At 40.6% G+C, this 115,343-nt stretch carries 108 protein-coding genes, 2 tRNA genes and 1 pseudogene (1 of these 111 cut by a window edge); 55 read left to right on the top strand and 56 right to left on the bottom strand.

The genetic code is table 11. The annotated features are described in order from the left end of the window. The first annotated feature begins 92 nt into the window (after positions 1-92). From FUA25_RS05765 to FUA25_RS05755, 3 genes are all read left to right on the top strand, one after another. Positions 93-1,133 (top strand): zinc-dependent alcohol dehydrogenase family protein, encoded by a 1,041-nt coding sequence (locus FUA25_RS05765; protein WP_147755952.1) that lies wholly within the window; start codon positions 93-95, stop codon positions 1,131-1,133. An 88-nt stretch (positions 1,134-1,221) separates the two neighbouring features. After that, entirely contained in the window at positions 1,222-1,698 is a 477-nt protein-coding gene (locus tag FUA25_RS05760; protein WP_147755951.1) for a SixA phosphatase family protein, read from the top strand. 126 nt (positions 1,699-1,824) lie between these two features. Then, the gene (locus FUA25_RS05755) at positions 1,825-3,375 is read left to right on the top strand and encodes a serine hydrolase (protein WP_147755950.1); all 1,551 of its coding nucleotides are present in this window, start codon (positions 1,825-1,827) and stop codon (positions 3,373-3,375) included. Between the two features lie 66 nt (positions 3,376-3,441). Here FUA25_RS05755 and ygiD read toward each other — a convergent pair whose 3' ends face one another. Both ygiD and FUA25_RS05745 read right to left on the bottom strand, forming a co-directional pair. Then, positions 3,442-4,269, bottom strand: coding sequence for a 4,5-DOPA dioxygenase extradiol (gene ygiD / locus FUA25_RS05750; RefSeq protein ID WP_147755949.1), 828 nt, complete (start codon positions 4,267-4,269; stop codon positions 3,442-3,444). Positions 4,270-4,340: 71 nt separating this feature from the next. Then, positions 4,341-4,850 (bottom strand): YceI family protein, encoded by a 510-nt coding sequence (locus tag FUA25_RS05745; RefSeq protein WP_147755948.1) that lies wholly within the window; start codon positions 4,848-4,850, stop codon positions 4,341-4,343. 198 nt (positions 4,851-5,048) lie between these two features. Here FUA25_RS05745 and FUA25_RS05740 point away from each other — a divergent pair, with 198 nt between their 5' ends. The 3 genes from FUA25_RS05740 to FUA25_RS05730 are packed head-to-tail and all read left to right on the top strand — an operon-like array spanning position 5,049 to position 8,779. Further along, positions 5,049-5,753, top strand: a complete 705-nt coding sequence (locus FUA25_RS05740; RefSeq protein WP_147755947.1) for a phosphatase PAP2 family protein — start codon at positions 5,049-5,051, stop codon at positions 5,751-5,753. Between the two features lie 55 nt (positions 5,754-5,808). Then, a complete protein-coding gene (locus FUA25_RS05735; RefSeq protein ID WP_147755946.1) occupies positions 5,809-7,950 on the top strand; it encodes a S9 family peptidase in 2,142 nt (713 codons plus the stop codon). Between the two features lies 1 nt (position 7,951). Beyond that, on the top strand, positions 7,952-8,779 hold the full coding sequence (locus FUA25_RS05730) for a hypothetical protein (protein ID WP_147755945.1): 828 nt from the start codon (positions 7,952-7,954) through the stop codon (positions 8,777-8,779). A gap of 47 nt (positions 8,780-8,826) precedes the next feature. Here the strand turns inward: FUA25_RS05730 and FUA25_RS05725 are convergent, their stop codons facing one another. After that, a complete protein-coding gene (locus FUA25_RS05725) occupies positions 8,827-10,971 on the bottom strand; it encodes a M3 family metallopeptidase (protein ID WP_147755944.1) in 2,145 nt (714 codons plus the stop codon). 82 nt (positions 10,972-11,053) lie between these two features. On the opposite strand from FUA25_RS05725, the gene FUA25_RS05720 reads away from it, so the two are divergent. The 6 genes from FUA25_RS05720 (at position 11,054) to FUA25_RS05695 (ending at position 14,057) form a co-directional block, all read left to right on the top strand. Continuing rightward, entirely contained in the window at positions 11,054-11,857 is an 804-nt protein-coding gene (locus FUA25_RS05720; RefSeq protein WP_147755943.1) for a head GIN domain-containing protein, read from the top strand. Between the two features lie 146 nt (positions 11,858-12,003). Continuing rightward, positions 12,004-12,249 (top strand): 50S ribosomal protein L28, encoded by a 246-nt coding sequence (rpmB, locus tag FUA25_RS05715; RefSeq protein ID WP_147755942.1) that lies wholly within the window; start codon positions 12,004-12,006, stop codon positions 12,247-12,249. Further along, the gene (gene rpmG, locus FUA25_RS05710; RefSeq protein ID WP_015806891.1) at positions 12,249-12,431 is read left to right on the top strand and encodes a 50S ribosomal protein L33; all 183 of its coding nucleotides are present in this window, start codon (positions 12,249-12,251) and stop codon (positions 12,429-12,431) included. The genes rpmB and rpmG overlap by 1 nt, the downstream gene beginning before the upstream one ends. Before the next feature lie 19 nt (positions 12,432-12,450). Next, entirely contained in the window at positions 12,451-12,606 is a 156-nt protein-coding gene (locus FUA25_RS05705; protein WP_147755941.1) for a DUF4295 family protein, read from the top strand. 114 nt (positions 12,607-12,720) lie between these two features. Then, a complete protein-coding gene (gene ftsY, locus FUA25_RS05700) occupies positions 12,721-13,674 on the top strand; it encodes a signal recognition particle-docking protein FtsY (protein WP_147755940.1) in 954 nt (317 codons plus the stop codon). A gap of 122 nt (positions 13,675-13,796) precedes the next feature. Continuing rightward, complete coding sequence (locus FUA25_RS05695) at positions 13,797-14,057, top strand: GlsB/YeaQ/YmgE family stress response membrane protein (protein ID WP_147755939.1); 261 nt, start codon at positions 13,797-13,799, stop codon at positions 14,055-14,057. Positions 14,058-14,105: 48 nt separating this feature from the next. Here the strand turns inward: FUA25_RS05695 and sppA are convergent, their stop codons facing one another. After that, entirely contained in the window at positions 14,106-15,863 is a 1,758-nt protein-coding gene (sppA, locus tag FUA25_RS05690; protein ID WP_147755938.1) for a signal peptide peptidase SppA, read from the bottom strand. Between the two features lie 21 nt (positions 15,864-15,884). Here sppA and folK point away from each other — a divergent pair, with 21 nt between their 5' ends. The 4 genes from folK (at position 15,885) to fmt (ending at position 20,852) form a co-directional block, all read left to right on the top strand. After that, complete coding sequence (gene folK, locus FUA25_RS05685; RefSeq protein ID WP_147755937.1) at positions 15,885-16,298, top strand: 2-amino-4-hydroxy-6-hydroxymethyldihydropteridine diphosphokinase; 414 nt, start codon at positions 15,885-15,887, stop codon at positions 16,296-16,298. Between the two features lie 185 nt (positions 16,299-16,483). Then, positions 16,484-17,917, top strand: coding sequence for an OmpA family protein (locus FUA25_RS05680; protein ID WP_147755936.1), 1,434 nt, complete (start codon positions 16,484-16,486; stop codon positions 17,915-17,917). Between the two features lie 81 nt (positions 17,918-17,998). Next, a complete protein-coding gene (locus FUA25_RS05675; protein ID WP_147755935.1) occupies positions 17,999-19,903 on the top strand; it encodes an ATP-dependent DNA helicase RecQ in 1,905 nt (634 codons plus the stop codon). A 1-nt stretch (position 19,904) separates the two neighbouring features. Then, on the top strand, positions 19,905-20,852 hold the full coding sequence (gene fmt, locus FUA25_RS05670) for a methionyl-tRNA formyltransferase (RefSeq protein ID WP_147755934.1): 948 nt from the start codon (positions 19,905-19,907) through the stop codon (positions 20,850-20,852). Between the two features lie 17 nt (positions 20,853-20,869). Here the strand turns inward: fmt and FUA25_RS05665 are convergent, their stop codons facing one another. From FUA25_RS05665 to FUA25_RS05650, 4 genes are all read right to left on the bottom strand, one after another. Beyond that, positions 20,870-21,379, bottom strand: a complete 510-nt coding sequence (locus FUA25_RS05665) for a TPM domain-containing protein (protein WP_147755933.1) — start codon at positions 21,377-21,379, stop codon at positions 20,870-20,872. Positions 21,380-21,390: 11 nt separating this feature from the next. Continuing rightward, positions 21,391-22,512: a 3,4-dihydroxy-2-butanone-4-phosphate synthase gene (ribB, locus tag FUA25_RS05660; protein ID WP_147755932.1), complete on the bottom strand. Its 1,122-nt coding sequence runs from the start codon at positions 22,510-22,512 to the stop codon at positions 21,391-21,393. A gap of 128 nt (positions 22,513-22,640) precedes the next feature. Further along, entirely contained in the window at positions 22,641-23,639 is a 999-nt protein-coding gene (locus tag FUA25_RS05655) for an LLM class flavin-dependent oxidoreductase (protein ID WP_147755931.1), read from the bottom strand. After that, complete coding sequence (locus tag FUA25_RS05650) at positions 23,636-25,759, bottom strand: helix-turn-helix domain-containing protein (RefSeq protein ID WP_147755930.1); 2,124 nt, start codon at positions 25,757-25,759, stop codon at positions 23,636-23,638. Before FUA25_RS05650 ends, FUA25_RS05655 begins: the two co-directional genes overlap by 4 nt. Positions 25,760-25,862: 103 nt before the next feature. On the opposite strand from FUA25_RS05650, the gene FUA25_RS05645 reads away from it, so the two are divergent. Continuing rightward, positions 25,863-26,315 (top strand): hypothetical protein, encoded by a 453-nt coding sequence (locus tag FUA25_RS05645; RefSeq protein WP_147755929.1) that lies wholly within the window; start codon positions 25,863-25,865, stop codon positions 26,313-26,315. Here the strand turns inward: FUA25_RS05645 and FUA25_RS05640 are convergent, their stop codons facing one another. The 9 genes from FUA25_RS05640 to FUA25_RS05600 all read right to left on the bottom strand — a co-directional run bounded on the left by FUA25_RS05640 (position 26,316) and on the right by FUA25_RS05600 (position 32,615). After that, a complete protein-coding gene (locus FUA25_RS05640; protein WP_147755928.1) occupies positions 26,316-27,251 on the bottom strand; it encodes a YihY/virulence factor BrkB family protein in 936 nt (311 codons plus the stop codon). Further along, positions 27,248-27,799 carry a GNAT family N-acetyltransferase gene (locus tag FUA25_RS05635; RefSeq protein ID WP_147755927.1) on the bottom strand — a complete coding sequence of 184 codons (552 nt, stop codon included), beginning with the start codon at positions 27,797-27,799 and terminating at the stop codon, positions 27,248-27,250. Before FUA25_RS05635 ends, FUA25_RS05640 begins: the two co-directional genes overlap by 4 nt. Beyond that, positions 27,799-28,371, bottom strand: coding sequence for a hypothetical protein (locus FUA25_RS05630; protein ID WP_147755926.1), 573 nt, complete (start codon positions 28,369-28,371; stop codon positions 27,799-27,801). Before FUA25_RS05630 ends, FUA25_RS05635 begins: the two co-directional genes overlap by 1 nt. Positions 28,372-28,430: 59 nt before the next feature. Beyond that, the gene (locus tag FUA25_RS05625) at positions 28,431-28,943 is read right to left on the bottom strand and encodes a gamma carbonic anhydrase family protein (protein WP_147755925.1); all 513 of its coding nucleotides are present in this window, start codon (positions 28,941-28,943) and stop codon (positions 28,431-28,433) included. Between the two features lie 9 nt (positions 28,944-28,952). Further along, positions 28,953-29,321 (bottom strand): dihydroneopterin aldolase, encoded by a 369-nt coding sequence (gene folB, locus FUA25_RS05620; RefSeq protein WP_147755924.1) that lies wholly within the window; start codon positions 29,319-29,321, stop codon positions 28,953-28,955. 47 nt (positions 29,322-29,368) lie between these two features. Next, entirely contained in the window at positions 29,369-30,388 is a 1,020-nt protein-coding gene (gene nadA, locus FUA25_RS05615) for a quinolinate synthase NadA (protein WP_147755923.1), read from the bottom strand. A 3-nt stretch (positions 30,389-30,391) separates the two neighbouring features. Next, positions 30,392-31,117 carry an NAD(P)H-binding protein gene (locus FUA25_RS05610; RefSeq protein ID WP_147755922.1) on the bottom strand — a complete coding sequence of 242 codons (726 nt, stop codon included), beginning with the start codon at positions 31,115-31,117 and terminating at the stop codon, positions 30,392-30,394. Then, positions 31,114-31,677, bottom strand: a complete 564-nt coding sequence (gmk, locus tag FUA25_RS05605) for a guanylate kinase (protein ID WP_147755921.1) — start codon at positions 31,675-31,677, stop codon at positions 31,114-31,116. The genes FUA25_RS05610 and gmk overlap by 4 nt, the downstream gene beginning before the upstream one ends. A gap of 80 nt (positions 31,678-31,757) precedes the next feature. Beyond that, positions 31,758-32,615 (bottom strand): YicC/YloC family endoribonuclease, encoded by an 858-nt coding sequence (locus FUA25_RS05600; protein WP_147755920.1) that lies wholly within the window; start codon positions 32,613-32,615, stop codon positions 31,758-31,760. Positions 32,616-32,705: 90 nt separating this feature from the next. On the opposite strand from FUA25_RS05600, the gene miaA reads away from it, so the two are divergent. Together miaA and FUA25_RS05590 are read left to right on the top strand one after the other, a co-directional pair. Continuing rightward, complete coding sequence (gene miaA / locus FUA25_RS05595; protein WP_147755919.1) at positions 32,706-33,614, top strand: tRNA (adenosine(37)-N6)-dimethylallyltransferase MiaA; 909 nt, start codon at positions 32,706-32,708, stop codon at positions 33,612-33,614. Between the two features lie 10 nt (positions 33,615-33,624). After that, positions 33,625-34,185, top strand: coding sequence for a thioredoxin family protein (locus FUA25_RS05590; RefSeq protein WP_147755918.1), 561 nt, complete (start codon positions 33,625-33,627; stop codon positions 34,183-34,185). A gap of 84 nt (positions 34,186-34,269) precedes the next feature. On the opposite strand, the gene FUA25_RS05585 is transcribed toward FUA25_RS05590, so the two are convergent. Beyond that, complete coding sequence (locus tag FUA25_RS05585; RefSeq protein ID WP_147755917.1) at positions 34,270-34,905, bottom strand: MBL fold metallo-hydrolase; 636 nt, start codon at positions 34,903-34,905, stop codon at positions 34,270-34,272. A 95-nt stretch (positions 34,906-35,000) separates the two neighbouring features. On the opposite strand from FUA25_RS05585, the gene FUA25_RS05580 reads away from it, so the two are divergent. Then, positions 35,001-36,209: a type IX secretion system plug protein domain-containing protein gene (locus FUA25_RS05580; protein ID WP_147755916.1), complete on the top strand. Its 1,209-nt coding sequence runs from the start codon at positions 35,001-35,003 to the stop codon at positions 36,207-36,209. Here FUA25_RS05580 and hemH read toward each other — a convergent pair whose 3' ends face one another. Next, entirely contained in the window at positions 36,210-37,238 is a 1,029-nt protein-coding gene (hemH, locus tag FUA25_RS05575; RefSeq protein ID WP_147755915.1) for a ferrochelatase, read from the bottom strand. A 56-nt stretch (positions 37,239-37,294) separates the two neighbouring features. Further along, the gene (locus FUA25_RS05570; protein ID WP_147755914.1) at positions 37,295-38,173 is read right to left on the bottom strand and encodes a NifU family protein; all 879 of its coding nucleotides are present in this window, start codon (positions 38,171-38,173) and stop codon (positions 37,295-37,297) included. A gap of 273 nt (positions 38,174-38,446) precedes the next feature. Here FUA25_RS05570 and FUA25_RS05565 point away from each other — a divergent pair. From FUA25_RS05565 to FUA25_RS05525, 9 genes are all read left to right on the top strand, one after another. Then, positions 38,447-38,517, top strand: a tRNA-Cys gene (locus tag FUA25_RS05565). 158 nt (positions 38,518-38,675) lie between these two features. Then, positions 38,676-39,212, top strand: coding sequence for a YMGG-like glycine zipper-containing protein (locus FUA25_RS05560; protein WP_147755913.1), 537 nt, complete (start codon positions 38,676-38,678; stop codon positions 39,210-39,212). A 116-nt stretch (positions 39,213-39,328) separates the two neighbouring features. After that, on the top strand, positions 39,329-40,390 hold the full coding sequence (gene aroC, locus FUA25_RS05555) for a chorismate synthase (RefSeq protein ID WP_147755912.1): 1,062 nt from the start codon (positions 39,329-39,331) through the stop codon (positions 40,388-40,390). Positions 40,391-40,400: 10 nt separating this feature from the next. Then, positions 40,401-40,979, top strand: a complete 579-nt coding sequence (locus tag FUA25_RS05550) for a thioredoxin family protein (RefSeq protein ID WP_185146663.1) — start codon at positions 40,401-40,403, stop codon at positions 40,977-40,979. Between the two features lie 2 nt (positions 40,980-40,981). Beyond that, positions 40,982-41,533, top strand: a complete 552-nt coding sequence (locus tag FUA25_RS05545; protein WP_147755911.1) for a TlpA family protein disulfide reductase — start codon at positions 40,982-40,984, stop codon at positions 41,531-41,533. Positions 41,534-41,618: 85 nt separating this feature from the next. Then, positions 41,619-41,960 carry a YkvA family protein gene (locus FUA25_RS05540; RefSeq protein WP_147755910.1) on the top strand — a complete coding sequence of 114 codons (342 nt, stop codon included), beginning with the start codon at positions 41,619-41,621 and terminating at the stop codon, positions 41,958-41,960. A 106-nt stretch (positions 41,961-42,066) separates the two neighbouring features. Then, complete coding sequence (pyrF, locus tag FUA25_RS05535; protein WP_147755909.1) at positions 42,067-43,425, top strand: orotidine-5'-phosphate decarboxylase; 1,359 nt, start codon at positions 42,067-42,069, stop codon at positions 43,423-43,425. 107 nt (positions 43,426-43,532) lie between these two features. Next, positions 43,533-46,358 carry an aminopeptidase gene (locus tag FUA25_RS05530; protein ID WP_228411654.1) on the top strand — a complete coding sequence of 942 codons (2,826 nt, stop codon included), beginning with the start codon at positions 43,533-43,535 and terminating at the stop codon, positions 46,356-46,358. Positions 46,359-46,689: 331 nt separating this feature from the next. After that, the gene (locus FUA25_RS05525; RefSeq protein WP_147755908.1) at positions 46,690-47,070 is read left to right on the top strand and encodes an HU family DNA-binding protein; all 381 of its coding nucleotides are present in this window, start codon (positions 46,690-46,692) and stop codon (positions 47,068-47,070) included. Positions 47,071-47,123: 53 nt separating this feature from the next. Here the strand turns inward: FUA25_RS05525 and FUA25_RS13335 are convergent, their stop codons facing one another. Next, positions 47,124-48,815, bottom strand: coding sequence for a T9SS type A sorting domain-containing protein (locus FUA25_RS13335; protein ID WP_228411653.1), 1,692 nt, complete (start codon positions 48,813-48,815; stop codon positions 47,124-47,126). Positions 48,816-49,156: 341 nt separating this feature from the next. Here FUA25_RS13335 and FUA25_RS05515 point away from each other — a divergent pair, with 341 nt between their 5' ends. After that, positions 49,157-52,201 carry a hypothetical protein gene (locus tag FUA25_RS05515; protein ID WP_410493468.1) on the top strand — a complete coding sequence of 1,015 codons (3,045 nt, stop codon included), beginning with the start codon at positions 49,157-49,159 and terminating at the stop codon, positions 52,199-52,201. 151 nt (positions 52,202-52,352) lie between these two features. Here the strand turns inward: FUA25_RS05515 and FUA25_RS05510 are convergent, their stop codons facing one another. Continuing rightward, positions 52,353-52,631 carry a hypothetical protein gene (locus tag FUA25_RS05510; RefSeq protein WP_147755906.1) on the bottom strand — a complete coding sequence of 93 codons (279 nt, stop codon included), beginning with the start codon at positions 52,629-52,631 and terminating at the stop codon, positions 52,353-52,355. A 124-nt stretch (positions 52,632-52,755) separates the two neighbouring features. Here FUA25_RS05510 and dusB point away from each other — a divergent pair, with 124 nt between their 5' ends. Then, the gene (dusB, locus tag FUA25_RS05505; RefSeq protein WP_147755905.1) at positions 52,756-53,748 is read left to right on the top strand and encodes a tRNA dihydrouridine synthase DusB; all 993 of its coding nucleotides are present in this window, start codon (positions 52,756-52,758) and stop codon (positions 53,746-53,748) included. Here dusB and FUA25_RS13330 read toward each other — a convergent pair. The 8 genes and pseudogenes from FUA25_RS13330 to FUA25_RS05470 form a co-directional block, all read right to left on the bottom strand. Then, positions 53,745-54,095 (bottom strand): hypothetical protein, encoded by a 351-nt coding sequence (locus FUA25_RS13330; protein WP_228411652.1) that lies wholly within the window; start codon positions 54,093-54,095, stop codon positions 53,745-53,747. The two genes, dusB and FUA25_RS13330, sit on opposite strands and share 4 nt — an antisense overlap. Before the next feature lie 15 nt (positions 54,096-54,110). Further along, positions 54,111-54,656: pseudogene (locus FUA25_RS13445) on the bottom strand (type II CAAX prenyl endopeptidase Rce1 family protein); the annotation flags it as partial. Beyond that, positions 54,646-57,039, bottom strand: coding sequence for an aldehyde dehydrogenase family protein (locus tag FUA25_RS05495; RefSeq protein WP_147755903.1), 2,394 nt, complete (start codon positions 57,037-57,039; stop codon positions 54,646-54,648). The gene FUA25_RS05495 and the pseudogene FUA25_RS13445, both read right to left, overlap by 11 nt. A 53-nt stretch (positions 57,040-57,092) precedes the next feature. After that, positions 57,093-58,094: a deoxyribose-phosphate aldolase gene (gene deoC / locus FUA25_RS05490; RefSeq protein ID WP_228411651.1), complete on the bottom strand. Its 1,002-nt coding sequence runs from the start codon at positions 58,092-58,094 to the stop codon at positions 57,093-57,095. 138 nt (positions 58,095-58,232) lie between these two features. Next, a complete protein-coding gene (locus FUA25_RS05485) occupies positions 58,233-58,703 on the bottom strand; it encodes an Lrp/AsnC ligand binding domain-containing protein (RefSeq protein ID WP_147755902.1) in 471 nt (156 codons plus the stop codon). 1 nt (position 58,704) lies between these two features. Beyond that, on the bottom strand, positions 58,705-59,664 hold the full coding sequence (locus tag FUA25_RS05480) for an endonuclease/exonuclease/phosphatase family protein (RefSeq protein ID WP_147755901.1): 960 nt from the start codon (positions 59,662-59,664) through the stop codon (positions 58,705-58,707). 85 nt (positions 59,665-59,749) lie between these two features. Further along, a complete protein-coding gene (gene trmD / locus FUA25_RS05475) occupies positions 59,750-60,430 on the bottom strand; it encodes a tRNA (guanosine(37)-N1)-methyltransferase TrmD (protein WP_147755900.1) in 681 nt (226 codons plus the stop codon). Then, positions 60,427-61,689 carry an NAD(P)/FAD-dependent oxidoreductase gene (locus FUA25_RS05470; protein WP_147755899.1) on the bottom strand — a complete coding sequence of 421 codons (1,263 nt, stop codon included), beginning with the start codon at positions 61,687-61,689 and terminating at the stop codon, positions 60,427-60,429. Before FUA25_RS05470 ends, trmD begins: the two co-directional genes overlap by 4 nt. Positions 61,690-61,797: 108 nt before the next feature. On the opposite strand from FUA25_RS05470, the gene FUA25_RS05465 reads away from it, so the two are divergent. From FUA25_RS05465 to FUA25_RS05445, 5 genes are all read left to right on the top strand, one after another. After that, positions 61,798-62,661, top strand: a complete 864-nt coding sequence (locus tag FUA25_RS05465; protein WP_147755898.1) for a glycoside hydrolase family 25 protein — start codon at positions 61,798-61,800, stop codon at positions 62,659-62,661. 58 nt (positions 62,662-62,719) lie between these two features. Then, positions 62,720-64,612 (top strand): ABC-F family ATP-binding cassette domain-containing protein, encoded by a 1,893-nt coding sequence (locus FUA25_RS05460; RefSeq protein ID WP_147755897.1) that lies wholly within the window; start codon positions 62,720-62,722, stop codon positions 64,610-64,612. 205 nt (positions 64,613-64,817) lie between these two features. Beyond that, positions 64,818-67,091 (top strand): TonB-dependent siderophore receptor, encoded by a 2,274-nt coding sequence (locus FUA25_RS05455; RefSeq protein ID WP_147755896.1) that lies wholly within the window; start codon positions 64,818-64,820, stop codon positions 67,089-67,091. Positions 67,092-67,180: 89 nt separating this feature from the next. Further along, positions 67,181-67,696: a hypothetical protein gene (locus FUA25_RS05450; protein ID WP_147755895.1), complete on the top strand. Its 516-nt coding sequence runs from the start codon at positions 67,181-67,183 to the stop codon at positions 67,694-67,696. 63 nt (positions 67,697-67,759) lie between these two features. Beyond that, positions 67,760-68,620, top strand: a complete 861-nt coding sequence (locus FUA25_RS05445; protein WP_147755894.1) for a mechanosensitive ion channel family protein — start codon at positions 67,760-67,762, stop codon at positions 68,618-68,620. 65 nt (positions 68,621-68,685) lie between these two features. Here FUA25_RS05445 and sucC read toward each other — a convergent pair whose 3' ends face one another. The 5 genes from sucC to FUA25_RS05425 form a co-directional block, all read right to left on the bottom strand. Then, positions 68,686-69,882, bottom strand: a complete 1,197-nt coding sequence (gene sucC / locus FUA25_RS05440; protein WP_147755893.1) for an ADP-forming succinate--CoA ligase subunit beta — start codon at positions 69,880-69,882, stop codon at positions 68,686-68,688. A 79-nt stretch (positions 69,883-69,961) separates the two neighbouring features. Then, positions 69,962-70,222, bottom strand: coding sequence for a hypothetical protein (locus tag FUA25_RS05435; RefSeq protein WP_147755892.1), 261 nt, complete (start codon positions 70,220-70,222; stop codon positions 69,962-69,964). 5 nt (positions 70,223-70,227) lie between these two features. Continuing rightward, positions 70,228-70,614: a DUF423 domain-containing protein gene (locus FUA25_RS05430; RefSeq protein WP_147755891.1), complete on the bottom strand. Its 387-nt coding sequence runs from the start codon at positions 70,612-70,614 to the stop codon at positions 70,228-70,230. A gap of 1 nt (position 70,615) precedes the next feature. Beyond that, a complete protein-coding gene (locus FUA25_RS13230; RefSeq protein ID WP_185146661.1) occupies positions 70,616-70,786 on the bottom strand; it encodes a hypothetical protein in 171 nt (56 codons plus the stop codon). Position 70,787: 1 nt separating this feature from the next. Next, complete coding sequence (locus FUA25_RS05425; protein ID WP_147755890.1) at positions 70,788-72,116, bottom strand: hydroxymethylglutaryl-CoA reductase, degradative; 1,329 nt, start codon at positions 72,114-72,116, stop codon at positions 70,788-70,790. A gap of 207 nt (positions 72,117-72,323) precedes the next feature. Between FUA25_RS05425 and pfkA the strand changes: the two genes are divergently transcribed. Both pfkA and gap read left to right on the top strand, forming a co-directional pair. Then, a complete protein-coding gene (gene pfkA / locus FUA25_RS05420) occupies positions 72,324-73,310 on the top strand; it encodes a 6-phosphofructokinase (protein ID WP_147755889.1) in 987 nt (328 codons plus the stop codon). A gap of 26 nt (positions 73,311-73,336) precedes the next feature. Next, a complete protein-coding gene (gene gap, locus FUA25_RS05415) occupies positions 73,337-74,341 on the top strand; it encodes a type I glyceraldehyde-3-phosphate dehydrogenase (RefSeq protein ID WP_147755888.1) in 1,005 nt (334 codons plus the stop codon). 99 nt (positions 74,342-74,440) lie between these two features. Here gap and FUA25_RS05410 read toward each other — a convergent pair whose 3' ends face one another. Then, complete coding sequence (locus FUA25_RS05410) at positions 74,441-75,529, bottom strand: DEAD/DEAH box helicase (protein WP_317130265.1); 1,089 nt, start codon at positions 75,527-75,529, stop codon at positions 74,441-74,443. 608 nt (positions 75,530-76,137) lie between these two features. On the opposite strand from FUA25_RS05410, the gene FUA25_RS05405 reads away from it, so the two are divergent. From FUA25_RS05405 to htpG, 3 genes are all read left to right on the top strand, one after another. Next, entirely contained in the window at positions 76,138-76,947 is an 810-nt protein-coding gene (locus FUA25_RS05405) for an oxygenase MpaB family protein (RefSeq protein ID WP_410493467.1), read from the top strand. A gap of 71 nt (positions 76,948-77,018) precedes the next feature. Then, positions 77,019-78,020 carry a recombinase RecA gene (gene recA / locus FUA25_RS05400; protein WP_147755885.1) on the top strand — a complete coding sequence of 334 codons (1,002 nt, stop codon included), beginning with the start codon at positions 77,019-77,021 and terminating at the stop codon, positions 78,018-78,020. Positions 78,021-78,158: 138 nt separating this feature from the next. Further along, positions 78,159-80,054, top strand: coding sequence for a molecular chaperone HtpG (htpG, locus tag FUA25_RS05395; RefSeq protein WP_147755884.1), 1,896 nt, complete (start codon positions 78,159-78,161; stop codon positions 80,052-80,054). Positions 80,055-80,159: 105 nt separating this feature from the next. Here htpG and FUA25_RS05390 read toward each other — a convergent pair whose 3' ends face one another. Both FUA25_RS05390 and FUA25_RS05385 read right to left on the bottom strand, forming a co-directional pair. After that, positions 80,160-80,957 carry a GLPGLI family protein gene (locus FUA25_RS05390; protein WP_147755883.1) on the bottom strand — a complete coding sequence of 266 codons (798 nt, stop codon included), beginning with the start codon at positions 80,955-80,957 and terminating at the stop codon, positions 80,160-80,162. Between the two features lie 166 nt (positions 80,958-81,123). Continuing rightward, on the bottom strand, positions 81,124-81,429 hold the full coding sequence (locus FUA25_RS05385; protein ID WP_147755882.1) for an MGMT family protein: 306 nt from the start codon (positions 81,427-81,429) through the stop codon (positions 81,124-81,126). 53 nt (positions 81,430-81,482) lie between these two features. Between FUA25_RS05385 and FUA25_RS05380 the strand changes: the two genes are divergently transcribed. Next, entirely contained in the window at positions 81,483-82,457 is a 975-nt protein-coding gene (locus FUA25_RS05380; RefSeq protein ID WP_147755881.1) for a deoxyhypusine synthase family protein, read from the top strand. Between the two features lie 91 nt (positions 82,458-82,548). Here the strand turns inward: FUA25_RS05380 and arfB are convergent, their stop codons facing one another. Both arfB and FUA25_RS05370 read right to left on the bottom strand, forming a co-directional pair. After that, a complete protein-coding gene (arfB, locus tag FUA25_RS05375; RefSeq protein WP_147755880.1) occupies positions 82,549-82,941 on the bottom strand; it encodes an alternative ribosome rescue aminoacyl-tRNA hydrolase ArfB in 393 nt (130 codons plus the stop codon). A 6-nt stretch (positions 82,942-82,947) separates the two neighbouring features. Then, positions 82,948-83,997 (bottom strand): AMP-binding protein, encoded by a 1,050-nt coding sequence (locus FUA25_RS05370; RefSeq protein WP_147755879.1) that lies wholly within the window; start codon positions 83,995-83,997, stop codon positions 82,948-82,950. Positions 83,998-84,092: 95 nt separating this feature from the next. Between FUA25_RS05370 and FUA25_RS05365 the strand changes: the two genes are divergently transcribed. Next, positions 84,093-84,163 (top strand) — tRNA-Gln (locus tag FUA25_RS05365). Positions 84,164-84,206: 43 nt separating this feature from the next. Here the strand turns inward: FUA25_RS05365 and argS are convergent. The 5 genes from argS to FUA25_RS05340 all read right to left on the bottom strand — a co-directional run bounded on the left by argS (position 84,207) and on the right by FUA25_RS05340 (position 91,737). After that, complete coding sequence (gene argS, locus FUA25_RS05360; protein ID WP_147755878.1) at positions 84,207-85,970, bottom strand: arginine--tRNA ligase; 1,764 nt, start codon at positions 85,968-85,970, stop codon at positions 84,207-84,209. A gap of 95 nt (positions 85,971-86,065) precedes the next feature. Next, on the bottom strand, positions 86,066-86,569 hold the full coding sequence (locus FUA25_RS05355; protein WP_147755877.1) for a lipid-binding protein: 504 nt from the start codon (positions 86,567-86,569) through the stop codon (positions 86,066-86,068). 5 nt (positions 86,570-86,574) lie between these two features. Continuing rightward, positions 86,575-87,318, bottom strand: coding sequence for an immunoglobulin-like domain-containing protein (locus tag FUA25_RS05350; protein ID WP_147755876.1), 744 nt, complete (start codon positions 87,316-87,318; stop codon positions 86,575-86,577). Between the two features lie 11 nt (positions 87,319-87,329). After that, positions 87,330-88,766, bottom strand: a complete 1,437-nt coding sequence (locus tag FUA25_RS05345) for a SusD/RagB family nutrient-binding outer membrane lipoprotein (RefSeq protein WP_147755875.1) — start codon at positions 88,764-88,766, stop codon at positions 87,330-87,332. A 10-nt stretch (positions 88,767-88,776) separates the two neighbouring features. Then, complete coding sequence (locus tag FUA25_RS05340; protein WP_147755874.1) at positions 88,777-91,737, bottom strand: SusC/RagA family TonB-linked outer membrane protein; 2,961 nt, start codon at positions 91,735-91,737, stop codon at positions 88,777-88,779. Positions 91,738-91,861: 124 nt separating this feature from the next. Between FUA25_RS05340 and FUA25_RS05335 the strand changes: the two genes are divergently transcribed. Then, entirely contained in the window at positions 91,862-92,470 is a 609-nt protein-coding gene (locus FUA25_RS05335; protein ID WP_147755873.1) for a ribonuclease HII, read from the top strand. Between the two features lie 115 nt (positions 92,471-92,585). Here the strand turns inward: FUA25_RS05335 and yidC are convergent, their stop codons facing one another. From yidC to FUA25_RS05320, 3 genes are all read right to left on the bottom strand, one after another. Beyond that, positions 92,586-94,403: a membrane protein insertase YidC gene (gene yidC, locus FUA25_RS05330; protein ID WP_147755872.1), complete on the bottom strand. Its 1,818-nt coding sequence runs from the start codon at positions 94,401-94,403 to the stop codon at positions 92,586-92,588. 165 nt (positions 94,404-94,568) lie between these two features. Continuing rightward, positions 94,569-96,176, bottom strand: a complete 1,608-nt coding sequence (locus tag FUA25_RS05325; protein WP_147755871.1) for a CTP synthase — start codon at positions 96,174-96,176, stop codon at positions 94,569-94,571. A 121-nt stretch (positions 96,177-96,297) separates the two neighbouring features. After that, entirely contained in the window at positions 96,298-96,864 is a 567-nt protein-coding gene (locus FUA25_RS05320) for a YceI family protein (RefSeq protein ID WP_147755870.1), read from the bottom strand. A 109-nt stretch (positions 96,865-96,973) separates the two neighbouring features. Between FUA25_RS05320 and radA the strand changes: the two genes are divergently transcribed. Both radA and FUA25_RS05310 read left to right on the top strand, forming a co-directional pair. Then, on the top strand, positions 96,974-98,320 hold the full coding sequence (gene radA, locus FUA25_RS05315; RefSeq protein WP_147755869.1) for a DNA repair protein RadA: 1,347 nt from the start codon (positions 96,974-96,976) through the stop codon (positions 98,318-98,320). A gap of 9 nt (positions 98,321-98,329) precedes the next feature. Continuing rightward, entirely contained in the window at positions 98,330-98,908 is a 579-nt protein-coding gene (locus tag FUA25_RS05310; protein ID WP_147755868.1) for an ACP phosphodiesterase, read from the top strand. On the opposite strand, the gene FUA25_RS05305 is transcribed toward FUA25_RS05310, so the two are convergent. Continuing rightward, on the bottom strand, positions 98,905-99,405 hold the full coding sequence (locus FUA25_RS05305; protein ID WP_147755867.1) for a DUF6702 family protein: 501 nt from the start codon (positions 99,403-99,405) through the stop codon (positions 98,905-98,907). The genes FUA25_RS05310 and FUA25_RS05305 overlap by 4 nt on opposite strands. Positions 99,406-99,457: 52 nt before the next feature. Between FUA25_RS05305 and FUA25_RS05300 the strand changes: the two genes are divergently transcribed. The 6 genes from FUA25_RS05300 (at position 99,458) to FUA25_RS05275 (ending at position 107,042) form a co-directional block, all read left to right on the top strand. Continuing rightward, a complete protein-coding gene (locus FUA25_RS05300; protein WP_147755866.1) occupies positions 99,458-100,042 on the top strand; it encodes a HupE/UreJ family protein in 585 nt (194 codons plus the stop codon). A gap of 42 nt (positions 100,043-100,084) precedes the next feature. Next, a complete protein-coding gene (locus FUA25_RS05295) occupies positions 100,085-102,457 on the top strand; it encodes a M1 family metallopeptidase (RefSeq protein WP_147755865.1) in 2,373 nt (790 codons plus the stop codon). Between the two features lie 171 nt (positions 102,458-102,628). Then, on the top strand, positions 102,629-102,907 hold the full coding sequence (gene groES / locus FUA25_RS05290) for a co-chaperone GroES (protein ID WP_147755864.1): 279 nt from the start codon (positions 102,629-102,631) through the stop codon (positions 102,905-102,907). A 95-nt stretch (positions 102,908-103,002) separates the two neighbouring features. Then, positions 103,003-104,628, top strand: a complete 1,626-nt coding sequence (gene groL, locus FUA25_RS05285) for a chaperonin GroEL (RefSeq protein WP_147755863.1) — start codon at positions 103,003-103,005, stop codon at positions 104,626-104,628. Positions 104,629-104,978: 350 nt separating this feature from the next. Continuing rightward, on the top strand, positions 104,979-106,025 hold the full coding sequence (locus FUA25_RS05280) for a RelA/SpoT domain-containing protein (RefSeq protein WP_147755862.1): 1,047 nt from the start codon (positions 104,979-104,981) through the stop codon (positions 106,023-106,025). A gap of 489 nt (positions 106,026-106,514) precedes the next feature. Then, on the top strand, positions 106,515-107,042 hold the full coding sequence (locus FUA25_RS05275; RefSeq protein ID WP_147755861.1) for a hypothetical protein: 528 nt from the start codon (positions 106,515-106,517) through the stop codon (positions 107,040-107,042). Positions 107,043-107,356: 314 nt separating this feature from the next. Here the strand turns inward: FUA25_RS05275 and FUA25_RS05270 are convergent, their stop codons facing one another. Beyond that, positions 107,357-107,842, bottom strand: coding sequence for a hypothetical protein (locus tag FUA25_RS05270; RefSeq protein ID WP_147755860.1), 486 nt, complete (start codon positions 107,840-107,842; stop codon positions 107,357-107,359). 282 nt (positions 107,843-108,124) lie between these two features. On the opposite strand from FUA25_RS05270, the gene FUA25_RS05265 reads away from it, so the two are divergent. Further along, positions 108,125-108,847 (top strand): hypothetical protein, encoded by a 723-nt coding sequence (locus FUA25_RS05265; RefSeq protein WP_147755859.1) that lies wholly within the window; start codon positions 108,125-108,127, stop codon positions 108,845-108,847. 108 nt (positions 108,848-108,955) lie between these two features. Next, the gene (locus tag FUA25_RS05260; protein WP_147755858.1) at positions 108,956-109,456 is read left to right on the top strand and encodes a hypothetical protein; all 501 of its coding nucleotides are present in this window, start codon (positions 108,956-108,958) and stop codon (positions 109,454-109,456) included. A gap of 63 nt (positions 109,457-109,519) precedes the next feature. Here FUA25_RS05260 and FUA25_RS05255 read toward each other — a convergent pair whose 3' ends face one another. From FUA25_RS05255 to truA, 3 genes are read right to left on the bottom strand one after another with little or no spacing between them, the layout of a single operon-like run. Continuing rightward, positions 109,520-111,268: an ABC transporter ATP-binding protein gene (locus FUA25_RS05255; RefSeq protein WP_147755857.1), complete on the bottom strand. Its 1,749-nt coding sequence runs from the start codon at positions 111,266-111,268 to the stop codon at positions 109,520-109,522. 5 nt (positions 111,269-111,273) lie between these two features. Next, complete coding sequence (locus FUA25_RS05250) at positions 111,274-111,615, bottom strand: hypothetical protein (protein ID WP_147755856.1); 342 nt, start codon at positions 111,613-111,615, stop codon at positions 111,274-111,276. A gap of 5 nt (positions 111,616-111,620) precedes the next feature. Then, a complete protein-coding gene (gene truA / locus FUA25_RS05245) occupies positions 111,621-112,355 on the bottom strand; it encodes a tRNA pseudouridine(38-40) synthase TruA (RefSeq protein WP_147755855.1) in 735 nt (244 codons plus the stop codon). A 129-nt stretch (positions 112,356-112,484) separates the two neighbouring features. Here truA and lpxK point away from each other — a divergent pair, with 129 nt between their 5' ends. Next, positions 112,485-113,510: a tetraacyldisaccharide 4'-kinase gene (gene lpxK / locus FUA25_RS05240; RefSeq protein ID WP_147755854.1), complete on the top strand. Its 1,026-nt coding sequence runs from the start codon at positions 112,485-112,487 to the stop codon at positions 113,508-113,510. Positions 113,511-113,548: 38 nt separating this feature from the next. Here the strand turns inward: lpxK and FUA25_RS05235 are convergent, their stop codons facing one another. The 3 genes in view from FUA25_RS05235 to FUA25_RS05225 are tightly spaced (at most 1 nt apart) and all read right to left on the bottom strand, a layout consistent with a single transcriptional unit that may run on beyond the window. Next, positions 113,549-114,316: a T9SS type A sorting domain-containing protein gene (locus FUA25_RS05235; RefSeq protein WP_147755853.1), complete on the bottom strand. Its 768-nt coding sequence runs from the start codon at positions 114,314-114,316 to the stop codon at positions 113,549-113,551. 1 nt (position 114,317) lies between these two features. After that, complete coding sequence (locus FUA25_RS05230; RefSeq protein WP_147755852.1) at positions 114,318-114,842, bottom strand: ankyrin repeat domain-containing protein; 525 nt, start codon at positions 114,840-114,842, stop codon at positions 114,318-114,320. Continuing rightward, positions 114,839-115,343, bottom strand: the 3' portion of a protein-coding gene (locus FUA25_RS05225; protein ID WP_147755851.1) for a YceI family protein. 38 nt of this gene lie beyond the right edge of the window; the window shows 505 of its 543 coding nt (coding positions 39-543); its start codon lies off the right edge, out of view — the gene reads right to left on this strand; it ends in the stop codon at positions 114,839-114,841. Before FUA25_RS05225 ends, FUA25_RS05230 begins: the two co-directional genes overlap by 4 nt.

The raw sequence follows: 115,343 nt of genomic DNA, 5'->3' as shown, positions 1-115,343 counted from the left end.
TGATATCAATCAAGAATAATTTACAATTCCGCTTCACTATTACTGCTAACTTTAATAGGTGATTAAATCAGTCATTTTAAATCTCATTACATATGAAAGCTTTAATATTTAAAGGACCCGGACAAAAAGAACTTGCTGACTGTCCGATGCCGGTGATTAAAGAATCCACCGATGTGATTGTAAAAATGGTAAAATCTACCATTTGCGGAACCGACCTGCATATCCTGAAAGGAGATGTTCCGGCGGTAACTGCAGGACGAATTCTCGGGCACGAAGGAATGGGAATAGTGGAAGAAGTTGGTGAAGCGGTAAAAAACTTCAGAAAAGGGGACAAAGTTCTGATTTCCTGCATCACGTCTTGTGGAAAATGCGAGAACTGCAAAAAACAGCTTTATGCCCACTGTTCTGACGGTGGTTGGATTCTCGGCCATTTGATCGACGGAACGCAGGCGGAGTTTGTGCGCATTCCGCACGGCGACAATTCTCTTTATCATTTAAAAGATGATGTAAATGAAGAGGCCGCCGTAATGCTGAGCGACATTTTACCTACCGGTTTTGAAATCGGTGTTCTGAGCGGAACCGTAAAACCGGGAGACACGGTTGCCATCGTGGGCGCCGGTCCAATCGGATTTGCTGCGCTGCTTACCGCGCAGTTTTTTACACCGGCGAAGATTATCATGGTGGATCTGGATCAGGAAAGACTGGAATTTTCCAAAAGTTTCGGCGCGAGCGATATCGTGAACAGCGGTACTCAAAACGCAGTGGAAGGTGTTAAAAAAATTGTAGGCGCTGACGGTGTTGATGTGGCGATTGAAGCAGTAGGGATTCCTGCAACTTTCGATATCTGCCAGAAAATTCTTAAACCGGGTGGTCATCTGGCGAATATCGGCGTACACGGAAAACCTGTGGAACTGCATATTGAAGAACTTTGGATAAGAAACGTAACCATCACTATGGGTTTGGTATGCACAAATACTACCTCCATGCTTTTGAAAAATGTAGAAAGCAAAAAACTGCAACCGGAAAAACTGGTTTCGCACCGTTTTGGCTTTTCGGATATGATTCAGGCTTATGAGGTTTTTGGGAATGCTGCCAAAGAGAAAGCACTGAAAGTAATCATTAATTTTACCTGAAATTTTAATATTTTCCATATTAAAAAAAGAGAAGTTGTTAACTTCTCTTTTTTTTATTTAATTTTATTTCCCCAAAAACCAATTCAGGATGAAAACACTTATACTTATTCGACACGCGAAAAGCGACTGGCCTGAAAACACGGAAGATTTTGACCGTCCGCTGGCAAACAATGGCCTGGATGATGCGATCAGAATGTCCAAACATTTAAAAAACAACAATATCGCGATCGAAAAATTTGTGTCGAGTCCGGCAGTGCGTGCCCTGAATACATGTAAAATCTTTAACCAGATCTATGATCTGGAGATCAAAACTGATCCAAAACTCTATAATCCTAGTGAAAACAATTTTTATTCTGCGATTTATGATCTGGAGGATCATGTGAATTCAGTTGCGATGTTTTCTCACAACAACGGTATTTCCAACTTTGCCAATATGATGACAGAGGATATCTTCCATTTCCCCACCTGCGGCGTTGCAGGCTTTCAGGTCGAATGCCAATCATGGTCGGAGTTTGAGGATGCCAGAAAAAAACTGCTTTTCTTTCATGAACCGAAGAAAATCTAATAGAATATAGGTTTTCTCCTCAGTCGGAATGAATTAAATTCTAAAACCTTCTATACCGGAAGGTTTTTTGCAGTCCGATTTCCTCTGACTAATGAAAAAAAATTATCTTTGAAAAAATCTTAAAAGATGAAACGAAACTTCAGCCTACTGCTTCTCCTTATTTCAGTTTTCGCTTTCTCCCAGATGGAAGAAAAGAAACTGGACGAACTCATTCAGAACACGATTAAAACCTTTGATGTTCCGGGAATGTCGGTTGGGATCGTTAAAGACGGAAAGCTCATTTATGCCAAGGGCTTCGGCGTGAGGTCCCTTTCAAACGGACAGAAAATGGATGAAAATACTTTGGTAGGGATCGCTTCCAATTCAAAAAGTTTCACGACAACGGCGCTTGCAATGCTCGCAGACGAGGGAAAACTGAGTTTCGATGATAAAGTCACCAAATACATTCCCGAATTTCAGATGTATGACCCCTATGTATCACAGGAAGTTACCATCAAGGACCTCATCACGCACCGCGCAGGTCTCGGCTTAGGACAGGGCGATCTGATGTTTTTCCCGGAAGGGGGAAACCTTTCCGTGAATGACATTATCCACAACGTACGGTATTTGAAACCCGAAAACCCTTTCCGCACAACGCTCGATTACAACAACATTATGTTTATTGTAGCGGGAGAAGTGATTCACCGTATTTCCGGAAAAACATGGTCGCAGTTTATTGAAGAAAGAATCCTGAAACCTGTCGGAATGACTTCCAGTTTCGGATCCTACAAAAATGCAAAAGCCGCCAACAGTTTAAATATTATTGATGCTCACGCCCCGGTTAACGGAAAGGCTGTTGCTGTTCCGCATGACTGGAACGAAACGGCAAACGCGGCAGGCGGAATTATGAGCAACATCAGTGACATGACGACCTGGGCGCAGTTTTTAATGAATGGATTCACCACCAAAGACGGGAAAAAATTAGTTTCCGATAAACAAATTCAGCAGCTTTGGAATCTCCAGATTTCCACACCGGTGGCTTTAAAAAATTCTTACGATTCCAATTTCGCTGGCTATGGCCTCGGGTGGTTCCTGACTGATGTTAAAGGTCACAAACAGGTGTACCACACTGGCGGACTCATCGGCACCGTTACGCAGTTCACTGTGATTCCCGACATGAAACTCGCCATCGTGGTTTTAACAAACCAGCAGTCCGGAGCTGCATTTAGCGCCGTGACTAATACCGTGAAAGATTCGTATTTAGGTTATCCTGACCGTAACTGGCTGAAAAACTACGCCGACAGGACAGCTAAAATGAATGCTGATTTCGACAATGCCAAGAAAGAGATTTTTGCCAAGTCTGAAACTTTTAAAAAAGATAAAATCGCACAAATTAAACCGGAACAGATTGCCGGAATTTATAAAGATATTTGGTTTGGCGAAGTAGTGATATCGAAGGAGGGCAATACTTTCCGTATTGTCTGCAAGAACTCCCCGCGTTTGAAAGGTGAACTGCTGCCCTACTCTTCCAACATCATGATTGCAAAATGGGACGAAAGAAGCTATGATGCCGATGTTTTTGTGAATTTTAATTTTGATGAAAACGGAAAGGCCCAGTCGGTGAAAATGAAACCGATCTCCGATATTACCGATTTCAGTTTTGATTTTGAAGACCTGGATCTGAAAAGAGTGAATTAATTTTAAATCGGAACGAGATCAAATACTCGGTTGCACTCAAAAAAAGGAAAAAAATTTAACAATGACTCAGCCAATCCGAACGGAGGTCATGCTGAGGCTTCCGGCAATAAGTTCATCATTGAAGAGGGAAATAGTGTCTGACTTCTCCTTTAAACCTAACGAATAGATAAGCGGCAGATAATGATCAGGCGAGGGCACTGCGGTCTGCATGAAAGTTCCCTGTCTTTCGTACTCGATCAGATTCCGGTAATTGCCGTCGAGAAGCCAGTTGTTGGTCTTTTCGCGGGCTTCAAATGCCCAGTCGTAACCGTAACCCACTGTATTGATGTGTCGGAAATCTACCATACGCAAATTGTGCACAATATTCCCGCTCCCGATGATCAGAATGCCCTTTTCCCTGAGTTTCTGCAACCTTGCAGCAAGATCGAAATGATGTTGTGGTGGTTTGGTGTAATCAATACTCAGTTGGATCACAGGAATTTCGGCATTGGGATAGAGATGTCTAATGACGCTCCACGCTCCGTGGTCGAGACCCCAATTGTGGTCTTCTTCCACCACATCCGGCAGAAGCAGTGTGGCGGTTTGTGTAGCCAGTTCAGGATTTCCCGGCGCCGGATATTGTACAGAGAAAAGTTCTTCCGGAAATCCGTAAAAATCATGAATGGTTTTCGGCATTTCCATAGCCGTAACGAAGGTCCCGTTCGTGAACCAGTGCGCTGAAACACACAGGATGGCGTTGGGTTTAGGGATTTCTTTCGAAATATTCCTGAAACCCTGTACAAACTGGTTTTCTTCAATGGCATTCATCGGCGAACCGTGGCCGAGAAACAGCACAGGCATTTTTTCTGTCTTTTGGAATCCGTCGGAAATTTTAGATAAATCGTTGATGTTCATAATATTCTTTAAAAAAACAAGGTTCACCGCAGTATTACCGGGTGAACCTTAAGAATTATACTGTGAATTGTTTAGGCTTTCACAAACTGCAGTTCACCTGCAACTTTCACTTCATCAGAAACCATTACGCCGCCTGCTTCCAGGGCTGCGTTCCAATTCAGTCCGAAATCGCTTCTTTTGATTTTGCCCTCAAAAGAAAAACCAGCTTTTGTATTTCCCCACGGATCTACGTTGATTCCGCCAAAATCTACATTCAGTTTTACAGGTTTTGTCACGCCGTTAACGGTTAAGTTTCCTGTAACCTCATCATTCAAAGCATCAGATTCAAAAGTAATGGTTGGGTTTGCAGCTGCGTTGAAAAATTCTTCGCCTTTTAAATGTGCATCACGGTCTGCATTGTTTGTATCTACAGAATCGGTGTGAATGGTTGCGGTCGTTTTTGCGTTTTTAAAAGTGTCATCTTCCGCATTTATTTCTGCTGTAAAATTCTTAAACTGTCCTTTTACATTAGAAATCATCAGGTGTTTTACTCTGAAGGTAATTTCGCTGTGGGTTGGGTCTAAATTCCATTTTGTTGCCATAATATTCTGTTTTTGGTTAATATTTAAATTTTATAGTGCAAAGATAGAACTGCCTCTTCGGGTTCACATTGATCTAAGTTAAGAAAACAACTCATTGCATTTGCTATGTAAATTTATTGATTTTAATGCGTAGCTTTTCAACTTTAATAATATTTAACGCAAAGTGCGTGTGTTTTAAAGATTTGATTAAATTACAGGATGAAGAAATGGGTTTCCCTTTTAATGATTTTCAATGTATTTCTGCTGAATATTGCACAGCAGACAGACACTCTGAACCTCAACAACAAACGCTTCGCGTTTCAGTACAAGAAAATTTATGTTCCGGCCGCGCTGATGGCATCAGGAATTATTTTTGACGCAAACGGCAGAGAATCGCTTAAAAATGAAATCGTAGAAGAGAGAAATGAGCATCTTTTCGGATTTACCAATCACATTGATGATTATGCGCAGTTTGCCCCAATGGTGGCTGTTTATGGATTTGAAGTCGCGGGAATGCAGCCCAGAACTGATTGGCAAAACAGAACAGCGATCCTTATTAAAGGTCAGGTCCTCAATCTCGGTTTGGTCTATATGCTGAAGAAAACGCTGAAGAAAACGCGTCCCGACGGGTCTGCGTATTCATTCCCTTCCGGCCACACCGCGAATGCTTTCGCCGGAGCCACAATGCTTGCGATTGAATACGGTGATCAGCACAAATGGGTTCCATACGCTTCTTATGGATTCGCTACCGGAATCGGGATAATGAGAATGGCAAACAACAAACACTATATTTCGGATGTGCTTTTCGGCGCAGGACTCGGGATCCTCTCCATGAAAGTCGCTTACTGGACGCATCAGTACCGGTGGAACCGCAAAAAATCAGAAAAAGATCCTTTTACCGCTCTTTATATTCCTGCAGAATGAGATGAATCCGACGATTCAATTTTATTTCTTATTTTTAAGACCTTAAATTCAATTCATGAAATTTTCAAAAATATCGCTGTTATTCCTGGGTTTCGGGAGTCTTCTCAGTGCGCAGAACCAAAAATTCACAATGGCCGAAGCCGTTAACGGCCTTCGAAGCAATCTCGCCATTAAAAACATTTCCCAGTTTTCCTGGACGGATGATGCAAAATCTTATATTCAGGGAACAAAAAACGCCTATCTGATTACGGAAGTTCAAAGCATGAAAGCCGATACTTTGGTGTCGCTGAGCCAGATCAATAGAAATCTTTCGGCAGAAAACAAACTGAAAGCTTTTCCGCAGATAAAATTCAAGGACCGCAACAGAGGCTATTTTGTAAAGGACGGCCATTATTACTGGCTCGAAAAATCAGGGAAAGACTGGAAGATCAGTGACTGGACTTCCTTACAGGAAGATGCAGAGAACGCCAACGTGCTTTCTGACGGAAAAACGGTAGTTTATACCGTTAAAAACAACCTGTTCCTGAATAAAAACGGAAAAATGACCGCCATTACCAGTGATGAGAACGAAAACATCGTTAACGGACAGGCAGTACACCGTAACGAATTCGGGATCGACACAGGGATTTTTCCGGCGCCGGACAATGGAAAGATCGCTTATTACCGCATGGATCAAAGTATGGTCAACGATTATCCTGTAATCGATTGGTCGGTAACGCCTGCTAAAAATGTCAACATCAAATATCCGATGGCAGGGAATGCTTCACATCAGGTAACTTTGGGAGTATACGACATCAATTCTGGTAAAAAAACCTTTCTGAATATTGAAGGCGACAAGGAACAGTATTTGACGGCGGTAACCTGGAGTCCAGATTCGAAATTTATTTTCGTGGGCGTTTTGAACCGCGACCAGAATGATATGAAAATGAATCAGTATGACGCTTCTACCGGTAATCTGATCAGAACGCTTTTTGAAGAGAAATCTGATAAATATGTGGAGCCTCAACATCCACTGCTGTTTTTTCCCAATTCGAACACCGATTTTATCTGGCAGAGTCAGCGAACCGGCTACAATCACCTTTTTCACTACAGTCTGGAAAAAGGTCTGGTTTCCCAGATTACAAAAGGCGACTGGCTCGTAACGGACATTTTGGGCTTTAACGAAAAAAAGAGAGAAATTTATTACATTTCCACCCAGGAAACCCCGTTGGAAAGACATCTTTACAAGGTAAACTGGAGTAATTTCGAAACACACCGCTTGGATAGTGCTTCCGGAATGCATACCGGAATTTTGAGCAAAGACGGAACGCAACTGTATGACATTTACAGCAATGCGGACGTTCCGCGAAATGTGAATCTCATCAACACCAATAATCTAAAGGCCAAAAATATTCTTGCTTCGGAAAATCCGCTTAAGAACTATAAAAGGCCGGAAATCAAATATATTACGCTGAAAGCAGATGACGGAACCCTGTTGTACGGAAAAATCATCCTTCCGACTGACTTTGATTCGGCAAAAAAATATCCCACCATCGTTTATCTTTATAACGGACCGCATTTGCAGCTTGTAACGAACAGTTTTCCCGCCTCTGGAAACCTTTGGTACGAATATATGGCGCAGAACGGCTACATCATTTTTACAATGGACGGACGTGGATCATCGAACCGGGGAATGAAGTTTGAACAGGCCGTTTTCAGGCATTTGGGAGAAACCGAGATGAATGACCAGCTGAAAGGTGTAGATTACCTTAAATCGCTTCCTTATGTAGATGCTCAGAAACTTGGAATTCACGGCTGGAGTTTCGGTGGGTTTATGACGACAAACTTTATGCTGAAACATCCTGATGTCTTTAAAGTTGCTGTTGCAGGCGGCCCGGTGATTGACTGGAGCATGTATGAAATCATGTATACCGAAAGATATATGGATACGCCTCAAACGAATCCTGAGGGCTATAAACAGGCCAATCTTCTGGATAAAGTCCAGAACCTGAAAGGTCACCTGCTGATGATTCACGGAGCGCAGGACAATGTCGTGGTTTGGCAACACTCCATCAAATTCCTGAAAGCGGCTGTAGATCATGGCATTCAGATGGATTACTTTGTTTATCCTGGCCACGAACATAATGTTCTCGGTAAAGACCGCGTTCATCTGATGCAGAAGGTAACGGATTATTTTGATGAATATCTGAAAAAATAATATGAAAAAAACTGCAATACTTTTCATCTTTTGTAGTCTGCCCTACTTCGCACAAAATCTTCAAAAAGTTGCTGAGGATATTAAAAATGAGGGAGTGCAAATATACCGAAGTGAAATGGCTTCATGGAATGGAACTGACTTGTTTTTAACTAATTTCAAAGAAAAAGAAAATATTGGAGGCTACTTTTCATATCTTGAAAATGACATTCCCAGATGTATCTTTTTTTCAAAAGACAATAAAGTGATTGGAACAATTATTTTCCCAACTAACTATAAACCTGAAAACGCGAAGCTGGATTTAACAGTGAGGGAATTTAGTGATGTAGAAAAAGAATATGCTGCTATTCGCCAAAAAGCCTTGACTCACATAAATAATGATACCATATTCAAACGTTACAACAATACTAATCTCAATCTTGTCCCAATAATTAATCCTAAAGAAAAAAAAGTTTTTGTTTTAACTGGACCTTCAGTGAATGGTGTAATGGTTTTGGGGAACGATTATGTTATCACCTTTAATAAGAAAAATGAAATTAAAAAAGTTGAAAAACTCCATAAAGGAATTATTGTGCATTCAAACGCTGAGATCCCAAAAGAAAGTATTCCAGAAGGTGGTTCTCATACCCATGTTTTAGAAGATTGGCCATATATAACTTCTACTGATGTTTGCACACTAATGCTGTATTCGAATTCCTTCGGAATAAAAATTTACAGCGTTATTTCAGAAAAATACACCAGTATATGGAATGCAGAGGGAAATAAATTAGTTATTATCACAAACGATGCGATGAAGAGAATTCAAGAGGATCAAAAGAAACGTCATCCATAAAAAAAAACCGCTCATTAATTTGAGCGGTTTCTTTTTGAGATGAATCTTTATTTGATAAATCCTTTGTTTCTCAGAAGCGGCTTAATGTCCGGCGCTTTTCCGGTAAAATCCTTAAACGCCTGATTCAGGTCCACCGAATTTCCTACCGAAAGAATGTATTTTCGGAAACGGTCTCCGTTTTCCCTCGTCATTCCACCGTGTGTAGAAATATACTCCCATGCATTGGCATTTAAAAGATCACTCCACATATAGGCATAATATCCTGCAGAATAACCGCCGCCCCAGATGTGTGCAAAATATGGTGTATGGTATCTTGGTGGCACCTCTTTCAGGTTGAAACCATATTTGTTCAGTACGTCTTTTTCAAATTCCAGAGTGGGTTTGAACTGCGATTCATCAGTTACCGAATGCCAGTTCATATCTAAAGTGGCTGCAGAAACAAGTTCTGTTGTCGCATATCCCTGATTGAAGTCTCCCGCTTTCTTGATTTTATCTACCAAAGACTGCGGCATGGGCTGCTTGGTTTGGTAATGAAGGGCATAATTTTTCAGCACAGAAGGTTCGAGAGCGAAAAATTCGTTGATCTGTGATGGAAATTCCACAAAATCTCTTGGCGTATTGGTTCCTGAAATCGAAATATATTTTTGGTCAGCAAAAAGTCCGTGAAGCGTGTGGCCAAACTCATGAAACATCGTGGAAACATCGTCATATGATATTAGAGAAGGCTTTCCTTCGGCCGGTTTCTGAAAATTGAAAACATTCACGATCACCGGTTTCTGTCCCAAAAGATGCGACTGTTCCACGAAATTGCTCATCCACGCGCCGCCATTTTTATTGTTTCTGGTGTAAAAATCAAGGTAATAAATGGCCAGTGACTTTCCGTCGCGGTCAAAAACTTCATAAGCGGTCACATCGGGATGATAAACCGGCAGATCTTTCCTTTCTTTAAAAGTGATTCCGTAGAATTTCTCGGCAGCAAAGAAAACGCCCTTCTGCAATACAGTTCTGACCTCAAAATAAGGTTTGATCTGGTTTTCGTCGAGATCGTATTTTGCTTTCCGAACCTGCTCCGAATAAAAGTTCCAGTCCCATGGCTCAACGGTAAATCCACCTTTTTGCTCATCGATCAGGGCCTGAATTTCATCGCTTTCTCTTTTTGCAGTTGCTACAGCCGGTTTAGCCAGCTGTGCAAGAAGGTTCATAGCATTTTCAGGATTTTTAGCCATCTGATCCTGCAGTTTCCATTCGGCAAAAGATTTTTTTCCGGAAAGATGTGCTTTTTCCATGCGCAGTTTCGCCTGTCTTTCCAGAATGTTGCGGGTATCGTCTGCATTCCCTTTTTCCGCGCGGTACCATGAAGCTTTAAACAATTTTTCCCGCGTTGCACGGTTTTTCAGATTCTGAAGCAGCGGCTGTTGGGTGGTATTGAGTAAAGTGAGGAGGTATTTTCCTTCATGACCTGCAGTTTTAGCGTCAGCAGCAGTTGCAGCAATTTCGTCTGCAGAAAGTCCGTCGAGTTCTCTAACATCCGAAATCAGAACTGCTCCGTTTTTACGTGCATCGAGAAGTTTATTGGAAAACTGGGTAGAAAGTGTGGCCAGTTCCTCGTTAATTTTCTTAACTTTTTCTTTATTCTCGGCGGAAAGATTGGCGCCGGCGATTTCAAAATTCGTTTTGTACAGTTCCAGAAGCCTTTTTTCTTCTGAACCTAAATTTCCGGTATTGATCCCCTTGATGCGGGAGTATATTTTTTCATTCAGATAAATTTTATCCGAAAGTCCCGAAAAAATTGGTGCATATTCCTCTTCCAGTTTCTGTAAAGTGGGGTTTGTATTGGAACCGGTAAGGTTAAAAAAGACAATTTGCGCCCGTTTCAAGACTTCGCCGCTCGTTTCCAAGGCAAGAATGGTGTTTTCAAAAGTCGGCGCAGCAGTGTTATTGGCAATCTTTTCAATTTCGGCAAGCTGAACTTTCATTCCGTAATCGAAAGCCGGTTTAAAATGTTCATCTTTTATTTTATCGAATTCCGGCGCCTGATATTGAAGAGCACTTTTCTTCATAAATGGGTTTGAAGTCATTTCGGGGCTAACAGAAATAGATTCAGGAGCTGATGTTTGAGGATTTTTCATAGTTGAACAGGAAACTCCCAATCCGAGTGCGGACAGGAAAAATAAGGAGGTAATATTTTTCATTCTTAAGGTGTTGTATTTTTTTAAAGCATTAAAGATACAATTTAGATTTGTTTTATTAAATTTATACCTTAAAAATACCACCATGAAAACACAGATTCTGGCTCTACTTGCAATTGCTTTAACCGCAAATTCCTGCGGCAACGGCAAAAATGATTCGGTAAGTTTTGGCCCCTTTGGCAAAAGCATTGAGGGAAAAGGACCGATTCGGGAGAAAACCTATCCCGGAAATTTTGATGAGATAAAGGTTTCACAGTCCATTCAGGCTGAAGTGATTAAATCTGATGTAGAAAAGGTAGTCATTTCGGCGCCTTCCGATATTCTGGATGAAATTCTGGTGGATAATGTTGCCGGCAAGATTCATATTCATTTCAAACCCAGCCTAAATATTTCCGCCCAAAAAGTCTCGGCAAAGATTTATGCGAAGGATTTCTCTAAAATTGAAGCGAGTTCTTCGGCAAACATCCTCGTGAAAAACAAATTCACGCAGGACAGAACTGATATTGAAGTATCGAGTTCAGCCAATATCGAAGGGAATTTCGAAGCAAATAATATGGAAGTTGATGTTTCAAGCTCAGGAAATTTCACAGGCAAAATATGGGCGGTTGATTTAAGTGCAGAAGTAACTTCGTCGGGTGAAATCAATCTTTCCGGTGAGGCGAAGAATGCAGAAATGGATGCTTCTTCATCTGGAACACTCAACGCTCGGAATCTGGTTGCAGAAAATGCAGATTTACAGGCATCGAGCGGCGGAAATGTAAGCCTTTCGGTTTCGCGACAGCTGACTGCATCGGCAAGTTCTTCCGGAGATATCGCTGTTTCCAAAAAAGGCAATCTGAATGTGATCAGCCAAAAAGAAAGCAGTGGCGGAAGCATTTTGGTACAGTGATAAAAATTGCTCATCTCGAAATTAGCTGTATAGAAATTTCATTTTCAAAAAACTAAAAAATTAAACCGTAAATATTTGTCTAACAGAAAAATTCTTCGTTATTTTGCACTCTCAAATATTTAGTAGTAATAAAAGAACATCGAGATATGTCAAGAATTTGCCAAATAACAGGAAAGCGTGCAATGGTAGGAAACAATGTTTCTCACGCTAATAACAAAACGAAGCGTCGTTTTGAAATTAACTTATTGGAGAAGAAATTTTACCTTCCGGAGCTGGAAAAATCTGTAACCTTAAAAGTTACTGCACACGGATTGAGAATTATCAACAAGATTGGTATTGAAGAAGCGTTGGAAAGAGCAACAAGAAACGGATTTATAAAAATTAAAAAGTAATGGCTAAAAAAGGTAACAGAGTTCAGGTAATTTTAGAATGTACTGAGCATAAAGAAACCGGTGTAGCAGGAATGTCAAGATACATCACCACTAAAAATAAAAAGAACACCACAGAAAGATTGGAACTTAAAAAATTCAATCCGGTTCTTAAAAAATATACCCTACACAAAGAAATCAAGTAATTTTTTAAAACAATAAAAAATGGCAAAGAAAGTAGTAGCAACGCTTCAGGGCGGTGCAGGTTCAAAAAAAATGACTAAGGTTGTGAAGATGGTGAAGTCCGCTAAAAGTGGTGCTTACATTTTCGAAGAAAAAGTAATGAACGCTGACGAAGTTGACGGTTTTTTGAAGAAATAACCTCCTCTTTGTAAAGAAGATATAAAACTATCCAAATTTTTTGGGTAGTTTTTTTGTTATCTTTGTTTATAAAACATAATCAGAAATACTGGAATTTAAATTCTAAAACCCGGCATGAGTTGGTATAAAAAAATTTTTAAAAAAGAAGAAAAAGAGACTCTGGACAAAGGTCTGGAGAAATCGAATCAGGGATTTTTTGATAAAATCTCCAAAGCAGTTGTGGGTAAATCCAAAGTGGATGAAGAGGTGCTGGATGAACTGGAAGAGATCCTGATTGCCTCGGATGTTGGTGCCACTACGACAATAAAAATCATTGAAAGGATAGAAAACCGGGTCTTGCGCGATAAATTTGTCGGGACCGAAGAATTGGATAAAATTCTGCGCGAGGAAATTTCCGGTCTTTTACTGGAAAATCCAAATGCGGAGACCGGGAATATCGATACTTCCAAAAAACCATACGTAATTATGGTTGTTGGAGTGAATGGCGTAGGAAAAACCACTACCATCGGAAAACTTGCGCATCAGTTTAAATCAGACGGTAAAAAAGTGATTTTAGGGGCGGCGGATACTTTCCGGGCTGCGGCAGTAGATCAACTCGTCATCTGGAGCGAGAGAGCAGGTGTGCCAATTGTGAAACAAAGCATGGGATCGGATCCTGCTTCTGTAGCTTTTGATACCGTTCAGAGCGCTGTAGCCCAAAACGCAGATGTTGTAATTATAGATACTGCGGGAAGACTTCACAACAAGGTAAATCTGATGAATGAGCTCACCAAAATAAAAAGAGTGATGCAGAAAGTAATCCCGGATGCACCCCATGAAATTTTACTGGTATTGGATGGCAGCACGGGCCAAAATGCTTTCGAACAGGCAAAACAGTTTACTGCTGCAACCGAAGTGAATGCTTTAGCAATCACAAAATTGGATGGAACTGCGAAAGGTGGTGTCGTAATTGGAATTTCAGATCAGTTTCAGATTCCGGTGAAGTATATCGGGATTGGTGAAAAGATACAAGATCTTCAATTATTCAACGGAATGGAGTTTGTGGATTCTTTTTTCAAAAGAACATAACGTATTTTCAGAATTACACCACAAGTTTATAATATTCCCACTTTTAAATCGTTCAAAAACATAATGGCTTCAATTTTGAAAAGAAGTAATTACATTAATATTAACATTTAAAATTTAAAACTATGGGAATTTTAGCTTGGATCATTTTTGGTCTTATTGTTGGAGCAATCGCAAAACTTATCATGCCTGGAGCACAAGGCGGCGGTTGGCTTATCACAATTATTTTAGGAATAGTTGGTGCTTTAGTAGGAGGCTTTGTAGCCGGTGCATTAGGAATTGGCGACGACGGCAATCCTTGGGATATTGGAACAATTGCAATATCGGTATTAGGCGCAATTCTGGTTCTCTTCATTTATGGGGCTGTAACTAACAGAAGAGTCTAAACGACAAAATATTAAAAAAACCGCTTTGATTTCTCAAAGCGGTTTTTTTTATTTAAAGTTGATCTGATAAGGCATCTCCATCATAATTCCGCCTTGCTGTTTTGCAGTAGTGATCTGCTCAAGGATTTTATAATTTTCGTTGCCTATCTTATTTCTGATGATTTTTGCAGAAATCTCCTCTCCATTAAGATTTTTGAAAAACTCTTCGAACTGGTTTACTTTTTTAGGATATGCAGCAACATTGTACTTTTTCAGTCCTGCTTTCTGAGCTGCATAGTTTACTGCATCATTCAGACTTCCCAGTTCATCAACCAAACCGATCTGCTGGGCACGTGTCCCGCTCCATACTCTTCCACCACCAATCGCATCGATCTGGCCGAAAGATTTTTTACGGTTTTCGGTTACAAAGTGTACAAACCTTTTATAAGTCTGCTCCACACTTTGGGTCATCATGTGTAAGGTTCCGGGAGTTACACCGTTAATTGCCGAAATCATATTGGAATTGGCATTGGTAGAAACTACGTCTGATCTGATTCCATTTCTATTTGCAAGGTCTTTAAAATAAGGAATAATGCCAAAGACTCCGATAGATCCTGTTAATGTATTGGGCTCAGAATAAATTCTGTCTGCAGCCATTGCAATATAGTATCCTCCGGAAGCTGCATAATCTCCGAAAGAAACAACAATAGGTTTCTTATTTTTCAACTGTTGCAGTTCAAACAGAATTTCGTCTGACGCATTTGCACTGCCTCCCGGAGAATTTATTCTGAAGACTACTGCTTTCACTTTTTTGTTTTCCGCTAGTTTTTTAATTTCTTTTATAAAGTTCACCGCGTAAATATCATTGCTACCTTCTCCATTATAAATCGAACCCGAAGCGTATAAAACGGCAATTTGGTTGTCGTCATCGATATGGTTTTCCTTAAATGAACTGATGTATTTATTGAAAGGGATTTTATGAAGTTTATCTTCATTTTTTACATTCAGTTTCGCCTTTATCAGATTGTCGTATTCCGATTTCTGAATCAATTTGTCAGCAAGTTTATGCTGCACACTAAGATTTGGGATGATACCATAGAGGCTGTCAACAATAATTCTGAAATCCGCGGTATCTATTTTTCTTGAATTAGCCATTTTTTGCGCGTTAACCGACCAGATATCCTTCAGCAGTGTAGAAAGCTGTTCTCTGTTTTCGGGAGATATATCATCTCTTAAAAAAGGCTCTACTGCTGCCTTAAATTTTCCATGGCGAATTACTTCTGTACCGATTCCATATTTCTCGGCAAATTTTTTAAAGAAAACGACTTCGGTTGACATGCCTTTGAGTTCAATCCCGCCGGACGGATTTAAATAATACTTATCGGCAACCGATCCCAGATAATAACCGGGTTGCGTGACTACATTACCATAAGCATAAACAAACTTCCCGCTTTTCTTGAAATCTTCCAGAGCAGCGCGGATATTGTCCAGCTGTGTGAGTCCGGCATTGATATAATCGGTTTCAATACTGATCCCTTTAATTTTATCATCAGTCTTTGCGTTTTTTATAGCTTCCAGAATATCAAAAATCATGATATCTTTCTCCTTGTCAGCCATAGCAAAAAAACCTTGCTGGGCTTCAGTAGGACTGTCAATAATCCTGGTTTTAAAATCCAAAGTCAAAACTGAGTTATTTTTAACATCAGTTTTTTTATTTTCGCCCACTGCACTTACAACAAGTATCATTATAAAAAACAGACAAAATACAGCACAGATAATGATAATTGCTACTATATTTGCTAAGACATTTTTAAAAAAATTTCTCATAATAATTTTTAATTTCCACATATGTCGCACCAACACGTCACTTTGTTACTCGGAAGTAATCTTGGAGACCGAAAAAAAAATATCGAAACTGCATTAAATAAAATCGAAAATAAGATTGGTCATATTTTAAAGAAAAGCGTAGTTTTAGAGACAACCCCCGTAGAATTTGCCAGTTCCAATAATTTTTGTAATATTGCAGTATTATTAATTACGCAATTTTCTCCCCAAAAAATTCTCAAAATTGTAAAAGAAATTGAGGTGGAAATGGGCAGAGTTGCAGATTCAAAAGCAGTTGGCGGTTATACAGACAGGATTATCGATATAGATATTGTTTTGTTTAATGGTTTGAAATTTGAATCGGCTAATCTTAAAATACCACATCAAAAGCATTTATTTGAAAGAAGTTTCTCAATTAAATTGATAAAATGTTTGTAAAAATGATGAGATATTTCTAACAATAATTGCAATAATATAGCAAATACCCAGTTTTATTTATTTAAAACTGCGAATTTTAAGAATATTTGTTTAAAAAAAATCGTTTTCTTGGCATATTTATTGATTATCCACGAAAAGAGTATCTCACAGTAAGAATATATCATTATTAACTTAAATATAAAATTATGAAATTAAATTTAGCAATTCTTGCATTAGCTTTAGCAATTCCTGCTACTGCTTCTGCACAAGATTCTACGGCAGTTTCGATGGGAGAGTATCCAAATACTTACTCTTCGGGTTCAGCGAATGTATCTCCGTTTACCCAAGATTCAAAACGGTTCAATGACTGGTCAATCTCATTCGGTGCAGGTGTTCCCCTGATGCAGGATGCAGAATTACAATCACTGAAATTTGGTGATATGCCTGGAAAAAACGTATTCGGATATTCAGCCTATTTCAGTATTGACAAGGCTATTACCCATGCTTTTGGCTTAAGTCTTCAATATGACAGAGGAGAAACCAGACAGGGATGGTTCAATACCAAAACTGATAATGCAACCGGTTTTGAAATGGGTGCAAGAACGCAATTTGATGCTATCTCATTATTAGGTGATATCAATTTCTCCAACCTTTTAAGAAGGGTTGACAATCACTCTCCTTTCAGATGGGCCCTTCACGGTTACGCCGGTATTGGTACTTTAGCTTACAGAGCTTATCTAGAAACTGCAGCCGGGCAATCCCTAACAGCAGAAATTAAGCCTTTCAATGTTGGAGCTATGTTCGCACAGGGTGGAGCAGGTCTGAAATATAAAATCAACAGAAGAGTAGATGTTCAAGGACGTTTAATGTATGTATTTACAGGTAGAGATACATTCGATGGTTTTGTATATAATAACAGTTCTCTTAATACTGATAATTTCTGGAATGCCAGTTTAGGTCTTTCCCTAAAATTAGGAAAACACGAATCTCACTTGATGTGGCATGACCCATTACAGGAAGTTTATTACAAATTAGACGTTTTAGCTGATAAAAATCAGGACGTAGAAGTTTGTAAAAGCGGTGATGCTGATAACGATGGAGTTTGTGACGATTGGGACAGACAACTTGACACTCCTGCTGGAGCAAGAGTTGACGGTGCCGGTGTTGCATTGGATATTGACTTAGACGGTGTTATTGATCTTTATGATAAATGTGTAACGGTTCCAGGTCCTGTTGAAAACAACGGTTGTCCTACAACTACAGGAACAGGTTCGGGTTTGATTTCTGATGATACAAGAACTTTGGAAGGAATCGAGTTTGATTTGAACTCAGATCAGATTTTACCTTCAAATACGCCAATTCTTAATAACGCAGTGAACTATATCAATTCTTCTGCAGGTTCTTACAGAATTATTGGAGCTACCGATACAAGAGCATCAGAAGCTTATAACATGAATCTTTCACAGAGAAGAGCAAACAATGTAAAAGGTTATTTGGTAAACAACGGTGTTACTTCAAACAAACTGGAAGCAGTTGGAAAAGGAGAATCAGATTTGAAATACCCAGAATGTGATCCTGCTGAAAAATGCCCTGAATGGAAAAACAGAGCAAACAGAAGAGTTTACTTCGAAGCTAAATAATTTTATAAAAATTATCATAATAAAAGCCACGCATTGCGTGGCTTTTTTGGTGCTTCCTCCTACATTCAGTAATTTTACTCCATGATTTCTCACCAGGATTTTCAGAAGTTAAAATTCCAGACCCTTAAGCATTTTTGGGGTTATGATACATTCCGGGATTCACAAGAAGAAATTATCAATGCCGTCATCAGCGGTAACGATGCGCTTGCCCTTCTCCCGACTGGGGGTGGGAAGTCATTATGTTACCAACTTCCGGCAATTATTCTTGAAGGAACATGTCTGGTCATCTCGCCGCTCTTGGCATTAATGAAAGACCAAGTGTATCAGCTTAAGAACAACGGAATTGAAGCAGAATACCTTTCTTCCGAGCTCGATGAATTTGATGCGGAAGTGATCTTCAACCGCTGCAAAAACGGGCTGACTAAACTGCTTTACGTATCTCCGGAAAGGCTGACCAACAAAATTTTTCTTCAAAATCTGGAGGAAATTGAAGTTTCATTTATTACTGTAGACGAAGCCCACTGTATCTCCGAATGGGGACAGGATTTCAGGCCAAGTTATCAAAACATCAAAACGTTCAGGCAGAATCTTACAAAAATTCCGTGCTTAGCACTCACTGCAACTGCTACCCCAAAAGTACTTTTGGAAATTCAAAAAAAGCTCGATTTAAAGCAGTGTAAAATCTTTCAGAAAAGTTTCAGAAGAACCAATATCAATATTTTTTCAGATAAAATCTCCGATAAATATGAAAGACTTCTGAACCTTATGAAGTACAATACCTATGCCGGAATCATTTATGCCAGAACACGGAAAGAAACTGAAGAACTCACGAAATTTCTTCAAAAAAACAAGATCCAGAATGTTGATTACTTTCATGCAGGCCTCTCGGTAAAAGAAAAAAACACAAAACAAAACCAGTGGTTGCAAAGCCAAAACCATGTGTTGATCTCTACAAATGCTTTCGGAATGGGTATCGATAAAGACAATGTTCGCTTTATCGTTCATTTTTCGTCGCCTCCATCGCTGGAAAACTATTATCAGGAAATTGGCCGCGCCGGACGGGACGGTGAAGACAGTTATGCCTTCCTCTTCTGGAATGAGCAGGAACTTCTCAATTTTGATCAGATCCTCACGAATCAGATTCCTAATAAAAAAGAATTTCACAACATTGTATCTTACCTCTACTCCACCTTTCAAGTGGCAGAAAATGATCTTCCCGAACAAATTTTTCAACTCGAGATGCAGCGAATCCAGAATTTCACCAAAACCTCACTGGCAAAAATCAGAAACGTCCTGAATTTCCTTCACAATCAGGAAATCGTTTATTTCAACAACAGCAAAAGCCTTTCTTCGCTGGAACTGAAAATTTCTGCGGACGATCTGGATTTACTTCCGAAAAAAGACGGTTATTTTATCGAACTGCTTTTGCGTAACCTTTCGGGAATTTCTTCACACAAAGTGATGTTCAGCGAGCAGAATTTAAGCAATAAAATAGGCACTGAAATTCATCTGATTAAAGAAAAAATTAAAGAACTTCAGCAGAAAAATTATCTTGAATATATTGATGGTGCAATGTCGAGCCTCAAATTTCTGAAACCACGCGACGAAAGGGCAATTTCAGGAACTTACTGGAATGTTTTTGAGCACATCCAGAAAAACAAACTGCAGAAATGGGAAGAAATGAAATTTTTTGTTCAGGATCAGGACCACTGCAAAATGAAGCTCATCCTCTCCTACTTTGGGGAGAAAAATGTGAAAAACTGCGGAAAGTGTTCCGTGTGCGAGAAGAATAAAGAAGGAATTTTCGGACGGAATGTTTCTGCCGAAATTCTCGGTATTTTAGAAAAAAGTCCGGCATCTGTCGAAGAAATTGCAATCCGTTTACACTATTACGAAAAAGAAAACATCCTTGAAAATCTCATTATCCTGCTGGATTCAGGAAAAGTAAAAATGCTGAACTTCAGAACCTATACCTTGAACAATTAAAATGAAATCACTAAAAGTCGTATTTTTCGGCACCCCAGAATTTGCAAAAAATTCCCTTGCAGCCATTCACAGGTCATCGCATGAAGTGGTAGGCGTAGTGACCGTGGCTGATAAAGCCAGCGGACGTGGACAGAAAATTCACCAGTCGCCGGTAAAAATATATGCCGAAGAACATCACCTGCCTGTATTTCAGCCTGAAAAACTCAGAAACCGTGAGTTTCTGGAGAAAATCAGAAATCTGAACGCTGATGTTTTTGTGGTGGTAGCCTTCCGGATGATGCCGAAAATCCTTTTTGAAATGCCTGAAATGGGCACCTTCAATCTTCACGCTTCGCTTCTCCCGGATTACCGGGGTGCCGCACCCATTAATTATGCCGTAATTAATGGTGAAAAGAAAACAGGGGCGACAACTTTTTTCATCAATGAAAAAATTGACGAAGGGAATATCTTGCTTCAGGAGGAAATAGAAATCCTTTCGGATGAAAATGCCGGAAGCCTTCATGACCGGCTCATGGAAATGGGCGCAAAACTGGTGGTAAAAACGTTGGACGGACTCGCAGAAAATTCAATTCAGGAAAAACCTCAGCGGGAGGTAGAACATCCAAAAAATGCTTTTAAAATCTTCAAAGAGGATGCCAAAATCAACTGGAACAAGCCTTCAGAAGAAATACATAATTTCGTACGCGGCATGTCGCCGTATCCGTGCTCTTTTACAGTTCTTAAAATCGGAAATGAAGAAAAATCACTGAAAATCTATCAGGGAAAATTTGAAAAATCCGGTAGCGAAAAACCGGCGGGAACTTTAGAAATCGATAAAAATAATTTTAAAATTTTTACTCCAGACGGCGTTTATTTTCCCGTGGAGCTCCAGCTAGAAGGTAAAAAAAGGATGAATGTGAAAGATTTTCTGAACGGTTTCAGGAATTTCGAAGACATAAAAATGGCTTGATTGCTCAAGCCTTTTTTTTAGTCTTTTAATTCGGTTGCGATATGTTCTATTCCATCGGTGATGCCTTCGTAAAACCTACCCTCTTTAAATCTTTTCGTTATTATATCATCAAGGATGTGCTGCGTTTTTTCGTTGGACAGGGTTTTCATTATGCCTGTTCCGAAACGGATGGAAATCATCCGTTCTTTTCCGTCAATAATAATAAGCAAACCATTAAACTTGTCATCTTTACCAAAACGCCAGTCTGTAAGGACGTCGTCACCAAATTGGTTTATATCGGTGTAAGGTTTAATTGATTTCACGGTTACGACCCCGATCTCATTGGTGGTTTTTAAATCGTAATCACTTAAAATCTTTTCTAAATTATTCTCCTGCTCCAATGTCAGTAAATCGTCATAATCATTAACATACCCAATCTGATTTTCAAATCTGTATTCAGAAGGGATTTGGGTTTGCGCGGAATTTTTGCATCCGGAAATAATCAGGAAACAAAAAATCAGAATATAATTTCGGAGGTTTTGCAGCATCCATCTACGAGCTATAATTCCACCATTTCCGTCACTTCCACATCGTATCCGCCAACAAGCGGTTTGTTGTTGGGAGACTGCGTGATGACACGGAATTTATTGATCCCTAAATTCTTTAAAATCTGCGTACCGATTCCGTAATCGCGGAAGTTGGAAGCCAAAGTCGGGCGTTTTTCGGCTCCGTCCTGATAGTCCATAAACTGCTGCAGTTTACGCATCGTGTTTTCAGAATTCGAAACATTGTTAATGAAAATCAAAGCACCCTTTCCTTCATCATTGATCATTTTTGTCACTTTTTCAAGCAAAGGTTTTTCGCCTGAAATAAGTCTGCTTAACACATCAAAATAGGAATTGGAAGCCTGAACCCTCACTAAAATCGGTTCATCAACAGTCCAGGTTCCTTTTGTCAAGGCAAAATGAATCTGATCAGTACTTGTTTCCTTAAATGCCAGGAAGTCGAATTCTCCGTAAACAGTTTTTACCTTACGCTCTTCAATTCTTTCGATCAAATCACCTTTTTTAAGCTGATAATGAATAAGATCTTCAATGGAAACGATTTTAAGATCGTGTTTTTTAGCCAGTTCCACCAGTTCAGGAAGCCTTGCCATAGAACCGTCGTCATTCATAATCTCACAGATTACACCTCCTTCCTTCAATCCCGCAAGTTTCGTAAGATCAATGGCCGCTTCGGTATGTCCGGCTCTTTTCAAAACGCCACCTTTTTTAGCACGTAATGGAAAAATATGTCCGGGACGCATGAAATCTGCGGGTTTTGTTTTTTCATCCATCAAAGCCAGAATCGTTTTACTTCTGTCGCTAGCTGAAATCCCTGTTGAAACGCCATCTCCGAGCAAATCAACAGAAACGGTAAAAGCGGTTTCTTTCGGGTCGCTGCTTCGCGTGACCATAATATCAAGTCCCAGTTCGTCGCATCTTTTTTCCGGAAGTGGCGTACAGATGAGTCCTCTTCCGTAAATGGTCATGAAGTTGATGATTTCTGGGGTCGTCAATTCTGCTGCTGAAAGAAAATCACCTTCATTTTCGCGGTTTTCATCATCTACTACGATAATAATTTTACCGTTTCTCAGATCTTCGATGGCCTCAGGAATGGTGTTGAGTTTAATATCCGACATTTTACTTTGAATTTTTGCAAAGATACTTACAATTAAGGCAATCGGCAATTTATTTGGGGGATTTCAGGTCGACTGAAGCTCTTCTTTTCGGGGGCGGCGGCTTCGCCGCCGCCCCCGAAAAGCATCATTTAACCTAAAGAATCTACCGCATTTCTGATGATCTCATACGACTTCAGTCTTGCTTCATGGTCATAAATATGCGACGTAAACATGATTTCATCCACCTTAAAGGTTTCCTGAAAGTTCAGGAGCTGCTTTTTTACTGTTTCTTCACTTCCGATAAAACTGTACCTCAACTTCTGCATTACACCGGCCTTTTCCATGGGATTCCAGATTTCGTCCATATCATCTACGGGAGGAGCATACGGTTTCCTGTCGTTTCTGATAAGGTTAATGAAGGCTTGGTAAAGCGTTGTCGACAGTTTTTTTGCTTCCTCATCGGTATCTGCTGCAATTCCGTTTACGCAGGCGATAATGTAGGGTTCAGGAAATTTTTCACTGGGTTTGTAATTTTCACGGTAAATATCGAATGCAAAACTCATCATCTCGGGAGCAAAATGCCCGGCGAATGCGTAAGGCAGACCCATCTCAGCGGCCAGCCAGGCACTGTCGGTACTTGATCCCAGAATATAAATCGGAATATCGCAGCCTTCACCCGGAATTGCACGGACCAGGCTTTCCGAATTGTCTTCGGAAAAATACTGCTGCAATTCCTGAATCTGCCTCGGAAACTGTTCGTTGATGATCATTGGGTTCCTTCCCAAGGCTTTCGCCGTTAAACCGTCGGTTCCGGGAGCTCTTCCAACACCTAAATCAATTCGTCCCGGAAAAAGGCTTTCCAAAGTGCCGAACTGCTCAGCAATTACCAATGAACTGTGATTGGGCAGCATGATTCCGCCAGACCCAACCCGGATTTTTTCAGTTCCGTTCGCGATAAAGCCGATTAAAACAGAGGTTGCAGAACTGGCGATGCTGGCCATATTGTGATGTTCAGCGAGCCAAAATCTCCTGTAATTAAGTTTTTCGGTGAATCTTGCCAAATCCAGGCTGTCATTAAATGTATCGTGGATGGTTTTGTTCTGCTTTACAGGTGCTAAATCAAGAACTGATATGTCAAATTTTTTCATTTTTTTTCTTTCTGGTGATTATAATGGTTAAGCAGAATTCGAATTTCATTAAATTCAAATTCACTGGGCAGCACTTTCTTCCACTCGCCCAAGCTTTCGTGGGAATTTTTTTTAAATTCCTTTTCAAATATTTTTATTTTTTCCTTCGCAAAAATCCGGGACAAATCCAGCAAACCCTGCTCCGCAAATTTTGCCAGATGTCCGAAAATCGTTTCGGTAACAAGACCGCGTTCCTTTGCAATTTCGGGAATGGTTTTGCCGTTTTCAAAAAGCTGATAAGTGAGAATATGCGAAGGGATTTTTGCGATTTTCGTGGTGACACTCACTTCGTTTTCTGTATCAAAAAGTTTTGTTTCGAGTAAATGAAGTGTTTTCAGATCGTTCAGATAATCTTCCAGATCATCCAGAAAAACCCGGAAGTCTTCATTATACTGTTTCAGTCCTTTCACGCCTTTGCTTTCTGCATAAAATTCTTTCAGGGGAGCAAAAACCTTTGCATTAACATTTATAAAAAAGAAATTCACCGCGCCTTTGGCTTTGGTTTCCACTTCATTCCATTCCTCCGTTCCGCCGACAAATTTCTGCGTTTTCTGAACGATAATTTTTTTGAATTTTTCGAAAATGGCAATGAATTTTTCGGTTTCGGGCTTTATGGTTTCATAAAGAAACTTCACTTTGTCCGTATCAAGCGCTTTGCTGTGCTGCGCGGAATGTTGCCAAGATTCCAGTGAAGGCTTAAACCAATGACAGTCAAGCCGGTCAATTATTTTTTTTATGCTGTAATCGTACTTTTCAGCGTTCAGAATTTCCTCTACCCGGTCATTTGCATGTGTTTCATCCTGAAATTTCGAGACTCTTTTATCCGCAAAAATAACTTCGGGCGTGATTTTCGACTTTAAAACAATCCCTTCAAGCGTTCTGCATCTGGAAAGCGCGACATACACCTGTCCTGAAGCAAAAGATTTTCCGGCATCAATGATCAGACGGTCAAAAGTCAGACCCTGAGATTTATGAATGGTGACCGCCCAAGCCAAACGGATCGGATACTGATTGAAACTTCCCAGGACCTCTTCCTGAATGCTTTTATCGGCGGAAAGTGAATAGCGTTTCTGTTCCCAGATTTCCTTTTTCAGTTTATAAATATCTTCCTGCCCATCAATGATTACAGTAATCTCTTTTTCATCAACATCCACAACTTCGGCCAGTTTTCCATTGAAATATTTCTTTTCACCAGTGGCATCGTTCCGGATAAACATAATTTGGGCGCCGGGTTTGAGTTCCAGAATCTCATCATTAGGAAACTGGTTCTCATTGAAATTTCCGTCGATTTCCGCTTTGTATAAATACGATTTCCCCGGAAGTTCAGCCAGTTTCTTGCGGTTGATCTCATCTGCCATGCGGTTATGGGAAGTCAGATAAACATAAGGCTCATCCTTGGGCTCGAATTCCGGAATATATCTTTTATTCAACGTTTCAAAATCGATATCTCCAATTTCTCCGTTCCGGATTTCATTCAGGATTTCCAGGAATTTCTCATCGGTCTGGCGGTAAACTGTAGTTAATTCGAGGGTAATTAATGACAATTCCTTCAGCGCATGGCTGTCGAAAAAAAATGGTGACCGGTAATACTGTCCTAAAACATGCTCATCTCTTACTACCGGCGGAAGCTGGTACAAATCTCCGATAAAAAGCATCTGCACGCCTCCAAAACGCTGCTGATTTCTGCGGACATGACGCAGCGAGAAATCCATCATATCCAAAACATCAGCGCGAAGCATTGAAACTTCATCGATGATGATGATTTCAATTTCCCGGAGCAGTTTCAGTTTGTCTTTCCGGTATTTGAAATGTTGCATGAGATCGGCAATATTGTTGGCCAAATCTCCGTTAATTCTTTCGGTGGTCGGAACAAAAGTTCGCAGGGGCAAGCCAAACATGGAATGAATCGTCACTCCTCCTGCATTGATGGCAGCAATTCCGGTGGGGGCAACTACAATATGTTTCTTGCGGGTTTTCCTCACAAAATCATTGAGGAAAGTGGTTTTTCCCGTTCCGGCTTTTCCAGTGAGAAAAATACTTCTGTTCGTATGCTCCGCAAGATTAAAGAGGTCATCATTCATTGTTCAAATTTAATAAAAAAGGGCCAAAAAGGAGGCGTTTCTGAATACTCCGTTCGACTTAAGAAAAAAGAAAGTATTTTTGTACTCAATAAAAAAAATAAAAATGAAATATCTTATTATAGCGGCGCTCGCTGCAATCTCATTTTCATCCTGTACTGCGAAGAAAGCGGTTGAAAATCCGGACAATCTGCCAAAAGACATTTCTTTAAAGCCTGAAAGAACCTACGAAGAAGATCAGAAAAACATGCTGGCAATGCGGGCAGAAATCGAATCCATGATCAATGCTGAAACATGCAGTGATACTTCAGACTGGCGGCTTTCTCCGATAGGTTCAAAACCTTGCGGCGGGCCAACTGCCTATATTGCGTATCCCGTTAAAATTGAAGAAAAGATCTTACCGAAAATCAAGGCTTATACAGAAGCCAATTCCGCTTATAACAAAAAACGCGGGCTGATGTCGGACTGTGCGTTGGTAGCATCGCCTTCCGGAATTAACTGCGAAAACGGAAAAGCGGTTTTGGCGGCTGCAAATTCAGCAGTTTCAGAAGTTCATTAATTATCCAACACTCTGATCGCTGTCGGTTTTATGGAGTGCATCTTTCAGCAGCTTTGAAGGACTCCATTTTGCATGTCTCGAAGGTTTGATCAGATACCCCATCTTCAGCGTATAGACTTTTGTAAATTCGGCTCCGAAAAATACGAGTTGGCAGGAATAATTTACCCACATCATGAGTAAAATAACGGTTCCTGCCGCCCCAAAAATGGAAGTAGGTTTTGAAATTTCAAAATAATAGCCCAGTAAGGTCTTTCCTATATTGAACAACAGCGCCGTAACCAAGGCTCCCATCCAAACCGATTTCCAGGAAATCTCCACATCGGGCAGGACTTTGAACATAAAAGCAAACAGAACGACCACCACCACAAAACTCAGGACAAAATTGAGAACCTGCGCGAGCAGCAAAGTCTCCAGCCCGAAATGAGCGGTAATCCATTGATTCGCCAAACCGAGAATCGATGACAGAACCAAACTGATCAGAAGCAGAAATGCAATAATGAGAATCATTCCAAGGGAATTCGCGCGGTCTAAAATGTATTTCTGAATCGCTTTTTTCGGAGCTGCTTCCACATCCCAAAGCGAATTCAGGCTTTGCTGCATTTGAAAAAACAAAGTGGTTGCACCAAAAATAAGGGTCAAAATCCCGAAAACTTTCATCCAGATATTCTGATGGTCCCAAACAGCACTCATGACCATTGTCTGGAGGCTCTCGGCAATTTCTTTTCCGGCTATTCCACCTGCCTGTTCACTGATTTGGCCCTTTACCGCTTCATCACCGAAGAAAATTCCGGCGCACCAAATTACAATAATCAAAAGTCCAGGCAGCGAAAATATGGCATAATAAGCCATACTCGCGGAATCTTTAGACGCATGGGAATTGTTCCATTCCTGGAAAGTTTCCTTCAGAAGTTCCCAGGTAAATTTTATATATTTCATGAAATTGATTCAAAATCTTTTTTTAAAATGGCATATCGGTTCACATCCAGAAATTTTCCCTGATGGAAATATTCCTGTTTCAACAGACCTTCAAATTCCATTCCGGCTTTCTGCATGACCCTTCCGGACGCCGGATTATGAATGAAATGCGTCGCGTAAATCTTGTTCAGCTGCAAATCATTAAATCCAAATTCGAAGACAGCCTTTAAAGCTTCGGTAAGGTAGCCTTTTCCCCAGAAATCTTTGCCGAGCCAATAGCCAAGTTCCGCTTTGCGGTGTTCTTTCGTTAAATGAAGGCCAATTACACCGATGAGTTTCCCGATTTCCTTTTCACGGATGGCAAAGCGGTAAGATTCTCCGGATTCGATTCCGTCATCGCATTTCTGAAACCAGTTTTCAGCATCTTGACGCGTGTACGGAAAAGGAATATTGAAAAGATTCTTCGAAAAATCTTCGCAGGAATTCATGTGGAGGACAAAATCATCCAAGTCGTTTTTGGTTGGTCGACTAAGGATTAGGCGAGAAGTTTTGAGCTCAAAGTTCTGCATTATATTTCTAACCGAATATTAAAATTATTTTCAAGCAATAAAAGAAATTTATAAAAATATTGATATTCATCAATATCAGAAAACTTGTAAAACCTGTATTGTGGATTTGTCATAAATACTTCATGTATTTTTTCTCCATCATTTATAAAAACAGAATAATAAGAGGGATGGAGCATCATCGAGAAAAAGTCTTTTTTATATTTCATATTGTTCGGATCAGTATCATCTTGATAAATCACATCTTCCTCTTCTTTATATAAAAGACTATCAATGCTTGCCATTTTACTGATCTTTGTGTTAATTATAGCCTTCCAAAGTGCCTTTCCTTGTTCAACTTTAAAATCATCTTTCTTAGTACCATTTATTCCAATTGTATATAGATTTGCAGCCCAACTGTCCGCGGTTTTTTTTAACACAAAAACTTTTCTTGTCATGTGTGCATCTTGGGACACATAAATGCGTAATTCAAATGGTTGAATTTGATTTGACAGACCAATTTTTTTATCTACATACTTGTTCTGCCCGAAAATAAAATTTCCAAAAAACAGAAGCACTAAAATAATTTTCCTCATCAATTATCTTGAACTGTTAACTTCGATACTTGATCATTTTCCATCGCTGGGAAATTGCACTATTTATACCACCCCGAATATTTCACATAATTGTTCGCGATACGGTTGACTTCGCCTTCCAGCAGTTCCGAAGAAATATCTTTGATTTTCCGAGCCGGAATTCCGCCCCACACTTCCCCGGATTTGATATGCGTTCCCTGTGTTACCACAGAACCTGCCCCGACAATCGAGTTGCTTTCGACCAGACAGTCGTCCATCACAATGGCACCCATCCCGATCAGCACATTGTCCTTAATCGTGCAGCCATGAACAATCGCGTTGTGGCCTATGGAAACATTACTTCCGATATTGAGCGGAAATTTTTCAAAAGTGCAGTGCAGCATTGCGTTGTCCTGAACATTCACTTTGTCACCCATTTTAATATAATGCACATCTCCGCGGATAACGGCGTTGTACCAGATGCTGCAGTCCTTCCCCATCGTTACATCGCCGATTACCGTTGCCGTTTCCGCCAAAAAAGTATTTGCTCCGATCTCTGGGGTTTTTCCTAAAAGTTCTTTGATTAAAGCCATAATATTGGTTTAATTAGATGGTATATGTTTCTCCATTTCCACGCTCACTCCAAGCATTTCGCCTTTCATGGGTGGATTTGTTTTGGTTAGTCTGATTTTTATAAACGAAATCTGAGGAAATGCATTTTCAAGCTTTTTGAAAATCCTGCCGATGACATGCTCCAAAAGCTGGGAAGGAATTTTCATTTCTTCGTGAATAATTCCGTTGATTTCCGCGTAATTGATGGTATCCTTCAAATCATCGCTCTCGGATGCTTTCCACAAATCAGCATGGATATCCACATTGAGCAGATAATACGTCCCAATTATTTCTTCTTCCGGAAGCACGCCGTGATAGGCGTATATTTTAACGTTTTCGAGGAGGATTTTGGAGATCATAATTAAAGTCTGTCAGATAGAAACTTTGTTAAAGTCTCCGTGAATAATTATTTTATCGTCTTACTCATTTCCAGCATCGCTTCAATCGGTTTCAAAGCCCGCAAACGGAGTTCTTCTTCAATTAAAATTTCCGGAAGTTCGTATTTCATGCATAAATAGAGTTTCTCCATTGTGTTTCTTTTCATGTAAAAACATTCGGAACAGTTGCAGCTTTTATCAAAAACCAGGGCAGGAATCAGTTCCTTATGCGGCGCGCGCTTTCTCATTTCGTGCAGAATTCCTTCCTCGGTAGCGACAATAAATTTCTGGCAATCGTCTTTTTCCACATAATTCAGCAAAGCAGAAGTGGAACCGATAAAATGCGCCAAATCAAGCACAGCAGATTCGCTCTCCGGATGGGCAATAAGCTTCGCATCCGGATTTTCCGCAAGTTGCGTGGCAATTCTTTCCATGGAAAAAGCTTCGTGAACAATGCAGCTTCCGTCCCACAGGATCATGTCGCGTCCGGTTTTTTTTGCCAGGTACCGGCCTAAGTTCTTGTCGGGCGCGAAAATAATCGGACGGTCTTCCGGCAAACTTTTAATAATTGTTTCGGCGTTGGAACTCGTCACGATAATATCAGATTCCGCTTTGGTTTCAGCGTTACAGTTGATGTACGTCGCGATTAACGCATTCGGATACTGTTCGCGCATTTTTCTTAAACCCTCTCCGCTGCAGCCATCGGCAAGTGAACATCCGGCCTGAGTGTCCGGAAGCACGACTTTTTTCGTCGGATTGAGGATTTTTGCTGCTTCCGCCATGAAATGAACGCCGCAAAAGGCAATCATATCGGCATCGGTATCTTTGGCCTGTCTCGCCAACTGAAGTGAGTCGCCAAGAAAATCTGCAATATCCTGGATCGCAGGAGACTGATAATAATGCGCCAGAATCACCGCATTTTTTTCTTTTTTCAGGTCCAGAATGGCTTTCACCAAATCGTCTCCCTGCGGAATGTTGAGATGGTCTATATTTAAAAATCCCCTGATCGGCAGATTTGATATGGCTTTATCTAAATTTTCTGTGCTCATCTGTTAAAAATATTTAGGATTTGGATGTATAAATTTATAATTAAAATCTGTAATGAATCGCGTTGACGAAATAATGCGCTGTCCGAAGTTTTCTGAATCTTCCTTGTTGCTTTCTAAATGCAGAATTTCACCAATCGCGGGATGTTCCGGCGCAACGATATTGTAAATTACGGATTTTTTATCGGAGTTCAAAATCTCCTCAACGATCTTTAAAATATCATCGTAGTGAATATAATTCACCGGTTTTCCCGGATGTTCCGGGATCCGGTTTTTAAAGAAATTCTGCACGGTTCTTTCATCGCCCATTAAACCGCCAAAACGCAGAATATTGGTTTGCGGATATTTCTTTCTGACTGAATTTTCCGCAGAAAGAATGTCTGCTCTTAAATTTTCGGTTTCATTTTCGGTAAAAGTTTTGTTTTCCTGCGGATAAATTCCGGTTGAACTGAAAAGGATCGTTTTCGGAAAAATATTTTTCATTTTTTCAAAACCTTTGAGCCATGTATTGCGCGAAATCGGCATGCTGAAAATCGCTGCATCTGCGGAATTAAGGAATTCAAAACCATCATCTTTACTGAAATCAAGCAAGTGAACTTCAGCAGCAACGGCTTCAAGATCAGCCATTTTTTCAGGGGAAGTGGTGGTCGCAATAACGTGATGATTTCTGTCGGTTAAATATCTGGCCAACCTTTTACCCACCCAACCGCAGCCGATGATGGCAATTTTCATGACTTAAGAAAGTTTTTCAGGATATTTTCAACCGCACTTTTTGCTTCATCCAGATCATTGTTCACGACAATTTCATCAAACTGGTCTTTGAAAGTCATTTCATCGCCTGCTTTTTCAACTCTTGTGCTGATGGTTTCGGCATCGTCGGTAGCCCGGGAAACCAGTCTGCGCTCCAGTTCTTCAATCGAAGGCGGCATAATGAAGATGGATAGGGCTTTATCACCAAAATATTTTTTTAAAGAAATGCCGCCTTTTACATCCACATCAAAAATAACCGCCTTTCCGCTGTCCCAGATTCTCTCGACTTCAGATTTTAAAGTTCCGTAGTATTTATCTTCATATACTTCTTCAAATTCCACAAAAGCGTTTTCAGAAATTTTCTTTCTGAATTCATCAGGGGAAAGAAAATGATAATCAATGCCGTCCTTCTCGCTTCCGCGCGGACTGCGGGTTGTACATGAAACGGAAAATGCCAGTTCCGGAAATTCTTCCAGACAGTGCTTTACCAAAGTGGTTTTTCCGCTTCCGGAAGGTGCTGAAAATATAATGACTTTTTGCATAGTAGATTAGATTCAGAAGTCAGACATCAGACATCAGACTTACAAAAAAAGGTCTGAGATCTGAAATCTTGTACCTGAATCTATAAAACGTTTAAGGTTTGTTCTTTGATTTTTTCGAGGTCATCTTTCATCATGACTACGAGTTTCTGAATTTCAGCGTGATTGGCTTTTGAACCTAGTGTATTGATTTCACGGCCGATTTCCTGAGAGATGAATCCAAGTTTTTTTCCGTTCAGGTTTTCATTTTTCATCACTTCTGTATAGTATTTCAGGTGCTGAACCAAACGAACTTTTTCTTCGGAAATGTCCAGTTTTTCGGTATAATATGCCAGTTCCTGATAGAAACGCGTCTCATCGATGTTTCCGAATTCTTTCAGCGTATTCTGATACCTTTCTTTTACAGCTTCCAGACGGACTCCTTCATATGGAACCACCATTGATAAATACGTTTCGATGTTGTGGATGTTGCGTTTAAGTTCTTCGTGAAGAATATCGCCTTCGGTTTTTCTGAAATTTTCAAATTTTGAAATCGCTTCCTGAAGCAACTGAAGGAGTAAAACCCATTCGTTATCGTTGATTTCATCCGTTTTTGCAGAAATGGCTTCAGGCATTCTTACGGCCATTTTAAGATATTCAAAATCAGGTCCGTCACCGGCAATTTTCTTCAGTTCGGCAATGTAAGATTTCACCACCTCTTCATTGATGTTTGAATCATTTTCACTGTTCAGGGTTTCGAGGTGTATATAACAGTCGACTTTCCCTCTCGTAATCCGGTCGTTCAGCACTTTACGGATTTCAAACTCTTTTTCTTTATACCGCGACGGCATCTTGATACTGAGGTCAAAAGATTTGCTGTTCAGCGATTTAAGGTCAATGGTAATTTTTTTTCCTTCATAAACACCTTCACTTCTTCCGAAGCCTGTCATGGATAAAATCATAGATTTTTAATTAAGAAACAAAGATAAAAATTATTGCAGGAAAGTACTGTTTTGAACGGTTTATTTCAAAAAAATCAGGAAATTAGCGGAGTGAAAAAATTGATTTCCATCATCGGCACCACCGGAATCGGCAAAACAAAACTCGCGATCGGAATTGCGGAGCATTTCAGCACCGAAATCATTTCCTGCGATTCGCGTCAGTTTTTCCGGGAAATGAAAATCGGCACCGCCACCCCTTCCGATGAGGAACTTGCTGCAGTTCAGCATCATTTCATCGGAAATCTTTCGGTTGAAGATTATTATTCGATCGGACAGTTTGAGAAAGATGCCATCAGAAAAACCGAAGAACTGTTCAGAGATCAGAATGTCGTGGTTTTGGTGGGAGGAAGCATGATGTACGAGAAAGCCGTTATTGAAGGCCTGAATGATTTACCCGAAGCCGACGTAGAAAATCAGCGGAAACTTGAAAAAATATTTGACGAGGAAGGTATTGAACCTCTGCAGAAAATCCTGGAAGATGCAGACCCTGAATATTTTAAAACGGTAGACAAAGACAATCCGAGAAGGCTTTTCCGCGCGATCGACCTCATCTGGCAAACCGGAAAATCGTACACCGAAAATATTTCAGAACAGGTAAAAAAACGCGATTTTGAAGTGATCAGAATCGGAATCACCGCACCACGTGAAATTATTTACGAAAGAATCAACCGGCGCGTTGATAAAATGGTGGAAGAAGGTTTGCTGGAGGAAGCCAGATCGCTCCTACCCTTTAGAAACAATGTAGCCTTGCAGACGGTTGGCTATTCGGAACTTTTTAAATATTTTGACGGCGAATGGCCGCTCGATTTTGCGATGGAAGAAATCAAGAAAAATTCCCGGAGATTCGCAAAACGGCAACTCACGTGGTACCGAAAAGAAGAAAACATCCATTGGGTAAATTTTGAAAATTCCCTCGAAGAATCCTTATCTTTGCTTAACCGTTTAAACCTCAAACCTTAACAATAATACAATGGCACAAACTCCATCAAATATGCTCGAACTCGGAACGAAAGCTCCTTTTTTCGAACTTCCGAACCCTTCAAACAGCAACGAAATTCAGTCGCTGGAAGACCTAAAAGGCGAAAAAGGCACGCTCGTTATTTTCATGTGCAACCACTGCCCGTTTGTTCTTCATGTTATCGACAAACTCGCGGAACTTTATGAAGATTATCATGAAAAAGGCATAGAATTTATTGCCATCAACTCCAATGATGTTGAAAAATATCCTGCGGATTCGCCTGAAAAAATGGCTGAATTTCAGGTGGAAAGAAAATTCGACTTCCCTTATCTTTATGATGAAAGTCAGGCCATTGCAAAAGCATATGATGCGGCATGCACACCGGATTTTTTCTTTTTTGATGAAAAATTGGATTTGATATACCGCGGCCAGATGGATGATTCCAGACCGGGAAACCAAAAGGAAATTACCGGCGAAGATCTGATTATCGCTTTTGAAAATCTTCTCGCAGGCGCGCCTCAGGAAGAAATGCAGCGACCTAGTATGGGCTGCAATATTAAATGGAAAGCGTAGAAAGAGTCAGGTAAGATGTAAAAAGAGCCAAGTGAAGGAGATAAATCTGCTTTAACCTGGCTCTTTTTATTTTGGTAAGTTTCGTTAAAAGAACGGATTGTGGGTTTTCTCAAAACCAACTGTTGTCGGATTTCCGTGACCGTTGTAGACTTTGGTTTCAGCATCCAGAATAAATAGTTTGGTTTTGATACTGTCGATGAGTTGCTCATGATTTCCTTTATAAAGATCCGTCCTGCCGATGCTGCCTTCAAAAAGAACGTCGCCGGAAATAACAAATTTCTGCGATTCAGAATAAAATGCGATGCTGCCCGGCGAATGACCCGGAACGTGAAGGATCCTGAATTTATCTTCATCGAGTTTTAACGCATCACCTTCCTTCAAATATTCAATTTCACCTTCGAAAGGTTTAAAGAAAAACCCGAATTGTTGAGCGCTCATCGGATTTCTGTCGAGAATTTCTTTATCCTCTTCATGCATCAAAACAGGAACCTTAAAAGTATCAAAAGCCCACTGCAGCCCCAGTACATGGTCGATATGAGCATGAGTGAGCAGAATATACTTAACCGTCAGCTGATTTTCAGAAATAAATTTCTCTAAAACCGCTGTTTCCGCCTCACTGAAGTTTCCCGGATCCAGAAGGAAAGCGTTTTTTTGGTCATTGAAAATCACATACGTGTTTTCTGAAAACGGATTGAAAGCAAAAGATTTAAGGTGAAGCATTTTTAATAAATTTAGGTTTCCAAAAATACGATTTGCAGCTCAGACGAGAGCATGCGTTAAAACATTTTGGCGTAATTTTCGTTATCTTCGTACAGATGAAAAAATTTTCCTTGCTTTTAATTTTCTTCAGCGCATTGGCCTTCGGACAGATCCGGAGCATTCAGCTGTTCAACCCTCAAACGAACGATGAAACGCCTGTTATTGGATTCAATGAACAGCTGATCCTGCGATTTGATGACCTTTCAAACTCCAGCACGGTATACCGTTATACGCTCAGGCATTTTGACCGAAACTGGCAGGACGATGGCCTTTTCTTTACTGAATATGCGAACGGCAGCCTGAATGCGCTTATTGAGGAGTTTCAGTATTCATTCAATACTTTTCAAAAATATACCAATTACACCTTAACGATCCCGAATGATAAAATTCAGCCCAAAATTTCAGGGAATTTTGAGATCGTTGTATACCAAGATTCTGCAGACCGGCCGTTGTTCACCAAAAGATTCAGTATTGTTGAAGGCGGTGCCAATCTGGCGCTGAATATTACAAGAACGAGCGATGCCCGAAATCCGGAACTCAATCAGAGAGTTGAAGTTCAGGCGGTCGGAAGCGGTTCAACTTTAAATTCGAATACGAATTCTGTGACTCTGAATGTCATCCAGAACAACAATTTTAATGTGGGGGTTTTCAATCAAAGACCAAGCGCAACGCTCGGAAACAAGATTCTTTTTCAGCAGATGGATCTTTCTTTCCCCGGAAACAATGAGTTTTATTATTTCGACAATAAAATCATCAACCAATCCTTTGACATGGTTGCCGGCGCGGAAAATGTTGACGGAGTTAACCATACTTACCTTCATCCGGTTTGGGCTTTTCCTTTGAATTACCAGTATCAGCCCGATGTAAACGGTGCATTTTATTTCCGCAGAAATGATCTCGGGATTGAACGTATTGCAGATAAGGAAGGAGATTATTCCTGGGTTTATTTCGCTTTGGAATCTGAAAAAACCGATAAGGAACTTTTCGTTTTAGGCGGTTTTAATGATTTTATACCTTCGAAAGAAAACCAGATGTTTTACGACGATACCCAAAAAATGTACATTGCAAAAATCTATCTGAAACAGGGCTTCTACAATTATATTCTGGCAACTAAAAACCAAGACGGAACGCTGAATTTCGGTGAAATCAACGGGAATTTCTGGCAGACGGAAAATCTTTATCAGGCTTATCTTTATTACAAACCTTTCGGAAGGAATTATGATGGGTTACTTGGTTATGGGGAATTCAGAACTCCGGTCCGGTAATCAGGACAGATAAAAATCCTTCATTTTTTCCTCGCATAAAGTTTTCACGACCTCAATCCAGCGGTCTTCATCGTTCAGACATGGGATGTAATGGAAGTTCTCGCCGCCCGCATGCAGAAATTCCTCTTTTCCTTCAACTGAAATTTCTTCCAAAGTTTCCAGACAGTCTGAAACGAAAGCCGGGCAAACGATTGCCAGATTTTTCACCCCTTTTTTAGGGAGATTTTCCAAAGTTTCGTCAGTGTAAGGCTCTATCCACTTGTCATTTCCCAGTCGCGACTGAAACGAAATAACGGTTTTTTCCTTTGGAATATTCAGTTTTTCAATAACGGTTTCGGTGGTTTTAAAACACTGGTGACGGTAACAGAACTGGTGGCTCGGATTGCTTTCGCGAGAGCAGCAGTCGTTCAGATTACAGGTGTTGGTAGGATCGGTTTTATAAATATGCCGTTCCGGAACGCCGTGATAAGAAAACTGCAGTGCATCGTAATTTTCCGGCAATTTTTCGCGGATGCTTTCAGCCAGACAGTTGATGTAAATCTCGCGGTTGTAAAAGGGCTGAACGTAATTTATTTTGATGCCCGGAAATGATTTCTTACGCACTTCTTCAGCCTTGTCGATTACCGTTTCGGTTGTGCTCATCGCATATTGCGGATAAAGCGGAAACAAAACAATTTCAGTAACGCCCTGTTCGGTAAGTTTCCGGAGGCCGGTTTCAATGCTGGGTTCTGCGTAGCGCATTCCAATTTCCACCGGAATATCAACGGTTTTCTGTAATTTTTCCTTAATTTTTTTGGTAATGACGATGAGCGGCGAACCTTCATCGGTCCAAACGGTTTTATAGGCTTCTGCAGATTTTGCCGGGCGGGTTCTCAAAATTACACCACGAACAAGCAAGGCCCGGAAAAACCACCGGTAATCGATGACTTTTTCGTCCATCAGAAACTCATCCAGATATTCTTTTACATCTTCAACAGCAGTAGATTTCGGTGACCCGAGATTGACTAATAAAATTCCTTTTTTTGACAAAATATTTAGTTTTTTACAGTGAAGATGTTTTTGAATGACTTTTTTGAGCTCCCTAATTAACCGTTAACGGCTTCCACATTTTCTACAAGTTCGGGAACAAACTGTTTCAGAATGTTTTCAATTCCGTTTTTCAGTGTTGCCGTTGAACTCGGACAACCGGAACATGCGCCCTGGAGAAGCATTCGTGCTGTTTTTGATATCTCATCATATTCCAGGAGGGATATCTTTCCGCCGTCGTTTTCTACGGCAGGAGCTACATATTCATTTAAAATATCTGAGATTTTCTGTTCACTGTCGGTATAATCTCTGTTGATGATCTTTTCAACCGGGCTCTCATGTTTTTGAGGGACAAGATTGGAGATTGCTCCACCGTTCTGCAGATATTCGGCTATGAATGCTCTTACCGCCACCATCACTTCGTGCCACTGTACAGAATCGTCTTTTGAAACCGCCACAAAATTATCGGAAATAAATACTTCTCTTGCGAATTCAAATTCATCAAATATGGCCTTTGCCAAAGGAACCTCAGCAGATTCTGCCGGATTTTTGATCTCTACAAATCCGTCCATGAGCAGCTTGCTCGAAACAAATTTCATCACCGCCGGATTCGGCGTCATTTCTGCATAAATCTGGTACATTTCCTTTTTTTTCTGAAGGTAGATGCGGGGATTTGCAAGCAGTTCATCCTCAATAATGTTTTTTAAACTTTCAGCAACGAATTCCCATTCCACCGTATCCTGTTTGGCAACGGCAATAAAATTGGCGGTGATAAATACCCTTTCTACAAAAGGATAATTGAAAAGTTCCTGTGCCAAAGGAATTTCTGAAATATCTGAAGTCCTGTCGAGCTCCACAGATCCCGGAATCAGATTGTAGTCGGCTACAAACTTCATCACTTTTGGGTTCTCGGTAGGTTCTATTATAATTTGTCTCATTTACTCATTATTTGAATGGCAAAAATACGGATTATAAACCGGGTTTCAGAATCTGGAATTTAGATTTTTTCAATGAAAGACATTTCAGTTTTGCTTTCCTTTCAAATTTTTAAAACAATTATGCCTGATCATCATACTTTCAATTTTACAAAAACATAAGAATCATTTTTAGAATTACGCGCATGATAAAACTGATGAATGCACAGAAAAAAGAAATTTTATTGAAATTTAATTATTGAGATTTCAAAAAATTCCTATATTTGCAAACCCAATGGTTCTTTGGCCGAGTGGTTAGGCAGTGGTCTGCAACACCATCTACAGCGGTTCGAATCCGCTAGGAACCTCAAAAATCAAGCAAGTTTCTGATTACCAGTGACTTGCTTTTTTTATTTTGTGATATTTCAAAATTTTAACTTTTCCTTAACAGTCGATTGGTTTCTTTTTTGGCTTATCCAATACATTAATGCTAAATCACTATAGGTTTACCGTAAAATTTAAAATTATGAAAAATATATTATTAGCAGGAACCGTATCAATTTTAATGTTAACGGCCTGTAAAAAGGAAAATACGGTTGCAGAAAAAACTTTGGAACAGCAAAAGATTGAATTCCAACAAAGACAACTGGAAATTGAACAACAGAAAATGGCTATTGAAAAAGAAAGAATAGCTTACGAAACTCAGAAAAAAACCGACAGTATTGCTAAAGTTCAGGCTAACCAACAAACCGGATCTTCAGGAAGACCACAAGTCATCAGAGAAACCAAAACGGTTTATGTAAACAATACGCCAAGCAATGCAGGTTCGGGAACATCTACATCAGGTTCTTCTCAGGGAACTACTGCCACGCAGAAACAAGGAATGAGTAAAGCTGCCAAAGGAACCATAATCGGGGCCGTAGGTGGAGCCGCTGCAGGCGCAATCATCAATAAGAAAAACCGTGGTGTTGGTGCAGTGATTGGAGGAGTCGTAGGTGGTGCTACAGGATACACCATCGGTAGATCTCAGGACAGAAAAGACGGTAGGGTTCAGCCCAAATAAACCAGATATTTAAAATATTAAAAGAACAGACTGCTTTATGGCAGTCTGTTTTGTTATAATTACTGCAGTAATCTGTATAGTTTTTAAAAGTCATTTTATCTCATTAACTTTGTGACATGTTCAATTTAGGAAACTTTCTTACGCTCTCAACTTTTGGCGAAAGCCACGGTTCGGCTTACGGTGGAATCATCACTAACTTTCCGGCAGGACTGGAAGTTGACTTCAGTGAAGTACAGCATCAGCTCGACCGCAGAAAGCCCGGCCAATCAAAAATTGTTACGCAACGAAAAGAAAGCGATACCGTGAAATTCATTTCCGGAATTTTTGAAGGAAAAACTATCGGAACACCAATCGGATTCACAGTAGAAAACGAAAACCAGAAATCGAAAGACTACGGACATCTGGCAGAAGCTTATCGCCCAAGTCATGCAGATTTTACCTATGATCAGAAATACGGACACCGGGATTACCGCGGTGGTGGGAAATCATCCGCACGCGAAACCGTTAATTGGGTGGTTGCAGGAAGTCTGGCGAAACAGCTGCTCCCTGAAAAAGTTCAAATCAGTGCCTATGTATCTTCTGTAGGGGAAATTTTCTGTGAAAAACCATATCAGGATCTGAATTTCTCAAAGATTGATTCCAATGATATCCGATGTCCTGATGATGAAACTGCAGAAAAAATGATTGCCCGAATCAAAGAAATTAAAAAAGAAGGCAATACAATTGGCGGAACGATCACGTGCGTCATCAGAAATCTTCCGGCCGGAATAGGCGAGCCTGTTTTCGGAAAGCTTCAGGCTGAACTCGCAAAAGCCATGCTCAACATCAATGCCTGCAAAGGTTTTGAGTACGGGAGTGGTTTCTGCGGTGCAAAAATGACCGGTAAAGACCATAATGATCTCTTCAACGAAGACTTTTCTACACAAACCAATCTGTCGGGAGGGATTCAAGGCGGCATTTCAAACGGAATGGATTTGTACTTCCGTGTTGCTTTCAAACCCGTAGCAACCATATTACAGCCTCAGCAAAGTATTGATCATGATGGAAATCCTGTTATTCTGGAAGGCAAAGGAAGACATGACCCCTGCGTTTTGCCCAGAGCGGTTCCCATTGTGGAAAATCTGGCTGCATTTGTTCTGGCGGATCTCTTTTTGATCAATAAACTGAGAAAAATATAATTCTTTTAAAATGACGATAAAAAACTACTGGGAAAAGGCAGTGACCCTTCAGCAATACCTGAGCGACACCGAGGAAAGAATCTCCAAGCTGGAAGGAAGCAATGATGAGGAAGAGAAAACCTATCTCGAATATTACAAACTGGGTATGACCAGAATGCACAGGGTTATGAAAACCTATCACCCTCAGGATGACCTTCTTAAAAAACTGAACGAAAAAGAATTCAAAGGCAAAATCCTGATCATTTCAGAAGGTTGGTGCGGTGATGCCAGCATGATTGTTCCGGTAATAAACACTTTTTTTGAAGGCAAAAATGAAGTAAGAATCATTTACCGTGACCAAAACCTTGATTTGATGAACCGCTATCTTACCAACGGAGCCATGTCGATTCCGATTGTGTTGATTTTAAACGAAAACGATGAAGTCATCTCTTTTTGGGGCCCAAGACCGAAAGCAGGAATGGAAATGCTGAAAAAACACAAAGCCGATCCTGAGAATTACAATGCAGATGATTTCCATAACGATCTGCAGGTGTACTACACCAAAAATAAAGGCGAAGACATTATTGAGGAACTATTGGAAAAAATCTGAAAATGAATTTCATTAAAAAAAATATTTTTTATCTGGTTGCCACAGCTTTGATCGCAACACTGCTCCTATTTCCGTCGCTAAAACTTAAGCTGAAGGATCTGTTTTTCCCTGTGGCGCAGATTGAAAACGCCGTCATTGTTTCCGATGCAGATTATGACATCCAGCTGAAAGGCATCAATGTTCCGAGCACGAATCTTAAAAATTTCAAAGGAAACAAACTGGTTTTCCTCAATTTCTGGGGAACCTGGTGTCCGCCGTGCCGCGAAGAATGGCCTACGATCCAGAAACTTTACGACGCAAAGAAAGACAAAACCGAGTTCGTACTCATCGCCATGCAGGATGAGGAAGCGGCCGTTGTCAAATTTCTGAAAGAAAACAATTACACAGTTCCTGTGTATATTGCCCAAAGTCCGATTTCCGGTGATCTTTTGCCGAAAGTATTTCCCACCACATTCTTGCTCGATAAAAACGGAAGGATATTACTGAAGGAAGATGCTTCCAAAGACTGGAATTCCAAAGGGGTGCATACGCTTATCGACAATATTGCGCCGTAATTTTATGTTTTAATTAACACTTTAGTCCAAATAATGGCAGAGGTTTTGTTAAGTTCTACGTGTCTTAATACAAATCTCAAATAATATGAAATTTTCAAAAATCGAACTCGCTAAAGAAGCCATCAAGCACAAAGGTTTTCTTAAGAAAATACCCGACGTTTACCGAATGGTAAGAATGTGGAGCAAAGGACAGTACCCAATGAAATCTGTAGATATCATTTTACCGTTGTTGGGCCTTCTTTACATTATTTCTCCTATTGACCTTCTGCCGGAGATCGCACTGCCCGTAATCGGTGTGATGGATGATCTCGCCATCCTTTCACTTGCACTGCCAAAACTGATGAGAGAAGTGGACAAGTTCCTCCTTTGGGAAGCTGAAAGAAGTTCCGTTGACCAGAAAGTCATCGATGCTGAAATCGTAAGATAAAGAATATCACTGAGCCGTTTCGTTACTACGAACGGTTTTTTTGTGTTTTGTCCCGCCAGATTTTTCAAAAACCAATCAAATCCTTAACTTTGTTGAAAGTAAATTAATGGAAAGTAAGAAAGAATTTTTTCTCGAATGTTATCAACTGGGCATCATCAAATTCGGGAAGTTTACGCTGAAAAGCGGTATCGAAAGTCCTTTTTATGTTGACTTAAGACCGCTGGCATCCGACCCGAGAATCCTTAAACATCTGGCCAACTATCTCCTCGAAATGCTTCCGCTGGACAATTTCGATGTGATTTGCGGGGTGCCTTATGCTGCACTTCCCATGGCAACAGCCATGTCGCTCGAAAGCTACCTTCCCTTAATCATCAAAAGGAAAGAAGCCAAAGCATACGGAACAAAGAAACTCATTGAAGGCATCTATACCAAAGGCCAGAACTGCCTGTTGGTCGAAGATGTCATTACAAGCGGAAAATCCCTCCTCGAAACCATTCCTGAAATTGAGAATGAAGGCATTTCAGTATCTGATATTGTGGTGGTACTCGACCGGCAGCAGGGCGGAAAAGAACTCCTCGAAAGCAAAGGCTACCGTGTTCATACACTCTTCACCATTTCCGAAGTCTGCACGATCCTGAAGGATGAAGGCCATCTGGATGATGAAGAAGTATCAAGGATCAGCGATTTTCTTGCCGGAAATGCCGTGAAGTTTGAAGACAAAAAAAGGCTTTCATATGAACAGAAACTGGAGTATGCAGACCATTCAGTAGCGAAGAAACTGCTGGAAATTGCGCTTCAGAAGAAAAGCAACCTTATTGTTTCGGCTGATGTCATCACCACGGCTGAACTGCTTGATCTTGCAGAAAAGGTAGGTCCGCATATTGTAGCTTTAAAAACCCATATCGATATTATCACTGATTTCGATTCCGACAGTACCATCCTTCCCTTGAAAGACCTGGCGGCGAAGCACAACTTTCTGCTTATGGAAGACCGGAAGTTTGCTGATATCGGCAATACACAGGAACTTCAGTTCTCATACGGCATTTATAAGATCTCGAACTGGGCCGATTTTGTTACCGCTCAGGTCATCGGTGGATACGATTCACTCGACTGTTTCAGGAATGTAGGCGTTGTGGCGATCCTCGGAATGTCTTCAAAGGGAACATTAACCGACAAGAATTATCAGGAAGAAGCCCTTAAAGTGGCGCAGTCTCATCCAAACGTCATTGGCGGAGTTTCGCAGAAACAGATTCCCGATGAACTGCTGCTCTTCACTCCCGGAGTGAATCTTGCCGATTCCGGCGACGGAAAAGGACAGCAGTATAACACGCCTGAACATGTTTTCAGCAATCTTCACACCGATTTCATGATCGTTGGCCGCGGTATTTACAAGGCACCTGATGCCGAAAAATCTGCGCTGAATTACAAGATAGCGGGCTGGAATGCCTACGAAACTTCTCTATAATTCTTTAAAATGAACTAAAGAGCCGGTCCGGAATTGAATTCCGGCCCGGCCTTTTTAAACTTCATGTTTTACATCCGAAACAAGTATATTTAACCTTTGCGAATCCTGTGGGAAAAAATCTGGCTTTATTTCTTTGTCTGTTGAGTTTTGGGTGGATTTCTGCGCAGAATGATTCTATTTATATAGACGCGGGCATCTCCGAAGATGGCAGGATCCTTACCGTAAACCAGAAAATCACCTACTTCAATAAGCAGGAAGTTGCGGTCAATAAGATCAAACTCCTGAATTGGGTTGCCGCATATCGGAACAAAAACACTGCACTCGCCTACCGTAAACTCGAAGACCGCAGCACCGATCTGCACTTCGCAAAACCTGAAGATCTGGGAATACTGGAGACGCTGGAAGCAAAGTTTGAAGGGAATTTAATCCGTCCCGACAATGATCTTACCAATCAGAACCTCTACTTTTCTCTTCGCGAACCGCTAAAGCCTGGCGAAAAGATCAGGATCAGCCTGCAGTACCAGCTGCAGTTACCCTCGATTCAGTTCACAGGTTACGGAACTTCGGAGGAGCAGATTGCGCTGAAATACTTCTTTCTGGTTCCGGACAGTTTCGAAAATGAGGAACCGCAGGACAAACAGTATCATGACATCGAGGAAACCCAAAACTTCGGATCGTTCTGGAAGGTGAATTTCACTGTGCCTGCTAAATACTTCATCAAGAGTAATCTTGCGGAAGACCAGAGGAATTCGTTCAGCGGACTCCTGAAAAATGATCCGGAATTCCTCCTCAGTGAAGAAAACTATCCCGGAATCAAAACTTATCTCGACGGGAAACAGATCCTTGTGGATTTCGGTTATCCGCTTACGAGCATGGAAAAACAGCGGCTTGAGTTCTATCTTCCGCTCCATCTTCACTTCATCCTGGAGAAAACAGGAGACCTGCCGCAGAAGATTTTCATTTCGGAAAAGTTCAGGAAAAAGGAAGATTTCTTTGGAAATGACGACATCAAGTTCTGGAAATTCAGGTTCCAGATGTTTACCGACAATGAAAAAACGGACATGAACTACCTCAGCATCATCACCAAAAACGTGGTGGAACAGCAGTTTATTACCCATAAAATGAACGATCACTGGTTCAAGAACGGTATTAAAACGTATCTGGAGATCGAATATCTGAAGAAATTCTACAAAGACGAAAAGCTGTTGGGCGACCTGCCCGACAATGCTGAGATATTCGGCATTAAGCCGCTGAAAATCTTCCACGCCTCCCGACTGAAACTGCTCGACCGATATGGTCTGGCCTACCAGTACATCATGACGCAGAACCTGGATCAGAAAATAGGAGAACCGTTCACGGCGCTGAGCAATTACAACGATATGGCCATCAGCAGCTTCGAAACCGGCAACCTTTTCAACTTCATTTCGGAAAAGATGGAGCCCGAAGCTTTCAATTCGTTCCTGAGACAGTATCTGAAGGAGAACAATGACCACAGGATCGATACGAAAGATTTCCTGGACCGGCTCGCCGTGGCGTCGCACTACTCTTCCGACTTTCTCGAAACACACTTCCAGCATAAGAACCGAGACAATTTTAACCTGAGGAAATTCACGAAAGAAGAAGATAATTTCCTCGTGAACATCAGAAAAAACACCGGCACACCCATCCCTTTAAAGCTTGAAACGGAGACTTCAGACGGCAAAAAAACCACGTACTGGTACGACACCAAAGAAAAACAGAAGGACTTTACCTTCAGCATCCCGCAATCTGACGCGTATAAAATCACGCTTAACGACAATTATATTTACCCGGAACCGAACTTCCGCGACAATTATCTGTACACCACCGGCATTTTCGCCAATATGAAGAAGATCAGGTTCAAATTCATCAAGGACATTCCGAACCCGGAGTACAATGAGATTTACCTGAATCCGCGGGTAAGCTTCAACAACACCTACGACAAATTTGTGGTGGGGCTCAACTTCAAGAACAAATCGCTGTTCAGCCAGAAATTCCTGTATTCGGTAACGCCGAGTTACAGTACCGGAACCGGCAAATTTACCGGCTCGGCGGGCGCAACCTACAGTTTCCTGCCGCCCGAAAGCTTTTACCGCGACCTGACCCTCGGACTTTCGGGTTCGTACTTTCATTATGATTTTGATCTTGCATACCGCAAGTTTACGGCATCTGCCAATATGAATTTCACCAAAAACCCCAGAAGTACGGTGAGCCGGAACCTTGGTGCTTCTTACAGCTACTTTCAGAAAGACCTGACGCCCAAAATGATCGCGGAAAAAGAATATGGGGAATACAATCTCTGGAACGTGGGATATGGGTATGCCGACAGCCGCCTCATCCACGAAAACGCCATCGGGATCAACACCCAGTGGATGGAAGATTTCCAGAAGATCAATGCGGAAGGTTTTTACCGGTGGGAATTTGCGCCGAAAAAGAAAATGAGTTTCCGGCTTTTCGCCGGCTATTTCCTCAAAAACAACACGCGCAATGATATCTTCGATTATGGGATCTCCAAAGTTTCGAACTATGCCTTCTCCTATAATCTGTTGGGGGAAAGTGCTACAGGCGGGCTGCTTTCTCAGCAGTTCATCCTGGCCGATGCCGGTTTCAAGTCCCTTATTCCGGGAACCGTGAACCAATGGGTGGGTTCGGTGAATTATGATACGCATGTCTGGAAGATGTTCAGTGTATACGCCGATGCCGGAGTCTTCAAGAACAAAGGCCGCCAGGCAGAATTCATCTGGGACAGCGGGGTGAAAGTGCGGATCATTCCCGATTTTCTGGAAGTGTACTTTCCGGTACAGTCTACCCTGGGTTTCGAACCGTCGTTTAAGGATTATGCCAAACGGATCCGGTTCACCCTGGTGCTGAACTTCAGTGCCATTGCCAATACGCTGCGGCGGGGATGGTATTAAGGTAGAAAATCCTTTTTATCCCTTTACTGCTTTCTCTTTTTGCTGATTCTTTTTTAAGGAAGAACGGTTTAAGAAAAAGACTTTTTTCAAACTTTTACACCCCTTTTCTGACCACTCTGTAAAGCCCATCAGCAGGCTTCTGCAAAAGACCCGCATCTTTTTTACGAACCATCCTGGGGAACATTTTTAATGGCACCTGTGCCGGGAAAAAAAGACCGCTATTTTTTTAAAAAAAATCTTTAGAAATAAATGTTGAATATTGTATTTTTTTTAACTTTGAAAAGGCGAAGTGACCTAACTCTCAATTGTTTAACTTTAAATTTTAATTGACATGCCAATTACATTTAATGTAACAGCGATGAAGAATCCCCAGAAGCCCAATGCACCCGTGAAATATTATGCACGGGTTATCGGGAACGGAAAAATCACTCTGGATGATCTGGCCAAACGTGCAGCCGCATCTTCCACCGTATCGAAGGCCGATATCCTGGCCGTGCTTGAAAGTACCTTTAGTACCATTGCCGAAGAAGTGGCAGCCGGCAATATTGTTTATGTAGGCGAGTATTTCACCCTGCGGGCGACAGGCTCGAGCGAGGCAAGAGAAAGCTCCGAGGAAGTGGACAGCCGGGCAATCAAAAAACTCTCGGTGGCCTTCCGCCCCGGAAAAATGATCCAGGACGCACTGAAAACAGCGACGTTTAAGCGGAAATAACCACCAAAAAAGCGGCTCCTTTCGGAGCCGCTTCTGTAAAAATAACGTCGTGTTTATTTTTTAAGGATTTTCTGCGAAACCGGAGTTCCGTTTACCATTCCTGTAACAATGTACATTCCGTTCTGTAATTCAGATAGGTTAAGGTTTTTATTTGGGGAAACTGAAGCAGATTTCACCACCTGTCCGTTCATGTTATACACTTTCACGTCAGATTTAGATCCGAAGCTGATTTCGTCTTTCACCAAAGTGTTTCTAACGAAGTTCGAGTTAAAGTTAGAGATGTCTGAAACGCCTAATACAATTACGTTATTGCTGATTGCAAGCTCATCAAGTTGGATGAATGGTGTTGTAGCTGCAGCATCCTGTCTCAAAGCAAAACCGCCGATCGCTGTAATTGGAGCTGCAGGGGTAACTACTATGCTTGGAGTAAGCGGAGTAACCTGATTCTCGAACAACGCGATTTTATTGGTTGCAAAGTCATAACCGATTCTTAAATACTGTACGGTATTGATGTTATAAAGGTTTGTAGACCAGGTGTCAGCACTTGTTCCAGCTCCTAAACCAAACTGATACTGGGTACCGCTCTTTCTGATATATAGTCTTGCACTTGTAAAACTACCTGTCTGGTCAGTAAGAACCGCGAAATAAGTACTTGCGAGATCGGTGGTAACATTCGTAAGATCAGTTACTGAAAAAGCAAAAGAAGCGTAAACAGCACCTGAAGTGGTATCAGTAAAAGGAAGGAACGCATCCATACCTGCACCGTCAAAGGTTACTGAGTTTCCTGAAGGTGTGATTCCCGGATAAGATAAGTTACCGGCAGCAACAGTAATATTATCTCCTGAATTAAGTGGGGTCCACATTTGCTGTGCCTGTAAAGCCTGACCTGGAGTATAGTTGAAATGTTCTGCTACAGGTAAAGCATTGATAGGTTTACATCCGTTGGTTGGTGCATTTACAACGATTGAATAGCTGCAAGTACCTCCCGTAATGGTAATGGTGTTATCTGTTCCTTCAACAGTACCTGTAATCACGATGTTTCCTGCAGCCACTGTACTTGGGTTGTTCCCACCTACTGTACCTGAAGTTGCGGATACAGTGTATGTAGCCGTACCTCCACCAGTATAAGGAATTGTAATTGTATAAGTATCCAACCCTAAAGTAGAAGCATCACAAATTGTAGTTGCGGTAGCTGGAGTTAAAGCACATGTAGTGGATACATTTACAATCTTTACATCATCAATTCTCATCTGTGCAGTTGCCGGTTGAGTGAATCTCAAAGATAAATTTGATGAGGAAGCCAGGGCTCCTGTAATGCTCACCAAATTCCATGAAGTATTGGTATTGTTTGTAAAAGTGATTGGAGTCCAAGTAGTACCACCATTAATACTTTGTTCAAGTACGAGCTGTGTGGAAGTTGAATTGGTTAAATAACCAAAAGAAAGGGTAAGTCCTGCAGATGCATACGCGGCAGTATTAATTCCACTTATAATGAAATTTTTGTCGACTGTAGAAGTTAAGAATACATTCCCGCCTCCAGAAGCACCTGTATATCCAGTGGACGCTAAAGAAGTTCTCACGTCACCACTACCGGTATAAACGATGGGTGCAGAATTCTGCCAACCGGTATAAGCAGTTATCACTGTAGTACTGGCTGGCGTACCCATATTCTCGCTGTAAACAGTCTGAGCATGAAGACAGATCAGTCCTACCATTGCAAATAATAGAGTAAAGATTTTTTTCATTTGATTAAGTTTAAGTTGTTAATATTTAGTGTTGCGAAATTACAAATTTATGGTGAGAATAAAAATTCCTTGTTTTAATTTTATGTTAAGTTATCGCCCACAATTTCAGTCCGATATTTTCGTTACTTTTACACAAAGCTTTGGAGGGGATTCTGGTGAAAAAACTATTTTTATTTTTGGCGTTCTGTTTTGGGTTAAATTCATTTAACGCGCAGATTTTCACCTGGAAGAATCCTAACCTTCCCGAAGACAGCATCAAAAAAGATTCCATTCTTGTTTCTAAAATCGAGCAGGACATTTTCACAAAAGATACGCTTGATTTCATCAAAACCCAAAACCGCATGGTGGTGGATGAGGCGGTGCTGATGAAGAACAATAGGTCCACTTATCTCGGCGAACTCAATTCAAAAGGTTCTATTATAAGAGGAATTACGTTTGGAAACAGCCAGGGTTCCTCGGTTCAGAGTTCCATGGATCTGCAGATTTCCGGGAAACTTTCAAAAGATGTCTCGGTTCTGGCGAGTATTTCTGATCACAATCTGCCGATTCAGGCCGACGGTTATACGCAGACCCTGGAGGAATTTGATAAGATCTATATGCAGCTCAATCTGAAAGACCACTCCATTCTCAGAGCCGGTCATATTGATCTGGTTGATGAAAAAACCTACTTTGGCAGATTTCAAAGGAGAAGTATGGGCCTGCAGTTCGAAACCAAACTTGGAAAAGAGAATAAAACCTTTGCAGACCTCTCCATCGGTATTGCAAGAAGCGAATTCCACCGCGTGAGATTTCAGGGCGTTGAAGGCAATCAGGGGCCTTATCGGCTGAACGGAAAGAACGGCGAGCAGTTCATCACCATTATTTCCGGTTCCGAACAGGTCTTCATCGACGGGATTTTGATGAAAAGAGGCGAAAACCAGGACTATATCATCAATTACAACACCGGCGAGATCACGTTTACAAGCTTCCGGCCCATCTTTCAGCAGAACTTCATTACGATTTCCTACAACTACACCAACCGCAATTACTCGCGGTATCTCGTGACGGGAGGTGTGCAGCATGAAAGGGAGAAACTGCGCTTAGGCATCAATTGGTTTCTGGAAAACGACAACAAAAACGCTCCGCTCGCCTTAAACCTCAGTAAGGAAGATGAACAGATCCTCGCAGCGGCAGGGAACAATCCTGATCTGATGTACGCACCTTCCGGCGTGGTGACGGAATATGATGTGAATAAAATCCTTTATCAGCTCATCCAGAATCCGGGCGGGAATTATTATGAATTTTCAGCAGATGAGACTTTAACGCTTTACCAGGTCGCTTTTACGTATTTCGGTAGCGGTCAGGGAGATTATATCCTGAAGCAGACCACGAACAACGGGCGTGTTTTCGAATATGTCGGCGCCAATATGGGAGATTACAAGGCAGTAAGAAAGTTACCGTCGCCGCAGAAGTCGCAGGTACTATCCTTTAATTCAGAATATCTGCTGAAAGACGGGAAAATAGGAACCGATTTTTCGTTCAGCAACTACGATGTGAATTTATTTTCTTCTCAGGATTCAAATGAAAACACCGGATATGCCGGAAGGGTTTTCGGGCGCAAAACCTTCACAAAGAACGACTGGAAAGGAACACCAAGCTTCGAATATCAGCACATCAGCAGCCGTTTTCACATTCTGGACCGCATCAATGATGTGGAATTCTCGCGCGACTTCAACCTGCAGCAGGAATTTAACCAGAAAACACAGAACCGGTTCATCTTCAGCTTCCTCAACCAATGGAAAAACCAGTCCTTCCTGAACTATACTTTAAATTATCTCGACGAGAAAGATTCCTACAAAGGCATTAAAAATGACCTGAACCTTTTCATGATCAAAGGCAAATTCAGCAATAAGGCAAACCTGTCTTATCTGGATACGAAAGCCACATTTCAGAACACCAAATTCATCCGAGCCAACGCTTCCACCGAATATTTACAGAAAAAAGGCAGCTGGACCGTGGGCGGACTCATGGAACACAACGAGAAATATTTCAACGAAACGCAACAGCTGGATGTGACGAGTTTCAGCTGGAAAGAGGCTTTTCTTCAGAAAAAAATCGGCGATTCGGCAAGAACGAAACTGTTGACCAAAATCTATTACCGCGACAACGATTCGGTTCGCGACAACCGGTTAAGTGATATGAACCGTATCCTTGGATTCATGGCCGAAAGCCAGATCATCAAAACAGAGAAAACAACGTTGAATGCATTGGTGCATTACCGCAAATTCTATTACCAGAATCAGGAACTTTCAGCGAACCTGAACAATGATTTTGTAGTCGGAAATATCCTCTATAACCAACAGCTTTTCCGGAACGGAATGAGGCTGCAGGCTTTTTATGAACTCGGAAACGGTCAGGAAGCGCAGCGGGAATTCCAGTATATTAAAGTGACCGACGCGCAGGGAATTTACAAATGGACCGATTATAACGGCGATGGCGTTCAGCAGCTGGATGAATTTGAAATTGCCGAATATGCTGATCTTGCACAATACATCCGGATTTATACGAATACCGTGAATTATATTCCGTCCAATAAAAACAAACTTCAGTTGGCCTTGTTTGTGAATCCTTCTCTTGTCCTCAATTCCGAAAACCAGTTTCTGAAGAGGTGGAACTTCAACCTTTCCCTGAATGCACAGAATTCATTCCTTAAAAAGGACCGGGTTCTCATCCTGAATCCTTTCGAAAAAAACGAAGAACAAATCCTTAAAAACCAGAATTTTCTGGCGTCGGCGCAGTTTAATCCGACCGACAAATCGGGCTGGAATGGCAATTACCGCTTTGTTTCGAACGATAACCTCATCAATGCCAACTTCAGTATTGAAGAGCGCAACAATACTTCCAATTTCCTGAATATTGGCTACTGGTTCAGCAAAGATTTCCGCGCCGATTGGGAAAACTCGGTGCAGCATATTCAGAATTCGTCGCAACTCTTCGATTCCAGAGATTATACTCTGAATAATTTTGAAACGCAACCAAAAGCGACTTACAAGTTCACCGATGCGATTCAGTCGGAACTTTCGGCCGCTTACCGGGAAAAAGACCGACTGGATGGAGAGGAACACCTCAAAACCATTGATCTTACCGGAACGCTGCAGTGGGAAAGAAAAAAAACATCCATCCGCGCCAACTTCTCCTTCATCAACAATAATTTTACCGGTAATAATTTTTCAATTGTAGGAAATCAGATGCTCGACGGCCTGAAGCCTGGTAAAAATCAGGTCTGGAGCCTCTTCTTTCAGCAGACAGTGAACTCATTCATTCAGCTGAACATTAATTATGAAGGCAGAAATTCGGGCGACCGCACGATTCATATCGGAAGTATGCAGGTGAAAGCGAGTTTTTAGGAAGCGTTGAGGATTAACGATTATTGTGATTAACTCTTGATGAGTAAAAGTTTGTAATCTTCATAATTAATTTTAAATTTTTGATAAATTTCATCCTTCTTAATCAAAAATTGCTGTTTGGAATCACAGATTTTCCCCTTCCTATATTTCTCTAGATGATTAATACTATCATTAATGAATTTCTTTTCTTCACAATAAAGTTCCAGAACATTTTTATCCATCTTCCTTTTTCGGTTTGCGTGCAGGTAGAAAATACATAAGTCCCGTCTTTGTTAATTTCCATCGTTAAATCAGTGACAAATTTGCCATACCTGATTTTATTTAGATAAGTATTATCCGGCGAACGATAATATCCTGTGATAGGCTGACTTTCTTTGCTGAAACATCCTAGCAAAACAAAAAAACCGATAATAAATAATCTTTTGAACATAGAATATTTTGAGGTAATTCAATAAAAAATCTTTAAGCAGCATTTTACTATATATAAAATTAATTAAAATTCTGATTAATAATGGTTGAATTTTATTTATTCAACAATTCGTATTTTTGCACCCATGATTAAAATCGGTAATATAGAACTCCCGGATTTCCCTTTGCTTTTGGCACCAATGGAAGATGTATCAGATCCGCCTTTCCGCCGCCTCTGCAAAATGCATGGTGCAGATATGATGTATTCTGAATTTATCTCTTCTGAAGGACTGATCCGCGACGCCATGAAAAGCCGGAAAAAACTGGACATTTTCGATTACGAAAGACCGGTCGGAATCCAGATTTTCGGGGGCGATGAAGAAGCGATGGCACTTTCCGCTAAAATTGTGGAAGCCGTAAATCCCGATCTGGTAGACATTAATTTTGGCTGTCCGGTGAAAAAAGTAGTCTGTAAAGGAGCCGGAGCCGGCGTTCTGAAAGACATCGACCTGATGATCCGGCTGACAAAGGCAGTTGTGAATTCCACGCATTTGCCGGTAACCGTAAAAACACGTCTGGGTTGGGACACCGAAACCATCAATATTATGGAAGTGGCCGAAAGACTTCAGGAAACTGGGATCAAAGCCTTAACCATTCACGCCAGGACCCGTTCCCAAATGTACAAAGGTGAAGCCGACTGGGATTATATCTCAAAAGTAAAAAACAATCCGAATATTGAAATTCCGATTTTCGGAAACGGGGACGTAGATTCTGCCGAAAAAGCACTTGAATACCGGACAAAATATGACTGCGACGGCATTATGATCGGGCGCGGTGCAATAGGTTACCCATGGATTTTCAATGAAATCAAACATTTTTTTGCAACGGGCGAACATTTGCCTGAGCCCACCATTGAAGACCGGCTTCTGGCGGTTCGTCAGCACGCGGAATGGAGTACAGAATGGAAAGGCGAAAGACTGGGTCTGATTGAAATGCGTCAGCATTACAGCAATTATTTCCGTGGCATCCCCCATTTTAAGGATTTCAGAAGAAAGTTCCTGGAAGTTTTTACACTAGAAGAAATGGATGGCGTGATTGCTGAAGCGGCTGAATTTTACAGAGAATTTCAGAAAGTTTAGAAATTATTTTTTTCAGAAACGTCTTTTGAAGGTTCTATCAGTTTAGCGTCAATTAAAATTTTCTGTACTGCGGAGCTTTCTAACTTTTCGTTATTCAGGCTTTTGATTTTAAAATTGTACCTGTAATATCGTAAACTATCATTAACCACAAAATTTTTCTCCTTAACGTTTAGCAGCTGTACAAAATTTCTTATCGTACTGTTATTGGCCTGTACTTCAGAATCTGTAAAATAAAAATTTTCATTTCCGAGCACAGGGGTTTTACTAAAAGTGATAAAGATTTTGTCATCCTGTACAGTATGCAGTCTGGTATCAGGAAATTGCAGTGCCAAAATTAGACTGCCCATCGCCAGAAAATTTACGCAAAAGTGAACCAGCATCGATCTTATTAAACTGTAATTAATTGTAATCCAAAGCAAAATCAATCCAATGCTAAACTGAAAAAAAACGGGGATTACACTGTAAATGTTTGTAAAATGCGACAGTTTGTAGTGCATAATCGCAAAGAGGAGCGTGTTTAAAAAATAGATGATTTTTGTTCTTCTGTGTACCTTAAACACAAATTCCAGAATTCCCAAAATTAAAAGTATACTTAAAGCATAGTATGTTCCCGTAAGCAAAATAAAGATTGTACTGCCACCAAAAAAGAAGTACGTAAAAATTTTATTTTTTAAAAAATAACCACGGAAAGTTAATTCTTCAGTAACAGGGGCAATGATAACAGCCCCCAGAAAGATGAGAACTACTGAGTCTAAATCACCAAATCTGTCGGGATTTTTAAACAGTGTTGGATTATAAAAATCCAACAGTAAATATAATAAACTGGTGCAGGAAAAAATTCCTGCACCAGCGTATAGTAAATAGTTATCCTTTTTTGGCTTCACAATTCGGATAAATTTATGCCCCATACGGAATCCAGATGTTCTTGATTTCTGTAGCATGCCTTAGGAACACTTCTCCTTCACCCTGCGCAACATCCAGCCAATTCCGGTATTTTCCGAAATTCACCCATGAACGTTTCATGGAATCGGTGGAAAGGATTTCAATGTTTTTACTGCCTTCTTTTGATCCGAAATACCAGATTCCGTCTACGTTATAATGTTTCGCCAGTTCCTTCGCGAGTTCTTCTTTCGGACCGGTAACAATATTCACCGTTCCGCCCGGAACATCGGAAGTTTCCAGAATCTGGTAAAAATCCGTCGCCGAGAACGGGTGTTTTTCTGAAGGAATCACCACCACCTTATTGCCCATTGCAATTGCGGGAATCACCGTGGAAATGAATCCCAGCAGCGGATTTTCATCAGGACAGATAACGGCCATTACGCCGACCGCTTCCGGCATGGCCAACGTGACCATCCTTTGAACAGTAGAATGCGCAGCGCCGTCGTATTTGTCGGCATAAGCAGCATAGGTATAAATTCTTTCAATTGATTTTTCCACTTCCTCCTGCGCTGATTCAAGGCTTTGGTTCGTCATCTCCACAATTCTTTCCGCAAATTCCTCAGCACGGATTGCTAAATTTTCAGCGATGTAATAGAGCACCTGAGCTCTCGCATGACCGGTCATTCCGCTCCAGGATTTTTCTGCGTGCGCTGCTTCCACGGCATTTCTGATGTCTTTACGGTTTCCTTCCGACACTTCGCCGATGTATTCACCGAAGGTATTCATAATTTCAGTGCTGTAACCGCCATCGGGTCTCGCCTGTTTACCGCCGATGTACATTTTTGTGGTTCTGTCGATGTCCGCTAATGTGTGTGTCGTTTTCTTGGTGATTTTTGATTTTTCAGCTTTCGGAAGAATTGGATCTGAAGCAAATTGATCTTCAATTTTTGGTTTCATGTATTCATAAAGACCTTCTTTTCCGCCCTCACGGCCGAAGCCTGATTCGCGGTAACCGCCAAATCCGGAAGCTGCATCGAACTGGTTTGTACAGTTGATCCACACGCTTCCTGATTTTACTTTTGGCGCAACATCAAGTGCAAGGTTAATGTTTTCAGTCCAGATGCTTGCCGCCAGGCCGTATCGGGAATTATTCGCCAAAGCAACGGCTTCGTTATGCGAACGGAACGTCATGGCCACGAGAACAGGCCCGAAAATCTCTTCCTGCGCAATTGTGGAACTCGTGGAAACATCGGTGAATAAAGTGGGCGGATAGAACCAGCCATTTTTGGGCACCGCATTTTTAGTCTGGTACATCGTACATCCTTCTTTTACGCCTAGTTTCACCATTTCATCAATGGTTTTGAACTGTTCTTTGGAAACAATGGCACCCATATCAACAGATTTATCCAAAGGATCTCCGAGCCGGAGGGTTTCCATTCTTGCTTTTAATTTTTTATAGAATTTTTCGGATACACTTTCCTGAACCAGAAGCCGCGAACCTGCACAGCACACCTGACCCTGATTGAACCAGATCGCATCCACAATTCCTTCCACAGCAGAATCCAAATCAGCATCTTCGAAAACGATAAAAGGTGATTTTCCACCTAGTTCGAGTGATATTTTTTTGCCAGAACCGGCGATCTGTCTTCTTAAAATCTTTCCGACATCCGTAGAACCGGTAAAAGCCACTTTCTGTATTTCAGGATGTCCCACCAAAGCAGCGCCGGCAACAGAACCCTGACCCGTAATGATGTTTACGACGCCTTTCGTTAGCCCAACTTTTTCGCAGATTTCTGCAAAAAGCAAAGCAGTTAAAGAGGTGAGTTCTGCAGGCTTCAATACAACCGTATTTCCCATCGCTAAAGCCGGAGCCACTTTCCAGGCAAGCATCATCAACGGAAAATTCCACGGCACGATCTGTCCGATGACGCCGACTTCCTTATAATCCCGGAATTCGGTTTCCATAAGTTTTGCCCAGCCGGCATGGTGGTAGAAATGTCTTGCGACAATCGGAATGTCAATATCACGCGTTTCGCGAATTGGTTTTCCGTTGTCCAAAGTTTCCAGAACGGCAAAAAGACGGGAGTTTTTCTGGATTTGTCTTGCGATCGCATACAGATATTTCGCCCGTTCGAAACCGCTGAGTCCTGACCATTCCGGCAGGGCTTTATTGGCAGCTTTCACCGCTTTATCAACATCCTTCTTATCCGCTTCTGCAATTTTAGCCAAAAATTCTTTGTTGGAAGGGTTGTGCGTATCTGCGTATTTTTTGGAATTCGGTTTTACCCATTCTCCCCCGATGAAAAGATCGAAACTTCTTTGATGATTGTCTAAAAATTCTACAGCGGGAGCAGCTGTTTCAGGAGCAGGACCGTAAACCATGGTGTCGTATATTTCTTTGATTTCCATTTTTTGAAGATATTTATTGAAAATCCAGTAAAGCAGATTCTCAAAATTAAAAATTACGCCATCGGATGACGGAATCCGGCGCTGTAGCTTCCCGTAACGTAATGTTCCAGCTGACGCTCAATATCGCCCAACAGAGAACTCGCGCCAAAACGGAACAGTTCGGGTGTGAGCCATTCGTTACCCAGTTCTTCCTTGATTAAAATTAAATAATCCAATGCCTGTTTTGCCTTCTGAATTCCTCCGGCCGGTTTGTAACCAACTTTAACGCCGGTTAATTCGTAATATTCTCTGATGCAGCGGATCATGACGAGACTTACGGCTAATGTGGCATTCACTGATTCTTTTCCGGTGGAAGTTTTGATAAAATCTGAACCAGCCATCATGGCGACCCATGAAGCTTTCGCTACCTTAGTGTATGTAGGAATTTCGCCAGTTGCCAGAATGGTTTTCATATGCGCATCACCACAGGCTTCACGGCAGAGTTTGATTTCATTATACAGTTCTTTCCATTTCGATTCCAGAACCAGGTCTCGGGAAATGACAATATCGATTTCTGACGCTCCTGCAGCAACGGATCTTTTAATTTCCGAAATTTTTTCTTCCATCGAAATCTTACCGGCAGGAAATCCGGTGGAAACGGCAGCAATAGGAATATCAGTTCCTTTCAGAGCTTCTTTCGCAAAAGGAATCAGGTTGTGGTAAACGCAAACGGCACCGGTAGTAAGTCCGGCATTCTGCATTCCCAGTTTTTCCAGAAGATCATAACGCACAGGATTTTTGGCTTTTTCGCAGAGCCGCATCACGTTTCCGCGGGTGTCGTCTCCCGCAAGTGTGGTAAGATCAATCATGGATATTGCTTTTAGCAGCCAGGCAACCTGAAATTCTTTTTTTACGCTCCGTCTTCCACTCAAAGTATTTACACGACGTTCAACCGCGCTTGTGTTGATATTAATTCCGTCAAAATGTTTTGTATTGAAGGGCAAACCCTGGTTCCTTACAACATTGGTATGCTGAGGAGATTCTGTATTATTTTTTTTCAATATATTTTCCATCATCAGGAAATTTTATTTTTTAGTGATCAGGAATGTAAATTTAACTAAATATCCGCTAATTCAGACCATTGTTTTCAGAAAACAAAGTCAAAAAAAATACATTTCGGCAGAAATGTATTAAATGATGATCCTTGCAACCAATTAGACTTTTAACTGCCTGCAGATACTCTGTTCCAGGGAAATAAAAGTTTCCGTACGTGTTACTCCTTTGAGTTTCTGGAGTTTGCTTAGAATTTCCATCAGATGGTCATTATCGCGGCAGAGCACTTTGAGAAAAGCGGTATAATTACCCGTCGTATAATGCGCCTCTACTACTTCATTAACGTTTTTCAAAGCTTTAATAACCTCTTGGTAATCACTTGGCTTATCCATAAAAACCCCGATGTAGGAAACCACCTTGTATCCAATTTTTTGGGGATTAAGAAATGAAATTGAATTTTCGATAACACCGGCCTGCTCGAGTTTTTTTATTCGCTGATGAACTGCTGTAGTGGATATTCCGACATTCTGCGAAATATGCGCCAAAGAGGTTTTGGCGTTATCCATGAGCATATACACGATCTGTTTATCCACCGAATCAAGATGGTAAGCTGTATGGTTTGCACTTTTCATTTTATTTATTTTTATTTTGTAACAATTCTATGAAAACGGGAAAATGGTCACTGTATCCGCCGAGATACCTGGTTCCCGCATAAGTTCTGAAGGGCCGCCCGATGAATTTTTTATCGCTGCTGAGTAGTTTGCTAGAGTTAAAAACTTTTGCATTGATAAATTTTAATGGAAAACCAGGCTGAATGAACTCTTTTGAAAAAATTATCTGATCAAACACCAAACCATCCTTCATATGAAACGTGGAAAAAACACCATTATTATACAGTTCACCATATGGATTTGTTAAAATTTTACTAAAATTATCATCATAAAGCAATTTATTTAAACTTTCCGCATCTGGATTTTCATTAAAATCACCACACACTACAACTGCTTCTTTAGCTTGAGTCAGCTTTATAATCCTTTCCCGTATTTCTTTCAGAATGAAATCTCTTCTCGGTTTGTTAATGTCCTTTTCTCTTTTGGAAGGGAGATGGAACACGAATAAATGAATTATTTTGCTTTCATACCTGGCTTTACAATAGAGTATATCTCTTGTTGTATCATAGTACGCAGCAGTACCTTCATCAATTCCAAAAAAGAAGGAAATCGGCTCAGAATGGATAATTTCCAATTTATCTTTGTCATACAGCAGCGCTACGTCCATACCTCTTTCATCCATGGAATCAAAATGAACAACACCATAACGGGAATCAAAAGGTTTGAGACGCACAAGTTCGTTTAGTGGCTGCTGACCATGGATTTCGCAAAGACCAATCAGCATAGGAATCACGCCATGCTCCTGCTTCATAAATTCGAAAACACTTGCGATTTTAGCAAGTTTGCTCTGGTATTTCCGGCTGTCCCAGTTTCGAAGTCCTGAGACAGTGGGATCCTGCTTATGAACCGGAGTTTTATCCGGCAAAAAAAGATTTTCAACATTGTAAAAGGCGATTAACTCGTTAGAGTCGGAATTTTGCATCAGCACGTGAGTTTTCTGATTGTGAATTTAATAAAAAAAATGCGGTTTCTTTAATTCTGTAATTTGAAACACTTGCTGACTCTTTTTAAACGTCTTCCAGCAAATCGGGACGTTTCTCTTTTGTAATCCGAACTGCTTCGTCATGAAGCCATTCTTCTATTTTTTTGGAATTTCCACTCAATAGAATTTCAGGAACCTTCAGGCCTTTGTATTCTTCGGGCCTGGTATAAATAGGCGGCGAAAGTAAATTGTCCTGAAAAGTATCGGTCAGTGCACTCTGTTCATCATTCAGAACACCGGGAAGCAAGCGTATAACGGCATCTGCCAGAACGCAGGCAGCCAGTTCGCCGCCGGTTAGCACATAATCGCCTATTGAGATTTCTTTCGTAATGTGCATATCCCGAACTCGCTGGTCAATCCCTTTATAATGTCCGCAAAGGAAAATCAGGTTATTTTTTATAGAAAGAGTATTCGCTATTTTTTGGTTTAAAGTCTGGCCGTCCGGCGTCAGATAAATGATTTCATCGTAATTTCTCTGTGATTTCAGTTCAGAAATGCATTTATCCAGCGGTTCAACCATCATGATCATTCCTGCACCACCTCCGTACGGCTCATCATCAATTTTCCGGTGTTTTCCGATACTCCAGTCACGTAAATGATGGAAATGAACCTCAGCCAAGCCTTTATTCACCGCCCTTTTTAAAATAGAAGTCTGGAAAGGGCTTTCCATAAGTTCCGGAAGTACACTTATAATATCAATTCTCATTGTTCCGTATTGTTTGTTTTGTTGGGAAGGATGATCAGTCGTAAAGATGAATCCTTGTTCAAGTAGCTCCACATCCAATTGAAGAAAATAGCCAGTTTGTTCCGGACAGAAAGAATAAGCATGAGGTGCAGGAACATCCAGAAATACCACGCCAGCAATCCCTGAAATTTCAATTTCGGCAAATCTACTACAGCCCTGTGTTTTCCGATGGTTGCCATGCTACCCTGATCGATGTACTCATATTCAGTCCACTCTTTCTCCGATTTTTTAAGGAAGTTGTCGGCGGTATTTTTTCCCTGATTAATGGCTACATTGGCTACCTGCGGATGACCCTGCGGATATTTAGGCGTTTCCATATACGCCACATCGCCGATTGCGAATATATTTTCTGTCCCCATTACTTTATTAAAACGGTCGACTACATACCGGTTGCGGACAACCTGGTCTTCCTTCAATCCCTGAATCACATTTCCAGTAACTCCTGCGGCCCAAATTACATTATTGGCCGGAATTTCTTTACCGCTCTTCAGGTAGACTTTGTCACCGTCGTAGTCCACAACCATTTCACCGCTCATAAAATTGACCCCGAGTTCTTTCAGGTACTGCTCAGACATTTTCTGAGATTCTTCACTCATCATACTCAAAGGCGTTGTGGTGGAACTTACCAGAATAATATTCAGATTTTCAAAATTCATATGCGGATAATCGCGCGGAAGAATATCTTTCTTCATCTCCGAAAAGGCTCCCGCAAGTTCAACACCGGTGGGTCCGCTTCCAACAATTACAATATTCCAGTTGCCGTCGTCGCTGCGTTTTCTTTCGATGATGAGTTTTTCAAAAGTCAGGAGCACATGATTCCGGATTGCAATTGCTTCCTGTGTATTTTTCATTCCGAAGGCAAGATGCTCCATTTTTTTATTACCGAAGAAATTCGTCTTGCAGCCGGTTGCGATCACCAGTTTGTCATAGGTGAATTCTGCATCCTCGGTAATGATTTTGTTCTGTTCAGGCAGAATTTTCTGCACTTCCGTCATCCGGTACTGAATATTTCGGGAACGCTGAAAAATCTTCCGAAACGGGAAAGAAATATTGCTCGGCTCAATTCTCCCACATGCCACCTGATAAAACAACGGCTGAAACATGTGATGGTTTACTTTATCAATAATAATGACTTTCTTGTTTTTATTATTGAGGGTTTTGGCCAGCTGAAGACCGGCGAAACCCCCACCGATAATTACAATTTTCTCCCGTGTTTCCATTCAACAAAATTACTGATTTTTTTTCGGAGTCCAATTTCAGGCCGAATTGCAAGCACCTGAAGTAAATTTCTGGCAACCGTGCCATAAAAAATCTATTTTTGCAGTCCGATGGCAAAAAGATCCGTTAAAAAAAGAACCACACGAAAAATCCACAAAACCCGAAGGAAACATTTTCTTCTGCGCCGGGAAATTCTGCTCGTGATTTTAGCTTTTGCTTTGCTGGGAACCGGATTTTATCTGAAGGAAAAAATAGCCTTCTATTACGCGATGTATTTCAATAAATTCGAGCATAAAAAACTGTCGAATACCGAATTTGAGGAACAGCGGATCACCCGGATCATCGGAGATTATGCCGACAAGACATTCGGCATGGATCTCTCGCATTATCAAAGAAAAGAAGACATCAAATGGGACAGTTTAAGCATCGGAAACCGCGCGATTCCCATAAAATTTGTGGTTTTACGAGCAACAATGGGAAACCGGAGCGCCGACAGGCACTTTGGAGATTTCTGGGAACTCGCAAAAAAACACGAACTCGTTCGTGGAGCCTATCATTTTTACCGTGCTGATGAAGATCCGGTCCGTCAGGCCAACAATTTTCTTGAAAATGTAAAGCTTGAACCCGGAGATTTACCACCGATTCTGGATATTGAGAAAATTCCGAGGCGAAAATCCAATGAAAAACTTGTAGAAGACCTTAAAATCTGGTGCCGTATTGTGGAAGAAACCTACGGCGAGAAACCCATCATTTACACTTATTATCATTATTACGAGGATTTTCTGAAAGGAGAATTTGATGATTATCCGCTCTGGCTCGCAAATTATAATGATGTTCCGCATCCTTCACCTGATGACAGCTGGGATATCTGGCAATTTACAGAAAAAGGAATTGTGTACGGCATCAATACCAAAGTGGATATAGACGTATATAACGGAAGCTTCTGGTCGCTCAAAAGACTTACTTTGGATTAAGTTCAATTATCGTATTTTTGCAGTCTCAAAAAGAGATCATCCACCCAACATCAGCAACATGAATTACGTTACCGCAGAAAACCTCACCAAATCGTATGGTTTAAAAGTTTTATTTAAAGACATCACCTTCAATGTGAATGAAGGGGACAAAATTGCCATCGTTGCTAAAAACGGGAGCGGAAAATCGACCTTGCTCAAAATTCTGATGGGAACTGAAATTGCAGATTCGGGCACCGTGGTCATCAACAAAGATATTCAAGTTGTACTTTTTGATCAGGAAATTGAGTTTAATTCGAATCTTTCCATTGAAGAATTCATGATGACACTGGATTCGGCACCGATTATGGCAGTAAAGAATTACCATCATGCGCTGCATTCAGAAAATCCTGATGACATGGAAAAAGCTCTTGCCGAAATGGAGCTTCATAAAGCCTGGGATCTCGAAAATGAAATGAAACAGATCCTTTCGCAGTTGAAAATTACCGATTTGGAAGCCAAAATGGGGACGCTTTCCGGTGGACAGATCAAACGGGTGGCTTTGGCAAAACTTCTGACAGAAACCCGGGCTGAACACCGTCATATTCTCATGATCATGGATGAGCCGACCAATCACCTGGATGTAGAAATGGTGGAATGGCTCGAAAATTATCTTTCAAAAGCAAAAATCACCTTGCTTCTCGTGACTCACGACCGTTATTTTCTGGATGCGGTTTGCGATATCATCTGGGAAATGGAAGATCAGAATCTGTATTTCCATAACGGAAGTTATGCCACTTATCTCGAAAACAGAATGATCCGTGAAGACAATCTGGATGCTACGATCGATAAAGCCAACAATCTGTACCGCAAAGAACTGGAATGGATGCGCCGTCAGCCGAAAGCCAGAACCACAAAATCCAAATCCAGAATCGGGGATTTTTATGAGACCGAAAAAGTAGCGAAGACCGACACTCGGAAGCAAAATCTGGAACTGGATTTCGAAATGAAACGCCTCGGCAAGAAAATTCTGGAACTTAAAAATATTGATAAAAGCTTCGGCGGCAAGTTGCTTCTGAAAGGTTTTTCCTATCAGTTTCAGCGCGGCGAAAAAGTGGGAATCGTGGGGAAAAACGGCGCCGGAAAATCAACTTTGCTCAATATTATTCAGGGACTTGAACCTTTTGACAAAGGCGAGATCGATACAGGCGAAACCATCAAATTCGGGTATTTTGCCCAGAAAGGACTTCAGTACAAGGAAGACCAGCGCGTTATTGATTTCATTAAAGATATTTCGGAAAATTTTCCTTTGGCGAATGGAAGAACCATCTCGGCATCACAGTTCCTGCGTCTTTTTCTTTTTGATGACCAAACCCAGTACTCTCCTATTTCCAAGCTTTCGGGCGGAGAAAAAAGGCGTCTGCACCTGATGTATGTCCTCTACCAAAATCCAAATTTTTTAATTTTTGATGAGCCTACGAATGATTTGGATCTGCCGACCTTAACGGTTCTGGAAAACTTTCTGCAGCAGTTTCAGGGAAGTTTGATCATCGTTTCGCATGACCGTTATTTCATGGACCGGATTGTTGATCACGTTCTGGCTTTTGAAGGCGACGGAAAAATCAAGGATTTTGTCGGTAATTTCTCAGAATACCGGGAGAATAAAAGCCTGGAACAGAATAAAAAGAGTCCGGCGGATGCAGTTCCGGCTACTAAGAAAACGGAAAATACGCAAACTCCTGCAACACCTGTAAAAGCAGCGCCACCAAAACGGAAAATGTCCTTCAAGGAGCAACGCGAACTCGAAATGATTGACAAAGAAATACCTGTTTTGGAAAAAAAACGCAGTGAAATCCTTGAAAAACTGAATTCGGAAAGTGAGTACGAGAAAATTGCCGCATTCTCTGCAGAAATTGAAGCAATCAGCAGCCAGTTAGAGGAAATGGAATTGCGCTGGCTGGAACTTCAGGAATAGAGAAAATTTTGTGGGCCTTTTTTACAGAAAACAGCAAAAAATTACTGATATGATAAAAATCAGTTAGTCTTTTACATCTATTTATCAGCATCTTATCCTTCTATTTTTGATATTATTTAGAATTATTCAAAATAAATTTTGCATTAACAAAGTGCTTTTTTACATTTGCAGTGTTATTTTAATTCGTTCTAAATAAAAATTAACCATGAAAAAACAGATTGTTGTTCTCGGAATGCTGATGACCGGATTCACCCTGAATGCCCAAATGAAATTCGTTCCTGAAAGTGATACTATAAAAATTCAGGAAATTGAGGACGTAAACCTTCATAAAAGCGGAAATCCGAATAAAGCAAAAGCTTTCTCCACCAAATCGAACCTTACGGTAATGGAAACTCCACAAGCGATTGCAATTGTTACCCATGAAATTATTGAGCAGCAGCAAAGCAAACAGCTGAGTGATGTTCTGCAGAATGTAAACGGGGTTTACGTGACCTCTTCCCGCGGAAATTCACAGGACAGTTTTGGCGGACGCGGTTTCGTTTTAGGAAATGACAATATTTTCAAAAACGGAGCCAGAGTCAGCAGCGGGGTTTTTCCTGAAGTTTCAGGTCTGGAAAGGGTTGAAGTATTAAAAGGTGCTAACGCCATGCTGTACGGAAATACTTCAGCAGGTGGTATCATCAACATGATTACGAAGAAACCAAGATTCAATTACGGCGGAAGTATCGGACTGAATGCGGGAAGCTGGAACTCCTATAAACCTACTGTAGATTTTTACGGGCCTTTAACTAAAAAAATTGCCTTCCGCGTAAATGGGACGTACGAGTATGCAGAAAGTTTCAGGGATGTGGTGGAATCGCAGAAATATTATATCAACCCGTCTTTCCTTTTCAATATCGGAGCCAAATCCCAGCTGATTGTTGAGGCAGATTATCTGAAAAATGATTTCACTCCGGATTTCGGAATCGGTTCGATTACCAATAAAGATCTGAGTTATGAATTGAATGATACTGTGGACCGTAACGTATTTTTCGGTACAGACTGGCAGTATCAGAACGTTCAGCAGGCTTCAACGAACGTCACCTTCAACCATCAGATCAACACCAACTGGACATTAAACGCGGTGGCTTCTTATCAGAATTACACGAAGGATTATTTCTCTTCTGAAAGAGTACAGTGGGCCTACGACAAAAAAGTTGATGAAAATCGCCTGTCATGGACAAGGCCTTTCAACAAAACTTACAACGAGCAAAATTACGGTTCGGCACAGGTAAACCTCAACGGTGAATTCAATACCGGAAAAATGAATCATAAAGTACTTTTCGGGGCGGATGCTGATTATAATCAGGCTGATACTTATACCTATACACTTGGAGCAACCGCTAATATTTTATTTTTAGACGATCCGTCTACGTGGGGAAATATTGCAATGCCTTCGTCGACCCTTAACAATAAAAACAGAATCAACACGAGAAGGATCGGCGCATTTGCACAGGATTTCATCAGTCTTACCACACAGTTTAAAGTAATCGCGGGTTTAAGATGGTCTTATATTGAAAATATGCCGACCATCAACACCAATTTTGTAACAGGAATTAAAAAACTGACCGATAATACCGCAACTTCTGATCAGGCTTTGTCACCCAAACTTGGATTTGTTTATATGCCCAATGATCATTTATCAGTTTTTGCAACGTATACCAATTCATTCGCGGCCAACAGCGGCAGTACCTCTTCTGAACTTGGTATACTTAATACCGGCGGAACTGCCGCAGAAGTTCAAACTCAGGTAATGAATATCGACAGACAGGGAATCAGTCCTACAACAATTGACCAGTATGAAATCGGAGCCAAGAAAAACCTCTGGAACAATATGGTGGCGGTTAATCTATCGGTGTACCAGATAAATTACAACAACTATTATCAAACCTACTGGTATCAGAACGCAGCAGGTGAAATTATTTCTCCGGATTCTACTCTCAAGGAATTTGCAGGAAAAATGAGAAGCCGCGGTGTGGAACTTGACATTACCGGAAACCCAACGAAAAATCTTTCCATTATTGGCGGAATTTCCTACAACAATGCCGTTTATCTGGACACTCCAGAAAAAGGATTTGTGGAAAAACAAAGACTGGTTAGAACACCTTCAACAACAGCAAATGCTTCGGTATTCTATAAGTTCACCGAAAAGCTGGCTGGTCTAAAAATCGGAGCGGGTGCTTATTATATCGGCGGAAGACTTGCAGGATGGAATGATTCAAAATCTACTGAAATATCCAGAAACGGCGTTTCAAGAATTCTGGAACTGGATGATTACACGACGGTATCCTTTTCGTTAGGATACGATTGGCAGAAATTCTCCGTTCAGGGGAAAATCGGGAATGTTTTTGATGCCGAAAACTACAATGTTCACGAGAATTATTCAGTAAATCCGATTACACCACGAAATTATTATCTCACGTTCACTTATAAACTTTAAAAATCATAATCATCTTCAATTTTTCAATAACAGCAGTGGAAATTCAGGTTTCCACTGTTGCTGTTAAAAACTAAAAAATCTAGTAAGACATGGATAAAATTAAAAACACCAGAACGTTCATGAGAATCGTTCACCGTTACCTCGGGTTTTTTATGGCCGGAATTATGGCCACTTATGCCATCAGCGGCGTTTTGATGGTGTATCGGGATACCGATTTCCTGAAACAGGAAAAAAAATACGAAAAAGTCTTCGCTAAAAATCTCAGTGAAAAAGAACTGGGAAAGGAAATTAAAATGAAGAATTTTGAAGTTCAGAAAAACGAAAACGGCATCTTACATTTCAAAGGCGGGACCTATAATCCGGCAACCGGAGAAGCCAAATACATGAAAAAAGAACTGCCTTTTGTCCTGAATAAAATGACGCAACTGCATAAATCACAGTCCAAAGACAGGCTGTCACCGCTCAATACTTTTTTCGGGATTTCGCTGTTTTTCTTTGTTATTTCCAGCTTCTGGATGTTCAATACGAAAACAAAAGCCTTCAGACGCGGCATGTACTATACCATTGCCGGACTGGTTTTGGCGCTGATTTTGATATTTATCTAAATACAATACATGATTTCCTTTCAATTTCTGAAAGGATTTTTTATTCATTTTAAAAATTAATCAATGCTGGCCGTAAAAAACATCAAATATCTGGATATCGTTTATAATGTATTGGAGCGCTGGTACACCAAACTGGCACAAGCCACGCCAAATATCATCGTTGGAATCATCGTTTTCGTCATGATTCTTCTGCTGAGTTCTTATCTGAGTAAGCTGGCGGTAAAAGTTTTCCACCGGTTCTTTCCAAAAAGCACGAATAATTCCATTATCAACTTAATCGGATTTTTCAAATTCCTCATACTGCTGATGGGCGCTTTTATCGCCTTTGAAATCATGGGACTGGGCGGTTTTGTAATGAAATTTCTCGGAAGTTTAGGAGTTGCAGGGGTGATTGCGGGGGTTGCGCTTAAAGATCTGGTTTCGTCGATGTTTTCCGGAATGCTTATTGGTTTCGACAAGGCCTTTCAGGTTGGTGATTATGTTACCATCGCCGGAACTTCGGGAACGGTTGAAGACATTGGATTTCTGACTACCAAAATCCTAACCGATGAAGGCAAAAAAGTGTATGTTCCCAACCAACTGATTTTCACTGCACCTTTTATCAATTATTCTGCTTCAGCCCAAAGGAAAATATTTATCGGTCTTGAAATACCGAACAACGAAAATCTTGAAAATACCAAAAAGGCTATTCTGGAGGAAATGCAGACTTTTGATTTTGCCGAGGATACAGGCAGTGCAGAAGTAATTTTCCTGAAACACAGTTTGGGCGTTTTTTATCTGGAAGCACGGTTCCAGATGAAAACGGGAGAAAACACGGTTCAGGTGCGAAGTGAAGCCCTTTTGAGAATCAAGAAAAAGCTCGACGACAGTGGCATTCAGCTCGCCACGCAAACGCAGATGATCTCCGGAAGTCCTGCAGAGTAAAATTATTACAAAAATAAAAAAAGAACGCGCCCTCCGGCGCGTTCTTACATTATCTATGAAAAATCTTAGTTACCTAAAACTTCTTTTACTTTATTGGCTGCTTCTTCCAGGGTAATTGCAGAATGAACAGGAAGACCTGAATGGTCAATCAGTTCTTTCGCTTCAACAGCGTTTGTTCCCTGAAGACGGACGATCAAAGGAACCGGAAGACTTCCCATTGCTTTATAGGCATCTACAACGCCCTGTGCAACACGGTCGCAACGTACAATTCCACCGAAAATATTAATCAGAATAGCTTTTACATTCGGATCCTGAAGAATAATTCCGAAAGCTTTCTGAACTCTTTCTGCATCTGCAGTTCCACCAACGTCTAGGAAGTTGGCAGGATTTCCGCCTGAAAGTTTGATGATATCCATGGTTGCCATCGCCAAACCAGCTCCGTTTACCATACAGGCAACATCACCGTCGAGTTTCACGAAGTTAAGGCCTGCTTCACCCGCTTCAACATCGGTAGGATCTTCTTCTCTTGTATCTCTTAATGCTTCAAGGTCTTTGTGACGGAAAAGTGCATTACCGTCTAAAGTAACCTTCGCATCTACTGCAATAATTTTATCATCAGAAGTTTTCAGCACCGGATTGATCTCAAAAAGAGAAGCATCAATTCCGACATAGGCATTATAAAGACTGGTGATGAATTTTGTGAATTCTTTGAAAGAATTGCCTTCCAAACCTAGTTTGAAAGCAATTTTACGCGCCTGGAAGCCCTGAAGTCCCAAAGCAGGATCAATCACTTCTTTGTGAATCAAATGAGGAGTTACTTCAGCAACATGCTCAATGTCCATTCCACCTTCTGTGGAATACACGATTGTATTTTTACCAAGAGCTCTGTCTAAAAGAATGGAAACATAAAATTCTTTGGTTTCGGTTGCACCGGGATAATATACATCTTCAGCTACCAAAACAAAGTTTACTTTTTTGCCTTCCGCAGAAGTCTGAGGGGTAACCAGCTGCATTCCGATAATGCTTTGTGCATTTTCTTTCAGTTTATCCAGATTCGGAGAGAACTTAACACCGCCGCCTTTTCCACGTCCGCCTGCATGAACCTGGGCTTTAACAACCCAACCTTCTGCACCGCCGGTCATTTCTTTTAATTTATTGGCTGCATCTACTGCTTCTTCCACATTGTTTGCAATAAAACCGCGCTGGATGTTAACGCCATATTTTGCTAAAATCTCTTTTGACTGATACTCGTGAAGATTCATACTATTTTAATTAGAATTTATTTTAAGATTGACAAATTTAAGAAAAAACTGGAAGATGGAAGCCGGATGAATGAAGTATTTAGTATTTCCTGCCAACTTCTCTGCATATTTCAAGATATTCCGGCGGTATTTTGCCGAACATCCCTTCTTCAAAATATTCATCGGTATGCGGAATGTAAAGGCTGTATTTTTTACCTAAAGGAATCAGCGGGATGAAAAACAGTTCAAAATAATTTTTATAAACGGTAATAACGGCGTTTACTTCAAAACCATTTCTCATGATTTTGCGGGTTTCCTTACCAACAGGCTTTTTATTCAGTCCAAAAATGAAGAAAAACATGGTTTTTAGATTCTGTTTTTCAAAAAGTAAAAAATAAGCATGGCCCACGAAATGATCATGAGCAAACCGCCAATTGGGGTGATGGGACCGAGAAATTTAAGGTTGGTATTCCAAACGTCGGTAAAACTCAACAGATAAATCGTGACCGAAAACAGGAAAGTTCCTGCAATCATAAGAATGGAAATCCATTTTTCTGACGGCGTTTCAAATTTTAAAATATATCCTACAATCAGCAGAAACAGCGCGGAATACATCTGATATTTCACACCGGTTTCGAAACTGGCCAGCTTGTCTGCCGACAAAACTTTTTTCAGTGCATGCGCGCCGAAAGCGCCTAATATCACCGAAAGCAATCCGTAAACTGCCCCGGCGACCAATGTAAATGTCTTCATATTATAATTGTCCTTTTTGATACATGATGATTAATTTTCCGGCCAGTGTCAGAATACCAATGACAATAAAAAGCCAGGAAAACCTTTTTGAAGCAGCAAATCCCGGATCTTTGGTAACCTTCAGAAAAATACCGAAAATAAGCAGGATGAGAGCCAGAAAAATTCCAAACATCTTATTTATTTCTTAGGCTGTTAAATTCATTGATGACTTCATGATGCGTCACCGTTTTATCTTTAAAATAGGTCACAAAATGATTTTTCTCCTCTTCCGTTGCACCGAGTTGGTTCAGGATATTCAGCAGATGCATTTTCATGTGACCCTTCTGAATTCCAGTCGTCACCAAGGAACGAAGCGCAGCAAAATTCTGCGCCAGACCTGAAACCGCGAGGATGCTCATGAGTTCCTGCGCTGAAGGTTTCCCGAGCAGGGCCAGAGAAAATTTCACCAGCGGATGAAGATTGGTTAAGCCACCCACCACTCCAACAGAGATCGGCAGGTCGATCCAGAATCTGAAAATGCCGTTATCGATCGTACAGTGTGTTAAACTCGTATATTTTCCGTCTTTCGCCGCATACGCGTGCGCACAGGCTTCGGTGGCGCGAAAGTCGTTTCCGGTCGCAATGACCACCGCATCCACCCCATTCATCACGCCTTTGTTATGCGTGGTGGCGCGGAAAGGCTCAATTTCGGCAATCGTTACGGCTCTTTTGAATTTTGTCGCGAATTCTTCGTTTGAAATTCCGCTGTCGTCTTTCAGGTCTTCAATTTTACAGGAAACTTCTGCCCTCACGATGCAGTCGGGCGTGAAATTCGATAAAATATTCATCACAATCTGCAGCGAATCCTTTTCTTCCTGCGTAAAACTCTCCTCTTTCGCCACTTCCTCCTTCAGCGTTTTCCCGAACTGTTCGAGGCACGAATTGATGAAATTCGCCCCCATCGAATCTACGGTATTGAAACTTGCCTTCAGCTGAAAATAGTTTTCCAGATCAGCAGTTTTATCGACAAGACGGATGTTCAGGATGCCGCCGCCGCGGTTCCTCATGTTTTTCGTAATGGCTTCCGTACCTTCGAAAAGTTTTTCCCTCAATTTAAAATTAAAGAAATGCTGCAGTTTATGAGGTTCCACATTCAGGATGAAATGTGTATGTCCGAGTTTTTTGGTATTGATGATCGTCGTTTTAAACCCTCCCTTATCAATCCAGAATTTCGCGGATTTCGAGGCAGCTGCCACCACAGAACTTTCTTCTACGGCCATCGGCAAAGCCAGAAGTTTCCCGTCAATTAAAAAATTGGGAGCGATGCCATAAGGCATATAAAAATTTGAAAGCGTATTTTCCGAAAATTCTTCATGCAGTTTCTGCAGCGTGTCATCCCCATTCCAGTATTGCTGGAGAATCTGTTCGTAACTGCGGTCTTCATTCAGATATTCTTTAATGAGCCAATCGATCTTTCTTTGTTTTGAAAGTTTTGAAAAACCTTCAACCGGACTGTGATTCATAGAAAATGATTAAAGTTCAAAGATAGGAAAAAAATGTACCGTCAGCTGATTGATTTTTGATAAAACCTAATGATAAGAACAGCTGACTGATGATTTCAGGCATTTGGACTGCTGCATCCAATTTCTTTTTGTGTCCTGTGTTTTTAAGTCGGTTTCGTGACTCAATATTTGGCGGGATTTTGTAAATTTGCGTTGAAATTTTTAGGTATGAAGGAAAGTTCGGTAAAAAAAATTGCAGTTTTAACTTCAGGAGGCGATTCTCCGGGAATGAATGCAGCGCTGAGAGCTGTAGTACGTACGGCAAGCTACTACAATATCGAATGTTTCGGGGTACGGGAAGGCTATAACGGACTTATTCATGACGATTTCATTAAAATGGGACCGCGATCCGTTAAAAACATCATTAATGAAGGAGGAACAATCCTGAAATCGGCTCGATCCAAGGAATTTATGACGAAAGCCGGCCGTAAGAAAGCCTACGAAAACTGTGTGAAACATGAAATTGATGCACTGGTCTGTATCGGCGGCGACGGAACTTTTACTGGAGCAAAAATTTTCAACGAGGAATTCGGAATTAAGGTAATCGGCGTTCCGGGAACCATTGACAATGATATTTTCGGGACCGACAATACGATTGGTTACGACACTGCTTTAAATACCGCAATGGAAGCCATCGATAAGATCCGGGACACTGCGACCTCACACAACAGGGTGTTTTTTGTTGAAGTAATGGGACGTGATGCAGGATTTATTGCCCTGAACAGCGGAATTGCAGCCGGCGCACTGGATATTTTGATTCCCGAAAAAAAGGACAGCCTGAAAGACCTTTTTGCTACATTCGACCGCGCCGAAAAAGCCGGAAAATCATCGAGCATTGTGGTGGTGGCAGAAGGCGAACAACTCGGCAATATTTATGAACTGTCCAAAGCTACGCAGGAAAAATTTCCGGATTATGATATCAGAGTGGCGGTTTTGGGCCACATCCAGAGAGGCGGATCGCCAAGCTGCGCCGACCGCGTTTTGGCGAGCAGGTTGGGTTACGGTGCAGTAATCGGTCTAATGAAGGGAAAATCTAATGTTATGGCCGGAATGCAGTCGAATAAACTGATATTCACCCCTTTTGAAACTGCAATCGTTAAACACAACGAAATCAACCAGGATTTGCTGAAAATCTCAGAAATTCTGGCAATTTAAATAAGAAATAATTTAATACAAATACTATGTCAACAATCAAAGTAGGAATCAACGGATTCGGTAGAATTGGGCGTCTTGTTTTCAGAGCAATGGCCGAAAGAGAAAACATCGAAGTTGTAGGAATCAATGACCTCATCAATGCCGAATATATGGCTTATATGCTGAAGTATGATTCTGTACACGGAGAATTTAAGGGTGAAGTTTCTGTATCCGGAAACGACCTCATCGTTAACGGTAAAAAAATCAGGGTTACTGCTGAAAAAGATCCGAACAACCTGAAATGGAACGAAGTAGGTGCAGAATATATCGTAGAATCTACAGGGCTTTTCCTTTCAAAGGAATCTGCGCAGGCGCACATTAACGCCGGTGCAAAAAAAGTGATTCTTTCCGCTCCGCCAAAAGACGACACACCAATGTTTGTAATGGGGGTAAATCACAAGGATCTGACGAACGATATCAATATTTTCTCGAATGCATCATGTACCACCAACTGTCTTGCGCCGTTGGCAAAAGTAGTTCACGATAATTTCGGAATCATTGAAGGACTGATGACAACCGTTCATGCAACCACTGCAACGCAGAAAACTGTTGACGGACCTTCAATGAAAGACTGGAGAGGCGGGCGTTCAGCTTTGAACAACATCATTCCATCCTCAACCGGTGCTGCAAAAGCAGTTGGCAAAGTTATTCCAGCCTTAAACGGAAAACTGACGGGAATGTCTTTCAGAGTTCCAACAGCCGACGTTTCAGTTGTGGATTTAACGGTTAGGCTTGAAAAACCAACTTCTTACGAGGAAATCTGCGCAGCAATGAAAGCAGCTTCTGAAGGTGAGCTGAAAGGAATTTTAGGTTATACGGAAGATGCCGTGGTTTCTCAGGATTTCGTTGGTGAAAAAAGAACTTCTGTATTCGATAAAGATGCAGGAATCATGCTTTCTCCCACCTTCGTGAAACTGGTTTCATGGTACGACAATGAAATGGGATATTCCAATAAATTAGCTGATCTATTGGTACATTCAGCTTCTTTGTAATAAGAAAGTAAAAGGCAATCAATAAGAAAACCGCTCACATCTGAGCGGTTTTTTGTTTTTCTTCTGTTTGAATAAAGATTTGAGAACACGCAAAAACAATTAATAGCCGTGCAGATTGATCTCTTCGGTGCGTAAAAGCTGAACCTTTTTTCCCATCTTTTTCTGGATCACTCTGAAGTGCTGAAGATCAGCCTCAGTCACCAAAGTTATGGCCGTGCCGGTTTCAAGGGCACGACCGGTCCGTCCAATCCTGTGAATATAATCCAGTGGCGAACGGGGCAATTCATAATTGATGACCACCGCCAAAGATTCAATGTGAATTCCGCGACCGATAAGATCAGTAGCCACAAGAATCTGTGTGTCGCCTTCTTTAAATTCTTTCAGGTTTCCCGTCCTTGAGCCTTGGGATTTTTTTCCGTGCACCGCTGTTGCCGGAATTTTATTTTTATTGAGTTTTTCTGCAAGATGATCCGCAGATCTAGTTGACGAAGCGAAGACCAATGCCTGTTTAATATTCTGTTCCTTAATCAGATACCGTAAAAACGGACCTTTCGTTTCCTCGGTAACCAAGTAAGCAAGCTGGGTAATTTTATCGATATCAATTTCGTCCGGTTTGACTTCTACAAGCACCGGATCAATTGTTAAACGGTTTTTAATTTCTTCGACTTTATCATTCAAAGTGGCTGAAAACAAGACCGTCTGTTTTGTGGCGGGCATCATCGCGAAAAGCTTATTCATCTCTTCTTCGAAACCCAACTGGAACATTTTGTCGGCTTCATCAATGACCAAATGGGTGATTTGTGAAATACTTAAGGCTTTGTGCTCAATCAGATCAAGAAGTCTTCCTGGTGTTGCCACCAAAACTTCCACTCCAAACATTCCTTTCATTTGCGGATTGATGGAAACGCCGCCATAAACCGCCATGGTTCTGATTTCTCTCTTTAAATTCTCGGTAAAAGCACGGAAAACCTCATCGATCTGAATCACCAGTTCCCGCGTCGGAGCCAATACCAATACCTGAATATTCCGGTCTTTTTTCACCTCTTCGTTCTGAAGTTTTTCCAAAATGGGCATTACAAAACACGCGGTTTTCCCTGAACCGGTCTGTGCGATTCCCATCAGATCTTTTCCCGATAAAATGACTGGAACGGTCTGCTCCTGAATGGGGAAAGGCTTTAAAAAGCCCAATTTTTTGACTGATTTTATTATGTTGTGTGACAAGCCCAAAGATTCAAAAGACATAGAAGTATTTATTTCCGCAAAGATAATCTATTCAACATCACTCTTTACTTGCACTTTTAAGAAAAATTTTAAATTGAAACAATTAGGCTATTCGTAACTTTGGTGGCTCAGAGATTGCAGTTCTGCTGCTTCAAAGTAATCACGCACCAAATATTTAAATGAAGGCAAAACCTCAATTTTATAATGCACCCCATTTCAGGAATTTTTGGGAAGAAGGCAACGGAAAAGAACTGCTGAATTGTGCGGATATAGATGTTGACATGCAGGATTTTCAAAAATATTCGCCACTTTATCACGAAGTAGATGTGTTGGGCGACGATGCTGTGAAAGAGACCTATCTGAAACTACCCTATCATGAAGCAGCAGCGTTGGTAGACCGGTTTTCTAAAACTAAAATTTCAGCAAACGAAGAAGCTCCAGAGGCGCTGAAAAAACTTTTCCTCCAAATGCAGAAAATTCCGGATTGGTACGATGAAAATTTGGCCAATGTCGGGGCAAGGTTCTGCATGCGTACCGGCACAAACGCCTTGATAATTCTGCGGGATTTTACGCTGATGGGTGGTTACGATTTCGCCTACCTCAACAAACCCTTGGTTTTTACGGGAGTTTTGAAGAAAGGTGCGGTAAAACGCCTAAAAGACACGCTCGAATTCTGGGTGAACGTAACGCGGGAAAATGCATTAAAAATAAATTCTGATGCCTATCAATTGATCGTAAGAACGCGGTTGATGCATTCCTATGCGCGCCTGAAAATTAAAGAGAAAAACAAAGACTGGGATTATGGAAACTGGGGCGAACCAATTAACACGTGGGATATGGTCGCTACTTACACCGGCTTCAGCCTTGTTTTTATGCAGGGCCTAAAAAAACTCGGAATCATTATCTCCGAAGAGGAAGAAAAAGGGGTTTTTCATCTCTGGAAATACATCGGCTACCTTCTCGGTATTCCCGCAGATCTTATGCCTGAAAACCGGCAGCAGGCGACTGAACAGTTTTATCTTTGGACGGCAACCCAGGCAAAAGGGGATGAAGATTCCGCTCATCTGGCGAAAGCTTTGCTGGATGAAAACCTCCAGTCCACGATTCTGAAATATGAATTCCAGCGCAAAAACCTGCGGTATCTTCACATCTGCTGCAACTGGTATCTGTTGGATGCTGAAATCAACAATAGACTCCTGATTCCCGCAGTTGCCGTGCCTCATCTCTTCCCTTCCCTCATCAGAAAAGCCAATATTCTGACGCAGAAAATTTTTAAATTATCTTCGGAAAAGAAATACAGTCAACTCGTGAAAACCGGGAATAAGCAGCAACTGAAAGTACTTGATGATTACCTAAAACACACCCCGAAAGATTTTCATTACTAGGCAGTTTTTGAGAATTTTATAGGATAAAATAAAGAAGAATTCCGTATTTTTGTATAAATATAAATATACAAATGAGCAGTACTGACGATAAGAAAAAAGCACTGGCACTGGTGCTTGAAAAGCTTGATAAAACATACGGAAAAGGAACGGTCATGACTTTGGGAGATGCTTCCGTTGACACTTCCATCGAAGTCATTCCTTCCGGTTCACTCGGTCTGGATCTGGCTTTAGGAGTTGGCGGTTATCCTAGAGGTAGAGTGATCGAAATTTACGGCCCTGAATCTTCAGGTAAAACCACCTTAACCTTGCACGCGATCGCAGAAGCGCAGAAAGCCGGCGGAATCGCTGCTTTCATTGATGCGGAACATGCTTTCGACAGACATTACGCTTCCAAACTCGGGATCAATCTTGATGATTTAATCATTTCACAACCCGACAACGGAGAGCAGGCTTTGGAAATTGCCGATAATTTAATCCGTTCAGGCGCCATCGATATCGTGGTGATTGACTCGGTTGCGGCATTAACGCCAAAAGCGGAAATTGAAGGGGAAATGGGTGATTCGAAAATGGGGCTTCACGCAAGGCTGATGTCTCAGGCACTGAGAAAATTGACCGCTACAATTTCCAAAACAAAATGTACCGTAATTTTCATCAACCAATTGAGGGAAAAAATCGGGGTAATGTTCGGAAATCCTGAAACCACTACCGGCGGAAACGCCTTGAAGTTTTACGCATCTGTAAGAATCGACATCCGAAAAGCCAGTGCGCCTATTAAAACCGGGGACGAAGCTGTAGGAAGCCGTGTGAAAGTAAAAATTGTGAAAAACAAAGTCGCACCACCTTTCAAAATGGCGGAGTTCGACATTATGTACGGCGAAGGGGTTTCGAAAGTGGGAGAAATTCTGGATATGGCTGTAGAAACAGGCATCGTGAAAAAAAGCGGTTCATGGTTCAGCTACGACGAAACAAAACTTGGTCAGGGACGTGATGCCGTAAGAGACATGCTGAAAGACAATCCTGAACTTGCGGAAGAACTTGAAGGCAAGATCAAAGAACATTTGCTGAACAAATAATTCAGAATCAATTAAATTTAAAAGACAGCTACGCGCTGTCTTTTTTTTCTCATCTCTTCACAGAAAATGTCAAAATGTCATTTTCTTCAATCTGGTATTTTTTTTGAAAAATGAACCGGGAATAAAAATCTTAAAATTATGACGAAAGGAAATATCAATGTTTCAGTGGAAAATATTTTTCCGCTGATTAAAAAGTTTCTCTACAGCGATCACGAAATATTCCTGCGGGAGTTGATTTCCAATGCGACCGATGCTACTTTAAAATTGAAACACCTCACCAACATTGGTGAAGCGAAGGTAGATTACGGCAATCCGTACATTGAAGTAAAAATCGATAAGGAAAATAAGAAACTCCACATTATTGACCAGGGAATCGGGATGACTGGTGAAGAGGTTGAAAAATACATTAATCAGGTGGCTTTTTCAGGAGCAGAAGAGTTCCTTGAAAAATATAAAGACACTGCCAAAGATTCAGGAATCATCGGCCATTTCGGTCTAGGTTTTTACTCAGCTTTCATGGTTGCCGAAAAAGTGGAACTGATTACCAAATCTTTTAAAGATAGTGAACCGGCTGTGCGATGGATCTGCGACGGCAGTCCGGAATTCTCTCTGGAAGAAACCACCGACAAAACCGACAGGGGTACTGAAATCATCCTCCACATCGCAGAAGATTCCACAGAATTCCTGGAAGAATCCAGAATTCGGGAACTTTTACTGAAATATAACCGATTCATGCCGGTTCCCATTAAATTCGGAACCAAAAAAGAAACCTTGCCTTTGCCGGAAGACGCCGCAGAAGATGCAAAACCGGAAACGAAGGAAGTGGATAATATCATCAACAATCCGACACCGGCGTGGACGAAAGCTCCGGCTGAACTTAAAGATGAAGATTACCGGAATTTTTACAGGGAACTGTATCCGATGCAGTTCGAGGATCCTTTGTTCCACATTCATTTAAATGTCGATTATCCGTTCAACCTGACCGGAATTCTCTTCTTCCCAAAACTGGCAAACAACCTGAATATCGAAAAAGACAAAATCCAGCTTTATCAAAACCAGGTATATGTAACGGACGAGGTCAAAGGAATCGTTCCGGATTTTCTAATGCTTCTGAGAGGAGTGATCGATTCTCCTGACATTCCGCTGAATGTCTCCCGTTCTTACCTTCAGGCTGACGGGGCGGTGAAGAAAATCTCTTCTTACATCACCAAAAAAGTGGGCGACAAAATGGCTTCGCTTATCAATGAAAATCGTGAAGATTTCGAGAAAAAATGGAACGACATTAAAATCGTTATTGAATACGGAATTATTTCGGAAGAGAAATTTGCGGAAAAATCTGATAAATTCGCGTTATATCCGAACGTTGACGGTCAATATTTCCTCTGGAATGAACTCGAAGAAAAAATCAAGGCCAACCAGACCGACAAAGAAGGAAATCTGGTGATTCTTTATGCAACAAATGAGCATGATCAGCACAGTTACGTTCAGGCTGCGAAAGACAAAGGCTATGAAGTGCTGCTTCTGGATTCGCCGATTGTGCCGCATCTGATCCAGAAACTGGAAACTACAAAAGAAAAAATCCAGTTTGCAAGGGTGGATGCCGACCACGTAAACAATCTGATTAAAAAAGATGAACCTGTAATTTCAAAACTCAGTGAAACCGAAAAGGAATCACTGAAAAAAAATGTGGAAGAAAGTATTTCTGATACAAAATTCGCGGTTCAGCTGGAAGATTTGGACAGTACCGATGCTCCATTCATCATTACCCAACCTGAATTTATGCGCCGAATGAAAGACATGCAAGCGACCGGTGGTGGCGGAATGTTCGGGATGGGAGGTTTCCCTGAAATGTATAATCTGGTGGTGAATACGAACAGCGAACTTGCCGGAAAAATTTTAAAAACCGAGAATACGGAGGAAAAAACAGCTCATATTAAGCAGGCTTTGGATCTGGCTAAATTATCTCAGAATCTTCTGAAAGGAAAAGATCTGACGGATTTTATCCAGAGAAGCTATCATGAACTGGCGAAATAATTTTGGGAAACTTTTAAGTTAGGCCTTTACAGACTTTATACTGATTCGGCGGAGCCTTTGGCTCCGCCGAATTTATTTTCAAGTTAACATTGCAATAAAAACACATTAATCCAAATAATTGTTTTTATGCTTCATGCGTTGAATCAGCCTTTTCTCATCCTCTTTTGAAACAGGAATTCTCGAAACGGCATTAAAGTTACCGGAAGGATCATTTTCCACATCTTTTCGCCTTTTTATATATTTCTCGTATGTGGTTTCAATTGCGTCATTTAAAAGAGTGATCGGAAGTTTTTCTTTTTGAAGATAACTCAGGGTAAAGTGATAAAATTTTTTCTCGTCATACAGTTCAATGATGAGTCCTGGCAAGCCTTTAAAATTATATGGGCCTTCAGGAATCGTAATATCTTTGGAATACCATGCAACAATATTTCTACTACCGTACTTTCCGACAGCTTTATGACAAACATATCCATTTATAGACTTCGTTTCATCAATTAGTTTCCACACCGTTTTGTTGATCGGTTCAAAGACAAATACATTATTAAGTATTTTCGAATAAACTTTCACGATCCCGTTTTTTCTGTATACTTCCGGCTGAAATTTCGCTCTTTTAATATTAGAAAAATCAGGGGAAATTATCCCTCCATTCTTTATAGTATTAAAAGCATATCCAATCGCTTTCTTAGTTAAGGAATCCTGTTTTATCTTTAGATCACTCCTGAATAATGACACATTTTTCCCGATTAAAAGGCTAGTTAACTCATCTTGTGTAGTAGAAACATCCAAAGTATCTACTAAAAAAATCATTTGGTATTTACACTGCAAGTAAGAACTGTCAACTTTATTTTGACCGAAACTCAAAATACCTGTTAAAAATGATATTGTGATATAGAATTTATGCATTTTTCAATTTTAAAAACTCCGATACAAGCCATTTCCTGAATTAATTCGCTTCGTTTGTTATATCAGTACAACTAAGTTAGCACAACTAAAAAACAAGAGTAGAACAAATTTTTCATAGATAATGTAGAAGCAAGGAAATAAACTTTAGTATTTAATAAAAAAGACCTCACAATTCCTCCAAAGGATTCCAGAAAATCTTTCTAAAATCCTGGATGCTGTTTCCTTTCACTTTAATTCCTTCTTTACCTAACTTTTCAGTGAATTCATCCAGACAACTGGCCGTAATGTGTCCAGACGAATTGCAAACCCGGTGCGCAGGAAAATTTACTTCATAGTTTCTCAAAGCGTTGCCAACATGACGCGCATGGTTCGGATAACCAACTGCTTTCGCAATCGCGCCGTAGCTCGTCACGCGTCCTTCCGGAATCATCATGATGATTTCAAAAACCTGTTTTCTGAACATTTCATCCATCCTTCAAAATTAAGATTTTATAAATTCTTATCTTTGCGCAAAGCAAAAAATTTATGAATAAACCGATTACCGAATTTATCGAAAAATACTATTTACATTTCAACGCTGCGGCTTTAGTAGACGCTTCCAAAGCATATGTTGCCCACCTGAAAGACGGCGGAAAAATGATGATTACCCTTGCCGGAGCCATGTCAACTGCCGAACTCGGCAAAATTCTGGCGGAAATGATCCGTCAGGACAAAGTACAGTTCATCTCCTGTACCGGCGCCAATCTGGAAGAAGATCTCATGAACCTCGTAGCACATTCCCATTACGAAAGGGTTCCCAATTACCGGGATCTGACCCCGGAGCAGGAATGGGCTTTACTGGAAAAAGGCCTGAACAGGGTGACCGATACCTGTATTCCGGAAGAGGAAGCCTTTAGAAGGTTACAGAAACACATCTTCGAAATCTGGAAAGACGCCGAAACGAAAGGAGAAAGATATTTTCCGCATGAATATATGTACAAAATGCTTTTATCTGGCGTTCTGGAACAATATTATGAAATTCCGAAAGAAAATTCCTGGATGCTTGCTGCTGCAGAAAAAAACCTACCGATTGTTGTACCGGGCTGGGAAGATTCCACAATGGGAAATATTTTCGCGAGTTACTGCATCAAAGGAGAATTACAGCCTTCTACAATGAAATCCGGTATTGAATACATGACTCACCTGGCCGACTGGTATCCAAAAAACTCAGGCGGAAAAGGTGTCGGATTCTTTCAGATTGGTGGTGGAATCGCAGGTGATTTCCCGATCTGCGTGGTTCCAATGCTGTATCAGGATATGGAAATGCACGACATTCCGTTCTGGTCTTATTTCTGTCAGATTTCCGATTCCACAACTTCATACGGTTCTTATTCGGGGGCGGTTCCCAACGAAAAAATCACATGGGGAAAACTGGATATCACAACACCGAAGTTTATCGTTGAAAGTGATGCCACCATCTGTGCACCGTTAATGTTCTCTTATATTCTGGAGAATTCTTAGCTCAGCATTTCCTAAAAAATTAAAAATGTACAACTCAAAAAGTTGTACATTTTTTTTAAATATATAAGACTTCTGTTAACTATTTTAGTTGCTAAAACCTGAATTTCCGGTTTTCTTTTTTTTCACCCAGATGTTTTTTTGCCGTAATCCTTTTTTCAATCTGCCTTTTTGAAGGTTTTGTGGCTCTTCGCGGCTTGGGTTTAATTAAAGACTTATTGACGATTTCCAGAATTCTGTCAGTGGCAATTTTCTTGTTCTGAAGCTGAGTCCGGCTTTCTGAAACGGTAAGCTGCAGGATTCCTTCTAGGTTGATTCTGTTTTTAAGCTTTGTAGAAATTAGTTCTATTTCATCATCATTGAAAAAATCCGTGTCAGAAAGCTTCCACATCACTGTAACCGCGGTTTCCACTTTGTTCACGTTCTGTCCGCCTGCTCCGCTGCTGCGGGAGGTTTTGTAAGTAAGCTCTTTTGAGAAATCTTTCATTTATAATTAAAGTAATGTCTGGTACGGTTGAACCAAATTTAACAATTCTTTTCGGTTAATCTTTCCGTTTGGGATCCGCGAAAATTTGGGCAGGTAAAAGATTTCTTTCGGCCTGTGGTTTTTTGACAGTGAAACTTCAATTTCATCCAACACATCTGCAATCTTATGTCTTAATTCTTCTGAGTCCTCACCTTCTACAATCAGGATCAATTTCTGCCCCAACCTTTCATCATTTAAAGCAGAAAACACCACTTCATTTGGAAGTTTCTTACTCACCAACGCTTCTAATTTTTCTGGATGAATCTTCAGTCCCCCAGAATTGATGACGTTATCGAACCGCCCGATGAATTTAAATTTTTGATCACCAATTAACTCAACTAAATCATTAGTCCGAATGATTTCCGGGCTGAGTTTGGGCGCATTGATAATGAGACAACCTCTATCATCCAGATCAATTTCAATACCTTTGAAAACAGTGAAATATTCTTCGACAACCGGATAAATTTGCTTCAGTGCAATATGGGAAAGGGTTTCAGACATTCCGTAGGTCTCATAAATTTTTGAATTTTTCAATCCTGCCTGATGAATCTTTTGCTTTAAATTTTCTGAAACCTTTGCACCGCCAATAATAAGATTTCTGATCAAATGGATCTTCTCCAACGAATTCTCAACCTGCAGCGGAGACATTGCGCAGAAATCAAATTCCTCACTGAGATTTTCCAATGGATTCGAGGTCGGATTTTTAACGGTAAGTTTCAGCTTTCGTGAAATGGAACGTACCAGCATCATCTTTCCGGAGATATATTCCACCGGAAGGCACAATAATGCCGAGTCCCCTTCTTTCAGTTTCAGGAAATCGCAGGTCATTTGTGCCGAACTGAGCATCTTATTTTTTTCAATCTGAAAGATTTTCGGAGCGCCAGTGGAGCCTGAAGTCTGTACGGCGACGGCTTTGGACGGCGAAAACCACTCTTTTAGAAAAATTTGCACTTTTTCTTCAAAATCACTTTCGTCTGATAAACGATTCATATTGAAGTCCTTAAAATCAATGGTCATTTCCTGAAAAAATTTATTAAAAGATTTTTGGTATTTAAATGAAGAAATTATTTGCAGTTATTAAAAATTATTTTAAATTTGCACCACAATAATTGAGACCCATGGTGTAACGGTAGCACTTCGGTTTTTGGTACCGTCAGTTGGGGTTCGAATCCCTGTGGGTCTACAATTTAAAAGAAGCCTTCTGAAATTCAGAAGGCTTCTTTATTTTACATTCTGTCTACCGTTCCGATTCCCAGAAGCTCCAACGATTTTTTAATTGTTTTTCCAGTTAAAGCAGAAAGTTCGAGACGGAACTGTTTGATTCCCTCGTTCTCCTGTTTCATCATCGGATTGTTCTGATAAAAGGAATTGAAGGACTTCACGAGTTCATAAAGATAATTCGCAACTAAAGCGGGACTTAAAACTTCAGCAGCTTTTGAAATGACTTCTTTATAGTTAGACAGCTGCATGATCAATTCTTTTTCAGATGCGTTCAGATCATAATCAGCTTCAGCCTCACCAGCTTTAAAATCCGCCTTATTGAGCAGCGACTGGATCCTTGCATAGGTATACTGGATGAAAGGCCCTGTATTCCCGTTAAAATCGATACTTTCAGCCGGATTAAAGAGCATTTTTTTCTTCGGATCCACTTTCAGCATAAAATATTTCAGTGCGCCCATTCCGACCGTTTCATAGGATTTCTCTTTTTCTTTGTCAGAAAGATTTTCCAGTTTCCCTAATTCCTGAGATTTCTCTTTGGCAGTTCTGTGCATTTCCTCCATAAGGTCGTCAGCATCTACAACCGTCCCTTCACGGGACTTCATTTTGCCGTCAGGAAGCTCTACCATACCGTAAGATAGATGGAACAGATTTTCAGCCCATTTATATCCCAGTTTTTTAAGGATTTTAAACAATACATCAAAATGATAATCCTGTTCATTCCCGACCGTGTAAATCAGTTTCTGAATATCATTCTCTTTAAAACGTTCCACTGCGGTGCCCAAATCCTGAGTCATGTACACGGAGGTACCATCAGAACGGAGAAGCAGTTTATGATCGAGTCCTTCTTCAGTAAGATCGCACCACACCGATCCGTCTTCCTTGCGGTACAGAACGCCGTTATTCAAGCCTTCGTGAATTAAATCTTTACCCAAAATATAGGTATTGCTTTCGTACTGCACCATATCGAAATCGACTCCAAGTCTTTTATAGGTTTCCGCAAAACCTGCATAAACCCAGGAGTTCATTTCATTCCAGAGATCCCTCACATGAGCATCGCCTTTTTCCCAGTCTAGAAGCATTTTCTGCGCTTCCTGAATAAGCTGCGCATTTTTCTTTGCCGATTCTTCATCACTCCCTGACGCTATAAGTTCTGAAATTTGCTTTTTATAATTTTTATCGAATTCCACATAGTAATTCCCAACGAATTTATCACCCTTGAGATGAGTGGATTCCGGTGTCTGTCCGTTTCCGAATTTTTCCCACGCCAACATCGATTTGCAGATGTGAATACCCCGGTCGTTGATAATCTGGGTTTTTAACACATTGTACCCATCTTCTTTAAGTATCTGAGCGACCGAAAATCCCAAAAGATTGTTACGGATATGGCCCAAATGCAGGGGCTTGTTGGTGTTGGGAGAAGAATATTCTACCATCACCGTCTGATTTTTTGGCTGAACAGCGCCGAAATTCTGCTGAAGATTTCTGAAATTGCTGAAAAAGAAGTTATTCTTAATCGTGAGGTTTAAAAAACCTTTTACAACATTATAACTTTGTACAAAATCTGCCTGTGCAGAAAGTGCGTTACCGAGTTCTACCGCAATTAAATCGGGGCCTTTTTTTAGAAGTTTGACGAGCGGAAAAGTTACGATGGTGAAGTCGCCTTCAAACTCCGTTTTGTTCTGCTGGACCTCCAGCTTAAGGTCATTGATCTGATAGGTACTCCGGATAATTTCGGAAATTTTATGCTGGATAAGGTCTTTGATATTCATGATAAAAATTTGATTACAAATATACGGAAATAAAAAAACCACTCCGGAGAGTGGTCTTTTAAAAGATCTGGATAAAATATTACATTTTAATACATCTAGTGTTCATCCTCGGCAAAACCAGTTCGTTTATAGCCTCCGACGGTGTAAATAGTCCCCGGATCGTCTGCAAACTCAACTTTGAAAACAATACTGTCGGACTTGTTTCCACCAGTAGTTGTTGCTGCTCCTTTAAGTATTTTACCTTCTGTAATGGTCATTGCTACATCGTAGGACTGATTTTGCAGATTTGCACCTGAAAACGTTTTTGTAGAGTAGTTAATTGGAGTTTTGACTTTGTATTCATAAGTATTATCATGATCATCAATCCACATCTCCTGACCATTATTTGCTGCGGTATTATACGTTGTTAACAATGTATAACCGAAGTTATAAACATCCTGTCCATCAACTGTGAATTTTACATACCAATCACCAGCCATTTCCTGGGTCGATGTACCTCCCTGATCATCTGACACATCTCCATCTCCTACTCTATCACAAGAAGTAACAAGTCCGATTAGTGACAACATTAACAGTATATTTAAAAATTTCCTTTTCATGATTATTAATTTATTTGGGTTAACGTTGCAGTAAAATTATATCCAGAATCCCATGTAGATGGAATTACAATTGTTTTGGTTGTAGCATTAACAGTTACATTACTCACCATTACATTGCCACCAAAAACACCAACACCATTTGGTTGGGAAGCAACAGTAGCTATACCTGCAGTATAATTCAATTTCAGCCCTCTACTTGCATATGTTGTGCCATAACTTCTTCCCAAATCATAATACCCACCAATGGCATCACTAACTTCATAAGTGCCATCAGTGTTTTTCCAGATTATAACATATTTTAATGGAATGTTAGCTGGGACAGCACCCTGTGAGGGGGTTCTAACAACTTTCGATTCATACAAACCTTCTATGCTTGTTAAAAAATCTCCCGTTTTGTATACATAAATACTCCGGTTAGCGGTAGCGGAAAAACCATCTTTGTTTACTGCTGAATATACCGCTGTATAGCGATCTGCAACATTAAGATTCAAGGTGTTTGCCCCACGATAATCTCCTTGATAGGAAGTTTCAAAAGGTATAACCACTCCGTTTTCGGTTGCTTTAACTCCTGGATCCGTGTAAGAACCTCCCAGTTGTACAAAGGCTGGAGAATTTCCTAACACTTCAAGAACTGGATAATTGGTTACATCGGATAATCCAAAAGTATCAGAATCAGATGAGCAAGAAACTGCGAAAATTAATGCTGACGCATTTATTGCTGCTATTTTTATAATATTCTTTATTTTCATTATTTTAAATTTTAATTTGCATCATACCATAAAGCATCGGTAATCGGTTTCAATCCAGGGAAATTCGCATTGGTCTGGCTTTCCGAAACAGGGTATACAATTCGTCTCGGAAACAAACCATTAGTCGTTCCTTCTACTGAATACGCAAACTGCCCCGGTATATAAGATAAACTCGATTGCGGAACACTGCTAATTTCCGGTATTTTTGTTCTTTTTTGTTCAAAAAATGCTTCATATCCTTTTCCAGGGAAGAAAGAAATCCATTTCTGAGTCAAAATTGCCTCTAGTTGTGGATTCGTTCCCACAGGAAAAGCATAATCACCCGTTAATAGTGCTCCTGGTGAAAGTCCCCATTGACTGAAAGCTTCATTCACTCCCATGTCATAAAGGTTTTTTGCATTGGTGCCGCCATTATATCTTACAGATGCTTCCGCTTGGAGAAAATAACTTTCTGCGGCAGATATAAAATAAACCGGATCCGTAGCCTGCAACTTGATTACTGCTGCATTTACATTTGCAGTATTATCAAAATCACCCTGATCCTGTGAAGGTCCACTGGTATAGAACAATGGCATTCTGGGATCATTGTTGTCAGAAAGATAAGAGTACAATGTTGTACTTGCTCTTAAATTAGTACCAACATTCAATTGCCTTCTGTCAGTTTCGTATAATGGATTACTTTTATTGGCCTGATCTTCGTACTGGGTAATTGCGGCATCAGTAGTAAGGAATTGTGCTCCTGAAGAGTATAATTGCTGAATACCTGCCTGTGCAACTGAAGGTCTGGAATTGGTTTGCCGAATATATAATTTTAACAGCATCGTATTTGCAAAACGCTTCCATCTTTCCATATCACCCCCGAACACCAAATCATCACCGCCAGGGATAACCGTGGTAGAAGAACTACTTAAGTCTTTTGATAAGGCAAGTTTAAGATTGGCAACAAGCCCATCATAAATTATTGCAGGTTCATCAAACTTAGGAGCTAAAATTTCAGAATTTGTTGCTTCAGTAAAAGGTACCGCCCCATAGGAATCTGTAAGAACTTGAAAAGCATAGGCTTCCATAACGGTCGACATTAAATAATAATTCCAATTACCCGAAGTTTCTGCATTCTTTTTTACATTTCTTAAATCCAGGATTGCATCGTACATTGAAGACCAAGCCCCATTGTAATCGCCTGTATTAATAGAATAGTTATCTATCTCTTTGTATTGATTAGCAGCAGCACTTTGAGTAAAATACTGACTCCAGAATCCTCCGATCAGTGCATAATAAGAGCCGGCTGATGTCGCAACTCCCGTTGAAGCGCCACTGAATTCACTGTTAAGTGGTATTTGTTCAGGTGATAAATTATCAGGGTCTCTATTAATGTCGAGCTGATCATTACAAGAAATTATAGAAATCGCGGCTACAAGGCCGAATATGAATATTCTTATTTTTTTCATTTTTTTTTATTTAAAAATTAAACTTAAACATGGCCCCATAGGTTCGTTGGGTTGGGTTGGAACTGAATTCTCCCATTTCACTATTCAAATCATTACCGTAGGTGGTTGATTCAGGATCTACATATGGATTATCCGCAGGTGTCCATAGAAAAAGATTTTTTCCATACAGTGAAAAGGTTGCCCCTTTTATACCCATTCCACCAAGCCATTCCTTAGGAAATTTAAATGCCAGTGAAACATCTCTTAATCTAATAAAAGTTTTATCAATTATGTGCGTTTTTTCAATAGCCGGATTATTGCTGGTATTGTAAAAATTAGCAACATTCTCATAACTTATAGGAGTAGTGTTTTCAGAATAGGTACCGTCTCCATTATCGATCACAGAATTTGGAATGATAAACGGATTTCTGTCATTATAAATGGTTTCGATTCCATTACCATCGAAGTGGCTTAACCTTTTTGTATATGAATACATCTCTCCTCCTTGTTTCCAGTCAATACCAAAAGAAAGACTGACATTCTTGTAAGTGAATGAGTTACGAAGCCCCATTACGAAATCTCTCTCTGATGCCCCAATCTTCTGTTCTTCTTCTGTTTTTTCATAATACCCAGTTGCCGCATTAACAATATACTGGCCTGCGGCATTTGTTTTAGGAACAAATCCGTAAAATGTCCCTATGGTTTCGCCCTCTACAAATTTATAGGTAATTCCATAATTATTAACAAGGACTATTTCTGTATCATCTCCTTTAATGTCTATAACTTTGCTCCTATTCTTCGTGAAAGTATACGTTAAATCCCACTCAAAGTCTTTTGATTTCAAAGGTTTTAAATTGAGAAGTAACTCTACTCCTTTATTTCTTACTGATGCGAAATTTCCCAGTATTTCTCTATATCCTGTAGATCGTGGTAATATTTTAGTAAGTAATATATCTTCAGTACCTCGGTTGTATAATGAGACATCAAAACCAACCCTATTTCTCAGAAATCGACCTTCAGCGCCAACTTCTACTTCAGTTGTAAGCTCATTTTTAAGATCCTCATTACTAACTCTAGTACCAATTTCAAAAGAGTTTACACCACCAAAAGGGTAAAGTAATGAGCCAAAATAGCCATCATTAGTGGTTTGTTCAGCAATTGCATAGACTTGATAAGGCGTAGTATCTTTTCCTGCCTGTGCCCAACCTGCCCTTAATTTTAAGAAATTACTGTCATTCAAAACAATTGCGCTTACCCCAACAGAAGGATAGAAGTAAGAGTTGGATTTCACTGGTAAAGTTGAAGTCCATTCTTCTCGCGCTGTCATTACTAAGAAATATCTGTCTAAAAAACCTAGTTCAGCCGAACCAAAAACATAAAAAAATCTATTTAAATAATTATCCTGAGCCAAAATCGGAGTTGAAGCAGAATTGGAAAGTTCGTAAAAATTCGGTAAATCTAAATCTGTAACCTGTGCTGCCAGAATGTTGCCACTTTTTTGGGTATATCCTGTACCAAGAGCCGTCATCAATCCCCAATTTTTCCCAAACTCAGCCTTATGATTTAAAGTCAGATAAGCATCATACAGTTTATCCGTTCTTTTGGATTCCCGTACGGCACCTACCACTCTGTTCGCAGTTGCTAAGTCCTGAGGCGAACCGGGAACATAGTCAACTATTGCTCCCCATCGCTTGATATCTTCATTCTGAACATCAGCCCCTAACTGTAAGGTTGCCGAAAAGTTATCAGTAAAATCATAATTAAAATTGGTATTTCCAAAAAACCGGTCCGATTTAGCCCTTACAATATTATTATTCAAAACCGAATATGGATTAGACGCATAAGGGGTGAAGAAATATGAAGGGGTGTTATAAATATTTCCCATATCCTGTAGATCAATTAAGCTGACATCATTTGGCATCTGCAGTATTTCCTGAAACACTGACTTACCAAATGAGGCATCATCTCCCTGACCAGTAGGAACTGCATTTGTTTTTCGATGAGAATAATTAGCAGAAACCCTAACCTTCAGTTTATCGAAACTGAGACCTCCATTAAAACCAAACGCCCGGCGCATAAATTTATCATTGTCAGTTGGGAAAACCCCATCAGAGCTGATATCACTGATGGTTAAAGCAGCATCTGCATTATCACCTCCACCTGAAATAGTAGCTGTATTACTAAAAGTGGTACCAATATCAAAAAATTCACGTACGGCATCTTCCAATCCTACATAAGGCTTAATCATCTGACTGTTGTTCACAATTCTGCCCCATGGTCTTATGCTGCCATTAAACATTGGTCCCCAAGAACCATTTTCGTTGGAAGCTGCAGTACCTCCTTCTCCTACCACGGTAGAATAAGAAAGTCCATTCCAACCCTGCCCAAAGCGTGTCTGGATATGAGGCACTCTTGCCACTTCAGAAAAATCAATACTGGATATATAATCAATATTCAATCTTTTTTTACCTCTTTTGGTGGTAATCAAAATCACCCCGTTTGCTCCATCCTTACCATATAACGCGGTCGCCGCTGCACCTTTTAAGAAGTTCATTGACTCTATAATGTTTGGATCTAAATCATTTATAGAAGAGCCGGTATCGAATGTACTGTCAAAACCTGTTTTGCTGGATGACACATTCAACATTGGAGTTCCATCAATTACATAAAGCGGTTGGTTATTACCCAGTGATTTAAATCCTCTTGTAATTATTTTCGGTGTCGCCCCTGGTTGCGCTGGAGCAGAAATATCTACACCCGCTACTTTTCCGGACAGATTTTCAAAAGGATTACTACTCGTAACTTCTCTTAATTGATCACCATCTACAATAGTCTTTCCATAAGTGCTGGATTTTGCCTGTCTTTTAACACCCAGAGCTGTCACAACAACCCCTTCAATCTGCTGCGTTTTAAGGGAGTCTTGCTGTGCACTCATCATATTAAATGAAGCAGCGAGAACTACCACTAAAACGCTTGTTGTTAGTTTCTTCATATCAAATTAAATTTTTCGTTAAAGCAAATGTGCAAAACTTTCTCTATACAAACAAATTTTTTGTTAAAAAATTCTTAATATATTTGTAATAAGTACTTAACATTGGGTGAAAATTAGAGGTTTTATGGAATTGCTAAAAAAATGGTCGGATAATTATATTGAGGCAGGCTGCGATGAAGTAGGCCGTGGTTGCTTATGCGGCCCAGTGGTTGCTGCGGTTGTTATTTTAGATGAAAACTTTATGCAAAATTTGGTTAATGACTCTAAAAAATTAACATTTAAACTCCGTGCGGAGCTTGATTCCTATATTAAGGATCATTCACAGGAATATGCCATCGCTGAACTTCCACCTTCTTTTATTGATGAACACAATATTCTGAATGCCAGTATTCATGCGATGCATCGGGCCCTCGATCAGCTGAAGATCCGGCCGCAACTGATCCTCGTGGACGGTAACCGTTTTCATCCTTATAATTTTATTCCTCATCAATGTATTGTGAAAGGTGACACCAAACTTCTTTCCATTGCTGCGGCGTCTATTCTGGCTAAAAATTACCGGGACAAACTCATGATGGAACTCCATGAAGAATTTCCCCATTACGGCTGGAATACCAATATGGGCTATGCAACCAGGGAGCATCGGGATGCGCTTGTGAAATTCGGCCCCACCATTCATCACCGGCGTTCCTTCCGGTTAGATTATAGTTATACGGACGAAGATGATACTTTGTAGCTTTTTTACTAAATTTAAAAGGCTGTTTTAGGAGCAATAATTATGGAGAACTTTAAGCACAAAAAAGCGGAAAAATATTTTTCCGCTTTTTTATATACATATATATAAGGTGTACTTATTTCTTTTTATTCGTATGTTGCTGCTGTACTTTTTGCTGCTCCTGTGCTTTCTCCATCATCTCCCGCATTCTTTTTTGGAAATTGCCTTCTTTTTTAGGCTCTTTCAGTTTATTCGCCTGAATTTGTGCGTGGATCTTCTTCTCATCCAGAATCCAGTATTTAATGACAAGTATAATTAAAATGTTGATCGCATTGGATACAAAATAATACCACGAAAGTCCTGAAGCTGAAGTATTCAGAAAGAAAAGGAATGTAATCGGGAAAATATACATCATCACCTTCATATTCGGCATCCCTTCCTGCTGTGGCTGCTGAATGTTTCCGGAAGTCATAACGGTATAAATCAAGATAACAACTGTACATGCAATAGCTAAAACACTTAAATGATCCCATCCAAAAAACGGTATTTTAAAAGGGAGCTTGATCAGATCATCATAAGCCGTAAGATCTTTTGCAAACCAGAATCCCTTTCCTCTTAAGTCAATCATATTTGGGAAAAAGCGAAAGAGCGCATAAAATATAGGAATCTGTACCAAAGCCGGTAAACAGCCTGCCATCTGATTGACCCCTGCTTTCCGGTAGATGGCCATGGTTTCCTGCTGTTTCTTCATGGCATCTGCACCTTTCAGTCTGGCATTTACCTCATCAATTTCCGGACGGATTACGCGCATCATCGCACTCAATTTATGCTGTTTGTACATAATCGGTGACAAAATAATCTTTGTAGCAATCGTCATAAGAAAGATCACCCAACCGGCAGCAATTCCGAAATCGGAAAGCCAGTTATAGATAGGAATGAAGAACCATCTGTTTAAAGAGCCAATGAAAGACCAGCCCAAAGGAAGAATCTCATCAAAATTTTTGTTGTATTCCTTTAACAAAGGCATATCCAAAGGCATAAAATACCATTTGAAGCTCTGATTCAGTTCGTTTCCGGCAAGATCTACCTGCCCGTTGAAATTAAATTTCTTCAGAAACTCTCCTTCTTCTATATTTTCCTGGTTACCCTTTGAATTTTTAAAGCCAGATTGTGGTTCAAGGACTGCAGTAAAAAACTGCTGTTTAATCCCAATCCAGTTCAGCGTTTCCTCGGGTTCATCCATTTCAGTTCTGGCATCATAATCATAAGATTTATAATTGTCGAACGTGTAGGCAAATTCGGTGTGGGTTTGTTCCTGAGAACGCCCTTTTTCCATTTCACGAACGCTGTAATCCCAGATAAAATCAGCTTTCCCATCTGTAACCAACTGATTTAAACCCTGTGTTTTTACATGAAAATCGACAGCATATTTATTTGATAAGGTATAAATAAACTGAATTATAGCGCCGTTAACATCAGCCTGCATGGTCACAGAATTGCCGTTCTGTACCGGAGTGAAGACCAAATCTTTTGTGCTGAAGGTTTTTCCTGTTTTGTCTTTGAACTGAAATCCATAGGCGGAATTGTTCTTGTCGAAAAGCAGAAGATTTTTATCGTTCGTATCAGTCTTGGGGTTATAGGCTTTGTATTCATTCAACTGAACTGTAGAAATCTGGCCGCCCAAAGTGGATATTCCCAAGGTCAGTTCCTTGTTTTTCAGCTGAACCTGCTGAATAGCTGCGGATTTCAAACTGTCGTTCAAATTGGTAACCAGAGCCGGTTTCACAGTATTGGAATTAGCTGTGGGGGCAACCTGTGCTGTTTTTGCTGCCTCTTTAACCTTTTGATCTTTGGATTGTTTATTTTGGAAATAAAACATAAATCCGATCAGAATCATTGAAAAGACTGCGAAGCTGAGCAACTGGTTTTTATCCAGTCCGTTATTTTGCTGCATTGTATTTAATTGAATAGTGTATTGTTAAGCAGGATTTTTCACAAAATCCGTTCCTCTTAATTTTGGGTGACAAAAATACTGAATTTTTTGGCAAAGAAGAACTTTTTGTTCCTTTCCTTTAAAAACAGCAGAGGTAGAAAACATTTTGTCCTCTACCTCTTTTTTTTATTTTGCTGATGCAGCCTTTATCAGCGCCTTGAACAAAGGATGCGGGCTGGCTACTGTACTTTTATATTCCGGGTGATACTGAACTCCTACGTAAAAAGGATGATTTTTTAATTCAAGCGTTTCCACCAAACCGGTTTCGGGATTGAAACCTGACGGAACCAGGCCGTTTTTCTCAAACTCTACCTGATATTCGGAGTTGAATTCATACCGGTGACGGTGTCTTTCGGAAATATTCTTGGATCCGTAAATGTCATTGAGTTTCGAGCCCGCTTTCAATGCGCATTTCCACGCACCGAGACGCATCGTTCCGCCTTTTTCCACCACATTTTTCTGTTCTTCCATCAAAGAAATAACCGGTTCAGGTGTGGAAGGATCAAACTCCATTGAATTGGCTTTTTTATATCCCAAAACATTGCGGGCAAACTCGATGGTCATGATCTGCATTCCGAGACAGATGCCCAAAAGCGGAATTTCATTTTCGCGCGAATATTTTGCTGCAAGAACTTTTCCTTCAATGCCTCTGTCGCCAAAACCGGGCGCAATCAGCATTCCGTCAATTCCGTCGAATGTTTCCTTGATGTTTTCTTCAGTTAAATCGCCACTGTATACCCATCTTACGCGCACTTCCGTCTCCAGATCTGCACCTGCATGAATAAAAGCTTCTGCAATGGACTTGTAGGAATCCTGCAGGGAAACGTATTTCCCTACCAAAGCAATTTCTACCGATTTTTTAGGATTCTGGTATCTTTTCAGGAAGCTTTTCCAGTCTTTTAAATCGGCCTCCTTGTCGTTTTTCAGATCAAGCACTTTCAGCACCACATCGTCAAAATCCTGTTTCTGAAGATAAAGCGGAACTTCATAAATCGTGTCCAGATCTTTACATTCAATCACATTTTCAAGAGCTACGTTACAGAACTGGGCAAGTTTTGCGCGCTGCTCTTTCGGAATTTTATGTTCGGTTCTGCAGACCAGAACATCCGCCTGAATTCCGCTTTCCATGAGCTGACGGACCGAATGCTGGGAAGGTTTGGTTTTCAGTTCACCACTTGAAGCCAGAAATGGAAGCAAAGTAAGATGAATGACCATTGTGTTGTTTGCACCCAGCTCCCATTTCAGCTGTCTTACGCTTTCAATATAAGGAAGTGACTCAATATCGCCGACCGTTCCGCCGATTTCGGTGATGATGATGTCGTAATTCTGTTTGGCCAGAATTTTTATCCGGCGCTTGATTTCGTTGGTAATATGAGGAATCACCTGAACGGTTTTTCCGAGAAAATCGCCCTTTCTTTCCTTTTCAATAACCGTCTGGTAAATTTTACCCGTAGTAACGTTATTGTTCTGGGAAGTCGGGGAGTCGAGAAATCTTTCGTAATGTCCTAAATCGAGGTCGGTTTCAGCGCCGTCTTCAGTTACATAACATTCGCCGTGCTCGTAGGGATTTAATGTTCCGGGATCGATATTGATATAAGGGTCAAGTTTCTGGATAGTGACATTAAATCCCCTTGATTTTAGCAGTAAACCAAGCGATGCCGAAACAATTCCTTTTCCTAAAGATGACGTTACCCCTCCAGTGACGAAGATGTATTTCGTGTTCTTTTTACTCATTAGATTTAGGTTTGTGCAAAGTTAGGGGAAAAAGCAATGCAAGACAATGATAAATTGGTCTTAACCAAAAAAACGACACCATTTTTCGGCGCCGTTTTTAATTTAAATGTTTGGAAAACTTTTATTTAACCAGTTCTACAAATAATTTAATGTCTACATATTTTGCCACAGCTCCTCCGGTTGGATCATATTTGATATTGTAATCAAGCCGGTTGATGATAAAATTGGTCTGGAAACCTAAAACTTCTTTACCCTGCTGGTTTTTTGCGATACCGCCGTAGGTTACGGGCACACTCACTTTTTTGGTGACATCTTTTATGGTAAGGTTTCCGGTTAAGATGTATGAATTTCCTTTACCTTTTTTAATGGAGGTGCTCACAAACTTCATGGCAGGAAACTTTTCAGCTTCAAAAAAATCAGCACTTTTCAGGTGATTGTCTCTCATTTCCACATTGGTGTTGATGGAATTTACATCGATCATGAAATCGAATTTTGCATTATTGAGAGCGTTTCCTGTAGTAGTAACGGTTCCGTCCATCTTATCAAATCGTCCTTCCACAAAGCTGATGCCCATATGTTTGATGTTGAAAGAGGCGAATGAATGCATTGGATCTACTTTCCAGGTAGTCTGTGCAGATGCAGTGTTGCTTAAAAAAGCGAAAGCAAAGAATAAAAATAATTTTTTCATTTTATGAAGTTTAATTAGGTGTAAAGATATCACGAAAGAAAGTTTCCTGAATTGATGTATGATATCTTTTGAAGGCAATGTTTGTGAAGAATTTCATTAATTTTACCACATGGCAAAACTTAAAACAGCATATTTCTGTCAGAACTGCGGTACTCAGTATCCGCAATGGCTTGGCCAGTGCAAGAACTGCGGCGAGTGGAATACTTTGGTGGAGGAAATTGTCGAAAAATCACCTTCAAAAACTTTTACCGATAAATCGAAACAGCATATCATCAACATCATTGAGGTTGAAACCAACGAAGAACAGCGCATTGCAACGCCTTCGGAAGAACTGAACCGCGTTTTGGGCGGCGGAATTGTTCTCGGTTCCGTTACTTTAATTGGTGGTGAACCTGGAATTGGAAAATCGACGCTTCTTTTGCAGCTAGCTTTGAAAATGAAGAAGAAAATCCTGTATGTTTCGGGTGAAGAAAGCGCTTCACAGATAAAAATGCGCGCGGACCGTCTGACGGAACTCCAGAACCCCAACTGTTTTCTTTATACGGAAACTTCGGTGGAGAAAATCCTGCACGAAGCCAAAAAACTGAAACCCGATTTTGTCATCATCGATTCTATACAAACCTTACAGAGCCAGCTCATTGAAAGTTCTCCCGGAACGGTTTCCCAGATCCGGGAATGTTCCAACGAGATCATCAAATACGCGAAAGACAGCAACACGCCGGTATTTTTGGTCGGTCATATCACCAAAGACGGCCAGATCGCGGGTCCGAAAGTGCTGGAACATATGGTGGATGTCGTCCTGAATTTCGACGGCGACCGGAACCATCTTTTCCGTTTGTTAAGGGCCAACAAAAACCGTTTCGGTTCAACTTCCGAGATCGGGATTTACGAAATGGTTGCGCAGGGTCTGAAAGAAATCAAAAATCCTTCGGAAATCCTGATCACGAAAAAATTTGAAGAACTTTCAGGCAATTCTGTGGCAGTAACGCTGGAGGGAAACCGCCCCATGCTCATTGAAATTCAGGCTTTGGTAAGTTCTGCAGTGTACGGAACACCGCAGAGAAGCTGCACCGGTTTTGATTCAAAAAGACTGAATATGCTCTTGGCAGTTCTGGAAAAACGCTCCGGCTTCCAGTTGGGTTCGAAAGATGTTTTCCTGAACATTACCGGTGGAATTAAAACCGATGATCCTGCACTCGATTTGGCTGTAGTGGCATCTGTCCTTTCTTCCAACGAGGATATTGCGATTTCAGAACATTTCTGTTTTGCGGGAGAAATAGGACTGAGTGGCGAAATCCGTCCGGTTCCGCAGATTGAACAAAGGATTTCCGAGGCTGAAAAACTCGGTTATGAAAAGATTTTTGTTTCGAACCTGAATAAGATTCCAAAGAAAAAATTCGGGATTATCATTGTGGAAGTGAGCAAGATTGAGGATTTTCACGAACATTTGTTCTAAATTCACTTCATGAATTTCCTCGCCCACTCCTACCTCACCTTTACCGATGAACAGATTGTCGGACAGTTTCTGGAAGATTTTATCCGGAACAAAGACCGTTTTTCCTTTCCGAAAAAAATAGGTGAAGGCATCACACTGCACCGGGAGATCGATACCTTTACGGATGCGCATCCCGAAATTCATGAAGCGAAGAAAATTTTCAGCCCTTTGGTGAGACTATATTCCGGAGCATTTGTTGACGTAGCTTTTGACTATTTTCTGGCCAATTCGCTGCCTGAAAAAATCCTGAAAAAACATTCCGAAAACGTTTACAGGGTTTTGAGAACCCACGAACACATTTTTCCGGAAAATTTTAAAAGAATGCTGGACGGTATGGAGAGAGACAACTGGCTCTATCATTACCGCGACGAAAGTGGCATTGGATTTTCTTTCCGCAATGTGCTGAACAAAGCGAAATATCTCGATAAAAACATAGGCGTTTTCGAGGTTTTCCTGAACAATAAACCTCAGTTAAAAATTCATTTTGAACTTTTCTTTCCCGATTTGCTCGCACATGCAAAAAAGATCAATGCAGAATTCAGTACCTAGAAATTCTGGTACAGGTAACGGTCGGGATAATTGAGTTTGTGGCTTTTTCTGTTGCCGCCCACAATGATATGAATGATATTCATCTGGTCATCAAAACGGTTATAGAGCAGGCTTACGGCAGTCTCCACTTTTTTCGGAGCATTGGTTTTTTCGGATTCCAGATAAATGTTCACCGCTTCCTGATCTTCTTCAAATCCTATATATGTAATTTTCAGGAAATTGTTGTCCACTTTCAGTTTCAGGTATTCTTCACAGTATTTTACGAGAAATGCGTTGATTTCCTGTTTGTATTTAGGGTCATTAAAGTGAACCGCTTTCCCGTATTTTTCATTTAGAGCGTTTTCAAGGTCATCCAGAAAAAATTTCCCGCTGATTTCGAAAGTTTTCGAGGCCGGATTGTATTTAAATTCAACAGAACCAACGTGATAGGGATGAATTTCTTTTGCCTGGACAGAAGAAACAAGAAAAAAAATGAAAACAATTAACAACTTTTGCATGGTCCAAAGTTAAATAAATTTTGTATTATCGTCGCTGAATACTTTATTGAAAATGACGGATCTGCTTCTTTACTTACAACTCGGATGGGAACATATCATTTCCTTTGATGCGCTCGATCATCAGCTGTTTGTTTTGGTTTTAGTAGCGGTTTATTCGTTCAGGGAATACAAAAAAATCCTTTGGCTCGTCACCGCGTTTACCATTGGCCACTCCCTGACTTTGGCTTTAAGCATCCTGGATATCGTAAGGATTCCTGCCAATTGGGTAGAGTTTTTGATTCCGCTGACCATTTTTATTACCGCCCTTGATAATCTTCTGATGAGAAACAGACAGCAGAATTTAATGCGGATGAACTATTACCTCGCGCTGTTTTTCGGTCTGATCCACGGAATGGGATTTGCCAATACCGCAAGGATGATGATGGCTGCAGAACAGAACATTGCTGTTCCGCTTTTGGGCTTCAATATTGGTTTGGAACTGGGGCAGATCGCAGTGGTTTCACTGATCCTTTTGACCGAATTTTTACTGATGAGATTTCTGAAAATCAGGAAAGTGTACTGGATCGTCTTCACATCCGCTCTTACGCTCATCATCGCTTTTGTAATAGGTGTGCAAAGATTTCCGGTACATACCTGAAAATAATTAACTATTTTTGATTAAAATTTTTAAACTTTGAATATGAAATTCAAATCCCTCCTTTTATCATTTTTTCTTCCTTTAGGGATGTTTGCCCAGGATGTCCAGAACAATCCTTCAAGCAACCATGGAAATAAATTCGAACAGTTGGGCACCATGCTGCCGACTCCCAATATGTACAGAACCGCTTCGGGCGCGCCCGGACAGGGCTATTGGCAAAACGGTGCCGATTACGAGATTTCAGCGTTTCTTGATGAAGACAAAAGAAACCTTAAAGGTTCCGAAACAGTTACTTACTACAACAATTCTCCGGATGATCTGGAGTATTTATGGCTTCAGCTTGATGAAAACCAACAGTCTTCTGTAAAAAATGCAGGTTATGACGGCGAGTCCACGCTTCCGCGCCAGTCTTTTTCCGACCGCTTGAGAATTACTGAACTGCCTAAAAAAGACAACGGTTACGGCGTAAATCTCGAAAAAGTGACCGACGCATCCGGAAACCCATTGAAATATGTGGTGAACAAAACCATGATGCGGATTGATTTGCCAAAAATCCTGAAAAAAGGAGAGAAATTTATATTTAAGATCGACTGGAATTACAATATTCCCAACCGAATCGCCATGGGCGGAAGAGGCGGCTATGAAAATTTTCCGGAAGACGGCAACGATTTGTACACCATCACCCAGTGGTATCCGCGAATGTGTGTGTACAGCGATTTTAAAGGATGGCAGAACAACCAGTTTACCGGACGCGGCGAATTTGCATTGGCTTTCGGGAACTTTAAAGTAACCATGAATGTTCCTGCGGACCATATTGTTACCGGAACCGGCGTTGGAAAAAATTACGAACAGGTCTTAAGTCCTGCGCAGTTTTCCCGATGGAAACAGGCACAGAATTCAGCAGAACCGCTGGAAATTGTCACCTTGGATGAAGCTAAAAAAGCGGAGAAAAACAAATCAAAACAAAGAAAAACCTGGATTTTTGAAGCCGAAAATGTTCGTGATTTCGCCTGGACTTCCTCCAGAAAATTCATCTGGGACGCGATGAAGGTCACCATTCCTGAAAACGGAAACCAGGTGATGGCCATGAGTTTATATCCGAAAGAAGCCTATAATTTATACCGAAAATTCTCTACAAAAGCGGTCGCCCATACCATAAAAACCTATTCTGAATTTACGATTCCTTACCCTTATCCGGTGGCGCAGTCTATTGAAGCCGCAAACGGAATGGAATATCCGATGATCTGTTTCAATTACGGGAGAACAGAAAAAGACGGCACTTATTCTGAAGGCATCAAAAACGGAATGATTGGCGTGATTATTCATGAAGTCGGGCATAATTTCTTCCCGATGATCATCAATTCCGATGAAAGACAGTGGTCCTGGATGGATGAAGGCCTCAATACATTTGTGGAATATCTGACCGAGGAAAAATGGGACAATAAATTCCCTTCCAGAAGAGGTCCCGCTCACACCATCGTTGATTATATGAAACTCCCGAAAGACCAGCTGGAGCCTATTATGACCAATTCGGAAAACATCAATCAGTTCGGTCCGAATGCGTATTCCAAACCGGCAACTGGTCTGAATATTCTCCGCGAAACCATTATGGGACGTGAACTTTTCGACAAAGCTTTTAAAACGTATGCTAAAAGATGGGCTTTCAAACACCCTGAACCGGCGGATTTCTTCAGAACGATGAATGACGCAAGTGCCGAAAACCTTGACTGGTTCTGGCGCGGCTGGTTTTACGGAATCAATCCTGTAGATATTTCAATCGATAAAGTAACGGTTGCTGGGCCGGATCTGGAAGCGGTTCCAAGATCTCAGGACATCACCTATAATGTTGAAAAACCTTTGCAGAACAGTTTTGAAGATATTTCGAAAATCAGAAACCGCGAAGATAAAAACATCACCTTCTATACCGATAAGGATAAAGAAACCCAGGATTTCTACTGGCGTTACGACCGCGGCATGGAAAAAGTGGACAATGACAAAAAGTATGCTGTGAAAATTGAAAACACGGAAAAAGTTCCTGAAAAGGATAAAGCAAAACTCCAGAATATCACTGCTTACCAAATCGACTTTAGCAATAAAGGAGGCTTGGTGATGCCAATTATCCTTGAATTCACCTTTGAAGACGGTAGCAAACTTGTGGACAAATCTTCAGCCCAGATCTGGAGAAAAAACGAACAGAAGGTTTCCAAAACCTATTATTTCGATAAAAAATTGAAATCCATCCAGCTCGACCCAATGAAAGAAACCGCGGATATTGATACTTCCAACAATTTCTGGGGCGAGATTCCTGTACCTTCATCAAAATTCCAGGTTTTCAAACAGAAAACGGGAGATGCAGCAAGAGGTGCTGCCCAGGAAAGGGTAAACCCGATGCAGGCGGCAGGAAAGAAAAACTAAACGAAAAAAGTCATTCACATCTGAATGACTTTTTTTATGACAAAATTTCACTCTGTTGGCGAAAACCTGCCAAATTTTAACATAAGCAAAGCCACATCTTGCCGAGATCATCATTGGCAAAGTTTTGGAGAAACAGATGGCAAGTCAAAAATTTAACTAAAACAATACAATATGTCAGTAAATTTCAAACCATTAGCAGACCGCGTTCTTATTGAACCAAACGCTGCAGAAACTACAACTGCCTCAGGAATTATTATTCCGGATACCGCAAAAGAAAAACCACAGGAAGGAACCGTAATCGCTGTTGGAAACGGCAAAATCGATGAACCAATGACGGTTAAAGCCGGAGACAAAGTTTTGTACGGAAAATATTCAGGTTCTGAATTGAAACTGGATGGTAAAGATTACCTCATCGTAAGAGAATCTGATTTATTGGGAATTTTAGGATAAAATTGTAAAAAGTAAAAGGTATTCATGTAAAATGATTTTCCATGAATACGTCATTTCATTAATACACTGTACAAAGTACATTAATACAACAAATTATGGCAAAAGAAATAAAATTCGATATCGAATCAAGAGACGCACTGAAAAGAGGCGTAGATGCATTGGCAAATGCAGTTAAAGTAACGTTAGGACCGAAAGGCAGAAATGTAGTGATCGAAAAATCTTTCGGTGCACCGCACGTAACCAAAGACGGTGTTACCGTTGCTAAAGAAATTGAACTGGAAGACCGTGTTGAAAACATGGGAGCTCAGATGGTGAAGGAAGTAGCTTCCAAAACCAACGATATCGCCGGAGACGGAACCACTACTGCAACCGTTCTAGCACAGGCTATCGTTCGCGAAGGTCTGAAAAACGTTGCAGCAGGTGCAAACCCAATGGATCTGAAAAGAGGGATCGACAAAGCAGTTACTGCTGTCGTGAAAAACCTCGTTTCTCAGTCTCAGGAAGTGGGCGATACTTCAGAAAAAATCAGACAGATTGCTTCAATCTCTGCGAACAACGATGATACCATCGGAACGCTGATCGCTGAAGCGTTCGGAAAAGTGGGTAAAGAAGGTGTAATTACGGTGGAAGAAGCAAAAGGAACCGACACTACAGTTGATGTGGTGGAAGGAATGCAGTTCGACAGAGGTTACCAGTCTCCTTACTTCGTGACCAATCCTGAAAAGATGGTTGCGGAACTTGAAAATCCATACATCTTGTTGGTAGAGAAAAAAATCTCTTCCATGAAAGAATTGCTTCCGGTTCTGGAACCGGTTGCTCAGGCAGGAAAATCACTTTTAATCATCTGTGAAGAGGTTGAAGGGGAAGCTTTGGCTACTTTGGTCGTGAACAAACTAAGAGGTTCGTTGAAAATCGCAGCAGTGAAAGCTCCTGGATTTGGCGACAGAAGAAAAGCAATGTTGGAAGACATCGCAATCTTAACCGGAGGAACTGTTATTTCTGAAGAAAGAGGGTTCACCATGGAAAACGCTACGTTGGAAATGTTGGGTACTGCTGAAAAAGTAACCATCGATAAAGACAATACTACTCTTGTAAACGGTGCTGGTGAAGAAAGCCTGATTAAAGGTCGTGTAAACCAGATCAAAGCACAGATGGAATCTACCACTTCCGATTACGACAGAGAAAAACTTCAGGAAAGACTGGCCAAACTGGCCGGCGGAGTTGCCGTACTGTACGTAGGTGCTGCTTCTGAAGTGGAAATGAAAGAGAAAAAAGACCGTGTTGACGATGCATTGCATGCAACAAGAGCTGCCGTGGAAGAAGGAATTGTTCCCGGAGGTGGTGTTGCTTTGGTAAGAGCGATCTCGGTGCTGGATTTCGAAGGGGCAAACCAGGACGAATCAACCGGGATCAAGATCGTGAAAAGAGCGATCGAAGAGCCGTTGAGACAGATCGTGGCCAACGCAGGAGGCGAAGGTTCCGTGATCGTGGCGAAAGTTGCGGAAGGAAGCGGAGATTTCGGTTTCAATGCGAAAACCGACGAATATGTAAACATGTACGAAGCAGGAATCATTGACCCTACGAAAGTAGTTCGTGTAGCTTTGGAAAACGCAGCATCCGTATCCGGAATGTTGCTGACGACCGAATGTGTCATCACCGAAGTGAAAAGCGCAGAACCTGCCATGCCTATGGGCGGCGGAGGAATGCCGGGAATGATGTAAGCGGCTTCGCGCCATAAGCATTAAGCAATAGGCTTTAAGCTTACAGCATACTGCCTAAAGCATATAGCAACAAAAAATCCGTTCAGAATTTTCTGAGCGGATTTTTTTTGTGTCACTGCGAACCAACTTGTGTCATTGCAAGGATCGGCTTCCGACGCCAGTCAGGAGCCGCGACGAGGCAGTCCCAACGATAAATAACAAGTCCGCTCAGAAAATTCTGAATGGGCTTTTTACTGCTGACATACAAACTTATTTAATTATATTTGAAAAAGATAAGCTGGGCACACTATACATAGCTACCAATTGTGATGCTTGTATTATTATATCAGACATATAGAAGTCATACTTTTATGAAGTATTCTCGTAAACAAATATCAAAAGCAGGAAATATATTATTAACATCCAAATCACAGGATGAAATAAATGATGCTCTTTTTTTAATTAATGATTGGAGAGCAAATCATTTACAACCATTAAAAGTAATGAAACGTAGACTTGTCAAAGTGATTGAAAAAAATAAAATATCTCCTATTCTTATTTCACAAAGACTTAAACGTTTAACCTCCATTGTATACAAATTAGATTTAAATCCTCAAATGGGATTAGGTGGCATGCAAGATCTAGGAGGATATCGTGCAGTACTAAAGGACGTTAAAGACCTATATAAATTAAAAGCTATCTTAGAAAATACTAATCATTATAATAGATATGAAAAACGTAATGATTACGTAGAATCTCCTAAAACTTCTGGATATAGAAGTATACATTATATTTACAAATATTCTTCAAGAGTCCCTGAGTATGATAATTTAAAAGTTGAATTACAAATTAGGACTAAACTTCAGCACAATTGGGCTACAGCAGTTGAAACTGCAGAAATTATTACCAAAACATCTTTAAAATCTAGTCAAGGTCCAGATGAATGGTTAATTTTATTTAAGATTGTAAGTTCATTATTTGCAATTAAGGAAAATCTTCCTGTATTAGAGGAACATGAAGATATGACTATGCAAGAACTTATGGTTCAATGTTATAGTCTTTGCGAAAAATTGAACGTATTAGATACTTTAAGAGCATTAAGAGTAACAACCGAACATCTTGAAAAACAAAAATTCCCTGGAGATTATTATTTGATACATATAGACACCGAAAAAAAAGGCGTTACAATTAACGTATTTAATAAATCAAAATATGAGTTAGCTACGCAAAGATATTTAGAAATAGAAAGAGCAATTGATGATTCTAAAAGTGCAGTTGTTTTAGTTTCTGCAACTTCATTTAAAGATTTGAAAAAAGCTTATCCAAGTTATTTCCTAGATACCTCTGAATTTCTTAATGCTTTGGAAAAAATAAACGCTAATTGTATTAAACTGAAATTGGTTAAAATGAATGCTTAACATAGTTACTCCCACTACCGAACGAATCCTTTTGGTGTGTCACATCATTTTTTATAATAATTCCCTCTGTTTTGTAAACGAGTTATATCCCATTAAATCATCATTATGCTCAAAATCGAATTCGAAGAGCCTCATTGGTTACCGGAATTATTAGCATTGGAGATTGGGGAGACGACGAGGAGCCAAAACCCGCACCGCTTTTCCATTTAGGATCTGGACAAACGGCGAAAACTATCAGGTTGGCCTTATATAGACAAGGAAGAATCTTCCTGGCAACAAGACTTACTCGGAAATATCCTTGACCGAAGCTAAGCGCTAAATCATCCCTGGATTAAAGATGTTTTTCATATTACCGACCATATTAGAAGACAAAGAAATTATTGAATATCTTTCCTAAACTAAACTACAATCCTTTGGTTTCACTTTATATTCCGGTCCCCAACCCCATCCACCCCCTCCTGAACCCCTCCGGACCATTAATTTAATCTGATGAAAACGATACCCCAAATTAACTTCTCAAAAAGCATTGAAAAAAAATGGTTGGTTTATAAAGAATCTTTTTTTGACAGACTAGATACTTTTACACATATAATTGCAGCTCTGGGTATATGTTTCGCAACATTTATGGTCCTGAAAAATGAACAAAATTTGAATGAAAATGAAAAATTTTTTATCTACCTATCAGGTTTAATTTCTTTGTCATTTTGTTATATAACATATAAAAAATTAACTGAGAAACGTTTGAAAGTTGTTGTAACCAAATGTAATGAAGAACAAAACAGGGCAATGTTAAAAAAGCTTTCTGAAAGCAATGGATGGGTTGAATTTAGGAATGATTCAAATGTATTTGTTTTTTATGAAGATGCAGGGAATCAGAATACCTATATTAAAATACTGTTTCTTCAAAATAATAAGATTTATTTTACTGTTTTAACTGAGAGATTTCGATTGAATTATCCAACTTTTACAGAAAACCGATCCTTAAAAAAGCTTCTAGAAAATTCAGCCCATAATTAGCCCCGCACTGCTACGCGAAATCGCAGCTTACCTCTTTCATGTGCCCTCCCATTCCGCTCCCCAACCCCATCCGCCCGGTTCTGAACCCCGCCGGACCATTAATTTAATCCATCGACGGGGTATTTTACCCTGCTCTTCCGGTAAATGTCCCCAAATTAATGGTTGTTCAACCGGAAAATTGGGGTCCGGAACACCAAATTTGGGGTTAGAAAGCGCACCGACGGGGTCATTTAATGGTCCAATGGAGTAAAAGACCGCAACGAGGCACAAAAAAAGCCCGCCGATGGAGCGGGCCTTTTTGTACATGGCAAATCTTAAGTACCCTGCGGGCTGGAGTTCGTATTTTTACCACTACGGACGAAGAACTGTTTCATTTCATTGAACTTGGTTTCATACCCGTCGGCGCCCGTACCTGCACGGTAGCCGGAATAAGCATAATCGGCCAGCGCTGCCTGGTAGTTATCATAGTCGTGGAGGGTCTTGGCGTTCTTCAGTTTGGTCACCATTGCTTCCAGACTCGTAATCAGGCTGTCGAGCACTTCCCTGCTTTTGAGATCCCTTTCGAACTCGTCCCAATCCACATCGGCCACCGAAAGGCCGGGGTTGCTTTTATGGTAATCGTTCACTTTGTTCACGAGCAGCTTGTTCTGTTCGTTGATGCTGCCGTACCGCTGCCGTTCTTCGCTGGTGAGTGTTACATTCACTGCACTCAGTGCATTTTCCAATTCAGCAACTGCAGCTTTTGCGGCAGTTACCTGTGCTGCGCTCAGGTGCGCGCTGTTTAAATTAGTTAATGGCATAGTATGAAGTTTTTTTGTTGAATAAAATTAATCATTTTTCTCAATATCAAAACATAACCTGCTGACTTTTAACACATCATGAGTAAAAATTTTGATCATTTTATCAATTACTTTTGTTCATCAGAGTTCTAATAACGGTGCATTTTTCTTCAAAGGAAAGCCTAGTTTATTTTTTGTGAGTTTACTTTAGTATATTTGGTTTCGAACTTAATGATAATGTGTGAGACACTTGAGGACTCAAAAATGCTGAATGTAATATCTAAATAATACAGTAGAAATTCCATGAAAAAGATTGCACCGTTATTTTTATTATTTATTTGTAGTGTATGTTATTCGCAACTACGACCAAATATCTTAGAATTAGCAAATAAACTATCAAATTTTGAGAGAGCAGAGTCACAATATGTGAATGTTGACGGAGCCCCAAGTAAGGTTTATATTATTTATGACAGCATTAATAAAACAGCTACGCAAGAAGAAATTGAATATTTAGCTTTTAGTAGAAATCCAGTTTTGAAAGCTTATTTTTCACAAAGTCTTGTTAATAGGAAATCAAATAAAATTGTTGACTTATATAAACAGCATATGCAAGATAACGACTCTGTGCAGATAAAAACGGGTTGCGTTGTAAATAATATTAACTTGGCAAACGACCTGTATCAAAGCGTTTATAATATTCCCCGCTTGATTGCCGAGGCAAAAGAATATAAAGATATTTTGAATTCAAAAAAATTTGTCGGAGATCAATATATGACAGACGAAATTAAAAAAAGGTCCGAAAATTATAAAAACTGGACCGTTAAAGAAGCAAATGAATTATTATATCAATTGGATGAAACTGCTTTGGAAAATAAAAATACCCCAAAAAATATAGTCGAGTATATTTGTCAGATCAATCAATACTTTAAAAAAAAGCTTCCATATTTTAAAAAACTGGACTTTTTCAAATTAAAATACAAATCTGAAGTAATCACCAATTACATTAGTTTTTGCGAAGGCACATAAAAAGTACGGTTCAGGGTTTGTGAACCGGCCTTCAGTATATTTGAATTTTGTAATTAAGTATTAAGACTGTGATAGTAAAAGTTCTGTATAATCATAAAAACCTGAAATATGAATAGATTAAATTTAATGCTAATGATGCTTTTTTTCTTACCAAATTTTATCTTTTGTCAAGATCTCATGGGGTACTCTATATTAAAAACAAATTCCGGTGAAGTTAAAATTCCAGGCAATTGGGTGCAATTAAATAAAATAGAGGATTCCGGTCAAACTTATTTAAAAAATAAAGATGGAGTAATAATAGCAATTGCTCAAAATCCTAAAAAAGCATATTCTTTCTTTAAAAGCAATAAATCAGATTTTGAAAACGTAAAGCTCTTCTATATTTGGGATTCAGATTACAGGAAAGAAAATAAATTTAAAACAGAAAAGATCAAAGAAAATTCTAAATTAGAATATATAATTTGGAAATATAATGATGAAAAAGAAGATAATATATTTCTATTCGGTTCAACTAAAAATAATTTTTTGAATCTGCTCGTTTATACAGATAAATGGAGTCAAGATGAAAAAATAATCTTTTTAGAAAATCTATATAAATTGAATAAATAACTCAGTTTTTTTCCTGTCCCTCGCTGCCGAACGAATTCTTCGTGTGGCGCACGGGATGATACATCAAGATTCACTCTCCTCCACCTCATGCTTCAGCTGCGATTTGTACAGCGTCGCGTAATAACCGTTCTGGTGCAGCAGTTCCATGTGTCTGCCTTCTTCCACAATCTTCCCGCCATCCATAACGATGATCTTGTCGGCTTTTTCAATCGTGGAAAGCCGGTGCGCGATAATGATGGAGGTCCGGTTTTTCGTGATTTTTTCCGTGGCACGCTGGATGAGTTTTTCACTTTCGTGATCAATGGATGACGTGGCTTCATCCAGAATCAGGATCTTGGGATCCGACAGATAGGCTCTTAAAAATGACAGCAGCTGTCGCTGGCCCAGGGAAATGGAGCTGCCGCGTTCGCTCACGACATATTCATAACCGCCCGGAAGGCTTTCGATAAATTCATCTACTTCGATATCCTGTGCCACTTTGCGGATCCGTTCCATCGTCACGGTATCGTCGCCAAAGGCCAGGTTTTCAAAAATGGTTCCGTGGAAAAGGAACACATCCTGCAGTACCACGCCGATATGGCTCCTTAAATTATAGAGTTCATAGTCCTTCAGATTCACATCATCCAAAAGAATCTTTCCGGAATTGATGTCATAAAGACGGGTGATCAGACTGATGATCGTGGATTTTCCGGCACCGGTTGCCCCGACAATCGCCACGGTTTCTCCCGGATTCACTTTAAAACTGATGCCTTTCAGCACTTCCTGTTTGTCGTCATAGGAAAAATGAACATCGCGGAATTCAATCTTACCATCGAAATGGTCTTTGGAGACCGTCCCTTTGTTCGTCATGGCAAAATCCTCGTCCATGACGCCCAGAACCCTTTCCGCACCCACAATTCCGCGCTGGATGTTGTTGAAGCGGTCGGCAATCTGCCGCAGCGGTCGGATCAGCATGGAGATAAACTGGATAAAGGCAATGACTTTTCCGGCAGTAATCGTCACATATCCGCCATAGAAAAGGATAAATCCGATAAACAGGGAAGAGATCAGTTCCACCACGGGGAAAAAGAGGGAAAAGATAAAAACAGTTCTCAGCAGTGCACTTTTTAACGTGATGTTGATCTCATCAAATTTTTTAAATTCAGCCTGCTGACGGTTAAACACCTGAATGATCGGCATTCCTGCCAGTCTTTCCTGAACGAAGGAATTCTGGTTCGACGTCCATGTTCGTTCGTCGCCAAAGGCTTTCCTCAATCTTTTCTGAAAAAACCTGGTGATGAAGACCATAAGAGGGAGAATAGCCAGGGAAATATAACTCAGGTGTACATCCACCTGAAACATCATGACCAATACGAAAACAATCCGTAAAATATCCCCGAACACCATGAGAAAGCCGTCGGTATACACCGTCGCAATGGTTTCCACATCGCCTACTGCACGCGTGACGAGCTGACCAATTGCAGTCTTGTCGAAAAAAGAAGTTCGGAAATAGATGAGTTTTTTATACAGTTTTTCGCGGATGTCGCGGATGACATTCTGGGAAATAAAGTTGGAAAAATAAACCAGAAAGAAATTAAAAAAAGACTCGGCAAAGACCAACGCCACCAGAATGTAGATATGCTTCATCATCTGCGACTTGTCTTTCAGTTCGATGATGTCGGTATCCACGATCTGCATCGTGAGATATGGCCTGTACGTGGAAATAACAGACAGAACGATGGAAATAGCCAGGGTCAGGATAAACCAGGACCGGAACTTCATCCCGATGCGGAACAGCCGCTGTATAATCTGCCAGGTGGTTTGCTTCTTCATATTTCTTAAACTTCTCTCTTTCCTATTTCTTCAATTTCAAGGGAAGGCAATTTTATACGTTCCTTTTCGAATCTTTTTTCCAATAATTTATAAATACCATATACTACAATTATAGCAAGTGCCCATCCTATTAGGTTCACCCCGGAAAGGCTGTTATAATTACTGTCATCAATGGAGTCGGGGTCAGTAAATCCTATATAAACCCCAGTTGAGAACAAGAATATAACTTGGGTTCCGATATAAATCGCGATGCCCAATATTCCGTAATGCCATTTTACTTTGTTGAATTTTTCTGCCAATGAGGCATAATAACGGTACGCAGCAATTAAAATAAAGATTCCAATCATATTTTTTATTTAAAGTTATATCCTACATCCACCAGAAAAAGACCTTGCGCCGGTGCAGAAGTACCGGCAGAACTGCGGTTTTTGTCCTCAATAATGGTTCTTAAATCTTCAGGTTCCAGTTTTCCGGCTCCTATTTCCACCATCGTTCCAACGATGGCCCTCACCATATTCCTCAGAAAACGGTCTGCTGAGATCGTGAATTTCAGTTCTGTGCCGTTCTGCTCCCACTGTGCTTTATAGATCCTGCAGTTATTGGTTTTATTGTCGGTATGAAGTTTTGAAAAACTCGTAAAATCTTCGTACTCGAATAAAATTTTGCAGGCGTCATTCATCCTTTCGACCTGAAGTTTTCTTTTCCAGAGCTGCCAGGACGAATCCTGGGTAAAAGGATCTTTTTCGATGGAAATCAGGTATTCATAAGTCCTGTAGGTCGCATCAAAACGCGCATGAAAGTCATCTTCAACCTTAAAAATCCGCTTCACCGCAATATCTGGCGGCAGAAAACTGTTGAGCCGGTGCGTGAGGTTTTCATCCGGAATGGTTTCGGTATCGAAATGGGCAAATATTTTTCTGGCATGAACTCCTGTATCGGTCCTTCCCGCTCCTGTGATCTTGATTTCCGCCCGCAACAGGGTTGAAAGTGCTTTTTCAAGTTCCTCCTGAACAGAGATTTCATTCGGCTGGATCTGGTAGCCAAAATAATTTTTGCCGAAGTAAGAAAACTCAATGAAATAGCGCAAGAATATTTTTTTACAAAATTAACTCAATAATTGAAAATACGGCGAATCTGGGAATTAAAATCACCCCTGTGGAAAAATCATGCTTCAAATCCACCAAAAAAATAATGGAAATCGCTATTTTTGCAGCCTATGAAAAGATGGTATCTCTACCCTTTTTCCCTTGGTTATCATTTCGTAACAGCTTTAAGAAACGCAATGTATGACTGGGGAATTTTTAAATCGACTTCCTTTAAAACGCCCGTCATCAATGTCGGAAACCTTTCGGTGGGCGGCAGCGGAAAATCGCCTATGGTCATGTATCTGGCTGAATTTCTATCGCGCCAGTACCGCACCGGGGTACTTTCGCGCGGTTATGGCAGACTCACAAAAGGGTATGGAATCACGAATTACGACAGCAATTATAAGACGGTGGGCGATGAGGCGATGCAGCTTTTCGAAAGGTTTAAGAACCGTTTCGTCATCGGTGTTTCTGAAGAGCGCGTTCCAGGCGCCAAAAAAATGATCGAAGATATGGACCTGAACGTCCTGATTCTGGATGATGCCTTTCAGCACCGCGCCATTAAGCCCGGTTTCAATATTCTGATGACCGATTATGAGGATCCTTATTTCAAGGATTTTCTTCTGCCTGCAGGCGATCTCCGCGAAAGCCGCCACGGTGCAGAGCGCGCACACATCATTATGGTATCCAAATGTCCGGATGATCTCACAGAAGAAAAAAAACAGTATTACATTTCGAGGATAAAACCTCAGCATTACCAGAAAGTATTTTTTTCGAGCATCGGTTACGACGAAAATGTTTATTCAAAGGATAAAGTTCTGCCCGACAATAACCTGGCGTATTATGATATTCTGCTGATTACGGGTATCGCCAATCCGAAACCGCTGCTGAGCCATCTTTCAAAATTTTCGGAGCGGGTGAAACACCTGAAATTCAAGGACCACCATAACTTCTCGGATGATGACATCAAGAAAATCATTGAAGAATATAAAAAACTCGGTGAATACAAACTTATCCTGACGACCGAGAAAGACTATGTAAGGCTGAAAACTTTTGATTACCTCAGAGAGCTTGTTTATTACTGGCCCATTAATGTAAACATAGACCAGAAGGAAGTTTTCAACCAGACCATTGTTAATTATGTCAGAAAAAATTAGCAAATAAAAAAACCTCAAGAAATCTTGAGGTTTTACTTTTACTGTTTTAAAATCTTTTCGAATACTTTTACACCGTCACTTTTTTCAATCTCAATAAAATAGGTTCCTGAATTGAGTTTGGAAATGTCGATCTGGCTATTCTTGATTTTGGGTTCCAGAATTTTCCTTCCTGAAGTATCATATAATACAATGCTTTTTACTTTCTCCGCACTGTTCAGATAAACAATTCCTTTGGAAGGATTGGGATAGAGCAGTATTTTTTTCTCCATATTCAGATCCACTTCACCTGTTGCCAGTGAAGAATCGAAATTCATCCCCAGTGTTGCGTAATCTCGGTTTCCGGCGCCATGGTAAGAAAGCCCCAGGGTATTATCGCCGTGGGCTACAAACACGTCCATTGTTCCGGCTGCATTGGGAACAGGAGTATCTCCAGAACCGCCGGCAAGCGTTCTCGTTGCCACTACGGTTCTGGTAGAGCCCGCAACAGTGTTTGAAATCACAGTCCAGTCCTGGCTTGCATCTGCAGATGGGGTGACTCCAACACCACTGAAAGTGTAGTCTCTTGATGCGGCTGAATTATAGATGAATCCGTCCGCACCATTTGCCATTCCCTGATTTCCGAACCCTAAGCCCAGAAAGGAGTTGCTAGGTCCAATCAGCGTGATTCTCACAATCGTGGGCGTTGTCTCCATCTTTACAGAAACACCGATAGCACCGACTGCAATTGGAGAACCTGAACTGTACTGTGCAAAAGTTAAAATATTTACACCGATGAGTCCTAAAATAAGTAGAATTTTTCTTTTCATATTAATTGGTTTTTAAAAGGTTAATAATATTTGTTTTTTGGGTTTGCACTGCATATTCAAAAGGTTTTATCCCCATATGGTCCGGCTGGTCTCTTATTGCATTGTTTTCTAAAAGAAGCCGTACCAGTTCTTCATTTCCTGTTTTAACGGCCCAGATCAGCGGTGTCGTGCCGTTGTTATCAGCAATATTCGGATCTGCTTTTTTTCGGAGCAGTGCCTGAACTAATTCTTTATTGTAACGGATGCACAAACCTGCCAAAGCCGTTCCTTCCGGGCTTTTATAATTCACATCCTTTACATTGCCAATGAGGAATTCAGCAACCGCTGTATTCCCGCGGTAGCAGGCCAAAATTAAAGGCGAGAAACCCATTTCATTAGTGGTATTGATAACGTCAGGATTTTTTTTCATCAGGTCCTGCATTTCCGCAACTGTTCCGCTTCTGGCCACATCAAACACATTTTTTTCCTGAGACTTCAGAAAAATGAAGTTCATCAGAATAATCAGAATCAGGAATTTAGCTTTCATTGTTTTAGGAGTTCAAAATTGTATTCAACATTTACATTTTCTGCGATTTTCTTCGTCACCACTTTAGGAATAGTTACCTGATAATCCGCCGGTTTCGCCACGAATTTTCCGGATAGAAAAATTTTACCGTCTTTGATATAAATAGTTGCGGCTGAGTTGACTTTGTTATTGACGCCATGAAAATTCATTGTTCCCGAAATACTGCAGTTTTGAGGACTAGAAGTGAGATTTTCCTTTTTAAAACCTGCAATTTTTCCGGTAAAAGTGATTTTGGGATATTTCGCGGATTCTGCATAATTTTCATTGAAATGTTCTTCCATCAGTGCCACTTTGAATTTAAATTTTTTCGTCATTGCAATAACGGCAATATCCCCACTGTCGGCGTTCAATACCGCTACAACAGTAGTGTTTAAGGCATCAACATCCTCAAAAAGAGGAACGGAAGCTTCGAAATGCACATTTCCTGTTTTGGTGAGATATTTCTGGGAGAATGTAAAATTC

It is taken from the genome of Chryseobacterium sp. (assembly GCF_008014695.1).
Classification (GTDB): Bacteria; Bacteroidota; Bacteroidia; order Flavobacteriales; family Weeksellaceae; genus Kaistella.
This window is presented reverse-complemented; position numbering and strand designations above follow the sequence as displayed.

Coding starts and splice junctions, on each gene's coding strand:
- FUA25_RS05765 (WP_147755952.1), top strand. CDS start 93: ATGAAAGCTTTAATATTTAAAGGACCCGGACAAAAAGAACTTGCTGAC.
- FUA25_RS05760 (WP_147755951.1), top strand. CDS start 1,222: ATGAAAACACTTATACTTATTCGACACGCGAAAAGCGACTGGCCTGAA.
- FUA25_RS05755 (WP_147755950.1), top strand. CDS start 1,825: ATGAAACGAAACTTCAGCCTACTGCTTCTCCTTATTTCAGTTTTCGCT.
- ygiD (WP_147755949.1), bottom strand. CDS start 4,269: ATGAACATCAACGATTTATCTAAAATTTCCGACGGATTCCAAAAGACA.
- FUA25_RS05745 (WP_147755948.1), bottom strand. CDS start 4,850: ATGGCAACAAAATGGAATTTAGACCCAACCCACAGCGAAATTACCTTC.
- FUA25_RS05740 (WP_147755947.1), top strand. CDS start 5,049: ATGAAGAAATGGGTTTCCCTTTTAATGATTTTCAATGTATTTCTGCTG.
- FUA25_RS05735 (WP_147755946.1), top strand. CDS start 5,809: ATGAAATTTTCAAAAATATCGCTGTTATTCCTGGGTTTCGGGAGTCTT.
- FUA25_RS05730 (WP_147755945.1), top strand. CDS start 7,952: ATGAAAAAAACTGCAATACTTTTCATCTTTTGTAGTCTGCCCTACTTC.
- FUA25_RS05725 (WP_147755944.1), bottom strand. CDS start 10,971: ATGAAAAATATTACCTCCTTATTTTTCCTGTCCGCACTCGGATTGGGA.
- FUA25_RS05720 (WP_147755943.1), top strand. CDS start 11,054: ATGAAAACACAGATTCTGGCTCTACTTGCAATTGCTTTAACCGCAAAT.
- rpmB (WP_147755942.1), top strand. CDS start 12,004: ATGTCAAGAATTTGCCAAATAACAGGAAAGCGTGCAATGGTAGGAAAC.
- rpmG (WP_015806891.1), top strand. CDS start 12,249: ATGGCTAAAAAAGGTAACAGAGTTCAGGTAATTTTAGAATGTACTGAG.
- FUA25_RS05705 (WP_147755941.1), top strand. CDS start 12,451: ATGGCAAAGAAAGTAGTAGCAACGCTTCAGGGCGGTGCAGGTTCAAAA.
- ftsY (WP_147755940.1), top strand. CDS start 12,721: ATGAGTTGGTATAAAAAAATTTTTAAAAAAGAAGAAAAAGAGACTCTG.
- FUA25_RS05695 (WP_147755939.1), top strand. CDS start 13,797: ATGGGAATTTTAGCTTGGATCATTTTTGGTCTTATTGTTGGAGCAATC.
- sppA (WP_147755938.1), bottom strand. CDS start 15,863: ATGAGAAATTTTTTTAAAAATGTCTTAGCAAATATAGTAGCAATTATC.
- folK (WP_147755937.1), top strand. CDS start 15,885: ATGTCGCACCAACACGTCACTTTGTTACTCGGAAGTAATCTTGGAGAC.
- FUA25_RS05680 (WP_147755936.1), top strand. CDS start 16,484: ATGAAATTAAATTTAGCAATTCTTGCATTAGCTTTAGCAATTCCTGCT.
- FUA25_RS05675 (WP_147755935.1), top strand. CDS start 17,999: ATGATTTCTCACCAGGATTTTCAGAAGTTAAAATTCCAGACCCTTAAG.
- fmt (WP_147755934.1), top strand. CDS start 19,905: ATGAAATCACTAAAAGTCGTATTTTTCGGCACCCCAGAATTTGCAAAA.
- FUA25_RS05665 (WP_147755933.1), bottom strand. CDS start 21,379: ATGCTGCAAAACCTCCGAAATTATATTCTGATTTTTTGTTTCCTGATT.
- ribB (WP_147755932.1), bottom strand. CDS start 22,512: ATGTCGGATATTAAACTCAACACCATTCCTGAGGCCATCGAAGATCTG.
- FUA25_RS05655 (WP_147755931.1), bottom strand. CDS start 23,639: ATGAAAAAATTTGACATATCAGTTCTTGATTTAGCACCTGTAAAGCAG.
- FUA25_RS05650 (WP_147755930.1), bottom strand. CDS start 25,759: ATGAATGATGACCTCTTTAATCTTGCGGAGCATACGAACAGAAGTATT.
- FUA25_RS05645 (WP_147755929.1), top strand. CDS start 25,863: ATGAAATATCTTATTATAGCGGCGCTCGCTGCAATCTCATTTTCATCC.
- FUA25_RS05640 (WP_147755928.1), bottom strand. CDS start 27,251: ATGAAATATATAAAATTTACCTGGGAACTTCTGAAGGAAACTTTCCAG.
- FUA25_RS05635 (WP_147755927.1), bottom strand. CDS start 27,799: ATGCAGAACTTTGAGCTCAAAACTTCTCGCCTAATCCTTAGTCGACCA.
- FUA25_RS05630 (WP_147755926.1), bottom strand. CDS start 28,371: ATGAGGAAAATTATTTTAGTGCTTCTGTTTTTTGGAAATTTTATTTTC.
- FUA25_RS05625 (WP_147755925.1), bottom strand. CDS start 28,943: ATGGCTTTAATCAAAGAACTTTTAGGAAAAACCCCAGAGATCGGAGCA.
- folB (WP_147755924.1), bottom strand. CDS start 29,321: ATGATCTCCAAAATCCTCCTCGAAAACGTTAAAATATACGCCTATCAC.
- nadA (WP_147755923.1), bottom strand. CDS start 30,388: ATGAGCACAGAAAATTTAGATAAAGCCATATCAAATCTGCCGATCAGG.
- FUA25_RS05610 (WP_147755922.1), bottom strand. CDS start 31,117: ATGAAAATTGCCATCATCGGCTGCGGTTGGGTGGGTAAAAGGTTGGCC.
- gmk (WP_147755921.1), bottom strand. CDS start 31,677: ATGCAAAAAGTCATTATATTTTCAGCACCTTCCGGAAGCGGAAAAACC.
- FUA25_RS05600 (WP_147755920.1), bottom strand. CDS start 32,615: ATGATTTTATCCATGACAGGCTTCGGAAGAAGTGAAGGTGTTTATGAA.
- FUA25_RS05590 (WP_147755918.1), top strand. CDS start 33,625: ATGGCACAAACTCCATCAAATATGCTCGAACTCGGAACGAAAGCTCCT.
- FUA25_RS05585 (WP_147755917.1), bottom strand. CDS start 34,905: ATGCTTCACCTTAAATCTTTTGCTTTCAATCCGTTTTCAGAAAACACG.
- FUA25_RS05580 (WP_147755916.1), top strand. CDS start 35,001: ATGAAAAAATTTTCCTTGCTTTTAATTTTCTTCAGCGCATTGGCCTTC.
- FUA25_RS05570 (WP_147755914.1), bottom strand. CDS start 38,173: ATGAGACAAATTATAATAGAACCTACCGAGAACCCAAAAGTGATGAAG.
- FUA25_RS05560 (WP_147755913.1), top strand. CDS start 38,676: ATGAAAAATATATTATTAGCAGGAACCGTATCAATTTTAATGTTAACG.
- aroC (WP_147755912.1), top strand. CDS start 39,329: ATGTTCAATTTAGGAAACTTTCTTACGCTCTCAACTTTTGGCGAAAGC.
- FUA25_RS05550 (WP_185146663.1), top strand. CDS start 40,401: ATGACGATAAAAAACTACTGGGAAAAGGCAGTGACCCTTCAGCAATAC.
- FUA25_RS05545 (WP_147755911.1), top strand. CDS start 40,982: ATGAATTTCATTAAAAAAAATATTTTTTATCTGGTTGCCACAGCTTTG.
- FUA25_RS05540 (WP_147755910.1), top strand. CDS start 41,619: ATGAAATTTTCAAAAATCGAACTCGCTAAAGAAGCCATCAAGCACAAA.
- pyrF (WP_147755909.1), top strand. CDS start 42,067: ATGGAAAGTAAGAAAGAATTTTTTCTCGAATGTTATCAACTGGGCATC.
- FUA25_RS05525 (WP_147755908.1), top strand. CDS start 46,690: ATGCCAATTACATTTAATGTAACAGCGATGAAGAATCCCCAGAAGCCC.
- FUA25_RS13335 (WP_228411653.1), bottom strand. CDS start 48,815: ATGAAAAAAATCTTTACTCTATTATTTGCAATGGTAGGACTGATCTGT.
- FUA25_RS05515 (WP_410493468.1), top strand. CDS start 49,157: ATGGTGGTGGATGAGGCGGTGCTGATGAAGAACAATAGGTCCACTTAT.
- FUA25_RS05510 (WP_147755906.1), bottom strand. CDS start 52,631: ATGTTCAAAAGATTATTTATTATCGGTTTTTTTGTTTTGCTAGGATGT.
- dusB (WP_147755905.1), top strand. CDS start 52,756: ATGATTAAAATCGGTAATATAGAACTCCCGGATTTCCCTTTGCTTTTG.
- FUA25_RS13330 (WP_228411652.1), bottom strand. CDS start 54,095: ATGGGCAGTCTAATTTTGGCACTGCAATTTCCTGATACCAGACTGCAT.
- FUA25_RS05495 (WP_147755903.1), bottom strand. CDS start 57,039: ATGGAAATCAAAGAAATATACGACACCATGGTTTACGGTCCTGCTCCT.
- deoC (WP_228411651.1), bottom strand. CDS start 58,094: ATGATGGAAAATATATTGAAAAAAAATAATACAGAATCTCCTCAGCAT.
- FUA25_RS05485 (WP_147755902.1), bottom strand. CDS start 58,703: ATGAAAAGTGCAAACCATACAGCTTACCATCTTGATTCGGTGGATAAA.
- FUA25_RS05480 (WP_147755901.1), bottom strand. CDS start 59,664: ATGCAAAATTCCGACTCTAACGAGTTAATCGCCTTTTACAATGTTGAA.
- trmD (WP_147755900.1), bottom strand. CDS start 60,430: ATGAGAATTGATATTATAAGTGTACTTCCGGAACTTATGGAAAGCCCT.
- FUA25_RS05470 (WP_147755899.1), bottom strand. CDS start 61,689: ATGGAAACACGGGAGAAAATTGTAATTATCGGTGGGGGTTTCGCCGGT.
- FUA25_RS05465 (WP_147755898.1), top strand. CDS start 61,798: ATGGCAAAAAGATCCGTTAAAAAAAGAACCACACGAAAAATCCACAAA.
- FUA25_RS05460 (WP_147755897.1), top strand. CDS start 62,720: ATGAATTACGTTACCGCAGAAAACCTCACCAAATCGTATGGTTTAAAA.
- FUA25_RS05455 (WP_147755896.1), top strand. CDS start 64,818: ATGAAAAAACAGATTGTTGTTCTCGGAATGCTGATGACCGGATTCACC.
- FUA25_RS05450 (WP_147755895.1), top strand. CDS start 67,181: ATGGATAAAATTAAAAACACCAGAACGTTCATGAGAATCGTTCACCGT.
- FUA25_RS05445 (WP_147755894.1), top strand. CDS start 67,760: ATGCTGGCCGTAAAAAACATCAAATATCTGGATATCGTTTATAATGTA.
- sucC (WP_147755893.1), bottom strand. CDS start 69,882: ATGAATCTTCACGAGTATCAGTCAAAAGAGATTTTAGCAAAATATGGC.
- FUA25_RS05435 (WP_147755892.1), bottom strand. CDS start 70,222: ATGTTTTTCTTCATTTTTGGACTGAATAAAAAGCCTGTTGGTAAGGAA.
- FUA25_RS05430 (WP_147755891.1), bottom strand. CDS start 70,614: ATGAAGACATTTACATTGGTCGCCGGGGCAGTTTACGGATTGCTTTCG.
- FUA25_RS13230 (WP_185146661.1), bottom strand. CDS start 70,786: ATGTTTGGAATTTTTCTGGCTCTCATCCTGCTTATTTTCGGTATTTTT.
- FUA25_RS05425 (WP_147755890.1), bottom strand. CDS start 72,116: ATGAATCACAGTCCGGTTGAAGGTTTTTCAAAACTTTCAAAACAAAGA.
- pfkA (WP_147755889.1), top strand. CDS start 72,324: ATGAAGGAAAGTTCGGTAAAAAAAATTGCAGTTTTAACTTCAGGAGGC.
- gap (WP_147755888.1), top strand. CDS start 73,337: ATGTCAACAATCAAAGTAGGAATCAACGGATTCGGTAGAATTGGGCGT.
- FUA25_RS05405 (WP_410493467.1), top strand. CDS start 76,138: ATGGGTGGTTACGATTTCGCCTACCTCAACAAACCCTTGGTTTTTACG.
- recA (WP_147755885.1), top strand. CDS start 77,019: ATGAGCAGTACTGACGATAAGAAAAAAGCACTGGCACTGGTGCTTGAA.
- htpG (WP_147755884.1), top strand. CDS start 78,159: ATGACGAAAGGAAATATCAATGTTTCAGTGGAAAATATTTTTCCGCTG.
- FUA25_RS05390 (WP_147755883.1), bottom strand. CDS start 80,957: ATGCATAAATTCTATATCACAATATCATTTTTAACAGGTATTTTGAGT.
- FUA25_RS05385 (WP_147755882.1), bottom strand. CDS start 81,429: ATGGATGAAATGTTCAGAAAACAGGTTTTTGAAATCATCATGATGATT.
- FUA25_RS05380 (WP_147755881.1), top strand. CDS start 81,483: ATGAATAAACCGATTACCGAATTTATCGAAAAATACTATTTACATTTC.
- arfB (WP_147755880.1), bottom strand. CDS start 82,941: ATGAAAGATTTCTCAAAAGAGCTTACTTACAAAACCTCCCGCAGCAGC.
- FUA25_RS05370 (WP_147755879.1), bottom strand. CDS start 83,997: ATGACCATTGATTTTAAGGACTTCAATATGAATCGTTTATCAGACGAA.
- argS (WP_147755878.1), bottom strand. CDS start 85,970: ATGAATATCAAAGACCTTATCCAGCATAAAATTTCCGAAATTATCCGG.
- FUA25_RS05355 (WP_147755877.1), bottom strand. CDS start 86,569: ATGAAAAGGAAATTTTTAAATATACTGTTAATGTTGTCACTAATCGGA.
- FUA25_RS05350 (WP_147755876.1), bottom strand. CDS start 87,318: ATGAAAATAAAGAATATTATAAAAATAGCAGCAATAAATGCGTCAGCA.
- FUA25_RS05345 (WP_147755875.1), bottom strand. CDS start 88,766: ATGAAAAAAATAAGAATATTCATATTCGGCCTTGTAGCCGCGATTTCT.
- FUA25_RS05340 (WP_147755874.1), bottom strand. CDS start 91,737: ATGAAGAAACTAACAACAAGCGTTTTAGTGGTAGTTCTCGCTGCTTCA.
- FUA25_RS05335 (WP_147755873.1), top strand. CDS start 91,862: ATGGAATTGCTAAAAAAATGGTCGGATAATTATATTGAGGCAGGCTGC.
- yidC (WP_147755872.1), bottom strand. CDS start 94,403: ATGCAGCAAAATAACGGACTGGATAAAAACCAGTTGCTCAGCTTCGCA.
- FUA25_RS05325 (WP_147755871.1), bottom strand. CDS start 96,176: ATGAGTAAAAAGAACACGAAATACATCTTCGTCACTGGAGGGGTAACG.
- FUA25_RS05320 (WP_147755870.1), bottom strand. CDS start 96,864: ATGAAAAAATTATTTTTATTCTTTGCTTTCGCTTTTTTAAGCAACACT.
- radA (WP_147755869.1), top strand. CDS start 96,974: ATGGCAAAACTTAAAACAGCATATTTCTGTCAGAACTGCGGTACTCAG.
- FUA25_RS05310 (WP_147755868.1), top strand. CDS start 98,330: ATGAATTTCCTCGCCCACTCCTACCTCACCTTTACCGATGAACAGATT.
- FUA25_RS05305 (WP_147755867.1), bottom strand. CDS start 99,405: ATGCAAAAGTTGTTAATTGTTTTCATTTTTTTTCTTGTTTCTTCTGTC.
- FUA25_RS05300 (WP_147755866.1), top strand. CDS start 99,458: ATGACGGATCTGCTTCTTTACTTACAACTCGGATGGGAACATATCATT.
- FUA25_RS05295 (WP_147755865.1), top strand. CDS start 100,085: ATGAAATTCAAATCCCTCCTTTTATCATTTTTTCTTCCTTTAGGGATG.
- groES (WP_147755864.1), top strand. CDS start 102,629: ATGTCAGTAAATTTCAAACCATTAGCAGACCGCGTTCTTATTGAACCA.
- groL (WP_147755863.1), top strand. CDS start 103,003: ATGGCAAAAGAAATAAAATTCGATATCGAATCAAGAGACGCACTGAAA.
- FUA25_RS05280 (WP_147755862.1), top strand. CDS start 104,979: ATGAAGTATTCTCGTAAACAAATATCAAAAGCAGGAAATATATTATTA.
- FUA25_RS05275 (WP_147755861.1), top strand. CDS start 106,515: ATGAAAACGATACCCCAAATTAACTTCTCAAAAAGCATTGAAAAAAAA.
- FUA25_RS05270 (WP_147755860.1), bottom strand. CDS start 107,842: ATGCCATTAACTAATTTAAACAGCGCGCACCTGAGCGCAGCACAGGTA.
- FUA25_RS05265 (WP_147755859.1), top strand. CDS start 108,125: ATGAAAAAGATTGCACCGTTATTTTTATTATTTATTTGTAGTGTATGT.
- FUA25_RS05260 (WP_147755858.1), top strand. CDS start 108,956: ATGAATAGATTAAATTTAATGCTAATGATGCTTTTTTTCTTACCAAAT.
- FUA25_RS05255 (WP_147755857.1), bottom strand. CDS start 111,268: ATGAAGAAGCAAACCACCTGGCAGATTATACAGCGGCTGTTCCGCATC.
- FUA25_RS05250 (WP_147755856.1), bottom strand. CDS start 111,615: ATGATTGGAATCTTTATTTTAATTGCTGCGTACCGTTATTATGCCTCA.
- lpxK (WP_147755854.1), top strand. CDS start 112,485: ATGAAAAGATGGTATCTCTACCCTTTTTCCCTTGGTTATCATTTCGTA.
- FUA25_RS05235 (WP_147755853.1), bottom strand. CDS start 114,316: ATGAAAAGAAAAATTCTACTTATTTTAGGACTCATCGGTGTAAATATT.
- FUA25_RS05230 (WP_147755852.1), bottom strand. CDS start 114,842: ATGAAAGCTAAATTCCTGATTCTGATTATTCTGATGAACTTCATTTTT.